The sequence below is a fragment of the Acidovorax sp. FG60 genome, from assembly GCF_057808995.1.
This window is the reverse complement of sequence record NZ_JBMDJC010000020.1, coordinates 1-104,282: the sequence shown is the minus strand read 5'-3', so window position 1 is coordinate 104,282 and position 104,282 is coordinate 1. Positions and strand designations below refer to the sequence as shown.

96 protein-coding genes and 1 riboswitch are annotated in these 104,282 nt (G+C 65.6%); of the genes, 30 read left to right on the top strand and 66 right to left on the bottom strand.

Annotation, left to right across the window (positions count from 1 at the left end; translation table 11 throughout):
• Nucleotides 1–292: 292 nt before the first annotated feature.
• Nucleotides 293–2,206 (bottom strand): glutamine--fructose-6-phosphate transaminase (isomerizing), encoded by a 1,914-nt coding sequence (glmS, locus tag ACODS0_RS22915; RefSeq protein ID WP_055394673.1) that lies wholly within the window; start codon nucleotides 2,204–2,206, stop codon nucleotides 293–295.
• A 140-nt stretch (nucleotides 2,207–2,346) separates the two neighbouring features.
• Here glmS and ACODS0_RS22910 point away from each other — a divergent pair, with 140 nt between their 5' ends.
• The 5 genes from ACODS0_RS22910 to ACODS0_RS22890 all read left to right on the top strand — a co-directional run bounded on the left by ACODS0_RS22910 (nucleotide 2,347) and on the right by ACODS0_RS22890 (nucleotide 6,657).
• Complete coding sequence (locus ACODS0_RS22910; protein WP_055394649.1) at nucleotides 2,347–2,856, top strand: Lrp/AsnC family transcriptional regulator; 510 nt, start codon at nucleotides 2,347–2,349, stop codon at nucleotides 2,854–2,856.
• 104 nt (nucleotides 2,857–2,960) lie between these two features.
• The gene (locus ACODS0_RS22905; RefSeq protein ID WP_218301655.1) at nucleotides 2,961–3,947 is read left to right on the top strand and encodes a DnaJ C-terminal domain-containing protein; all 987 of its coding nucleotides are present in this window, start codon (nucleotides 2,961–2,963) and stop codon (nucleotides 3,945–3,947) included.
• Complete coding sequence (locus tag ACODS0_RS22900) at nucleotides 3,944–4,270, top strand: MerR family transcriptional regulator (RefSeq protein ID WP_008907221.1); 327 nt, start codon at nucleotides 3,944–3,946, stop codon at nucleotides 4,268–4,270. Before ACODS0_RS22905 ends, ACODS0_RS22900 begins: the two co-directional genes overlap by 4 nt.
• Before the next feature lie 155 nt (nucleotides 4,271–4,425).
• Nucleotides 4,426–5,478 carry a GGDEF domain-containing protein gene (locus tag ACODS0_RS22895; protein ID WP_488837365.1) on the top strand — a complete coding sequence of 351 codons (1,053 nt, stop codon included), beginning with the start codon at nucleotides 4,426–4,428 and terminating at the stop codon, nucleotides 5,476–5,478.
• A gap of 48 nt (nucleotides 5,479–5,526) precedes the next feature.
• The gene (locus ACODS0_RS22890; protein WP_488837363.1) at nucleotides 5,527–6,657 is read left to right on the top strand and encodes a diguanylate cyclase; all 1,131 of its coding nucleotides are present in this window, start codon (nucleotides 5,527–5,529) and stop codon (nucleotides 6,655–6,657) included.
• Nucleotides 6,658–6,801: 144 nt separating this feature from the next.
• Here the strand turns inward: ACODS0_RS22890 and ACODS0_RS22885 are convergent, their stop codons facing one another.
• The 3 genes from ACODS0_RS22885 to ACODS0_RS22875 form a co-directional block, all read right to left on the bottom strand.
• The gene (locus tag ACODS0_RS22885) at nucleotides 6,802–7,596 is read right to left on the bottom strand and encodes a sensor histidine kinase (protein WP_488837361.1); all 795 of its coding nucleotides are present in this window, start codon (nucleotides 7,594–7,596) and stop codon (nucleotides 6,802–6,804) included.
• The gene (gene glmU / locus ACODS0_RS22880; RefSeq protein WP_488837359.1) at nucleotides 7,593–9,023 is read right to left on the bottom strand and encodes a bifunctional UDP-N-acetylglucosamine diphosphorylase/glucosamine-1-phosphate N-acetyltransferase GlmU; all 1,431 of its coding nucleotides are present in this window, start codon (nucleotides 9,021–9,023) and stop codon (nucleotides 7,593–7,595) included. Before glmU ends, ACODS0_RS22885 begins: the two co-directional genes overlap by 4 nt.
• A gap of 168 nt (nucleotides 9,024–9,191) precedes the next feature.
• Nucleotides 9,192–9,947 carry a Crp/Fnr family transcriptional regulator gene (locus ACODS0_RS22875; protein WP_121421217.1) on the bottom strand — a complete coding sequence of 252 codons (756 nt, stop codon included), beginning with the start codon at nucleotides 9,945–9,947 and terminating at the stop codon, nucleotides 9,192–9,194.
• A 126-nt stretch (nucleotides 9,948–10,073) separates the two neighbouring features.
• On the opposite strand from ACODS0_RS22875, the gene ACODS0_RS22870 reads away from it, so the two are divergent.
• Nucleotides 10,074–10,472, top strand: coding sequence for a BLUF domain-containing protein (locus ACODS0_RS22870; RefSeq protein WP_055394662.1), 399 nt, complete (start codon nucleotides 10,074–10,076; stop codon nucleotides 10,470–10,472).
• 39 nt (nucleotides 10,473–10,511) lie between these two features.
• On the opposite strand, the gene fabF is transcribed toward ACODS0_RS22870, so the two are convergent.
• Entirely contained in the window at nucleotides 10,512–11,786 is a 1,275-nt protein-coding gene (gene fabF, locus ACODS0_RS22865; RefSeq protein ID WP_426308503.1) for a beta-ketoacyl-ACP synthase II, read from the bottom strand.
• 230 nt (nucleotides 11,787–12,016) lie between these two features.
• On the opposite strand from fabF, the gene ACODS0_RS22860 reads away from it, so the two are divergent.
• Nucleotides 12,017–12,625, top strand: coding sequence for a TetR/AcrR family transcriptional regulator (locus tag ACODS0_RS22860; RefSeq protein WP_121421218.1), 609 nt, complete (start codon nucleotides 12,017–12,019; stop codon nucleotides 12,623–12,625).
• A 122-nt stretch (nucleotides 12,626–12,747) separates the two neighbouring features.
• Here ACODS0_RS22860 and ACODS0_RS22855 read toward each other — a convergent pair whose 3' ends face one another.
• Both ACODS0_RS22855 and ACODS0_RS22850 read right to left on the bottom strand, forming a co-directional pair.
• Complete coding sequence (locus ACODS0_RS22855; protein ID WP_121421219.1) at nucleotides 12,748–13,125, bottom strand: DUF2917 domain-containing protein; 378 nt, start codon at nucleotides 13,123–13,125, stop codon at nucleotides 12,748–12,750.
• 371 nt (nucleotides 13,126–13,496) lie between these two features.
• Nucleotides 13,497–14,036, bottom strand: coding sequence for a DUF2917 domain-containing protein (locus ACODS0_RS22850; protein WP_228896100.1), 540 nt, complete (start codon nucleotides 14,034–14,036; stop codon nucleotides 13,497–13,499).
• Between the two features lie 132 nt (nucleotides 14,037–14,168).
• On the opposite strand from ACODS0_RS22850, the gene ACODS0_RS22845 reads away from it, so the two are divergent.
• Nucleotides 14,169–15,170, top strand: coding sequence for a LysR substrate-binding domain-containing protein (locus ACODS0_RS22845; RefSeq protein WP_121421221.1), 1,002 nt, complete (start codon nucleotides 14,169–14,171; stop codon nucleotides 15,168–15,170).
• Nucleotides 15,171–15,265: 95 nt separating this feature from the next.
• On the opposite strand, the gene tyrS is transcribed toward ACODS0_RS22845, so the two are convergent.
• A complete protein-coding gene (gene tyrS / locus ACODS0_RS22840; protein WP_488837355.1) occupies nucleotides 15,266–16,498 on the bottom strand; it encodes a tyrosine--tRNA ligase in 1,233 nt (410 codons plus the stop codon).
• 205 nt (nucleotides 16,499–16,703) lie between these two features.
• Between tyrS and ACODS0_RS22835 the strand changes: the two genes are divergently transcribed.
• Nucleotides 16,704–18,065, top strand: coding sequence for a M23 family metallopeptidase (locus ACODS0_RS22835; RefSeq protein ID WP_121421223.1), 1,362 nt, complete (start codon nucleotides 16,704–16,706; stop codon nucleotides 18,063–18,065).
• A gap of 198 nt (nucleotides 18,066–18,263) precedes the next feature.
• Complete coding sequence (locus tag ACODS0_RS22830) at nucleotides 18,264–19,379, top strand: anhydro-N-acetylmuramic acid kinase (protein ID WP_488837353.1); 1,116 nt, start codon at nucleotides 18,264–18,266, stop codon at nucleotides 19,377–19,379.
• An 88-nt stretch (nucleotides 19,380–19,467) separates the two neighbouring features.
• Here the strand turns inward: ACODS0_RS22830 and erpA are convergent, their stop codons facing one another.
• The 6 genes from erpA to ACODS0_RS22800 all read right to left on the bottom strand — a co-directional run bounded on the left by erpA (nucleotide 19,468) and on the right by ACODS0_RS22800 (nucleotide 24,353).
• The gene (gene erpA, locus ACODS0_RS22825) at nucleotides 19,468–19,833 is read right to left on the bottom strand and encodes an iron-sulfur cluster insertion protein ErpA (RefSeq protein ID WP_008907234.1); all 366 of its coding nucleotides are present in this window, start codon (nucleotides 19,831–19,833) and stop codon (nucleotides 19,468–19,470) included.
• Between the two features lie 60 nt (nucleotides 19,834–19,893).
• Nucleotides 19,894–20,292, bottom strand: a complete 399-nt coding sequence (locus tag ACODS0_RS22820) for a bactofilin family protein (protein ID WP_055394679.1) — start codon at nucleotides 20,290–20,292, stop codon at nucleotides 19,894–19,896.
• Nucleotides 20,293–20,498: 206 nt separating this feature from the next.
• A complete protein-coding gene (locus ACODS0_RS22815; protein WP_055394671.1) occupies nucleotides 20,499–21,209 on the bottom strand; it encodes a DUF6776 family protein in 711 nt (236 codons plus the stop codon).
• A 164-nt stretch (nucleotides 21,210–21,373) separates the two neighbouring features.
• Nucleotides 21,374–21,766 carry a 30S ribosomal protein S9 gene (rpsI, locus tag ACODS0_RS22810; RefSeq protein WP_005798582.1) on the bottom strand — a complete coding sequence of 131 codons (393 nt, stop codon included), beginning with the start codon at nucleotides 21,764–21,766 and terminating at the stop codon, nucleotides 21,374–21,376.
• 11 nt (nucleotides 21,767–21,777) lie between these two features.
• Nucleotides 21,778–22,209 carry a 50S ribosomal protein L13 gene (gene rplM / locus ACODS0_RS22805; protein ID WP_008907237.1) on the bottom strand — a complete coding sequence of 144 codons (432 nt, stop codon included), beginning with the start codon at nucleotides 22,207–22,209 and terminating at the stop codon, nucleotides 21,778–21,780.
• 194 nt (nucleotides 22,210–22,403) lie between these two features.
• On the bottom strand, nucleotides 22,404–24,353 hold the full coding sequence (locus ACODS0_RS22800) for a serine/threonine protein kinase (RefSeq protein WP_488837349.1): 1,950 nt from the start codon (nucleotides 24,351–24,353) through the stop codon (nucleotides 22,404–22,406).
• Between the two features lie 313 nt (nucleotides 24,354–24,666).
• On the opposite strand from ACODS0_RS22800, the gene ACODS0_RS22795 reads away from it, so the two are divergent.
• The gene (locus ACODS0_RS22795; RefSeq protein ID WP_055393092.1) at nucleotides 24,667–25,554 is read left to right on the top strand and encodes a 23S rRNA (adenine(2030)-N(6))-methyltransferase RlmJ; all 888 of its coding nucleotides are present in this window, start codon (nucleotides 24,667–24,669) and stop codon (nucleotides 25,552–25,554) included.
• Between the two features lie 48 nt (nucleotides 25,555–25,602).
• Here the strand turns inward: ACODS0_RS22795 and ACODS0_RS22790 are convergent, their stop codons facing one another.
• From ACODS0_RS22790 to ahcY, 5 genes are all read right to left on the bottom strand, one after another.
• Nucleotides 25,603–26,034: a septal ring lytic transglycosylase RlpA family protein gene (locus tag ACODS0_RS22790; protein WP_436131457.1), complete on the bottom strand. Its 432-nt coding sequence runs from the start codon at nucleotides 26,032–26,034 to the stop codon at nucleotides 25,603–25,605.
• A 109-nt stretch (nucleotides 26,035–26,143) separates the two neighbouring features.
• Entirely contained in the window at nucleotides 26,144–26,770 is a 627-nt protein-coding gene (locus ACODS0_RS22785) for a hypothetical protein (protein WP_488837346.1), read from the bottom strand.
• 47 nt (nucleotides 26,771–26,817) lie between these two features.
• Nucleotides 26,818–27,669, bottom strand: coding sequence for a methylenetetrahydrofolate reductase [NAD(P)H] (gene metF, locus ACODS0_RS22780; protein WP_121421226.1), 852 nt, complete (start codon nucleotides 27,667–27,669; stop codon nucleotides 26,818–26,820).
• Nucleotides 27,666–28,664 (bottom strand): TlyA family RNA methyltransferase, encoded by a 999-nt coding sequence (locus ACODS0_RS22775; protein WP_431150792.1) that lies wholly within the window; start codon nucleotides 28,662–28,664, stop codon nucleotides 27,666–27,668. The genes metF and ACODS0_RS22775 overlap by 4 nt, the downstream gene beginning before the upstream one ends.
• Nucleotides 28,665–28,812: 148 nt before the next feature.
• Nucleotides 28,813–30,246, bottom strand: a complete 1,434-nt coding sequence (gene ahcY, locus ACODS0_RS22770; RefSeq protein ID WP_488837344.1) for an adenosylhomocysteinase — start codon at nucleotides 30,244–30,246, stop codon at nucleotides 28,813–28,815.
• Between the two features lie 70 nt (nucleotides 30,247–30,316).
• Nucleotides 30,317–30,396, bottom strand: a riboswitch (S-adenosyl-L-homocysteine riboswitch).
• A 176-nt stretch (nucleotides 30,397–30,572) separates the two neighbouring features.
• On the opposite strand from ahcY, the gene ACODS0_RS22765 reads away from it, so the two are divergent.
• The 3 genes from ACODS0_RS22765 (at nucleotide 30,573) to ACODS0_RS22755 (ending at nucleotide 34,942) form a co-directional block, all read left to right on the top strand.
• Nucleotides 30,573–32,198 (top strand): peptide chain release factor 3, encoded by a 1,626-nt coding sequence (locus ACODS0_RS22765; protein ID WP_488837342.1) that lies wholly within the window; start codon nucleotides 30,573–30,575, stop codon nucleotides 32,196–32,198.
• 384 nt (nucleotides 32,199–32,582) lie between these two features.
• Complete coding sequence (locus ACODS0_RS22760; protein WP_488837340.1) at nucleotides 32,583–34,031, top strand: hypothetical protein; 1,449 nt, start codon at nucleotides 32,583–32,585, stop codon at nucleotides 34,029–34,031.
• Nucleotides 34,032–34,138: 107 nt separating this feature from the next.
• The gene (locus ACODS0_RS22755; RefSeq protein WP_488837368.1) at nucleotides 34,139–34,942 is read left to right on the top strand and encodes an HAD-IIB family hydrolase; all 804 of its coding nucleotides are present in this window, start codon (nucleotides 34,139–34,141) and stop codon (nucleotides 34,940–34,942) included.
• A gap of 112 nt (nucleotides 34,943–35,054) precedes the next feature.
• On the opposite strand, the gene ACODS0_RS22750 is transcribed toward ACODS0_RS22755, so the two are convergent.
• The 5 genes from ACODS0_RS22750 to ACODS0_RS22730 all read right to left on the bottom strand — a co-directional run bounded on the left by ACODS0_RS22750 (nucleotide 35,055) and on the right by ACODS0_RS22730 (nucleotide 39,718).
• Nucleotides 35,055–36,296 (bottom strand): ROK family transcriptional regulator, encoded by a 1,242-nt coding sequence (locus ACODS0_RS22750; protein WP_121421229.1) that lies wholly within the window; start codon nucleotides 36,294–36,296, stop codon nucleotides 35,055–35,057.
• Nucleotides 36,297–36,309: 13 nt separating this feature from the next.
• Complete coding sequence (locus tag ACODS0_RS22745) at nucleotides 36,310–36,762, bottom strand: RbsD/FucU family protein (RefSeq protein ID WP_121421230.1); 453 nt, start codon at nucleotides 36,760–36,762, stop codon at nucleotides 36,310–36,312.
• A 9-nt stretch (nucleotides 36,763–36,771) separates the two neighbouring features.
• The gene (locus ACODS0_RS22740) at nucleotides 36,772–37,578 is read right to left on the bottom strand and encodes an ATP-binding cassette domain-containing protein (RefSeq protein WP_488837337.1); all 807 of its coding nucleotides are present in this window, start codon (nucleotides 37,576–37,578) and stop codon (nucleotides 36,772–36,774) included.
• Between the two features lie 2 nt (nucleotides 37,579–37,580).
• Nucleotides 37,581–38,540, bottom strand: coding sequence for an ABC transporter permease (locus ACODS0_RS22735; RefSeq protein ID WP_488837335.1), 960 nt, complete (start codon nucleotides 38,538–38,540; stop codon nucleotides 37,581–37,583).
• 164 nt (nucleotides 38,541–38,704) lie between these two features.
• Complete coding sequence (locus tag ACODS0_RS22730; RefSeq protein ID WP_057270396.1) at nucleotides 38,705–39,718, bottom strand: sugar ABC transporter substrate-binding protein; 1,014 nt, start codon at nucleotides 39,716–39,718, stop codon at nucleotides 38,705–38,707.
• A 136-nt stretch (nucleotides 39,719–39,854) separates the two neighbouring features.
• Here ACODS0_RS22730 and ACODS0_RS22725 point away from each other — a divergent pair, with 136 nt between their 5' ends.
• Nucleotides 39,855–40,892, top strand: coding sequence for a PfkB family carbohydrate kinase (locus ACODS0_RS22725; protein ID WP_488837333.1), 1,038 nt, complete (start codon nucleotides 39,855–39,857; stop codon nucleotides 40,890–40,892).
• A 24-nt stretch (nucleotides 40,893–40,916) separates the two neighbouring features.
• Here the strand turns inward: ACODS0_RS22725 and ACODS0_RS22720 are convergent, their stop codons facing one another.
• From ACODS0_RS22720 to uvrA, 6 genes are all read right to left on the bottom strand, one after another.
• On the bottom strand, nucleotides 40,917–42,398 hold the full coding sequence (locus tag ACODS0_RS22720; protein ID WP_488837331.1) for an NYN domain-containing protein: 1,482 nt from the start codon (nucleotides 42,396–42,398) through the stop codon (nucleotides 40,917–40,919).
• Nucleotides 42,399–42,469: 71 nt separating this feature from the next.
• The gene (locus ACODS0_RS22715; RefSeq protein ID WP_121508494.1) at nucleotides 42,470–43,432 is read right to left on the bottom strand and encodes a Bug family tripartite tricarboxylate transporter substrate binding protein; all 963 of its coding nucleotides are present in this window, start codon (nucleotides 43,430–43,432) and stop codon (nucleotides 42,470–42,472) included.
• A 165-nt stretch (nucleotides 43,433–43,597) separates the two neighbouring features.
• Complete coding sequence (locus tag ACODS0_RS22710; protein ID WP_488837329.1) at nucleotides 43,598–44,029, bottom strand: Lrp/AsnC family transcriptional regulator; 432 nt, start codon at nucleotides 44,027–44,029, stop codon at nucleotides 43,598–43,600.
• 178 nt (nucleotides 44,030–44,207) lie between these two features.
• Complete coding sequence (locus ACODS0_RS22705) at nucleotides 44,208–44,564, bottom strand: hypothetical protein (protein WP_121421235.1); 357 nt, start codon at nucleotides 44,562–44,564, stop codon at nucleotides 44,208–44,210.
• A 201-nt stretch (nucleotides 44,565–44,765) separates the two neighbouring features.
• Nucleotides 44,766–45,272 (bottom strand): hypothetical protein, encoded by a 507-nt coding sequence (locus ACODS0_RS22700; RefSeq protein ID WP_055393055.1) that lies wholly within the window; start codon nucleotides 45,270–45,272, stop codon nucleotides 44,766–44,768.
• Nucleotides 45,273–45,466: 194 nt separating this feature from the next.
• Nucleotides 45,467–51,340, bottom strand: a complete 5,874-nt coding sequence (gene uvrA, locus ACODS0_RS22695) for an excinuclease ABC subunit UvrA (protein ID WP_488837327.1) — start codon at nucleotides 51,338–51,340, stop codon at nucleotides 45,467–45,469.
• A gap of 183 nt (nucleotides 51,341–51,523) precedes the next feature.
• Between uvrA and ACODS0_RS22690 the strand changes: the two genes are divergently transcribed.
• Together ACODS0_RS22690 and ACODS0_RS22685 are read left to right on the top strand one after the other, a co-directional pair.
• Nucleotides 51,524–52,639: an ABC transporter substrate-binding protein gene (locus ACODS0_RS22690; RefSeq protein WP_436131467.1), complete on the top strand. Its 1,116-nt coding sequence runs from the start codon at nucleotides 51,524–51,526 to the stop codon at nucleotides 52,637–52,639.
• A 337-nt stretch (nucleotides 52,640–52,976) separates the two neighbouring features.
• A complete protein-coding gene (locus tag ACODS0_RS22685) occupies nucleotides 52,977–54,098 on the top strand; it encodes an ABC transporter substrate-binding protein (RefSeq protein WP_487261084.1) in 1,122 nt (373 codons plus the stop codon).
• A gap of 164 nt (nucleotides 54,099–54,262) precedes the next feature.
• Here the strand turns inward: ACODS0_RS22685 and ACODS0_RS22680 are convergent, their stop codons facing one another.
• Both ACODS0_RS22680 and ACODS0_RS22675 read right to left on the bottom strand, forming a co-directional pair.
• Nucleotides 54,263–54,454, bottom strand: a complete 192-nt coding sequence (locus ACODS0_RS22680; protein ID WP_055393051.1) for a hypothetical protein — start codon at nucleotides 54,452–54,454, stop codon at nucleotides 54,263–54,265.
• A gap of 305 nt (nucleotides 54,455–54,759) precedes the next feature.
• Nucleotides 54,760–56,421 (bottom strand): MFS transporter, encoded by a 1,662-nt coding sequence (locus tag ACODS0_RS22675; protein ID WP_431150806.1) that lies wholly within the window; start codon nucleotides 56,419–56,421, stop codon nucleotides 54,760–54,762.
• 311 nt (nucleotides 56,422–56,732) lie between these two features.
• On the opposite strand from ACODS0_RS22675, the gene ACODS0_RS22670 reads away from it, so the two are divergent.
• Entirely contained in the window at nucleotides 56,733–57,224 is a 492-nt protein-coding gene (locus tag ACODS0_RS22670) for a hypothetical protein (protein ID WP_228896064.1), read from the top strand.
• Between the two features lie 96 nt (nucleotides 57,225–57,320).
• On the opposite strand, the gene ACODS0_RS22665 is transcribed toward ACODS0_RS22670, so the two are convergent.
• From ACODS0_RS22665 to ACODS0_RS22650, 4 genes are read right to left on the bottom strand one after another with little or no spacing between them, the layout of a single operon-like run.
• Nucleotides 57,321–59,438 carry a sodium:solute symporter family protein gene (locus tag ACODS0_RS22665; RefSeq protein ID WP_431150808.1) on the bottom strand — a complete coding sequence of 706 codons (2,118 nt, stop codon included), beginning with the start codon at nucleotides 59,436–59,438 and terminating at the stop codon, nucleotides 57,321–57,323.
• Nucleotides 59,435–59,695, bottom strand: coding sequence for a DUF4212 domain-containing protein (locus tag ACODS0_RS22660; RefSeq protein WP_228896060.1), 261 nt, complete (start codon nucleotides 59,693–59,695; stop codon nucleotides 59,435–59,437). The genes ACODS0_RS22665 and ACODS0_RS22660 overlap by 4 nt, the downstream gene beginning before the upstream one ends.
• 48 nt (nucleotides 59,696–59,743) lie before the next feature.
• Nucleotides 59,744–60,355: a tetratricopeptide repeat protein gene (locus ACODS0_RS22655; RefSeq protein ID WP_488837324.1), complete on the bottom strand. Its 612-nt coding sequence runs from the start codon at nucleotides 60,353–60,355 to the stop codon at nucleotides 59,744–59,746.
• The gene (locus tag ACODS0_RS22650; protein ID WP_228896056.1) at nucleotides 60,346–60,642 is read right to left on the bottom strand and encodes a hypothetical protein; all 297 of its coding nucleotides are present in this window, start codon (nucleotides 60,640–60,642) and stop codon (nucleotides 60,346–60,348) included. The genes ACODS0_RS22655 and ACODS0_RS22650 overlap by 10 nt, the downstream gene beginning before the upstream one ends.
• A 263-nt stretch (nucleotides 60,643–60,905) precedes the next feature.
• On the opposite strand from ACODS0_RS22650, the gene ACODS0_RS22645 reads away from it, so the two are divergent.
• Complete coding sequence (locus ACODS0_RS22645; protein ID WP_488837322.1) at nucleotides 60,906–62,825, top strand: DUF294 nucleotidyltransferase-like domain-containing protein; 1,920 nt, start codon at nucleotides 60,906–60,908, stop codon at nucleotides 62,823–62,825.
• Nucleotides 62,826–62,830: 5 nt separating this feature from the next.
• Complete coding sequence (locus ACODS0_RS22640; protein WP_488837320.1) at nucleotides 62,831–63,496, top strand: 3'-5' exonuclease; 666 nt, start codon at nucleotides 62,831–62,833, stop codon at nucleotides 63,494–63,496.
• A 4-nt stretch (nucleotides 63,497–63,500) separates the two neighbouring features.
• On the opposite strand, the gene ACODS0_RS22635 is transcribed toward ACODS0_RS22640, so the two are convergent.
• The 5 genes from ACODS0_RS22635 to ACODS0_RS22615 all read right to left on the bottom strand — a co-directional run bounded on the left by ACODS0_RS22635 (nucleotide 63,501) and on the right by ACODS0_RS22615 (nucleotide 67,043).
• On the bottom strand, nucleotides 63,501–64,163 hold the full coding sequence (locus ACODS0_RS22635; RefSeq protein ID WP_228896049.1) for a 2-hydroxychromene-2-carboxylate isomerase: 663 nt from the start codon (nucleotides 64,161–64,163) through the stop codon (nucleotides 63,501–63,503).
• A gap of 3 nt (nucleotides 64,164–64,166) precedes the next feature.
• On the bottom strand, nucleotides 64,167–64,439 hold the full coding sequence (locus tag ACODS0_RS22630) for a DUF1289 domain-containing protein (protein WP_228896048.1): 273 nt from the start codon (nucleotides 64,437–64,439) through the stop codon (nucleotides 64,167–64,169).
• Nucleotides 64,436–64,954 carry a YbaK/EbsC family protein gene (locus ACODS0_RS22625; protein WP_488837318.1) on the bottom strand — a complete coding sequence of 173 codons (519 nt, stop codon included), beginning with the start codon at nucleotides 64,952–64,954 and terminating at the stop codon, nucleotides 64,436–64,438. The genes ACODS0_RS22630 and ACODS0_RS22625 overlap by 4 nt, the downstream gene beginning before the upstream one ends.
• A gap of 165 nt (nucleotides 64,955–65,119) precedes the next feature.
• Nucleotides 65,120–66,028, bottom strand: a complete 909-nt coding sequence (locus ACODS0_RS22620) for a hydroxymethylglutaryl-CoA lyase (protein ID WP_488837317.1) — start codon at nucleotides 66,026–66,028, stop codon at nucleotides 65,120–65,122.
• 97 nt (nucleotides 66,029–66,125) lie between these two features.
• Nucleotides 66,126–67,043 (bottom strand): LysR family transcriptional regulator, encoded by a 918-nt coding sequence (locus ACODS0_RS22615; RefSeq protein WP_488837315.1) that lies wholly within the window; start codon nucleotides 67,041–67,043, stop codon nucleotides 66,126–66,128.
• 98 nt (nucleotides 67,044–67,141) lie between these two features.
• Here ACODS0_RS22615 and ACODS0_RS22610 point away from each other — a divergent pair, with 98 nt between their 5' ends.
• The 3 genes from ACODS0_RS22610 to ACODS0_RS22600 all read left to right on the top strand — a co-directional run bounded on the left by ACODS0_RS22610 (nucleotide 67,142) and on the right by ACODS0_RS22600 (nucleotide 70,117).
• Nucleotides 67,142–68,140, top strand: coding sequence for a 3-hydroxyacyl-CoA dehydrogenase family protein (locus ACODS0_RS22610; protein ID WP_488837314.1), 999 nt, complete (start codon nucleotides 67,142–67,144; stop codon nucleotides 68,138–68,140).
• On the top strand, nucleotides 68,137–68,994 hold the full coding sequence (locus ACODS0_RS22605; RefSeq protein WP_488837312.1) for a beta-keto acid cleavage family enzyme: 858 nt from the start codon (nucleotides 68,137–68,139) through the stop codon (nucleotides 68,992–68,994). The genes ACODS0_RS22610 and ACODS0_RS22605 overlap by 4 nt, the downstream gene beginning before the upstream one ends.
• A gap of 82 nt (nucleotides 68,995–69,076) precedes the next feature.
• On the top strand, nucleotides 69,077–70,117 hold the full coding sequence (locus ACODS0_RS22600) for a Bug family tripartite tricarboxylate transporter substrate binding protein (protein ID WP_488837310.1): 1,041 nt from the start codon (nucleotides 69,077–69,079) through the stop codon (nucleotides 70,115–70,117).
• A 33-nt stretch (nucleotides 70,118–70,150) separates the two neighbouring features.
• On the opposite strand, the gene ACODS0_RS22595 is transcribed toward ACODS0_RS22600, so the two are convergent.
• The 8 genes from ACODS0_RS22595 to ACODS0_RS22560 all read right to left on the bottom strand — a co-directional run bounded on the left by ACODS0_RS22595 (nucleotide 70,151) and on the right by ACODS0_RS22560 (nucleotide 79,065).
• A complete protein-coding gene (locus ACODS0_RS22595) occupies nucleotides 70,151–70,609 on the bottom strand; it encodes a DUF3592 domain-containing protein (RefSeq protein WP_488837308.1) in 459 nt (152 codons plus the stop codon).
• Between the two features lie 42 nt (nucleotides 70,610–70,651).
• Complete coding sequence (locus tag ACODS0_RS22590; RefSeq protein ID WP_488837306.1) at nucleotides 70,652–71,572, bottom strand: 2-hydroxyacid dehydrogenase; 921 nt, start codon at nucleotides 71,570–71,572, stop codon at nucleotides 70,652–70,654.
• A gap of 69 nt (nucleotides 71,573–71,641) precedes the next feature.
• Complete coding sequence (locus ACODS0_RS22585; RefSeq protein ID WP_488837304.1) at nucleotides 71,642–73,669, bottom strand: acetyl/propionyl/methylcrotonyl-CoA carboxylase subunit alpha; 2,028 nt, start codon at nucleotides 73,667–73,669, stop codon at nucleotides 71,642–71,644.
• A gap of 2 nt (nucleotides 73,670–73,671) precedes the next feature.
• Nucleotides 73,672–74,391, bottom strand: a complete 720-nt coding sequence (locus ACODS0_RS22580) for a DUF4126 domain-containing protein (RefSeq protein WP_488837302.1) — start codon at nucleotides 74,389–74,391, stop codon at nucleotides 73,672–73,674.
• Between the two features lie 16 nt (nucleotides 74,392–74,407).
• Nucleotides 74,408–75,190, bottom strand: coding sequence for an enoyl-CoA hydratase/isomerase family protein (locus ACODS0_RS22575; RefSeq protein ID WP_488837300.1), 783 nt, complete (start codon nucleotides 75,188–75,190; stop codon nucleotides 74,408–74,410).
• Entirely contained in the window at nucleotides 75,187–75,696 is a 510-nt protein-coding gene (locus ACODS0_RS22570) for a DinB family protein (protein ID WP_488837299.1), read from the bottom strand. Before ACODS0_RS22570 ends, ACODS0_RS22575 begins: the two co-directional genes overlap by 4 nt.
• 17 nt (nucleotides 75,697–75,713) lie before the next feature.
• Entirely contained in the window at nucleotides 75,714–77,321 is a 1,608-nt protein-coding gene (locus tag ACODS0_RS22565) for a carboxyl transferase domain-containing protein (protein ID WP_488837297.1), read from the bottom strand.
• A gap of 13 nt (nucleotides 77,322–77,334) precedes the next feature.
• A complete protein-coding gene (locus ACODS0_RS22560; protein ID WP_488837295.1) occupies nucleotides 77,335–79,065 on the bottom strand; it encodes an AMP-binding protein in 1,731 nt (576 codons plus the stop codon).
• 100 nt (nucleotides 79,066–79,165) lie between these two features.
• On the opposite strand from ACODS0_RS22560, the gene ACODS0_RS22555 reads away from it, so the two are divergent.
• Entirely contained in the window at nucleotides 79,166–80,278 is a 1,113-nt protein-coding gene (locus tag ACODS0_RS22555; protein WP_488837293.1) for an AraC family transcriptional regulator, read from the top strand.
• Between the two features lie 124 nt (nucleotides 80,279–80,402).
• A complete protein-coding gene (locus ACODS0_RS22550) occupies nucleotides 80,403–81,077 on the top strand; it encodes a glutathione S-transferase family protein (protein WP_055393020.1) in 675 nt (224 codons plus the stop codon).
• A gap of 32 nt (nucleotides 81,078–81,109) precedes the next feature.
• On the opposite strand, the gene ACODS0_RS22545 is transcribed toward ACODS0_RS22550, so the two are convergent.
• The 4 genes from ACODS0_RS22545 to ACODS0_RS22530 form a co-directional block, all read right to left on the bottom strand.
• Nucleotides 81,110–82,549: a patatin-like phospholipase family protein gene (locus ACODS0_RS22545; RefSeq protein ID WP_488837291.1), complete on the bottom strand. Its 1,440-nt coding sequence runs from the start codon at nucleotides 82,547–82,549 to the stop codon at nucleotides 81,110–81,112.
• 48 nt (nucleotides 82,550–82,597) lie between these two features.
• Entirely contained in the window at nucleotides 82,598–83,251 is a 654-nt protein-coding gene (locus ACODS0_RS22540) for an HAD family hydrolase (RefSeq protein ID WP_055393018.1), read from the bottom strand.
• 50 nt (nucleotides 83,252–83,301) lie between these two features.
• The gene (locus ACODS0_RS22535; protein WP_158603829.1) at nucleotides 83,302–83,727 is read right to left on the bottom strand and encodes a YchJ family protein; all 426 of its coding nucleotides are present in this window, start codon (nucleotides 83,725–83,727) and stop codon (nucleotides 83,302–83,304) included.
• Nucleotides 83,728–83,892: 165 nt separating this feature from the next.
• Complete coding sequence (locus ACODS0_RS22530; protein WP_488837288.1) at nucleotides 83,893–84,591, bottom strand: DUF4197 domain-containing protein; 699 nt, start codon at nucleotides 84,589–84,591, stop codon at nucleotides 83,893–83,895.
• A 174-nt stretch (nucleotides 84,592–84,765) separates the two neighbouring features.
• Here ACODS0_RS22530 and ACODS0_RS22525 point away from each other — a divergent pair, with 174 nt between their 5' ends.
• The gene (locus ACODS0_RS22525; RefSeq protein ID WP_121421258.1) at nucleotides 84,766–85,245 is read left to right on the top strand and encodes a DUF421 domain-containing protein; all 480 of its coding nucleotides are present in this window, start codon (nucleotides 84,766–84,768) and stop codon (nucleotides 85,243–85,245) included.
• Nucleotides 85,246–85,318: 73 nt separating this feature from the next.
• Nucleotides 85,319–85,681 (top strand): DUF2237 family protein, encoded by a 363-nt coding sequence (locus ACODS0_RS22520; protein ID WP_055393012.1) that lies wholly within the window; start codon nucleotides 85,319–85,321, stop codon nucleotides 85,679–85,681.
• Nucleotides 85,682–85,683: 2 nt separating this feature from the next.
• Here the strand turns inward: ACODS0_RS22520 and ACODS0_RS22515 are convergent, their stop codons facing one another.
• On the bottom strand, nucleotides 85,684–86,760 hold the full coding sequence (locus tag ACODS0_RS22515) for a hypothetical protein (protein ID WP_488837285.1): 1,077 nt from the start codon (nucleotides 86,758–86,760) through the stop codon (nucleotides 85,684–85,686).
• Nucleotides 86,761–86,941: 181 nt separating this feature from the next.
• On the opposite strand from ACODS0_RS22515, the gene ACODS0_RS22510 reads away from it, so the two are divergent.
• A complete protein-coding gene (locus ACODS0_RS22510; protein ID WP_121508954.1) occupies nucleotides 86,942–87,592 on the top strand; it encodes a response regulator transcription factor in 651 nt (216 codons plus the stop codon).
• Entirely contained in the window at nucleotides 87,592–90,153 is a 2,562-nt protein-coding gene (locus tag ACODS0_RS22505) for a sensor histidine kinase (RefSeq protein ID WP_488837282.1), read from the top strand. The genes ACODS0_RS22510 and ACODS0_RS22505 overlap by 1 nt, the downstream gene beginning before the upstream one ends.
• 3 nt (nucleotides 90,154–90,156) lie before the next feature.
• Here the strand turns inward: ACODS0_RS22505 and ACODS0_RS22500 are convergent, their stop codons facing one another.
• The 12 genes from ACODS0_RS22500 to ACODS0_RS22445 form a co-directional block, all read right to left on the bottom strand.
• Nucleotides 90,157–91,938 carry an ATP-binding response regulator gene (locus tag ACODS0_RS22500; RefSeq protein WP_488837280.1) on the bottom strand — a complete coding sequence of 594 codons (1,782 nt, stop codon included), beginning with the start codon at nucleotides 91,936–91,938 and terminating at the stop codon, nucleotides 90,157–90,159.
• A gap of 208 nt (nucleotides 91,939–92,146) precedes the next feature.
• A complete protein-coding gene (locus ACODS0_RS22495) occupies nucleotides 92,147–93,277 on the bottom strand; it encodes an acyl-CoA dehydrogenase family protein (protein WP_055393003.1) in 1,131 nt (376 codons plus the stop codon).
• 176 nt (nucleotides 93,278–93,453) lie between these two features.
• Nucleotides 93,454–94,173 (bottom strand): carbonic anhydrase, encoded by a 720-nt coding sequence (locus ACODS0_RS22490; protein ID WP_055393000.1) that lies wholly within the window; start codon nucleotides 94,171–94,173, stop codon nucleotides 93,454–93,456.
• Between the two features lie 160 nt (nucleotides 94,174–94,333).
• Nucleotides 94,334–95,002: an SDR family oxidoreductase gene (locus ACODS0_RS22485; protein ID WP_488837277.1), complete on the bottom strand. Its 669-nt coding sequence runs from the start codon at nucleotides 95,000–95,002 to the stop codon at nucleotides 94,334–94,336.
• A gap of 87 nt (nucleotides 95,003–95,089) precedes the next feature.
• Nucleotides 95,090–95,722 carry a pyridoxamine 5'-phosphate oxidase family protein gene (locus tag ACODS0_RS22480; RefSeq protein ID WP_176887129.1) on the bottom strand — a complete coding sequence of 211 codons (633 nt, stop codon included), beginning with the start codon at nucleotides 95,720–95,722 and terminating at the stop codon, nucleotides 95,090–95,092.
• Nucleotides 95,723–95,750: 28 nt separating this feature from the next.
• Nucleotides 95,751–96,803: a DUF695 domain-containing protein gene (locus tag ACODS0_RS22475; RefSeq protein WP_488837275.1), complete on the bottom strand. Its 1,053-nt coding sequence runs from the start codon at nucleotides 96,801–96,803 to the stop codon at nucleotides 95,751–95,753.
• Between the two features lie 46 nt (nucleotides 96,804–96,849).
• Nucleotides 96,850–98,043: an acetyl-CoA C-acyltransferase gene (locus ACODS0_RS22470; RefSeq protein WP_488837273.1), complete on the bottom strand. Its 1,194-nt coding sequence runs from the start codon at nucleotides 98,041–98,043 to the stop codon at nucleotides 96,850–96,852.
• Nucleotides 98,044–98,103: 60 nt separating this feature from the next.
• Nucleotides 98,104–99,909, bottom strand: a complete 1,806-nt coding sequence (gene aceK, locus ACODS0_RS22465) for a bifunctional isocitrate dehydrogenase kinase/phosphatase (RefSeq protein ID WP_121421266.1) — start codon at nucleotides 99,907–99,909, stop codon at nucleotides 98,104–98,106.
• A 37-nt stretch (nucleotides 99,910–99,946) separates the two neighbouring features.
• Nucleotides 99,947–100,606 (bottom strand): carbonate dehydratase, encoded by a 660-nt coding sequence (gene can, locus ACODS0_RS22460; RefSeq protein ID WP_121421267.1) that lies wholly within the window; start codon nucleotides 100,604–100,606, stop codon nucleotides 99,947–99,949.
• A 33-nt stretch (nucleotides 100,607–100,639) separates the two neighbouring features.
• Nucleotides 100,640–101,830 carry an isovaleryl-CoA dehydrogenase gene (locus ACODS0_RS22455; RefSeq protein WP_121421268.1) on the bottom strand — a complete coding sequence of 397 codons (1,191 nt, stop codon included), beginning with the start codon at nucleotides 101,828–101,830 and terminating at the stop codon, nucleotides 100,640–100,642.
• 41 nt (nucleotides 101,831–101,871) lie between these two features.
• Nucleotides 101,872–102,333 (bottom strand): PaaI family thioesterase, encoded by a 462-nt coding sequence (locus ACODS0_RS22450; RefSeq protein ID WP_488837270.1) that lies wholly within the window; start codon nucleotides 102,331–102,333, stop codon nucleotides 101,872–101,874.
• 42 nt (nucleotides 102,334–102,375) lie between these two features.
• A complete protein-coding gene (locus tag ACODS0_RS22445; protein WP_121421270.1) occupies nucleotides 102,376–102,771 on the bottom strand; it encodes a MerR family transcriptional regulator in 396 nt (131 codons plus the stop codon).
• A gap of 125 nt (nucleotides 102,772–102,896) precedes the next feature.
• Here ACODS0_RS22445 and ACODS0_RS22440 point away from each other — a divergent pair, with 125 nt between their 5' ends.
• Complete coding sequence (locus tag ACODS0_RS22440; RefSeq protein WP_488837268.1) at nucleotides 102,897–103,976, top strand: MBL fold metallo-hydrolase; 1,080 nt, start codon at nucleotides 102,897–102,899, stop codon at nucleotides 103,974–103,976.
• Nucleotides 103,977–104,282 lie beyond the last annotated feature (306 nt).

Here is a 104,282-nt window from a genome sequence, read left to right as displayed (position 1 = left end):
TTCGTAGGAATACATGAACTACCTTCTAGTAGTCCAAGTTTTCGTCCGCACCCCCACTAACCCCCGGGTCAGCTTTGCGTGGAAATCAACAATCAACCCATCAGTACTGGTGCGCGGCACCCTTGGGGCTTTATCTACAGGCTGCAGAGCTATCTTTACGACCCACAGTGCATGAGTCAAATTTGTAGAAAATTCCCACAATCGAAAAATAATTGTTGAAATCTAATTTTTATACATGAAAAAGTCCATAACTTTAGTCAATTAAGGCAAAAAAATCCCCTTACCCTGCGCGTCACTCCACCGTGACACTCTTCGCCAGATTTCTGGGCTTGTCCACATCCGTCCCCCGCGCACACGCGGTGTGGTACGCCAGCAGCTGCAGCGGCACCACGTGCAGCAGCGGGCTCAAGGGGCCGTAGTGCTCGGGCATGCGGATGACATGGATGCCGTCGCTGCTTTCAATGCGGGTGTCGGCGTCGGCCAGCACGTAGAGCACGCCAGCGCGCGCGCGCACCTCCTGCATGTTGCTCTTGAGCTTTTCGAGCAAGGTGTCATTCGGCGCCACGGTGACTACGGGCATGGCACTGGTCACCAGGGCCAGGGGACCGTGCTTGAGTTCACCGGCCGGGTAGGCCTCGGCGTGGATGTAGCTGATTTCCTTGAGCTTCAAGGCGCCTTCCAGCGCAATGGGGTAGTGCAGGCCTCGGCCCAAAAAGAGAGCGTTTTCCATCCGGGCAAAGTCTTCGGCCCAACTGATGATTTGTGGCTCCAGCGCCAGCACAGCCTGCAAGGCCACGGGCAGGTGGCGCATGGTTTTGAGGTGGGCGGCTTCTTGCTCGTCGCTCAAACGGCCTTTGGATTGGGCCAGCGCCAGCGTCAGTAAAAACAAGCCTGCCAGCTGGGTGGTGAAGGCCTTGGTGCTGGCCACACCGATCTCGACACCGGCGCGCGTGATGTACGCCAGCTTGCATTCGCGCACCATGGCGCTGGTGGCCACGTTGCAGATGGTCAGCGTGTGCTGCATGCCCAGGCTCTGCGCGTGGCGCAACGCGGCCAGGGTGTCAGCGGTCTCGCCAGACTGGCTGATGGTGACAACCAGGGTACGTGGGTTGGGCACGCTGGTGCGGTAGCGGTATTCGCTGGCCACTTCGACTTGCGTGGGGATGCCCGCGATGTCTTCGAGCCAGTATTTGGCGGTGCAGCCGCTGTAGTAGCTGGTGCCGCAGGCCAGGATCAACACGCTGTCGATTTCCTTGAACACGCGCCAGGCGGCGGCGCCAGGTTCGCCATGCTGGCCCGCGCCGTCGAACAGCTCGGGCACGATGCCAGCCAGACCTTCGAGCGTGTCGGCGATGGCACGCGGTTGCTCGAAGATTTCCTTTTGCATGTAGTGGCGGTAGGGGCCCAGCTCGGCCGCGCCGCTGTGGGCCAGCACGGTGCGCACGGGGCGCTGTTCGGACGTGAGTGCGGCACCGTCCTTGCGCACGATCCAGTAGCGGCCCAGCTGCAGGTCCACCAGGTCACCCTCTTCCAGATAAACGATCTGGTCAGTGACGCCCGCCAGGGCCATGGCATCGCTGGCCAGAAAGTGCTCTGCGCCCCCGTTTCCAACCCCCAGGATCAGCGGCGAACCGGCGCGTGCACCCACCACGCGGTGCGGTTCGTCCTTGTGCATCACGGCGATGGCGTAGGCGCCATGCAGCTCGGCCACGGTGGCCTGCACGGCGTCGAACAGGTCGCCGCTGTAGTGGCTGTCCACCAGGTGGGCGATGACTTCGGTGTCGGTCTGGCTCACAAACACATAGCCGCGTGCCTGCAGCGCCTTGCGCAGTTCTTCGTGGTTTTCAATGATGCCGTTGTGCACCAAGGCTACTCGGCCTGCGCTTTGGGCCTGCGCGTCTGCGCCAGTGCCGTGGCTGAAGTGCGGGTGGGCGTTGTGCACGGCGGGCGCGCCATGGGTGGCCCAGCGGGTGTGGGCAATGCCGGTGGCACCGTCGATGTGTTCGGTGGTCACCTGCTCCAGCAACTCAGCCACGCGGGCGGTGCTGCGGGCGCGCTGCAGGCCCGCCGGGCGCGCTGCATCGAGGCTGGAGGCATGTACCGCCACGCCGCAGGAGTCATAGCCCCGGTATTCAAGCCGCTGCAGGCCCTGGACGAGGATGGGAACGATGTTGCGCGTAGAGACCGCGCCGACGATGCCGCACATGGTGTTTGCCCTTGGGTTGGATTCGATGGGGCGGATCGTAAGCAGCATTGAGAAAAATTATCGATTGATATTTCAATGAAATTGAACTTAAATTTCACAAAACACAATGCATGAAATTTTTATTCAATTTATAGAAAATCATGGAATCCATATCACTCGACAGCACAGACTTGCAGCTGCTCAACCTGCTGCAAACCGACGCGGCGCAGAGCAACCAATCCCTGGCCGAACAGGTGCATGTCTCCCCACCCACCTGTCTGCGCCGCGTCAAGCGCCTGCACGATGCCGGTCTGATCGAGCGCCAGGTGGCCATCCTGCAGCCCGATCGGCTTGCGGCCATTCAGGGCCACGGGCTGGCCTGCATCGTCGAGGTGTCGCTGGACCGCCAAGGCGCCGAACAGCTTGACGCGTTCGAAGCCCGCGCCGTGGCCGACGACGCCGTGCAGCAATGCTGGCGCGTGTCGCCCGGGCCCGACTTTGTGCTGGTGGTGCACACACGGGACATGCCGGGGTACCTGGCGCTGTCGCAGCGCCTGTTCACGGGCGATGCCAATGTGCGCAACGTGAAGGCCTTCTTTGCAACCCGCAGGGCGAAATTTGGCACAAAAGTGCCTCTAGCGCTTGATCAGAAAGCGCAAGCAGCTATTTAATTTATAGCAAATGATTGACAGCCCCTTTGCATGCGGTTGTCCCAGTCCTCTTGCCTTCCCGCCGCATCGGCATAGAGTGGTTGGACACACAGGAGCCACGCCGCATGGAGTTCAAGGACTACTACCAGACGCTGGGGGTCAGCCCCACCGCCACGGCCGACGAGATCAAGAAGGCCTATCGCCAGCTGGCGCGCAAATACCACCCCGACGTGAGCAAGGAGCCCGACGCCGTGGCGCGCATGACGGCGGTGAACGAGGCCAACGCCGTGCTCTCCGACCCGGAAAAACGCGCCGCCTACGACCGCCTTGCGCAAGAACCGCGCATGCAGCCGGGGCAGGACTTCCGCCCGCCCCCGCACTGGGATGCGGGGTTCGAGTTTTCGGACGGCGCGGGTGGTCCGGGTGGCGCTCCAGGCGACTACAGCGACTTCTTTGAACAGCTGTTTGGCCGTGCCGCCCGGGCGCGTGGCGCCGGGCGCAGCGAACACACCAGCGGAAGACCGCCCCCCACCCAGCGCGGCGCAGACCACCACGCCCGCATCGAGCTGGACCTGGCCGACGCCTACCAGGGCGCCGAACGCACCCTCACGCTGCAAAGCGCGCACCAGGCCGATGACGGATCGCTGGTGCGCGACGAGCGCCACCTGGCCGTCAAGATCCCGCAGGGCGTGCGCGAAGGCCAGCTCATCCGCCTGGCTGGCCAGGGCAGCCCGGGCTGGGGTGGGGCACCGGCGGGCGATTTGTTTCTGGAGGTGCTGTTCAAGCCCGACCCCCGCTGGCGCGCGGAGGGCCGCGATGTCTACCAGCCGCTGGTGGTGGCCCCCTGGGAGGCGGCCCTGGGCGCCTCGGTCGAGGTGGGCACGCCGGGCGGCTCGGTCATCGAGGTGGCGGTGCCCGCAGGCTGGAAGGCGGGGCGCAAGCTGCGCCTCAAAGGCCGGGGCATCCCGGGCACACCACCGGGCGACCTCTATCTGGAACTGCACATGGCCCTGCCGCCGGCCACCACCGATGCCGAACGCGCTGCGTACGCCGCGCTGGCCCAGGCCTTTCCCCACTACAACCCGCGCGCTGCGCAAGGAGCCCAGCCATGAGCGCCCACTCCCCCACGCCCCCCGCAGAACTGCTCGACGATGGCAGCGCCGCCCTCACGCTGGACGCCTTGGCCCGCGCCTGCCGCATGGATGCCGACTGGGTGGCAGCGCGGCTGCAGGAGGGGTTGCTGCAGGCTGGCACCGAAGGCGAAGGCGACCGCTCGGCCTGGCGCTTCAGCGGGGCCACCGTGGTGCGCGCCCGGCGCATTGCCCACCTGGAACTCACCTTCGACGCCGATCCGCACCTGGCCGCGCTCACGGCCGACCTGATTGAGGAAGTCACCGCCCTGCGCCAGCAACTGCGGCACCTGAAAGGCCGTTGAACGCAGCAGAGCACGACGGAACACTGGGGGGCCACGCCGCAGCACCTGGTCATTTCATGCTGGCATCGCCCCACAGGGGCATGTAAGCTCCCCCCAGCCCCTTCGCGAGCCCGCCCCCCCAGAGCGCAGCACGAGCGGCATCACCCTATCCATCCATGCCCACACCCCGCCGCCAGATGCCCCGCCGCATCTACCCCCTGCGCATTCTGGGCATGGGGCTCGGTGGCATCGTGGTGGGCGTGGTGCTGTGGGAGCGCCACGCCAGCGTCTCCGCCTGGCTGGCCATGGTGCTGCCTGCTTTTGTGTGGCCCCATGTGGCCTACCTGATCACACGGCACAGCGCCGACCCCTACCGCGCTGAAACCCGCAACCTGCTCATTGACTCCGCCCTGGCCGCCAGCTTTGTGCCGTTGATGCACTTCAACCTGCTGCCCAGCGTGTTGCTGCTGACACTGACCATGGTGGACAAGATCACCACCGGCATCCGTGGGCTGTGGGCGCGTGCGCTGCCCGCCATGCTGGTCGGGGGGCTGGCGGGCGCGGCGCTGGCCGGCCTGCACTGGGCGCCGGAAACCTCCATGCGGGTCATGGTTGCCTGCCTGCCGGTGATGGCGCTGCACACGCTGTCGGTCAGCATGGTCAGCTACCAGCTCATCCGCCAGTCGGCACGGCACAACCAGATGCTGGACGAACTGCGGCGCGTGGATGCGCTCACGGGCCTGTTCGGGCGCGGCCACTGGCAAGAGCAGGCCGAGGCGGCGCTGCGCCGCCACCACGCCAGCAACGAACCCGCCTGCATGCTGATGCTGGACATTGACCATTTCAAGGAAATCAACGACGCCCATGGCCACACCGTGGGTGACGAGGTGATCCGCGCGCTGGCCCATGTGGTGCGCGGCAACGTGCGCGCGGGCGACTGCGCCGGGCGCTACGGCGGCGATGAATTTGCCATCGTGCTGCCGGGCATGCTCGCCAAGGACGCGCTGGCCATTGCCCACCGCATCCGCGAGCAAACCGAAGGCGTGCGCCTGCGCAGCCTGCCCGGCGTGCGCATCACCAGCAGCATTGGCGTAGCCCCCGCCGACCACCGCCACAGCAACCTGCGCGCCTGGATCGACGCCGCCGACGCCGCGTTGTATGCCGCCAAAAACGGTGGACGCAACCGCGTGGCGGGGTGCATGGAGCCAGCGCTGGCGCCTGCGGTGTAGCAACCGAGAACCGGTTCCAGCACACCACATTCGCCGCCCCGTGCCACCATGCCCTCCGCGAACGATCCACAGCCTGCTTCTTACCGCCGCCACGGCGGCATAGGCCCCGCGTCGGAGCGGCTGACCTACCGCCGCATCTACCCGTTGCGCATGCTGGGCATGGGCCTGGGTGCCGTGTTGCTGGGCAGTGTTCTGCACGACAACCAGTCTCCGGCGTGGATGTGGTGGTTGCTGGGGGTCACCGCGCTGGTTTGGCCCCAGCTGGCCTACCTGCTGGCCCGGCACAGCGCCGATCCTTACCGGGCCGAAGTGCGCAATCTGCTGATCGACTCGGCCATCGCTGGCATGTGGGTGCCGCTGCTGCACTTCAACCTGCTGCCCTGCGTGGTGATGGCCCTCATCACCACCTACGACAAGTTCAGCACTGGCATCAAACGCCTGTGGCTGCACTCCCTGCCCGGCATGGCGGGCATGTGCCTGCTGATGACCTTGCTGCTGCGGCCCGAGCCGCGCCTGGAAAGCTCGCTGCTGGTGGTGGTGTGCACCCTGCCCCTGCTCATCGTGCATGGGTTGGCGGTCAGCACGTCCAGCTACCGCCTGATCCGCACGGTGGCGCGGCAAAACCGCGAGCTGGAGAGCCTGCGCCGAACCGACGCCCAGACCGGCCTGGTGGCCCGCAGCCACTGGCAGGACCAGGCCAAGCTCAGCCTGGAGCGGTTTCACGCCAGCGGCAGCCCCGCCTGCCTGCTGATGATCGACATCGACCACTTCAAGTCCATCAACGACCTGCACGGCCACACCGTGGGGGACGAAGTGATCCACGCCGTGGGCCAGGTGATCCTGGACTGCGTGCGCGCACACGACCACGCAGGCCGCTACGGCGGGGACGAATTTGCAGTGGTGCTCAGCGGCACCCGCGCAGCCGATGCGCTGGCCATCGCCGAGCGCATTCGCAGCCGCATCGCGGCCCTGCACCTGCGCGACCAGCCTGATTTGCACCTCACCAGCAGCATCGGCCTGGCACAAGCCGCGCCCCACCAGGCGGGCCTGCGCGAGTGGATCAACGACGCCGACGCCGCCCTGTACCGCGCCAAAAACGCCGGGCGCAACCAGGTGGCAGACCATGAAGCGCAGACATCCCACGCGGCACCACCTGCGCCGGTGGTGCAGACCCATTGAACCCGAAGGGGGTTTGCTGCACCTGCTGAGCCCGGGGCGCTGACAACGCCGCGGGACCCAGGAATTAGCATAAAAATTGCCGCCAGCGCTTATCCATCAAGCGCAAACAGCTATATTTTTAATAGCAAATTATCAAATCTTTGCTCACGCCGGCCAGCACACGCGCACCGTGCAGCCACCGCCCGGCACCGCCGTGGCACTGATCTGCGCGCCATGGCGCTGCGCCACCGCGCGGCACAGCGCCAGCCCCGCGCCCACGCCGTCAAACTCTGTCTCGCGGTGCAGGCGCTGGAACACGCCGAACAAGCTGCCCGCGCGCGCGGGGTCGAAGCCCACGCCGTTGTCTTGCACCGTAAAAGCCACCTGGCCTGCGGGTGCAGCATCCGCCGACACCGTGATGCACGCGTGCGCCACAGGGCGGGTGAACTTCAGGGCATTGCCCAACACTTGCACCAGCAGCTCCTGCAGCAGCGTGGGGTCGGCCTGCAGAGTGGGCAAATCCGACGCAATGCGCCACTCCACCGCACGCCCAGCCTCGGCAGCGGCCAGCGCGGCGCGCGCCTGGGGGATGGCACCACCCAGCGGCACCGGCTGCAGGCGCAGCGGCGCGCGGCTGGCGCGCACCAGGGTTTGCAGGCCGTCGATCATGAGCCCCATGCGCCGGGCAGACTGGTCCATTGTGGCCAGAAAACCCAGCGCCTCCTGCACCTCGGCACCCTGCACCACCTCGGGCGGCAGGTCGCCCAGCACCTCGCGCACCAGCGTGCCGTACGACGTCACGTGCCGCAGCGGCGCGCGCAGGTCGTGCGACACGGCACGCAAGAACTCCTCTTGCGCAGCGGCCATGTCGGCCACCTGCTGCTGGCTGCGGGCCAGTTCGGCGCGCAATCCCTGCAATTGCTGCAGCTCGTCCCCGGCGCTGGCGTCTGGTGCGTTCATGGCTTGGGCTGTTTGGCGGGCCTCGCCCAGTTGGCAATGCTCACCTGCTTGCCCCGTGCCACACTCAGCGCCCCCGGCGCCGTGCTCTTGGTGATGGTGCTGCCACCACCCACCGTGCCGCCTGCGCCAATCGTCACCGGCGCCACCAGCACGCAGTTGCTGCCCACATGCACATCGGCCTCGATCACCGTGCGGTGCTTGTTGGCGCCGTCGTAGTTGGCGGTGATGCTGCCTGCGCCGTAGTTCACGCGCTCGCCCACCGTGGCGTCCCCTAGGTAGGCCAGGTGGTTGGCCTTGGCACCATCGGCCAGGGTGGAATTCTTCACTTCCACAAAGTTGCCGATGTGCACCTCGCGGCCCAGTTGTGCGCCGGGGCGCAGGCGTGCAAAGGGGCCGATCAAGGCGCCCTCGCCCACGGTGGCTCCGGCCTTTTCGCCGTCGATGTGGGTGAAAGGGTGGATCACCGCGCCCGCCGCGATGCGTGCGTTGGCAATGCAGCAGTGGGCGCCAATGCTCACGCCTTCGCCCAACTCCACACGGCCAGTGAAGACGCAGTTCACATCGATCTCGACATCCTGCCCGCAGACCAACTCGCCACGCACGCCGGTGCGGGTGTCGTCGCGCACATCGAACCGGGCCGGGTCGGCCAGGCGCACGCCCTGCTCCATCAGCGCCCGCGCCTGGCGCAGTTGGTGCGCACGCTCCAGCTCGGCCAGTTGCAGCGGGCTGTTCACGCCTGCTACCTGCAGCGCATCGGTGATGCGGTGGGCCACCACGGGCACACCGTCGGCCACGGCCATGGCAACGATGTCGGTGAGGTAGTACTCGCCCTGGGCATTGTCATTGGTGAGCCGCGCCAGCCAGGGCGTGAGCAACCGCGCGGGCACGGCCATGATGCCGCTGTAGACCTCGGTGATGGCGCGCTGGGCGTCGCTCGCATCCTTGTGCTCGACGATGCATTGCACGGCATCCGATGTATTGCGCACGATGCGGCCATAACCGATGGGGTCGGGCAGGGTCACCGTCAGCAGCGCCAGCCGCTCGCCACCGCTGGCAGCCACCAGGGCGCGCAGGGTGTCGGCCTGGGTCAGGGGCACATCGCCCGAGAGCACCACCACCGTGCCGTCTTCGCGCAGGTGCGGCACGGCCTGCAACACGGCATGGCCCGTGCCCAGCTGGGGTTCCTGGCGCACGAATTTGAGGTCAAAAGAGGCGCTAGCGCTTGCTGCACCTGCGGTAGCCGCTTCTACTTCTGTAGCGCCATGGCCGGTGATGACGATGGCGCTGCGGGCCTGCAGGTGCGCGGCCTGGTCCAGCACGTGGTGCAACAAGGGGCGGCCAGCAAGGCGCTGCAGGACCTTGGGCAGGCGGCTTTTCATGCGCGTGCCTTTGCCGGCCGCCATGATGAGGATGTCGAGTGAGGTCATGAAAGGGGAGATGGGTGGGCGCTGCAAAAGCCCGGCGCGCGGGCATGGCGTGGATTATCGGCTGCAGCCCGCTGGGCGCAAAAAGCTATTAAAACAATAGCTATTCGCGCTTATCTATCAAGCGCTAGAGGCCATTTCACTCAGATTTCTGCCGCAGCAGACAGCGTTTTACAGCAACGGCATTAGTCGGGGCGGCGTGTCGTAGTACTCGGCGATGCGCGCGAGAGCCCGGGTGTTGAGCAGGCGCAAGCGGCCGTTCTTCAGCTCATGCAGGCCCAACAGCGACAGGCGCCGCAGCGTCTTGTTGGTGTGCACCAGCGACAGCCCCAGGGCGTCGGCAATGTGCTGCTGGTTGAGCGGGAACGCCACTGTGCCGTCCTCCACCAGCCCGATGCGGTCGAGCCGTCGGTACAGGTGCATGAGCAGCATGGCCACGCGCTCGGTGGCGTTGCGGCGGCCGGCGGTAAGCAGGTTGTCGTCCACATGGCCTTCTTCGTGGGCCGACAGCCAGGTGATGTCGTAGCCCAGGCGCGGGTGCTCGCGAAACAGCGCCCACAGGCTGTCGTTCTGGAACACACACAGCGAACAATCGGTCAGCGCCTCGATGCCATGGGTGGAGACATCGCCAAACTCCTGCTGCAGGCCTACCAGGTCGCCGGGCAGCAAAAAATTGAGGATCTGGCGGCGCCCGTCGCTCATGGTCTTGTAGCGAAAGGCCCAGCCCGAATACAGCGTGAACAGCTTGGCGTTGGTCTGGTTTTCGCGCACCAGCGCGCCGCCTGCTTCCACGGCCAGGCTGTCGGTGCGAAAGCCTTCAATGAAGTCCAGCACCTCGGGCTTCACGGCGGTGAAGGCGCCGGTCTTGCGCAATCTGCAATCGTGGCACGTTGGGGGGCAGACATGGGCGGGCAGGGTGGCGTTCATGGTGGCGCAATTCTCATCGATTCACATTTGGCGACAGCACCACAACGCGCCGGGTGGCGCAGCAGTTACATCTATGTCTTTTGACATTGTGCAACCGCCGTGAGCCCCCTACATTGGGCCTCACTTATGAATGTATCCCCCGCCCTTTACGAGGTCCTCTACGTGAGCACCCTCGCCCCCGAGCAACCGCTGAGCGTGGTGGCCGAGATTGCCGGGCGAGCGCGCCAGGTCAACGCGGAGCTGGACGTGACGGGATTGCTGATTTTTGATGGCCAGCGTTTTTGCCAGCAGCTCGAGGGTCCGCAGAAGGCGGTGCTTAAACTCATCGAACGCATCCGCAACGACCCCCGCCATGTCAACGTCGAGGTGCTGCACCACGGCCCGCTGGCGGGCCGGCGTTTTCAGCACTTCAGTCTGGCATTCAGCACCGTGGAAGACGAGGATGCACTCGCCCGCATGGAGAAATTGGATGGGGATGCAGCCCTGGCCGCCTTCGAAGCCGTGCGGGGCGAACTCGTCCACTGAGACCGCCCCCCCCCCACAGCACGGGGCAGACACCAGACGTCAAGCGGCTACCGGCCAGCGCCGCAGGACCAGCGTGGCGTTCACGCCGCCAAAACCAAACCCGTTGAGCATGGCGTGGGAGAGCGCCATGGGCCGGGGCCGCAGCGCCACCAAGTCCAGCCCCTCGGCCAACGCATCGGGCGTGTGCAGGTTCAGCGTGCCCGGCACCACCTGGTCGCGCAGCGCCAGCGTCGTGAAGATGGCGGCCACCGCGCCCGCCGCCCCCAGCAGATGGCCTGTGGCCGACTTGGTGGAACTGATGGCCACCTGTGACCCCGCGCCAAACACACGGCGAATGGCCGCCAGCTCGCCCCGGTCACCCACGCCGGTGGACGTGGCGTGGGCGTTCAGATGCTGCACGTCCTGCGCCGTGAGGCCTGCCTGCGCCAGCGCTGCCAGCATGCTGCGCGCTGCGCCGTCACCGTCTTCGGGGCCGGAGGTGATGTGGTACGCATCGGCCGACGTGCCGTAGCCCACCAGCTCGGCCAGCGGCGTGGCGCCGCGCGCGAGGGCATGGTCCAGCGCCTCGATCACCAGCATGCCCGCGCCCTCGCCCATCACAAAGCCGTCGCGCTGCGCATCGAAGGGGCGCGATGCCTGCTCGGGGGTGTCATTGAACGCCGTGCCGAGCGCCTTGGCCGCTGCAAAGCCGCCCAGGCTCACGCGGTCAATGGCCGCCTCGCTACCGCCGCACAGGGCCACATCGGCCTCGCCGCTGCGGATCAGGCGCGCGGCATCGCCAATCGCCTGCACGCTGGCGGCGCAGGCGGTGACCGGCGCCCCCAGCGGCCCCTTGAGGCCATGGCGAATCGACACCTGCCCTGCCGCCAGATTGACGAGGAAGGAGGGCACCGTGAACGGCGACAGGCGCTGCGGGCCGCGCGTGTCGGTGGTGCGCACCGCCTCGGCAATCGCGCCAAAGCCGCCAATGCCCGAAGCGATCACCGTGGCCGTGCGCTCGCGCGCGCGCTCATCGGCAGGCGGCCAGCCGGCCTGCGCCAGCGCCTGCTGCGCCGCGCCCAGCGCAAAGGGAATGAAGCGGTCCATCTTGCGCTGGTCCTTGGACGAGACGATGGCGTCCACATCCCAGCCGCCTTCGGGGTCTTGCGCCACATCCGGCACCTGCCCCGCCACCTTGGCGGCAATGCCGTCCGTGACCGCGTCCGGCAGGCGTGACAGGCCCGATCGCCCGGCCAGCAGGCGCTGCCAGACCAGTTCCACGCCGCAGCCCAGCGGCGACACCAGGCCCATGCCCGTGACCACAACGCGCCGCATCAGGCCACCGCCTTGTCGCAGCACAAACCACTCCACAACTCGGCACCACGGCCGCCAGGGATCATTTTTTTCATGCATTCACCTCGTCAGACAAATTGGGCGCAGCACCAAGAACCGGTTCTGGGGTGCTGCAGCGACGCGCGGAAAGGGCCCGCGCCTTTATGATTGCAGCCATCATCATAAAGGCACAACCGCTTTTTGCGTACGCTCGCAATCAATAAGAGGCTCCCATGAAGGTTTCCAAAGCACAGGCCGCAGAGAACCGGCAGGGCATCCTGGACGCAGCCTCCCGCCTGTACCGCGAGCGGGGGCTGACCGGCGTGGGCGTGGCCGACATCACGCGCGACGCCGGGCTCACCCATGGCGGGCTGTACCGGCATTTCGCCTCCAAGGACGCGCTGGTGCAGGAGGCGTGTGCGCGGGCGTTTGACTGGTCGATGACCCCGCTGGAAGGCGCCACACCCCACACCACCGTGGGCGAGCGCATCCAGCGCTACCTCTCGCCCCAGCACCGCGACGCGCCGGGCACCGGCTGCCCCGTCGCCGCGCTGGCGGTGGACGCCGCACGGGCGGGCGGTGGGCTGTCGGAAGTGTTTGCCGAGGGCATCGAGCGCAACATCCAGCGGTTTGCCCAGTTGTTGGTCGACAGCAGGGCCGAGGCAGGCAGCGCAACCGTGCGGTCACAAGACCGGGATTGCGCGATACAAGTGCTGGCCACCATGGTCGGCGGGCTGGTGCTGGCCCGAGCCACCGCTGCGGCGCAGCCCGCGTTGTCGGATGAACTGCTGACGACGCTGCAGACCCAGCTGATTGGGCTGTTGGGCGAAGAGCCGCGCTGACGGTCTGGTGATTCCCCGTTCGCTATTAAAAAAGAGCTGCTACCGCTTGATGGACAAGCGGTAGCAGCTCTTTTGACTCTAACCCCACACCCAACCGAGGCGACCGAGCGCCTCAGATCAGGTCAGGCGCAGCAGGCATCGCCCCAGGCGGGAGCCCCGTTGCCAACGGACGCACGGCGCCACCAGGATGCGGGGCGGGCGCTGGCGGCATCGCCATCCACCCAGCGGTACTGCAGACGGCGGCCGTTCAGCGGCTCGACCACCACAGACTGGCCTGCGGCCACGGGCAGCGACTGCCCAGCGCACAGGAACACGTCGCTGCTGTCGCCCAGGCCCTTGCCCAGCGTGACCCAGGCCTGGCCTTCGGCAATGCGCAAAGTCATTGCAACCTTGGGTGCCAGCGTGACAGCAGCGCCCGCTGCCACGTTGCCAGTGCTACCAGCGACCGCGCCCAGCGCGCGGGAAGATGCAAACAGATGAAGAGCGTGAGAGGTTGTCATGGTGTTCTCCGGGTAAACCCTAATAAGACCGTATGGTGCGCGGCTTGCAGAACAACGTCCAATGAAAAGCACGGCACCTATTGATGCTTTTCCTGCATATAGAGAGCCTGTTCAATGTCTTTTTGGAGATCGCATTGGAGTGCAATCGGGATGAGTGGATGCTTCGGATGCGCCGCATGGGCTCATGCCCATGCAAGCAGCCGGGGCGTCCAATCGCCCGATTTCACTCCAACCCTTCGGGCAAGTGCCTTGCCGGGCGGTCTGCGGCGTTGCGGCGCTTGTGGATAGCCGGGCTATCCACTGCGCACCGCGCCTTGCATCCCCTCCCGGCAAGGTACTTGTGCGACTCCAAAAAGACATTGAACAGGCTCTTAAGCGGGCTTGCGCTGTAGCGGTGCTGCTATCCGATGCAGAGCAAACCGGGCCAGACCGGCGGCGAACCGGCCGCCTGCACCCGTCACATCGGCCAGCGCCGCACCCAGGGCGCGCCCGCTTTGGCCCAGTGCCTGCACCAGGTCGCGCAGCGGCTGCACTACGCCACATTCCCAGTCGCGGGCGGCCAGGCTGGCGGGCTGCGCCGTGGCGGGTGCCACCACGCTGTCCCAACGGAAAGCCACGGCCTCAGCGTTGCCCCGGGGGTTCCAGGCTTCCATCACCACATGCTGGCCCGGCGCAATGGTCAATTGCTCCCCAGCCCGCAGCACATGATCGGCCGCCGCACCCGGCAAATCCGCCAAAGACCCGCTCAGGGTGAGCCAGACCTGCCCCTGCGCAATCTGCAATACACCATGGGTGTGCGGCCGCAGCGACAAGGCCCGGCCTGTGGCCAGTTTCCAGCAACCGGCCGCACGACGGCCAGCCAGGGCGGCGTGGACGGATTGTTGCGATTCCAGAACGTTGCGGGGGGACATGACAGGCTCCTTGGCTTCAGTAAAACGTGTTGAGGAGCCTGAATGGTGCGCCTTCCACCGTACACAGTCCAATGAAAACGCGGTACGCTATTCATTCCGTCAACGCATGAATCGCCCTCCAGGACACCTGCCATGGCCTCTGCCGAATATTCCCCCGCCGTCCTTCGCACCCGCCCCGTGGCCACCGGGCACTGGCGCGCCTTTCTCGCTGTGGCCAAACACCTGAACTTCCGCGCCGCCGCCGACGAACTGGCGCTCACTCAGTCGGCCGTAAGCCGCCAGATCCAGGCGCTGGAGGAAGAAGTGGGCGTGCCCCTGTTTCTGCGCCACACCCGCGCGGTGGAGCTGACCAGCGCGGGCGCGCAGCTGCAGCGTGCCGTGGGCCCGGCGCTGGAGCGCATGGACGCGGCCGTGCGACTGGTGCGCCAGACGGCCGGGCGCCGCAGCGTGGCCATCACCACCTGGGCCAGCTTTGCATCGATGTGGCTGATCCCGCGCATGGAGGAGTTTCAGCGCGACAACCCCGGCATCGACATCCGCATTGATGCGAGCGACGTGCAGGTGGACCTGGAAACCTCGGACGTGGACCTGGCCCTGCGCTATGCCATGCCCGCCGGCGCCACGCAAGGCGGCATCCGTCTGTTTGGCGAGCAACTGGCCGTGGTGGCCAGCCCCTGGCTGCTCAAGAGCGGCAAACCGCTGCGCACGCCGGCCGACGTGGCGCAGTTCACCCTGATCGAGGCAGGCGACGCCCACCGCACGCACTACCTGGAGTACCTGAGCTGGCGCCGCTGGTTCGACACGCGCGACCTGACCAAGCTGCAACCCCAGCGTTGGCTGTACTTCAACTACGCCCACCAGATCGTGCAGGCCGCGCTGGCCGGCCAGGGCCTGGCACTGGCGCGCATGCCGCTGATTGCCGATGCGCTGGCCGCTGGCGACCTGGTGGAGGTGCTGCCCGGCCACCGCATCGACTCGCCGCTGGCCTATTGGCTCATGGTGGGGCCACGCAGCGCGCAGCGGCCGGAGATCAAGGCCTTCTGCGCCTGGCTGCAGGTGCAGGCCGAGGCCACCCGCCAGGCAATTGGCGATGTGCCCGACCCGGATTTGAACGACAACCTGGACGGGGCCTGATGAAGAAAGCGCTGGGCCTTGCGGCTTCAGCGCTTTTATTTTGATAGCTGCCAGCGCTTATTCGACAAGCGCTGGCAGCCAATTTGACTTAAAAATCAGGACAAAGTCACTCTTGCGAACTTGCGCTTGCCCACCTGCACCACGTAGGTGCCCGCAGCCAGCTTCAAGCCCTTGTCGCTGACCACGCTGCCATCCACACGCACGCCGCCGCCGTCGATCAGGCGGTTGGCCTCGCTGCCCGAGGGCGCCAGGTTGGCCTGCTTGAGCAGCGCTCCAATGCCCAGCGGTGCGCCGGACAGGCTAAGTTCGGGGATGTCATCCGGCACGCCGCCCTTGCTGCGGTTGATGAAATCCTGCTCGGCCGCATCGGCCGCAGCCGCGCTGTGGAAGCGCGTGGTGATCTCCTTGGCCAGCATCACCTTGGCATCCTTGGGGTTGCGCCCGCCCTCCACCTCGGCCTTGAGTGCGGCGATCTCGGCCAGGCTCTTGAACGACAGCAGCGTGTACCAGTCCCACATCAGGGTGTCGCTGATCGACAGCACCTTGGCGAACATGGTGTTGGCGTCTTCGGTGATGCCAATGTAGTTGTTCTTGGACTTGGACATCTTGTCCACGCCATCGAGCCCCACCAGCAGCGGCATGGTGAGCACACACTGCGGCTCCTGGCCATATTCCTGCTGCAGATGACGGCCCATGAGCAGGTTGAACTTCTGGTCCGTGCCGCCCAGCTCCAGGTCGCTCTTGAGCGCCACCGAGTCGTAGCCTTGCATCAGCGGGTACAGGAACTCGTGCACCGCAATGGACTGACCGGTGGTGAAGCGCTTGTGGAAGTCGTCGCGCTCCATCATGCGCGCCACGGTGTAGCGCGAGGCGAGCTGGATCATGCCGCTGGCGCCCAGGGGTTCGCTCCACTCGCTGTTGTAGCGAATCTCGGTCTTGGCCGGGTCCAGCACCATGCTGGCCTGCTTGTAGTAGGTCTCGGCGTTCACCTTGATCTGCTCGGGCGTGAGCGGCGGGCGCGTGCTGTTGCGGCCCGAGGGGTCGCCGATCAGGCTGGTGAAGTCCCCGATCAGGAAAATCACCTGGTGGCCCAGATCTTGCAATTGCCGCATCTTGTTCAGCACCACCGTGTGGCCGATGTGGATGTCGGGAGCCGTGGGATCGAGCCCGAGTTTGATGCGCAGCGGCTGGCCTGTGGCCTCCGAGCGCGCGAGCTTCTTGACCCATTCGTCCTGCGGCAGCAGCTCTTGCACGCCACGCAGGGAGATTTCGAGGGCCTGTCTTACACCATCAGAGACCGGGGTTGTTGTAACAGCAGATTGATTCATAAGGGTTTTTTGGGATGTCTAGACAGCATGCACCGCTATACTTCAGCCCACATTGCTTGAGGCGGATTCTAGTGGGACCGCTGTTTCGACCTGTTTTTGACCATTCTGTCGAACGGCTGCAGCCTGACAGTCTGTGCTCCATGCCTTGCCCCGCGCCAGCGCCGGGGAAGTGTCACGGATTCACTCTCACCCTGGGGATAGACCATTGATTCACGGCTTGACCACCGCCAGCTCGGCTTTGCTTGACCGGCTGTCCCGCACGATCCAACAACATCCCAAACGCATCACCGCCGCCGTCGCAGCCATCCTGCTGACGGGTGGTGGCGGCGCATTCGCTGTGGCGTCCTTTGCGCCGGACCCGGCCGAGCTGCCGGTGCGCATGGTGAGCTACCCCGTTGAATCGCTGGCAGAAAACCTCGTGCTGGGCGAGCTGGAAGCTCCGGGCTTTTCGCTGTTCCGCTCCGAACAGGTGCGCAGCAGCGACACCCCCGAGTCGCTGCTGCAGCGCATGGGCGTGGCCGACCCGGCCGCCGCTGCATTCATGCGTGGTGACACTCCTGTGCGACAAAATGTGCTGGGCCGCACCGGCCGGATCGTGTCGGCAGAGACCACCGACGACCACCGCCTGATTCGCCTTACGGTGCGCTGGGTGCCGGACGACAGTGGCAACTTCCGCCGCCTGATCGTCGAGCGCACGGGCGACAACAAGTTTGCGACGCGCATCGAAACCGCCAAGATGACGACCAACAGTCGGCTGGCGGGCGGCATCATCCACAGCTCGCTGTTTGCCGCCACCGATGCGTCCAACATCCCTGACGCCGTGGCCGTGCAGATGGCCGAGCTGTTCTCGGGCAACATCGACTTTCGCCGCTCCCTGCGCAAGGGCGACCGCTTCTCGGTGGTGTACGAAACGCTGGAAGCCGATGGCGAGCCCCTGTCCAGTGGCCGCGTTCTGAGCGCCGAGTTCGTGAATAACGGCAAGACCCATGAGGCCGTCTGGTTCCAGGAACCCGGTGCCGCCAAGGGCGCCTACTACACGCTGGACGGCGAAAGCATGCGCCGCGCGTACCTCACATCCCCGGTGGAGTTCTCGCGCGTGACCAGCGGCTTCAAGATGCGCCTGCACCCCATCCTGAAGACTTGGCGCGCCCACCTGGGCACCGACTTCGCCGCGCCCACCGGCACTGCAGTGCGCACCGTGGGCGATGGCGTGGTGGAGTTTGCAGGCGTGCAGAACGGTTTTGGCAATGTGGTTTTCGTCAAGCACCGCAACCAGCACGTCACCGTGTATGCCCACCTGAGCCGCATCGACGTGCGCCAGGGACAGTCGGTCGAACAAGGCCAGACCCTGGGCGCCGTGGGCGCCACAGGCTGGGCCACCGGCCCGCACCTGCACTTTGAGTTCCGCGTCAACGGCGTACACCAGGATCCGCAGACCATCGTGGCCCAGAGCGAGGCCGCAGCGCCAGTCTCAGCTGCTTCGCGCCCTGCGTTTGACCGCCTGGCTGCCAACATGCGCATCCAGCTGTCGGCCGCTGCACGGATCGAACAAGCCAGCGCAGAGTGAAGTGAAGCCCCCCCTGAGTCGCTTCGCGCCTTCCCCCCACGGGGGGACGCCGCCAGCGCACGCAAGCGAAGCGCCGCATACGCGGCGCGGCGGCCCTTGCGCGGCAGCCACAGGCCTCGGCCGCGCCGCTTGCCTGGGCTTTGAGGCCCCTGGACCTGAGGCTCTTTCGTCCACGCCTTCACAGTCCACACGGCTCCTGTGAGTGCATCCGAGCTGTACATCGGCCTGATGTCGGGCACCTCGCTCGATGGCATCGACGGGGTGCTGGCCGATTTTTCCGGCTCGCACTGCGTGGTCACCCACCATGCCAGCGCGCCCTTCGCGCCCGAACTGCGGGCAGAACTGATGGCCCTCAACACTTCGGGCACTGACGAACTGCACCGCGCCGCGCTGGCAGGCAACGCCCTGTCGCGGGCCTACGCGCAGATTGTGCAAACGCTGCTCAAGCGCAGCGGGCAGCCAGCATCCTCCATCCGCGCCATCGGCGCCCACGGACAGACGGTGCGCCACCGCCCCCAGGAATTTGATGGCACGGGCTACACCCTGCAGCTGGGCAATCCAGCCCTGCTGGCGGAGCGCACCGGCATCACCGTGGTGACCGATTTCCGCAGCCGTGACGTGGCAGCAGGTGGACAGGGTGCACCCCTGGTGCCAGCGTTTCACCAGGGGGTTTTTGGCCGCGCGGGTGAAACCGTGCTGGTGCTCAACATCGGCGGCATCTCCAACCTCAGCGTGCTGGGCGCCGACGGCAGTGTGCTGGGCTTTGACTGCGGCCCCGGCAACGCGCTGATGGACTACTGGTGCCAACGGCACACCGGCCAGGCTTTCGACGCAGGAGGCGCGTGGGCCGCCAGCGGAAAGGTGCTGCCGGAGTTGCTGGCATCGTTGCTGGACGAACCCTTTTTGCACAAGCCCCCCCCCAAGAGCACGGGGCGCGATCTATTCAACCCCGCATGGCTCGCACACCACCTGGCGCCGTTCGCACAGGCAAACCCTGCCGACGTACAAGCGACCCTGACCGAATACACCGCCCGCGCATGTGCAATAAGCGCAAACAGCTACAAAAGAAATAGCAAAACGATGGCAGTGTGCGGCGGTGGCGCACTCAATGCCTACTTGATGGCACGGCTGCAGGCAGCCCGCCCTGGCGTGCAGGTCACCGCCACCGATACCCTGGGCCTGCCCGCATTGCAGGTGGAGGCGGCGGCCTTTGCCTGGCTGGCACGGCAGGCGCTGCACGGACGGCCCGGCAACCTGGCCAGTGTGACCGGCGCTGCGGGAGCCCGTGTGCTGGGCGCTGTTTACCCAGCCTGAAAAAACAAAAGCCGCCCATGCGGGCGGCTACGTGGTCAGAGGTCAGTTACAGAGCGGTGTGCACCACCTGACCCCTACCCTCTCCGTGTCAGGCAGAGAAGCTGGAGCCACAGCCGCAGGTGGTCGTGGCATTGGGGTTCTTGATAACGAACTGAGCCCCTTGCAGGTCTTCCTTGTAGTCGATCTCGGCGCCGACGAGGTATTGGTAGCTCATGGCATCGATCAACAGCGACACACCGTTCTTCGTCATGGTGGTGTCGTCTTCATTGGTGATTTCATCAAAGGTGAAGCCGTACTGAAAACCCGAGCAACCGCCACCTTGCACAAAAACGCGCAGTTTCAGGTCAGGGTTGCCCTCTTCGGCAATCAGGTCCGCCACCTTGGCCGCCGCGCTGTCCGTAAACAGGATGGGGGCAGGCATTTCGGTCTGGATGTTTTCGGCAACAGCGCTCATGGGGTACTCCGGGTTCAAAGTTTGCGGTGAATAGTACTGCAGTCTTCTCGGGAATTCAGTTCACTGCCCGTTTGACGCTAACTTCAGTGGGGGCTTTTCCTCCACCAGAACAGCCACCGGGCACATCTGCCCGGCAATCACGGCGCCCTGGTGCATCTCCAGCGCCTTGTAGTGCACATTGCCGGTGATCTTGGCCTTGGGCTGCAGCTCCAGCAGTTCGGCAGCGTGCACAGGCCCCACCACCTGGCCATTGACGATCACATGGTCGGCATGCACCGCCCCCTCCACGCGCGCCGTCTCGGAAATCACCAGGATGCTGGGCTGCTCCGAACCCGCACGGATGTCCCCCACCACCTCGCCATCAATGCGCATGCCTTCGGCAAAGTGCACATCTCCCTCGATCCGGGTGCCCTGGGCGATCAGGCTTTTGATCGGCGGCTGCTTCTTGCGGGAAAACATGGGTGAAAACTCCTCAATGCGCATGCTCCAACCCGGAGCATACAAACGGAAAACGACGGGGCAGAAAGCCCACGGAAAACGGCTACGGCGCGAAGCCCCGCACACATCACCCCTGCCTGCCACAACGACCGGCGCAGGGCTGCATGGGGCCTTGCAGCAGGCTGGATGAGGCTCCCCGGAGGGGCCTTCCCAACCCTGCCGCCGGACTAGTCGATGGTCATCGCCTGCACGGCGCGAACCGCAGAGCCCTCCAGCACGCGCGCGGTCACGGTTTTTACCACGGCGCTGGGGGGCAGATCGAGCACACCCTCAATGCGCCGGTACTGCTTGACCTGCAGCGGCTGTCCCTGGGCTGGCTGGGTCTGGGTCCAGGGCTTGCCATCCTGGGTGCCCGTCAGCACCAGTTCCAGCCGGCCATTGAATTCGGGGGCATTGCGCGTCGCCTGGATCACCAGGACCTGCCAGCGCAGCTGCATTCCCCCCAGCACCTCGGCCTGCAGACTACGGATCGCCAGCCCTTCGGCCTTTGCGGCGGGAATCAGCTTTTCAAAGAACCCCAGGTCTTCGCGCAGCGTGCGGTTGTCGGTCTCCAGCTGCCGAACCTGCGCCATCAGGCTTTCCTTGGCAGCCCGCTCGGCCACCAGAAGACTCTCGGCCGTATGGGCTACCGTCTGTTGCTCTTGCCCCTCAGCCCGCAGGCGATCCACTTCCGCCCGCAATTGCAGGAGTTCGTCACGGGAGACGGTATCTAGCCCTGCGATGGACTTTCCAAACTCAAAGGCCCAGAGGGCTACTGCCGCACAGAAACCAAAAACCACGGCCAGGGCCAGCCAGCGAAGGGGCCAGGGCAAGGCACTGCGGATGGCCACCCTTGGGGCGCTGATCGTCAGTCGGCGGCGCAGAAGGCGAAGGCGCATGGTGAGAAGGGGTGAAACATCGGGATGGCTCGGAGAAAAGAGCGCACCTTAAACGAAAAAACCGCCCGAAGGCGGTTTTTTGTTCTGTAAAGCAGTCCGAGGAAAGCTTCGCAGGGAGAAGGATGCCAGCCCGAAAGCCGCCATCCCTCCAGAGCCCAACCAGCTTAACGCTTGGAGAACTGCTTGGCGCGGCGTGCGGAATGCAGACCGACCTTCTTACGCTCGACTTCACGGGCATCACGCGTCACGAAGCCAGCTTGGCTCAGGACGGGCTTGAGGGATGCGTCGTAGTCGATCAAAGCACGGGTGATACCGTGGCGGGCAGCGCCAGCCTGGCCGGATTCACCACCACCGTGCACGTTGATCTGGATGTCGAAGGTTTCGACATGGTTGGTCAACGCCAGGGGTTGCTTGGCAATCATGATCGAGGTTTCGCGGCCGAAGTAGGACTGGATGTCCTTGCCGTTCACCGTGATCTTGCCGGAGCCTTTTTTCAGAAACACGCGGGCGACGCTGGACTTGCGACGGCCGGTGCCATTGTTCCATTCACCAATCATCTCAAGGCTCCTTAGATTTCCAGCACTTTGGGCTGCTGGGCGGTGTGGGGATGCTCAGCACCACCGTACACCTTGAGTTTCTTGATCATCGCGTAGCCAAGGGGGCCCTTGGGCAGCATGCCCTTGACAGCCTTTTCCAGCGCGCGGCCGGGGTGCTTGGCTTGCATGTCGCGGAAGTTCGTGGCCGTGATGCCGCCGGGGTAACCCGAGTGGCGGTAGTACACCTTGTCCAGGGACTTGGTGCCGGTGACCTTGAGCTGGGCGGCGTTGATGATGACGATGAAGTCACCGGTATCGACGTGAGGCGTGTAAATGGCCTTGTGTTTGCCGCGCAAACGGAGAGCAACTTCGCTGGCTACTCGTCCGAGGACCTTGTCGGTCGCGTCAATCACAAACCACTCGTGCACAACCTCAGCGGGCTTTGCGCTGAAAGTAGTAGTCATGAGTTTTCTCTTCAAAAGAGGGTTTGGTGGGTCCTTTTCCACGGTCGGTGCTTCTCTGAAGGAAGCCTCTTAGGTGGCGTAAAGTCTTCGCCGCGGGACCACAAAAGCGCTGCGAAGCCCGCGATTATACGAATTTGCAGGCCTGTGGCGCAAGCCCGTGGCCGGAAAGCAGCCCACGGCCCCCTCGCCCACGGCTAATTGGGGGTCTGCCGGCGGCGCTGCTCGTCAGCTTCGTAGCGGCGGCGGTTCTCCACGCAGATGGGCTGGTTGGCCTGGGATGGCTTCTGGCATTCCTGGTGGATGCACATGGGGCGTGCGAGGAAATTGGCATCTGCACAGGCCTCTTGTGGGCTGGGCACACGCGGTGGTGGCGGGCGGGGCTTGGGCTCGGCCACCACGGGGGGCGGTGGCGGGGGCGGCTCCTCATGCACCACGATCGGGGTCGGAGCCGGCTCAGGGGCGGCCCGTCGCGCACGAGTGGGGGCGCGCGGAGCAGAAGCAGGAACCAGTGCTGGCGCAGGCATGGATGCAGCAGCCACCGTATCGCTCGCAGCGCCGTCCACAGCAGCAGAGGCCGCTGCGGCCGGGTCCTGCAGCGCCGTCTCCATCACTGCAGGCGGCGGCGCTGCGGGCGGCTCTGCCATCTCGGTGATGATGTCGTCCTGCGGCGCCTTGCTGCTCTGGGCCCAGCGCAGGCCGGCGGCAGAAACCACCACGGCCACCACAGCCACCCCGAGCCACACCAGAACCGGCGAGCGCCGCGTGGTTTTCACCGCCTTGCCGTGGGGGCGGGCGATCTCCCGCTCCAATGGCTGTGGCCGATGGTCGGACGCATGGCGGGTGGTGTTCCCCGGCTGGTGGCCGCCCGCAGGATCGTCGTAGCGGGAGTCATCGACCACCACCGTGTCTCCTGCGTCGATGAAGACCGTATCACCCGCATCGGCAGCCACAGTGTCCGGGCCGCCCAGCATGACGGTGTCTCCGCCAACATTCGCTTCGCCCGCGGGAGTGGCACGCCCTCCGGCATCGTGGACCACTCCGTTCCCGGTGGCGCGTTGCGCCTGGGCGTGCATCTCTGCCACGATGCTGGGTGCTGAGGTCACATCCACCGTAGGCGTTACCAAGCCCGGGCCCGGCTGATCGGCAGGCTCCACCCAGATATCCCCCAGGTCGTTCCGGAAGTCGAAGTGCTCGCTCCCCTCCGGCGCGGACGTCATCTCCATGAGCTGCAGGAACGCGTCGATGCTCTGCGGCCGGTCCTCCGGCTTGAGCGCCAGCGACTGCGCGATCGCCGCCACGAAAGGCGCGGAATACTCCACGCCAAACTGGCGCTTGACGGTTCTGGCCACGCGGGAGAACGACACCATGCGATCGCGGATGGAGCGCAACGTGGCAGGCAGCGGCGTGTCGTTGCACAAGCAGCCATGCACCACCGCAGCCAGGGAATACAGGTCGCTCCACGGGCCCTGGCGCAAATCCTCGTCGCCATCGGAATATTGCTCTATGGGCGCGTAGTTGACCTTGAGGACGGCGGTGTGTTTGCGGTCCTGGTCGTTGATCGCGTGCCGGGCAGCGCCCAGGTCGAGCAGCACCGGGGGGCCGATGTCCTGCAGAAAAATGTTGTCGGGCGAAATATCCCGATGCAGGGTCTTACCGTCATGGAGCACCCGCAGGGCACCCAGCACCGACCACAGCACCTTGCGCAGCCAGATCTCGGGCGGCGGGGTGCGCATCTGGGCACGGGCCTGCTTGAAGGTCATACCGCTGTAGAGGGGCATGACCATGTAGGCGGTGTTGTTCGCCTCCCAGAAGCGGAACACCTTGACCAGCGAAGGGTGGTCAAACTGCGCCAGCAGGCGCGCCTCACCCACAAAAGAGGCCAGCCCGGCCTGGAACGTTTGCTGGTCCGACGACGATCTCACCCAGAGCGACTGGCCCTGCGCCCGCCCCGCAAGCGCCGAAGGCATGTATTCCTTGATCGCCACGGCCCGGTGCAGGGAGTGGTCAAAGGCTTTGTAGACCATGCCAAACCCGCCAACACCCAGGAGCGCAAGGATCTCGAACTCAGCGAGGCGGGTGCCTGGCGGCAGCGCATCCACATGGCTGACACCGCTGGCTGGGGCTTGGCTGGAACTTGCGATCATGGTGAAAAGGGTGTGGCGTGCGGGCTTGTTTCGACAGAGATTGTGGGTGAACGGGTGCCAACACCGCTCCAAACGCAATCATGAAGCATGCCAGCACGCGCTACAGAAACAAAAGGCTTCCCGTCTGCCAAAAAAGTTACACACCCTGGTCAGAGATACGCCGATTGTGCCGCGCCATGGTTCCTGGCCGCCCTCAGCCCATGAAAAATTCGCATGGAACCATGACCCGGCCTCTGTGGTGCCCGCCACCCAGCGCAGCCCCCCCTCGACCCGGCCCAGGGAGGCGACAGGGCGCACTCGTTACCATAGAGCCATGTTCAGTTATCGCCACGCCTTCCACGCAGGCAACCATGCCGATGTGCTCAAGCACACGGTCTTGATCGCCGCCTTGCAACACCTTACCGAGAAGGACGCGGCCCTCACCGTGCTGGACACGCATGCGGGCGCGGGCCTGTACCGGCTCGACGGCGACTACGCCAGCACCAGCGGCGAAGCTGCAGACGGCATCGTCCGCCTGTTTGCCCCCACGGCCCCAGCCCTCACGCCGGCCCTGCAGGCCTATGTGGACATGGTCCGTGCCTTCAACCAGGGCAACACGCTCCGGGTTTACCCAGGCTCCCCGTTCATCACCCAGCGCCTGTTGCGCGACCACGACAAGCTCAAGCTCTTTGAGCTGCATCCCACCGACCTGCGCGCCCTAGCGGGCAACGTGGCCCAGCTCGAAGCAGGCCGCCAAGTGGCCGTGCTGCACGAAGACGGGTTCGAAGGGATCAAGAAATTCCTGCCTCCACCGGCCCGCCGCGCTTTGGTACTGTGCGATCCCAGCTATGAAATCAAGAGCGACTATGCCAAGGTGCTCGATATGGCGGCGGATTCGCTCAAGCGCTTTGCCACCGGCACGTACGCATTTTGGTACCCCATCATCCCGCGCCCCGAGGCGCACGACCTGCCCCGCCGTCTCAAGACCCTGGCCACCAAGGCAGGCAAAAGCTGGCTGCATGCCACGCTGACCGTCAAGAACAGCAAGCTCACCGAAAACGCTGCTGGCGACGTCAAGCGCCCAGGCTTGCCAGCCAGTGGCATGTTTCTGATCAACCCGCCCTTCACCCTGAAGGCCGCGCTCAAAACCGCACTGCCACAAATGGTGGAATTGCTGGCCCAGGACAAACACGCCACGCACACCCTGGAATCAGGCGGCTGATGCGTCCAAGTGGCGGGTCGTTCTTACGGCCCATCCGCCCCCACGTCCTCACTCTTCAGGGCAGGTCGATTCTCCATTGGCCACAGGAAACACCTCCACCGGCTTGAGCCCCAGACCGTGCAGCCCCAGGGCAATGGCTGCAGCGCGGCTCAAGTCCACGATCCGGCCCCGCGCATGGGGTCCCCGGTCATTCACGCGCACCACAACCCCTCGGCCCGTGATCTGGCTGCGCACACAGATGAAGGTGCCAAAGGCCAGGGTGGGGTGCGCAGCGGTCATTGCGTGCATGTCAAACCGCTCGCCACTGGCTGTCTTGCGCCGGTGAAACCCAGGCCCGTACCAGGACGCGAGTCCGGTCTCTGGCGCCACCTCGTACCGGCCAGACTCCCCCGAAGGCGCAGCCCATGAAGCGTCAATGGGCTCACCAAGAGGTTGCACCTCCTCATCCAGCAGCCCCGCCTCGGCCAACGCGGCATCCACGGCATTCGGGGTGGAGGGCTCTGCAGTGTTACCGGCCCCCTCTGCCTGCGCAGCAGGCAACCACGCACAGCAGACCGCAACCAGCAGGGGCAGCAGCCGCAGGTGGGCGCTAGCGCTTGCAGCGCTCCAGAAATGCTTCCTCAAACCGTCGCAGATCGTTTTTCTCTCCATCCGTCAAATCCGTTCTGGCGCGTTTGTTGGTAAGAATGCGGCGAGACTCGGCGCATTGCTGGGCGTGCCGCTCCTGCTGCTCCCTGGAAGCCTGTGCTGCGACCTGGGCAGACTTTTCGTCTTCCCGGCGCTGCTTGTCGCGGTGGCGGCGCTCCGCCGAAAGCCGTGAGTACGCATCCTGCTCCTCCTCCCGGCAATCGCGCCGGTATTCGCGCCGCATTCCTTCCACCACATCGGCCTTGATGCCCCGGCCATACGCTCCCCGGATGTTTTCATCCAGGGCCCGGCAGCGCGCGCTCAGATACTGATGGTGGTCTGGGGTTTCGGGCGATGACCGCACCGGCGAATAGCTGTCATAACGTGGCGATGAATATTGCGCCGGGGCAGGCCCCGCCACAGCGGCTGTGGTGCGGGCACCGTCAGGACATGGCCGCGACAGGACAAAGGTGTTCCCGCTATCGTCCCGGCAGTGGTAGCGGGTCTGCGCCTGAACGCCCGATATGCCCAACACCCACACACACAGCGCACACCATACCGCCACCCCAGCTCGTTCCATGACCACCATCCCCCTGCAAATGTTGCAAAGTGCTAATGGTAGCCAAGCCGTGGTCGTCAGATCCCCAGGCGGCGGCAGATTTCCAGAGTGGCCGCACTCTGGTTCATGGTGTAGAAATGCAGTGCGGGCACGCCCGCGCTGCGCAGCTGGTCACACAGGTCGGTCACCACATCCAGCCCAAAGGCCTTGATGCTGGCTGTGTCGTCGCCAAACGCCTGCAGGCGCAGCCGGATCCAGCGGGGAATCTCGGCACCGCAGGCGTCCGAGAAACGCATCAGCTGCGTGGAGCTTCCGATGGGCATGATGCCCGGCACCACAGGCACGTTGGCGCCCAGGCGCTGTGTGTCTTCCACAAAGCGGAAATACGCATCGCTGTTGTAGAAATACTGGGTGATGGCCGAGTCCGCACCCGCCTGCACCTTGGCGATGTAGGCGTTCAGGTCTGCCTCGGGCGACTTGGCCTGGGGATGCACCTCGGGGTAGGCGGCCACTTCGATGTGGAAATCCCGGCCCGTCTCCGCGCGGATGAAGGCCACCAGGTCACTGGCGTACTGAAACTCCCCGCCCGCGCCGTAGCCGCTGGGCAAATCGCCACGCAGCGCCACCAGGCGCTTGACGCCCATGGCCTTGAGCGTGGCGAGCTGCTCGCGCACGGACTGGCGTGTGGCACCAATGCACGAGAAGTGCGAGGCGGCGCTCACACCTTCGGCCAGGATTTCACGCACCGTGCCAAAAGTGCCCTCCTGCGTGGAGCCACCGGCGCCGTAGGTCACCGAGCAGAAATCCGGGTGCAGCGCATACAGCTGCTGGCGCGCGGCCCGCAGCTTGTCCGCACCTTCGGGCGTCTTGGGCGGAAAAAATTCAAAACTCACCGGAAAACCGGTGCCCTGGGCATTGGCAGCAATCATGGTGCCCTCCTCGCATAAACAAAAAATTCATGGTTGCCGTCGCCGCCCTGGATGGGGCTGTCGAGCCAGGCCTGTACGGCCAGACCCAGTTCGGCGCAGCAGTCGCGGATGCGTTTTTCCACCACGGCATACAGGGCGGCATCCCGCACCACACCGCCCTTGCCCACCTGGCCGGGCTGCAGTTCAAACTGCGGCTTGACCAGCATGAGCAGGTGGCCGTCAGGGCGCAGGAATGCGGCGATGGCGGGCAGCACCAGGGTCAGCGAGATGAAGGACAGATCCCCCGTCACCAGGTCGAACGCCGGTGTCGTGTCCACGCCCGCGCATTCGGCGCGGCGTCTGCGCTGGACGGGCAGTGTGCCCTGCGCGCGGGCTTCGGCGCGCAGGGCGCGCTCGGACTTGAAGGCTTCGATGTCCTGGTCCTTGGCGTCGCCGCTATCGTCGTAGGCTTCGTCCACCAGGCCGCCGTTGCGCATCCAGCTGTAGGGCGCCTCGGGCTGGGTTTCGTTGTCTTCGTCGGCTTCGACAACTTCAGAGAGCGCCAGCTCGCAGGCTTCCTGCAGCGCCTGTGCGGTCAGCGAGCGCGCGTTCACGCCCTCCACGCAGACCACACGTAGATCGCTGCGCAGCCGCTCGTGGAGCTGGCCATGGCCCACGTCCACACCGATGACCTGCGCTGCGCCCTGCTGCAGCAGGCAATCGGTAAAGCCGCCGGTGCTCTGCCCCACATCCAGGCAGCGCAGCCCGGCCACGGACAGCCCCGTGGCCAACAAGGCGCCTTCCAGCTTGAGGCCACCGCGCGAGATGTACTTGGCCTCGGCATCGTCCAGCAGCTTCACCTCGGCCACGGACGGGATGTCATCGCCGTTTTTGGCCACCTTCTGCCAGGGCGCCAGGGGTGACAGACGCCACTCCACGCCCGCAGCAATCAGCCGCTGCGCTTGCGAGCGCGTGGCCGCATGGCCCGCTTCCACCAAAAATACATCTGCACGCATGGCGCTCATCCTTTAAGAGTCAAATCAGCCTCCAGCGCTTATCCATCAAGCGCAAGCAGCTATCACAATAGTAGCAACCACGATGCAGTGATCCACCAGCGCACCGGCGGCATGCCGCCAAGGCGCGCAATGCGCCTGGGGCGCGGGATCAATAGCGGTAGGTGTCCGGCTTGTACGGGCCTTGCTTGGGCACGCCAATGTAGGCAGCCTGCTCGTCGGTCAGCTCCGTCAGCATGGCGCCCACCTTCTTGAGGTGCAGGCGGGCCACCTTTTCGTCCAGGTGCTTGGGCAACACGTAGACCTTGCCATTTTCGTAGTAGTCGCTGTGGGTGAACAGCTCGATCTGGGCAATGGTCTGGTTGGCAAAGCTCGACGACATCACAAAGCTCGGGTGGCCCGTGCCGCAGCCCAGGTTCACCAGGCGGCCCTTGGCCAGCAGGATGATGCGCTTGCCGTCCGGGAAGATCACGTGGTCCACCTGGGGCTTGATCTCTTCCCACTCGTACTGCTCCAGCGACGCCACCTGGATCTCGTTGTCGAAGTGGCCGATGTTGCAGACGATGGCCTGGTCCTTCATGGCCAGCATGTGCTCGTGGCGGATCACGTCCTTGTTGCCGGTGGTGGTCACGAAGATATCGGCCTTGTCGGCAGCGTATTCCATGGTCACGACTTTGTAGCCTTCCATCGCGGCCTGCAGGGCGTTGATGGGGTCGATCTCGGTCACCCACACCTGGGCGCTCAGTGCACGCAGGGCCTGGGCGCTGCCCTTGCCCACGTCGCCGTAGCCGGCCACCACGGCCACCTTGCCAGCGATCATCACGTCGGTGGCGCGCTTGATGCCGTCCACCAGCGATTCACGGCAACCGTACAGGTTGTCGAACTTGCTCTTGGTTACCGAGTCGTTCACGTTGATGGCGCGGAACATCAGCGAGCCCTTGGCCGACATTTCCTTCAAGCGGTGCACGCCGGTGGTGGTTTCTTCGGTCACGCCGATGATCTGGGCGCTCTTGCGGCTGTACCAGGTCGGGTCCTCAGCCAGCTTGGCCTTGATGGAGGCGAACAGGCAGGTTTCTTCTTCGCTGGTGGGGTTGGCGATCAGCGATGCGTCCTTTTCGGCGCGCTTGCCCAGGTGCATCAGCAGCGTGGCATCGCCGCCGTCGTCCAGGATCAGGTTGGGGCCTTCGCCTTCGGTGCCGGCGGGGCCAAAGTCAAAAATGCGGTGGGTGTAGTCCCAGTATTCGGCCAGGGTCTCGCCCTTGATGGCAAACACGGGCGTACCGGCGGCGGCAATGGCAGCGGCGGCGTGGTCTTGCGTGGAGAAGATGTTGCAAGAAGCCCAGCGCACCTCAGCGCCCAGGGCCTGCAGCGTCTCGATCAGCACGGCGGTCTGGATCGTCATGTGCAGCGAGCCCGTGATGCGGGCGCCCTTGAGCGACTGCTGGGGCGCGAACTCCTCGCGGATGGCCATGAGGCCGGGCATCTCGGTTTCGGCGATGCGGATTTCTTTGCGGCCCCATGCGGCCAGGCCGATGTCGGCAATGATGCAGTCGGTGTTGACCGGGGCGTTGACGCGTGCGTTCATGATGGTTTCTTGCTCCAAAGCATGTTGAAAAACCACTGGTCGCGGGAGTGAAAAAGCTCACCACACGAGAAGTGGATGAGCGTCGTTGCTAGATGACTCCGAGCCTCACGCCCCGCCTGTGCTGGGGACGCTGCAACGCTCCTCGGATCGGCGGATTATAAAAGCAAGTGCATTCCCCGCACCATGCCCCGGGATGAATCCGTCCTCGGCCTTGCACGGAACAGTAAAATCCCGCCACTGCCGCCCCTGCGTCCCACGCCGGTCCCGGCCCGAAGATTCTTGCGCAGGGCGCTCTGCCCCGCACCCATCCCATTCAGGAACCCCCTGTGTCCTACGCCCCCGAAACCCGGCGCCGCCGCACCTTTGCCATCATTTCCCACCCCGACGCGGGCAAGACCACGCTGACCGAAAAGCTGCTGCTGTTCTCGGGCGCGATCCAGATCGCCGGTGCCGTCAAGGGCCGCAAGGCCAGCCGGCACGCCACGTCGGACTGGATGGAGATCGAAAAGCAGCGCGGCATCTCGGTGGCCAGCTCGGTCATGCAGATGCTGTACCGCGAGCACGTGATCAACCTGCTCGACACGCCCGGCCACAAGGACTTTTCGGAAGACACCTACCGCGTGCTCACTGCCGTGGACTCGGCCCTGATGGTGATCGACGCCGCCAACGGTGTGGAAGCGCAGACCCGCCGCCTGATCGAGGTCTGCCGCCAGCGCGACACGCCCATCATCACCTTCGTGAACAAGATGGACCGCGAAGTGCGCGACCCACTGGACATCATGGACGAGGTGGAGCGCGAGCTGGGCATGCCCTGCTGCCCCATGACCTGGCCCGTAGGCCAGGGCAAGAGCTTTGGCGGCATCATCAACCTGCGCACCAAGACCATGACGGTGTTCGAGTCCGGCAGCGAACGCCGCCCACAGGACTTCGAGGCCATCCCCTTGTCGGACGAGGCGACTCTGCGCACACGCTTTGGCGCTGAGTTCGACGCCGCGCTGGAGAGCATGGAACTGGCCGTGGGCGCATCGCCCGCGTGGGACCATGAAGCCTTCCTGGCTGGCAAGCTCACCCCCGTGTTCTTCGGCTCCGGCGTGAACAACTTCGGGGTGATGGAGGTGCTCGATGCCCTGGTGGACATGGCTCCGCCCCCCGGCCCGCGCGTGAGCACGCTTGAAGTGAACAAGCAGCCCGTCATCAAGACCATTCAGCCCGAGGACGAAGGTTTTGCCGGCGTGGTGTTCAAGGTGCAGGCCAACATGGATGCCAACCACCGCGACCGCATCGCCTTTGTGCGCGTGGCCTCGGGCAAATACACGCCGGGCATGAAGCTCAAGGTGCAGCGCACCTCCAAGGAGCTGCGCCCCACCAGCGTGGTGACCTTCATGTCGCAACGCCGCGAGGCCGTCGAAGAAGCCTACGCAGGCGACATCATTGGCTTTACCACCCACGGCGGCGTGCAGTTGGGCGACACCATCACCGATGGTGCCAACCTGCAGTTCACCGGCCTGCCGTTCTTCGCACCCGAGATGTTCATGACCGTGGTGCTCAAGAACCCCTTGCGCACCAAGCAGCTGCAGCAGGGCCTGGCCCAGCTGGGCGAGGAAGGCGCGATCCAGGTCTTCAAGCCCGACGCAGGCGGCAACATGCTGCTGGGCGCCGTAGGCCAGCTCCAGTTTGAAGTGGTGCAGCACCGCCTCAAGGCCGAGTACGACGCCGATGTGCGCCTGGAAGGCTGCCAGTACACCGGCGCGCGCTGGATCACCGCCGACAACGCAGCCGACCTGCGCGCGTTCACCGACGCCTACCCGCTGCGGCTGGCGCACGACGCGGCCGACACACTGGCGTACCTGTGCACCAGCCCGTATGACGTGCGCCTGGCGCAAGAGCGGTTTCCGAAGATCCATTTCCACCCGCTGCGCGAGCATGCGGGGTTGGCGCTGCAGGGCGCATAGCCCGCACAAGAGGGGGAAATTCTTGCGCAGTCAGCCGGTCAATTTCTCCACGGCGCCGCTTTGCACCAGGACTTGCATCGGCTCCACCATTTCCGCACTGCCCCTGGTCGGTGCGGACTTGCTGCTGCTGAAGACTTGGACCAGAGGGCGTGATGTGCCTGGGAGTGTGGGCAGCAGAAGGCATCGAAGCGAAACGTGCAAAAACCGAGGATCGCGTGGTGCTACCGACAAGCCCAGGGTGGGCCCCTGGGCGCGGGAGGTGGTACCACGCGGGACCCGTTTTTCGCGCGTTGCAGCCGATGCTCCTTCTGCCGCCCGCACTCCTAGCCACAACACGCCTGCAGCGCTCAACTTCCTGCGTCATTGGCAATGGACGCTCCAGCATTGAAAGCCGCGCGCCACGCGCTGCGCGAACACATCGACCGCCATCCCTGGATCGAGTGTCTCAGCGCCACACTGCTTCTGTCTCTGCTCACCCTGCTGGTGCATGGCGCATCACTCCAGGGATCCTGGCGCTGGGATGACGGCGCTCACCTGAGCTACGCCGCCCAATACACACCCTGGCAATATTTCTTGGAGCCCCACATTGCCCAAGGGCACTCCAGTGCCAATGTCGCTCCATGGAACCTGCTGTTCTACGACATCAACCTGAGCTTGTTCGGCATGGCCGCCGCGGGCCACTACGCGCAATTGCTGCTGCTCGTGGGGCTGGGAGCCGCGTTGTTCTATGCCGTGTTGCGAGAGTGGGTGGAGCCCCTGCCCGCACTGATCGGCGCCGTTGCGCTGTTGCTTGGCAAGCCCACTGCCCACATCGCGGCGGGACTGATGCATGGGCACTATGCGACCGGCTTCGTGTTCGCCATGCTGTCGATACTGGGGTGGGCCCGGTATCTCAAAGGCGGGCGCGGATACTGGCTGGGGCTGTCGACCCTGGCCTACCTGATGGCGACTACCTGCAAGGAAGTCTATGTACCCCTGGTCGTCCTCTTGCCCTTCCTGCCCGTGGGCACGCGGCAGCAACGGGTGCGTGCTCTGATACCGTTTATGCTGATTGCACTGGTCTACATAGGGTGGCGCTACCTGCTACTTGGGCGCCTCGTGGGCGGCTACAGCCAAGGGGTTTTCGATGCCAGCGAGGCCCTGCGCCAGTTGCTCCGGGTTCCCAAATTGCTCCTCGGCTCCAAACCGCCCGGCAACATCCTTGCCGTTGTATTTCTCGGCCTTCTGTGTCTTGCGGCCGTGAAGCGCCGCCTCCATGCGCCTGTGTTCTTCGTGTCCTTGGGCATCGTCCTGCTGCCGCTGATACCGCTGACGGCCTTTCCGGGAATTCACAGTCCGGACCGCTACCTGTTCGTGCCGTGGGTGGCGTTTTCAGCCTGCCTGGCGGTCGTCTGGCCGCGAGAGACGCGCCCGGTTTTTGCACTTGTCGGAGGCGCAGCGCTTGTTGCGGCCCTGGCAGGTGTGCACGCGCAGGAGAAACAGGCGCTCAGGCCCAACCTGGCGTATTGGGACACGCTGTACCGCTTTGCCCTGTCGCTCGACAAAGAGCGGCAGGCCATATTCGTAGTCCCTGAGTTCGGAGGCACCGATGATGGATACAAACGCTCTGTACTGATCCGCGCCAGAAACACCGCCGACCTGTTTGCGCCAAAGCCGCAGCCAGGCGATTTGCACGTCGTGGACGAAAAGGGCCGTGGCCTGGAACAGGTCCCATTGGCCACCCTGCAGCTATTCGAGTTCCGTGGCGGGGACATGGTGCCCATGCCCCCCGAAAGGGTCGCAGAGAAACTCCCGAGCCTGGCGCGTGGGCAACCTGCCCAAAGTGTCCGTTAGAAGCAGCCATCTCTTCGTCCACAGAAAAAGGTGCGAGCCCGAGCGACAGCCCTCCGCGACTTTCACCAACGCCCCCTCTCGCCATCCCTATGCCTTCTCGTTCCCCCATGCTTCCGTTGAGTACCTGGAATCCTCCCGTCCGCCTCGTCGGCCTGCTCACCGACATCGACGACACGCTGACCACGGAGGGGGTTGTGCCTGCGCACGTGGTGCAGGCGATGGAGTCGCTCAAGGCCCGGGGACTGGCCGTGATTCCCATCACAGGTCGCCCCGTAGGCTGGAGCGAGCCCTTTGCGGCAGCCTGGCCTGTGGATGCCATCGTGGCCGAGAATGGTGCTGTGGCCCTGCAGCGCTCTCTGGACAAGCGCGATGCGCTGTTAAAACGATATCAACAGGATGCAGCCACGCGCGCAGCCCATTTCGCCCGCATGCAGCAAGTGCTGGCTGACATCGAAGCCAGGGTGCCCGGCGCCCGCCGCGCGACCGACTCGCCCGGACGCGAAACGGACATCGCCATCGACCACAGCGAGTTCACACACCTGCCTCAAGAGCGGATCGACCAATGCGTGGCGATCCTGCGCGCCGCAGGCATGAACGCCACCGTGAGCAGCATCCACATCAACGGCTGGTTCGGGGCGCACAACAAGCTGGAGGGCGCGCGCTGGATCGTGCGCGAGTTGCTGGGACGCGACCTCGACGCGGAGATCGACCGCTGGGTGTATGTGGGCGACTCGACCAACGACCAGCTCATGTTCGAGCACTTCCCCCACAGCGTGGGGGTGGCCAACATCGCGCGCTTTGCGCCACAACTGCAGCACCTGCCGCGTTATGTGACCCAGGGCGAACGTGGCGCGGGGTTTGCCGAAGTGGCACGGGCGATCCTGGCGGGTCTGGATCGCGGCGGGAGCTGAGCCTGAAGCAGCCTTGACCGAGAAATTTGAATAGAAATACGGCCTAGCGCTTGATGGATGTGCGCATATAGCTATATTTTTAATAGCAAAACTTCACAAGCCCACGCCCTTCTCAGGCCTTGAGGAAGATGTCCGTATCCGGCGCAAAGCAGGCGTGCAAGGGCAGCAGCGCCCCGCCCAGCGCGCGGGCGTCCGAGCCCATGGTGCCCAGCTCCAGCCGGGGGGGCTGGTGCAGGCCTTCCCAGTTGTAGTCGGCCAGCGCGTGGCGGGCACTCTCGCACAGTGCCTGCAGCAGCTCGGGGGCTGCGGCGCCATCGACCACCACGGCATCCAGGTCCAAAAACGCGGTGGCCGAGACGATGCAATGCGCCAGGCCCGCCGCAGCGCGCGCAATCCAGCCCCGGCTGTGTTCCAGCCACGGGGCCTGCAGAACGCGTTTGTCGTAGGCGGCCATGGGGTCGAGGCCGTGTTCCCGAAAGCGCTGCTCCAGCTCCCACAGCGATGCCTGGCTGATGAGCTGTGCGGGGGCCTGGCCCGGCTGGGCGGGTGACAGCGGCAGCGAGGCCACCGCACCCGCGTTGCCATGCAGACCGCGATGCAGGTGCGAATTGATGACCAGCCCGCCGCCCACAAAGGTGTCCATGAACAGGTACAGAAAACTCGGGATGTCGCGCCCGCGCCCCTGCAGCAGCTCGGCCACGCAGGCGGCGGAGGTGTCCTTGGCAAAGCTCACGGGCAGCTCGGTCATCTGCTGCACCTGCTCGGCCAAGTCGATGTTATTCCAGGCTTCCGACTGCGCCTCGGTGAGCCCCAGCATGCGGTGCCAGCCGCCGAGCTGGAACGGCGCTGCCACGCCCACGCCCACCACGCGCGAGCGCAGCGGACCCAGGCCGTCGAGCAGCTGGTTCAGGTGCGTGCGGATGGCGGGCAACAGCACGTCGATGTCAGGGAAGGCGTAGTCGAGCACGATGCGCTCGCGCACATGGCCGGTGAAGTCCACCAGCAGCCAGTCGGCACTGCGGCGGCCGATCTTGATGCCGATGGCAAAGGCGCCGTCGGGGTTGAGACCAATGGGCACCGAAGGCTGGCCCACGCGGCCGCGCACGGGGGCTTCGCGGCGCAGCAACTGGTCTTCGTCGAGCCGGGCGGTGATCAAACCGATGGTCTGCGCCGTGAGGCCCGTGACCCGCGCCATCTCAGCCTTGGCCAGGCTGCCGTGGGTGCGCAGCGCCTGCAGTACCACGCGCTCGTTGAACTGGCGCAGCCCCACGTGGTTGGAGCCGCGCTGGCGCAGCAGCGCGGGGCTGGCGGCAGCGTTGTCAACGGCGGGTAGGGATGCGTCGGTGTCCAGCATGGTGATGAAACGATCAGGCGTTCAGAGTGTCGCCGATGACGCCCTTGCGCAGCAGGAAGTTGCCCCAGGGCTGCAGCTCGCCCGTCACCACGATGGCATAGGCCTTTTTGACGCGCTCGTAGAACGCAAAACGCTCCACGCCTTCGGCCTGCGCGCTGGCCACGCCCTCGCGTGCCAGTACGGCCATGGTTTCGCGCTGCAGGGCCGATCGGTAAGGCACCTCGGTGCCGCCCACCTGCATGTAGGCCACGGGGTGCGGCACGTCTTGCGCCAATGGCAGCACGCTGGCCACGGCCTGCACGGCGCGTGCCATGCCAATGCCGGGCAGGCGCAGCACAGGCTTGCCCGCGCCCAGGCTCATGGCGGTGAAGTTGGCGTCGGCCAGCACGATGGCGTCGTCGTGGCCCATCTCGGCCAGCACCTTGAGCAGGTCGGGGGTCAGCAGGGGATCAATGTTCTTCAGCATGGGGGCGTTTCAGGCAAGGCATTCAGCGGGCAGGTCAGACGCGGCCATGGCCCCTGTCATCACAGCCACGGTGTCGCTCATGCTGATCTTCTTGGGGTTGACGACGGCGGCGCGCTTGCCCAAACGGGCGATGTGGATGCGGTCGGCAATCTCGAACACATGGGGCATGTTGTGGCTGATGAGAATGACGGGCAGACCTTTGTCGCGCACGCGGCGGATCAGCTCCAGCACCATGTTGCCCTCCTTCACGCCCAGGGCGGCCGTGGGCTCGTCCATGATGACGACATGGCGCGCAAACGCTGCGGCGCGCGCCACGGCCACGCACTGGCGCTGGCCGCCCGAGAGCGTCTCCACCGCCTGCGTCATGGAGCGGATGCCGACCTTGAGCTCGGCCATGCGGGCCACGCTTTCTTCGAGCATCTTTTTCTTGTCGAGCATGCGCAGCGCGCTGCCCAGCAGTCCGGGGCGGCGCAGTTCGCGACCCAGAAACAGGTTCTCGGCAATCGTCATGGCCGGGGCCACGGCCAGGTCTTGGTACACGGTTTCGATGCCCGCGCGGCGTGCGTCGATGGGGCTCTTGAACTGGATGCGCTGGCCGTCGAGCAGGATTTCGCCTTCGTCCGGCACGGTGGCGCCGGACAGCGCCTTGATCAGGCTCGACTTGCCCGCACCGTTGTCGCCGATCACGGCAAGGATCTCGCCTGCGCGCAGTTCAAAGTCAGCGCCATCCAGCGCAGTGACCTGCCCGTAGCGCTTGACCAGGCCCTTGGCCTGCATGACCAGCGGGGCGTTCGTTGTGTTTGTGGAGTTGGCCATGATCAACGCACTCCTTTGCGCGAGAGTTGGTCAGTGGCCACGGCCAGGATCACGAGGATGCCGGTGACCAGAATTTGGTAGACCGACGACACGCCCATCAGCGTGAGCCCGTTGCGGAACACGCCCACAATCAGCGCCCCCACCAGCGTGCCCAAAATCATGCCGCGCCCGCCAAACAGGCTGGTGCCGCCCAGCACCACGGCGCTGATGGCGTCGAGGTTCTCGGTCTGACCCGCATTCGGGTCACCCGCGCCGGTGCGGGCCACCGACAGTACCGATGCGATGCCGTAGAACAGGCCGGCCAGCACATACACGCCCAGCAGCACCTTGTCGGTGGCAATGCCGGTGAGGCGTGTGGCTTCGGGGCTGTTGCCCACGGCGTACACATGGCGGCCCGGCGCGGTTTCGCGCAGCGCAAACCAGGTGACGAGGTACAGCACCAGCATGAGCACCGCGCCCCAGACGATAGCGGTCTGCCCCAGCTGGAAGGTGTTGCCCAGTGCGGTCATGCCAGCGGGGATGTCGGTGATGGTCTGCGCGCCCGAGTACAGCTGCGTGGCGGCAAACGCGATGTTGAGCGTGCCCAGCGTGACGATGAAGGGCGGCAGCTTGATCTTGGTGACCAGCAGGCCGTTGATCAGGCCGAACAGCATGGTCACCGCCATGCCGCAGGCAATCGCCACGGGGGCCGAAAGGCCGTAGTCCGTCGCCATCTTGGTCATCACAATGCCGCCCAGCGCCATGACCATGCCACACGACAAATCGATGCCTGCGGTGAGGATCACCAGCGTCTGGCCAATGGCGATGACCGCCACCACCATGACCTGCTGCAGGATGAGCGCGAAGTTCTGCGCCGACAGGAAGCGCTCGCTCTGCGTGGCAAAAAAGGCGCACGCCAGGATCAGCGCGATGAACGGCCCCAGCGTGGCCAGCGGCGGTAGTTTGGAAGCGGTCGAGGACATGGCGGCTCCGTGCGGGTGGATGAGGTGACTCTCAGAGAGAAGGCGTTTTTTCAGAGCTGCTCGCAAAACTCAGCGAAGCGGTTCTGGCTAGGCGCTGCGTCGCAGGCAGTACGGTAGTACGACAAGACGCAGCAACGACGCCAGAAGAGTTTTGAGAACGGCTCTTACTTGGCGCCCCAGCACAGGTCGGTGCCAGTCTTCACATCCTTGCTGTCCACGCCCGCCATGGGCTTGGCAGCGATCAGCGTCACGCCGGTGTCGGTGTAGCCGCTGACCTTCTTGCCGGTCTTGGCGTATTCCACGCCTGCCGCCACGCCCATGGCGGCCATGCGCAGTGGGTACTGCTGGCTGGTGGCGGCGATCACACCCTTGCCCACGTCGGCAATGCCCGCACAGCCACCGTCCACTGAGACGACGAGCACGTTCTTCTCCTTGCCTGCGGCCTTGAGCGCGTTGTAGGCACCGGCGGCAGCGGGCTCGTTGATGGTGTAGACGATGTTGATGTCAGGGTTCTTCTGCAGGCAGTTTTCCATGCCGGTCTGGCCCTTGGCGCGGTCGCCAAAGCTGTCGGCCATGCAGACCACTTCGGCGGGGCGCGACAGCTCATTGCTCTTGGCATCGTTGGCCTGCAGGCCAAAGCCCTTCAGGAAACCGTTGTGCCGCTGCGCGCCCACCGGGTGGCCGGGGAACAGGTCCAGCGTAGCAATCACGGGCTTCTTGCCTGCAGCGGCGGCCTTGGCGTACTGGCCGATCAGCTCGCCGGCCTTGTAGTTGTCGGTGGCAAACAGCGCGTCGGTCGCATCCATGGGCTCGGTGGGACTGTCGAGCGCAATCACCATCACGCCGCGCGCCTGCGCCTTCTTGATCGCGGGCACGATGGCCTTGGCGTCGCTGGGGGTGATGAGGATGGTCTTGGCACCGGCGGCGATCAGGTTCTCCATGGCCGTGACCTGGCCCGCGTTGTCGCCATCGGTCTTGCCTGCGGCCGACACCAGCTTGGCACCCAGCTTCTTGGCCTCGGCCGTGGCGCCCTCTTTCATCTTCACGAAGAAGGGGTTGGTCTCGGTCTTGGTGATGAGGCCGATGACGGGCTCGGATGTCTGCGCCTGGGCCAGGCCACAGGCCAGGGCGCCGGTGAGGGCAAGGGCAGAAAGCGCAAAGGCGGGGGTGCGTTGCATGGTGTTGTCTCCGGGTGTTGGGATGGCAGATTCCTGTCGGCCCCGTGCTGCGCGGCTGGCAGGTGAACCACTCTTGTCGGGTGGATGGGATCGAACTATAGTGGCCGACGAGTTAATAAATCAAGTGGATTTACTTATGGTTTTCCCTATCCAGTCCCCCGACTCCAGCCCCGCCCACACCGCACCGCCGCTGCGCGTGGCCACGGCGGGCGAGGCCTTGTTTGACCTGATCGAAGAGCCCGATGGCCGCCTCAAGCCCTGCGCGGGCGGCGCGGTCTACAACCTCACCCGCGCGCTGGGCCTGCAGGGCGTGGGCACGCTGTACCTCAACCCGCTGTCGGGCGACATGCTGGGGCGACAACTGGCGCGCGGCCTGCACGATGCGGGCGTGGCCCTGGCAGCGCCCACGCCGGTGCGTGCGCCCAGCGCGCTGGCGCTGGCCGCACTGGATGCCGAGGGCAAGGCCAGCTACAGCTTCTACCGCGACGGCGTGGCCGACCGCCAGGTGACGGCCGCCGCGCTGACGGCTGCTTGCGCCGTATTGCCAGAGCTGCAAGTAGTGGCCACGGGCTGCCTGGCGCTGGTGGCACAGGACGCTGCCGTTTACCAGCCCTGGCTGGCGGCGCAACGCGCTGCGGGCCGCATGGTGGTGGTGGACGCCAACCTGCGCCTGTCGGCCGTGGACGATGCGGAGGCCTACCGCGCCAATGTGATGGCCGCCCTGCAGCACGCCCACCTTATCAAGGTGAGCGACGATGACCTGGAGGCGCTGGCCGTTCCGGGCGCCAACGCATTGGAGCGCGCCCGCTATCTGCAGCAGCAAACACAGGCCCAATGGCTCGCGCTCACGCTGGGGCCGGAAGGTGCCTGGCTGCTGCAGCGCGACGGCCTGGCCGTGCATGCGCGCGAAGAAGCGCCGATCACGGTGGTGGACACCGTGGGCGCAGGCGACTGTTTTCTGGCGGGTTTGATCACCGCCTGGCTGGCAGGGCCTGAGCGTGGGGAGGAAGCGCGGGCCCGTGGTGCGGAGGGCTTGACGGCTCCGGTCACCGAAGCCCGGTTGCGCGCCATGCTGCTCCACGCGCTGGCCAGTGCCGGCCACTGCGTGGAGCGCGCGGGCTGCACGCCGCCGCGTTACGAGGAAGTGCGCGAAAGGCTGGCGTTGCGGCGCTGAGCGACCGCAGCGGGCCGATATCCCTTACTCAGCCGGCTTGGCTGCCGGTTTACGGGCTCGGCTGCGAGGACGGGCAGCGGGTGCCTTGGCGGGTGTGGCGCCTTCTGCCTCGGCGGCGGAGGCCTCGGGAGCGGCAGTAGAGGACTCGGCACTTACCTCCCTCCCTCCAGCACGCGCGCTGCGCGCAAGGGGCGTGGCGGCCTTGCGGGGGCTGGCCCCGGGCTTTGCGCCGTCTCCACTGCGCGCGCGGCTGCGGCGAGGGGTGACGGCTTCGGGGCCATCGTCCTCGGTGGATGCACCGCCTTCCGGCGTGTCCGCACCCTCTTCCACTTCGGAGCGCATTTCTTGCAGCGGGGTGGAGTCGATCACCGGCTCTGGCGGCGCAGCCTCGGGGGCAACGGACTGGCTGAAGTAGCGGCTGGCCGGACGCTCTGCAGGGGTATCAGCCTGTTCGGCCTCAAGGTGTTCGTGGCGCTGCGGGGAGCGCGTGTCTGCCCGGTCCGGGCCCTCACCGCGACGCCCTCGGCTGCGGCCCGATGGGCCCTGCTCTTCGCCGCCGTCCGAACGCAGGTCAGGCGCCGTCGCCACCGCATGGAAGTCGTGCCGCGTGGCGCCGCCCTGGCTGGCTCGCTCACCGGCTCCTTCAGGCCGCGCGGGCGCGGCGGCGGCGCTCGGCCCACCATGGCTGCGGTACACATACGCGCCCGACTTTTCATCGCGCCCAAACTCCAGCAGCCCGCGCGCCTGCGCTTCCTCCAGCAGGTTGCCAAAGGTGCGGAAGCCATACCGGCCTTCGCTGAAATCGGGCTTGCGGCGCTTGATGGCCTCCTTGAGCACCGAGGCCCAGATCTTGCCGGTGTCGCCGCGCTCGGACAGCAGGGCTTCAAACGTCTCGGCCGCCAGCTCCACGCCCTGGGTCCGGCGCGCGTCCTGGCTTTCCTTGCGGCTGCGCTCCTCCTCGGGGCTGCGGCGGGGCGCGGGCGGTGGGTTGCTGCCTGGGGCCTGGCGGCGGGCCTGCGCACGCTGGTTCTCGCGGACCAGGTCGTCGTAAAAGATGAACTCGTCGCAGTTGGCGATGAGCAGGTCCGACGTGGACTGCTTCACGCCCACACCGATCACCTGCTTGTTGTTCTCGCGCAGCTTGGACACCAGCGGCGAGAAGTCCGAGTCGCCGCTGATGATGACGAAGGTGTTGACGTGCGACTTGGTGTAGCAGAGGTCCAGCGCGTCCACCACCAGGCGGATGTCGGCCGAATTTTTGCCGGACTGGCGCACATGGGGGATTTCGATCAGCTCGAAATTCGCCTCGTGCATGGTGGCCTTGAAGCCCTTGTAGCGCTCCCAGTCGCAATAGGCCTTCTTGACCACGATGGAGCCCTTGAGCAGCAGGCGCTCCAGGATGGGCTTGATGTCGAACTTTTCGTACTGCGCATCGCGCACGCCCAGGGCGACGTTTTCAAAGTCGCAGAACAGGGCCATGCTGATGCTGTCGGAGGGGGATGCCATATCGTGTGTGAGTTCCGTTCAATGCTGCGGATCATCACACGGAACGCATTGCGCCCTCCGAAGGGATGGCCTCAGGTGGGTTTGGCCAAGCCCAGTTTCTCTACCAGCGCCTTCTCGCGCGTGAACGTGTCCTGCGCAAACTTCTTGTACGCCGCCGTGCTCATGTACATCGGCACCATGTCATAGCGCGCCAGGGCCGTGCGATAGCTCTCCTGCTCCATGGCCTGCTTGAAGGCATCGTGCAGGCGCTTGACCACCGCATCGGGCGTGCCCTTGGGCGCACCGATGCCAAAGGGCGAGTTCTGCACCAGGTTCAGCCCCAGCTCCTTGAGCGTGGGCGCATCGGGGAACTTGGCCAGGCGCTCGGCACCCCAGGTGTTGAGCACGCGCAGCTTGCCGGCCTCGACCTGCGGTGCAAAACCGGTGGAGTCGGCCGCCGCCATGATCTGCCCGCCCAGGATGGACTGCATGAGGTCGGCGCTGCCCTTGTAGGGCACATGGAGCAACTCCAAGCCCAGCTGCTGGGCGATGAGCTCCATGGTCAGGTGCGGGCTGGTCATGGTGCCGGTGGAGCCGTAGCTGAGCTTGCCGGGGTTGGCCTTGGCCCAGGCCACGAAGTGCGTCCAGGTCTTGAGGGGCGAGTCAGCGGGCACAACCAGGCCAAACGCGTAGCCGGTGACGTTGAGCACGTAGCTGATGTCTTTGACCGGGTCCCAGTTGATCTTGGTGGTGTAGGGCAGGCGGAACACGCCCAGCGGAATCTGCGCCACCGTGTAGCCGTCGGCAGGCACGGTTTGCAGCGCCTGCGCAGGCAAGGTGCCGCCCGCGCCGGGCTTGTTTTCGACAATGACGGTCTGCCCGAGGATCTTGCTGGCGTTGTCGGCCAACGCGCGCATGGTGATGTCGGTGGGGCCGCCCGCCGGGAAGGCGATGATCAGCTTGATGGGTTTGTTGGGAAAGCTCTGGGCCTGCGCCAGGAACGCGGGGGCGGCGAGGCTGGCGGCTCCCCATTGGATGATCTGGCGACGTTGCATGGCGAGGCTCCTCAAAACGAAAGACAAAAGATTCGCTCATTGGACTGCAGCCCCTCGCGCGGGGCATGCAGGAAACCCCCTAGCCTCTGTCACCAAGGCGGCAGCGCGGCTGGGGCAGGATGGTTCCCGCAACGCGCCGGTAGCGCGCAACACCGCAGGCGTTTGTCACACTTTGTACGTGGACAGCAGCAGGCTGGTTTCCGTGTTGGCAATGCCCGGCGTGAGGCGGATGCGGCCCAGCGCCGCATCGAATGCCTCCAGGCTTTCGGCGCGCACCTCGGCCACGATGTCCCAGCGGCCGTTGGTGGTGTGCAGGGTGCCCACCGTGGGCTCACCGCGCAGCGCATGGATGACAGCGGGCGCCGCATTGCCCTCGACCGCGATGCTCATCCACGCACGGATGCGCTGGGGCTCCGAATCGGGCCGCAGCCGCACGGTATAGCCGACGATGACACCGCGCTCCTCCATCTTGTGCAAGCGGTTCTGAACGGTGCCGCGCGATACACGCAGCTTCTGCGCCAGCGTGGCCACGGGGGTGCGCGCGTCGGCGCGCAGGATGCTGAGGATTTCGCGGTCGGTGTCGTCCAGTTTGGTCATGGCAGGCTCTATAGCTGGCAGTTCGGCAATTTTCTGTGCATTGTGGCCCTGCAAGCTGGCACGGGCATTTCTTCCGCCCGGCGCAACGCGGACGACTTCTCACGCTGAATCTGGATCAGGAAGGCCGGCAGCGCCCGTCTAGAAAGCATCAAACGCTATCAAAATCATAGCACCTGCATCACAACGAATCCGTGGGATGCGGGGCCTGCGCATCCAGCCGCGCATCGCAACCCACGCCCGATGCAATCCAGCGCCGGGCCAGCGCAGACAGTGCGCGCACAGCCCAGGGATGGGACAGGCCGGTGACACCACCGGGGTCGGCCACCATGCCACACCAATAGCGCTGGTCGGCATCGCTCCAGCGCAGGGCCGTGCAGGCCCCCTTGCGGCGCCGTGACACCAGCATCCCCAGCGGGCAGGGCTCCGCCAGGCAGCACAGCCCACAGCCGTTGCAGGGTGCGCCTTCTGCGGGCTTGGCGGGTGCTGCGGGATGCAACCACACCACGGTGGGGTGAGCAGGCAGTTGTTCGGGCATGGGGGTGCAAAGGGAACATGCGCGAGCGGCAAATGCCCCCGCGCTCCACGGTGCATTGTGCGGCCCTATTACCGCCGCGCGACTGGCTGCACGACCGCAGGCCCCAACAAAAAAGCCCCCGCTGCGATCACAGCGGGGGCCAAACCGGTCGAAGGGACCGGGGAGGGAGACAAGTAAAGAGGGAATGAAACTGCCGCCGGATCAGCAGCCCAACGGCCGGTTCGGGCGCATGGGCACGATGCCGGTGACGCGCAAGGTGGCGTTCGAGCCATCCGTGGCTGTCAGCGTTTTTCCGCTGAAGCGCACCTGGTCGCTCTCGCGTACCACCGCCGTGTCAGTCGGCTCGCCGCTGGCGTATTCCTTGCCATCAAAGGTCAGGAAGACCTGGTGCAGGCCCGTCGCATCGGGGCGATAACGGATGTCGCCAAAGGCGGTGGCCGAAGAACCCACCTTGTTGGCCCCGTCAAAGCGGAAAGCACACAATTCGGGCACCGAGCCGATGGGGTTTTCCTTGTCCACGCCGGTGAGGTTCAACGTGCCGTTGCCGTACACACCGTTAAGACCGTCCACCGTAGCGCTGGTCACGGTCAGCACACCGGGTTCGTTGCTGGGTGTTGGGTCATCGTCATTGCCGCCGCCGCAGGCGACCAGCAGCACAGAAGCAGCCGCAAGGGCAGTACAGGTCTTGAGGAAATGAAAAGCGTTCATGGTGATGGGCGTCCGTAGATGTGGATGGAAGGTGGGGAGCCGATCCCCTGCAACCCATCGTAGGAAGCCCACCCCGCGCAGCGCGTGCGCCATGTTCCGCGTTGTGCGTAGGACATGTGCCGACAGGGGTGTGCGCCAAACCAATGGCTGGCATGGCGCCACCCTGCCCCTGCCGCCCGCACCGCTCACGTATCTCAGCGCGCCAGCACCGCCGCCAGCGCCTTTCCAGTATGTGTGCCCGCCGCCACCACATCCTCGGGCGTAGCGGCTGCCACGATGCGCCCGCCTGCGTTGCCACCTTCAGGGCCCAGGTCCAGGATCCAGTCAGCCTCGGCGATCACATCCAGGTCGTGCTCGATCACGATCACGCTGTGGCCACCATCGACCAGGCGGTGCAGCACGCGGATGAGCTTGTCCACATCAGCCATGTGCAGGCCCACGGTGGGCTCGTCCAGCACATACAGCGTGTGCGGCGCCTTCTGGCCTCGGCGGCCCACCTCGTCGCGCACCTTGGTGAGTTCGGTGACGAGCTTGATGCGCTGCGCCTCGCCACCGCTCAAGGTCGGCGACGGTTGGCCCAGCGTGAGGTAGCCCAGGCCCACGTCCTGCAAGAGCTGCAGCGGGTGCGCAATGCTGGGCATGGTGGCGAAGAAGCCCACGGCCTCGTCCACTTCCATCTGCAGCACATCGCCAATGCTCTTGCCGCGCCAGGTCACGGCCAGCGTTTCGGGGTTGAAGCGCGCGCCGTGGCAGGTTTCGCAGGGCACCTTCACATCGGGCAAGAAGCTCATCTCGATGGTGCGCACACCTGCACCTTCACAGCTGGGGCAGCGGCCTTCGCCGGTGTTGAAGCTGAAGCGCCCGGCGGCATAGCCGCGTGCCTTGGCCTCCAGCGTTTCGGCAAACAGCTTGCGGATGGTGTCCCAGAAGCCGATGTAGGTAGCTGGACATGAACGCGGCGTCTTGCCGATGGGTGTCTGGTCTACTTCGAGCACGCGGTCGATGCTCTCAAAGCCCGACAGGCCGGTGCAACCGACCAGTGGCGGCGCCTTGCCCGCGTCCATGGCATCGCGCCCGGCCTTGGTACTGCGCTGCTGCACCCAGGCCTGCACATTGGCCAGCAGCACATCGCGCGCCAGGGTGGACTTGCCCGATCCGCTCACGCCCGTCACTGCCACCAGGCGGTGCAGTGGCACGGTGGCCGTCACGTTCTGCAAGTTGTGCAACTGCGCGCCATGCACGGTGAGCCAGCGCATGGCAGCGCGCTCCTTGGCTTCATTGAGGGCGTCAGCGGCCAGCGATGCAGCCTGCGCCGCACGCTTCTTGACGGCCGCACTCTGCCGACCGGTAGGCGCCGCAGCTTCGGCACGGGCAAAGGCGGCCGTGGCCTCGGCACTGACCTTGCTGGCCGACATGCTGCGGCGCAGCTGCAGCGGATGCTTCATGGCGTGCAGCAGGTAACGGCCGGTTTGCGAATCTTCGGCGCCCGTGATGTCGGCCACGCTGCCCTGCGCCACCAGGCGCCCGCCGCGTTTGCCCGCGCTGGGGCCAATGTCGATGATGTGGTCGGCGCGGCGGATGGTGTCTTCGTCGTGCTCCACCACCACCAGCGTGTTGCCCTTGTCACCCAGCTTGTGCAGGGCGTTGAGCAGGATCTGGTTGTCGCGCGCATGCAGGCCGATGGTGGGCTCGTCGAGCACGTAGCACACGCCCTGCAGGTTGCTGCCCAGCTGCGCGGCCAGGCGGATGCGCTGGGCCTCGCCACCGCTGAGCGTGGGCGCGCCCCGGTCGAGCGTAAGGTAGCCCAGGCCCACTTCTTCGAGGAACTCAAGGCGGCTCTGGATCTCGGGCACCAAGTCACGGGCGATGTCGCCTTCGCGTTGGGTCATGCCGCCTTCGATGCGCAGGGTCTCGATCCAGCGGCGCACATCCGTCACCGACAGCGCGGCGATGTCGGTGATGCCCACGCCTGCGAACTTGACAGCGCGGGCCGTGGCGTTCAGACGCGTGCCGTGGCATGTGGGGCAAGCGGTGTCCTGCAAATCTTCCACCTCGGGCTCGGCAAAGGTCTGCTCGCGGCCCTTTTCCTTGTCGTCTTGTACCGAGTCGTCGAACACCTTGCGCTGGTCTTTGGTGAGCTTGACGCCGGTGCCCACGCAGTCGGGGCACCAGCCATGCTTGCTGTTGTACGAGAACAGGCGCGGGTCCAGCTCGGCATAGCTGGTGGCGCACACCGGGCAGGCACGCTTGGTCGAAAAGGCTTGCAGATGGCCAATACCGGCCGTGGGCAAGCCGCCCTCCATGGCCGCAGCCAGCGTGTCGATGCTGCTCAGCACATGCACCACGCCCTTGCCGTGCGTGAGCGCGTCGGCCAGCGCCTTGCGGAGCTGGGCTTCGTTCTCGGGCGACACATCCAGGCTGGCAACAGGCAGCTCAATGGTGTGCTCCTTGAAGCGGTCAATGCGCGGGAAGTTGGTGGTGGGCAGGAAGTTGCCATCCACGCGCAGATGCGTAAAGCCGCGCGGGCGCGCCCAGTCGGCCAGCTCGGTATAGACGCCCTTGCGGTTCATCACCAGCGGCGCGAGCAGTCCGATGTGCTGGCCACGGAACTGCGTGAGCAACTGCGCGGCGATGCTCTCGGGCGTTTGCGGCTGCACGGCTGCGCCGTCTTTGGTGCAGTGCTGGGTGCCCAGCTTGACGTACAGCAGGCGCAGAAAGTGCCACACCTCGGTGGTGGTGCCCACGGTGGACTTGCGACCGCCGCGCGAGAGGCGCTGCTCGATGGCGACAGTGGGCGGGATGCCGTACACGGCATCCACCTCGGGCCGACCGGCTGGCTGCACGATGCTGCGGGCATAGGCGTTGAGCGATTCGAGGTAACGCCGCTGGCCTTCGTTGAACAGGATGTCAAACGCGAGCGTGGACTTGCCCGAGCCGCTCACGCCCGTCACCACGTTGAACTTGCCACGCGGAATGTCCACGCTCAGGTTCTTGAGGTTGTGCTCCTTGGCGTTGACGATTTGTATAGCGTTTTTGGCCGCTGGCGTTTGATCCATATGCGCGAGGCGCTCTGATTTTCGTAGCGCCGCAGCCTTTTCGTGCACCGAGTGGCCGCCCACGCCCAGCGCCAGTTCGTAGTCGCGCAGCGCCTGGCCTGTGTGCGAGGTGGCGTGGGCACGCACGTCCTCGGGCGTGCCCTCGGCCACGATGAGGCCGCCCGCGTAGCCGCCTTCGGGGCCCAGGTCGATGAGCCAGTCGCTGGCGCGGATCACGTCCAGGTTGTGCTCGATGACAATGAGCGAGTGCCCCGCATCGATGAGCTTGCGCAGCGCGCGCATCAACTTGGCAATGTCGTCAAAGTGCAGGCCCGTGGTGGGCTCGTCAAACAAGAACAGCGTGCCTTTGCGGGCGACGGACTGGCGCGATTTGGATGCGCTGCGCGCAGCCTCCGCCAGAAAGCCTGCAAGCTTGAGGCGCTGCGCCTCGCCGCCTGACAAGGTCGGCACGGGCTGGCCCAACGCCACGTATTCGAGCCCTACATCCACGATGGGCTGCAGCGCGCGGATCACATCACGGTCATTGGCAAACAGGTCGGCCGCCTCGGCCACCGTGAGAGCCAACACGTCGGCCACATTCATCGTGCGACCACCACGCTCGATGGTGATCTCCAGGATCTCGGGCCGGTAGCGCTTGCCATCGCAGTCGGGGCAGCGCAGGTATACGTCGCTCAGGAACTGCATCTCCACATGCTCAAAGCCCGAGCCGCCGCAGGTCGGGCAGCGCCCATCGCCGCTGTTGAAGCTGAACTTGCTGGCCGTGTAGCTGCGCTGCTTCGACAGCGGCGCCACGGCAAACAGTTCGCGGATGCTGTCCCACGCGCCCACGTAGCTCACGGGGTTGGATCGAGCGGTTTTTCCGATGGGGGATTGATCGACAAACACAACATCCGACAGATGGTCGGCGCCCAGCATGCGGTCGTGCGCGCCCGGCGTGTCGGTGGCCTTGCCAAAGTGGCGCAGCAGCGCGGGGGCCAGCACGTCCTGGATCAGGCTCGACTTGCCCGAGCCACTGACGCCGGTCACGGTGACCAGGCGCTGCAGCGGGAACTCCACCGTCACATCCTGCAGGTTGTGCTCGCGCGCGCCTTCGAGGATGAGGCGCGGCGTGGATTCGGTGACCATGCGCTTGAAGCCAAAACCCACGTGCTTGCGCCCACCCAGGTAGGCGCCGGTCAGCGTGTCGGCGTTGCGCAAATCGGCCGTGGTGCCGTCAAACACGATCTGCCCGCCCAAGCGGCCGGGGCCAGGGCCCATGTCGATCATGCGGTCAGCCGCCAGCATCACGGCGGGGTCGTGCTCCACCACCACCAGCGTGTTGCCCGCATCGCGCAGGCGTAGCATGGCCTCGGTGATGCGGTGCATGTCGCGCGGGTGCAGGCCGATGCTGGGCTCGTCCAGCACAAACAGAGTGTTGACCAGGCTGGTACCCAGCGCCGTGGTGAGGTTGATGCGCTGCACCTCGCCGCCACTCAGTGTGCGGCTTTGCCGGTCGAGCGTGAGGTAGCCAATGCCCACGTCGCACAGGTACCGGAGGCGGGTGGTGATTTCTTCGTGCAGCAGCTTGAGCGCTTGCGCGTCGCCGCCCTTGGCGTCGTCCCCCACCGGTAGCTGCATGCGATCAAAGAACTGGCGCAGTCGATCAACGGGCAGCAGCATCAGATCGTGCAGGCACAGGCCGGGCAAGGCCTCCAGTTGCTCGCGCGACCATTGCACGCCTTCGGGCATGAAGCGTTTGCCAGGCTCCAGCACCGCATCGGCATCCTCCTTGCGGCCGATGCGCCAGAGCAGGCTTTCGGTCTTGAGCCGCGCACCCGCGCAGGTGGGGCATGGCGTGTAGCTGCGGTACTTGGACAAGAGCACGCGGATGTGCATCTTGTAGGCCTTGCTCTCCAGGTACTCAAAAAAGCGCTTGATGCCGTACCACTGCTTGCTCCACTGCCCGTCCCTATAGCCGGGGGCGCCGCCGATCACCCACTTTTTCTGGTCGTCGGTCAGCTTGTACCAGGGCGTGTCGCGCGGGATACCAGCCGTTTCGGCATGGCGCATGAGGTCGTCCTGCGCTTCTTTCCACGCGGGGGTCTGGATGGTCTTGATGGCGCCCGCGCGCAGCGTGAGCTTGTCGTTGGGAATGACGAGGCCGTAGTCCACGCCGATCACGCGGCCAAAGCCCCGGCAGCTGTCGCACGCACCCACGGCCGAGTTGAACGAGAAGGCCGACGGGATGGGGTCGCTGTAGCGCAGGTCGCTGTCGGGGCAGTGCAGGCCCGTCGAAAACCTCCACAGCTCTGGTTCGCTCTCGTCCACGAGCCGATAGACATTCAAGCGCCCCGTGCCGCGCTTGAGCGCGACCTCGATGGCCTCGATCACCCGCACCTTCTCGGCATTGCCCAGACGGAACCGGTCGGCCACCACATCCAGCACCTTGCGCGGGCCGGTGGGCGTGGCCACCTCGCGCTCGGCCTGCACCTTGGTGAAGCCGCTGGCGGACAGCCATTGCTCGACCTGCTCGGCCGATGTATTGGCGGGGAGTTCGACCGGGAAGGTCAGCACGATGCGGGGATCACTGGCGGCAGCGCAGCGCGCGGCCAGCTCGGCGTAGATGGTCTCGGGCGAGTCATGGCGCACGGGCTGCGCCGTCTGCTTGTCGAACAACTGGCCCGCACGGGCGAACAGCAGCTTCAGGTGGTCGTTCAGCTCCGTCATCGTGCCCACGGTGGAGCGGCTGGAGCGCACGGGGTTGGTCTGGTCGATGGCAATGGCCGGCGGCACGCCCTCGACCTTGTCCACGGCAGGTTTGTCCATGCGGTCGAGGAACTGGCGGGCGTAGGCGCTGAAGGTCTCCACGTAGCGGCGCTGGCCCTCGGCATAGAGCGTGTCAAACACCAGGCTGGATTTGCCCGAGCCGCTGGGCCCCGTGACCACCGTGAGTTCGCCGGTGCGGATGTCCAGATCCAGGTTCTTGAGGTTGTGCTGGCGTGCGCCGCGGATACGGATCAGTCCCTGGGTCATGGAGGCAGTCTTTTTCGAGGGTGAGGCGGAACATTCTAGGCACCGCAGTGGCGCCCGTCCGGCCTTGCCGCAATACCCTTTGATTGCGGGTCTGCTGACAGGTGCTGTCACAACATCGGGTTATGCCGGTTCGCAAACAGGGCACATTTGTCTAGAGTAGCCCGACAATCCAAGGAGACGACCATGTACAAATGGACACAATGGGGAGCCGCAGTCGCTCTGGCCGCCGCGCTGTGCGGCGCTGGCCATGCCCAGATCCTGATCGGGCAAACCGCCGGCTTCTCCGGGCAGGTGGCGGCAGGCGTGAAGGAAACCACCGACGGCGCCCTGCTCTATATCGATGCGGTCAACGCCAAGGGCGGCGTCAACGGCCAGAAAATCGAACTGACCTCGCTGGACGACAAGTTCGACCCCAAGCTGGCCGCAGAAAACGCGCGCAAGCTGATCGAGGAAAACAATGTGTCAGCGCTGTTCCTCACACGCGGCACGCCCCACACAGAGGCCATCGTTCCCCTGCTGGAAAAGCACGGCGTGGCACTGGTAGGCCCTTCCACGGGCGCCATGGTGCTGCACCAGCCCGTGCGCAAATACGTCTTCAACGTGCGCGCCACCTACCAGCGCGAGGCAGAAAAGGCCATGACCCACCTGGCCTCCATGGGCATTACCCGCATTGCCGTGGTGTATGCCGACGACAGCTTTGGTGCCGATGGCGTGGCGGGGGCGCAAAAGGGCCTGGCGGCGGCCAAGCTCACACCCGTGGTGCTGGAGAAGTTTGACCGTGCCAAGCCTGATTTCGCCCCAGTTGCGGCCAAGGTGGCCAAGGCAGACACCCAGGCCGTGCTGATGATCGCCTCCGGCTCTGCCGTGGTCGATGGCAGCAATGCGCTGCGCGCCGCAGGCTCTGCCGCACAGATCGTGACGCTGTCCAACAATGCCTCGGGCGGCTTCATCAAGAGCCTGGGCAACAATGCGCGCGGCGTGATCGTGACCCAGGTGTACCCCAATGAGCGCGCGGTGACCTACGCCATGGTCAAGGAAGCCCAGGAGCTGGCCCGGGCCAAGGGCTTGCAGGAGATCAGCCCCGCCATGCTCGAAGGTTTTGCAGCCGCCAAGGTGCTGGTGGAAGGGCTCAAGCGCGCCGGCCCCAAACCCAGCCGCGACAAGATCCACGCGGCCCTGGAAGGCATCAAGAAATTCGACCTGGGCGGACTGGAGGTGAGCTACGGGCCAGACGACCACACGGGCCTGGACTTTGCCGACCTCTCCATCATCGGTACGGACGGCAGGTTCCGTCGCTAAGAGCCTGTTTACGATCTCGCAGGGGATCGCAAACAGGCTCTAGGGATCCTCTGCACGAATCGAGCGGCAAGTGTGCGCTGCGGATCGGGATGGACTGCAAGGCGCAAAACGCAGCAATAGCCGTAGCTATTGCGAGGTTTTGCAACGCCGCAGACCGCCCGAGACCGCAGATGCACACGGCGCGGTGATTTGTGCAGAGGGTCCCTAGGAGCCATCTCCCGGATGGCCATAGGTTGCGCAGGCCCGGCTCCGTCCGGGCCTACGTATTTCTACAGTTTATTTGTCACCGTTTGTATCTATATTGACGCCTCCAACAAACAGGCATCTTGGGACAAACATGAGATTGACACACTGGCTTCGCGGGGGCGCTACCCTGGCCGCCATCTTCGCAATGGTGGGCGCAGCCCACGGACAGATTCTCATTGGACAGACGGTGGGCATCACGGGCTCGGCAGCGGCCACGGTGGCCGAATCCATGCAGGGCGCGGCGCTCTACATTGATCACATCAACGCCCGGGGCGGTATCGCGGGGCAGAAAGTGGAGGTCATATCTCTGGACGACAAATTCGACCCCAAGCTGACCCTCGAAAACACCCGCGTTCTGATTGAGGAAAAAGGCGTGATCGGGCTGTTCATGACACGGGGCACGCCCCACACCCAGGGCATCATGCCGCTGCTGGAGCAGCACGGCGTGCCGCTGGTCGGCCCCTCCACCGGCGCCATGGTGCTCCACCAGCCGGTACACAGGTTCATCTTCAACGTGCGCGCGCCCTACCAGCGCGAGGTGGAAAAGGCCATCACCCACCTCAACACCCTGGGCATCAAGCGCATTGGCGTGGTGCATGTGGACGACACCTTTGGCGCAGATGGCCTGGCAGGGGCACAGCTGGGCTTCAAGGCCAACCAGCTGGAAGCCCTCTTTGTCGAGAAATTTGACCGTGCCAAGCCCGACTACAGCGCGATTGCACCGCGTGTGGCGCAAAAGCAGCCCCAGGCCGTGGTCTTCATCGGCACGGGCGCGGCGGTGGTGGACGGCATCAAGGCGTTGCGCGCTGCAGGGGTCACGGGGCAGATCGTGACACTGTCCAACAATGCCTCGGGCGGCTTTGTCAAACTGCTGGGCGACCAGGCCCGGGGGGTTGTGGTCACGCAGGTCTTTCCCTCCGAGCGGTCGGTGAACTACCCGGTGGTCAAGGAAGCCATGGAGCTGGCCCGCGCCAAGAACATTTCCGATCTCACGCCCGCGATGGTGGAGGGCTTCGTCAGCGCCAAGGTGCTGCTGGAAGGCATCAAACGCGCGGGCCCCAAGCCGGACCGCGCCAAACTGCACGCAGGCCTGGAGAGCATCAAGAAGTGGGACCTGGGTGGCGTGGAGCTGAGCTACAGCCCCACGGACCACAGCGGTCTGGTGTTCGCCGACCTTTCCATCATCGGGAGTGACGGGCGCTTCAAGCGATGACACCCTAAGAAACTGAGGCGCTGTGCGGGCTCTTGCCCTGCGCCGCGCCAGGAGCGGTAGGGGCGTGGAGTGTGCGGCCCACCGTGACGCCCCCGCACAAAACAAAAGCCTGCGGCCTTTCGGCTGCAGGCTTTTTTTGATGACTTGGGATGGGACCCGGCGGCTTACTGCGCGCTGGCCGCAGATGCAGGTGCCGACGCAGGCGCCGCTGCGGGTGCACTGGCAGCGGGTTCGGGCGCATGCACGGCATCTGCGCCGTGTTTTTCACCACCCATGTCGGCCTTGTCGCCCGCCGTGATGATCACGTACATCGACAACGCAGCAAACAAGACGAAGCCAACAACAATCTTCCACATATCAATATCTCCTGGGATGGGTTTGTTCAATCAAGGGGCCTGGCTAGGGGTGCTGTGCACGATTCGTCGGGCCGTATGCATCTGCGGGCTCGGGCGGTCTGCCGCGTTGCAAAACCTCGCAATAGCTACGGCTATTGCTGCGTTTTGCGCCTTGCAGCCCATCCCGATCCGCAGCGCACACTTACCGCTCGAATCATGCACAGCATCCCCAGGGTTATGGGTTGTACTGGTGCGCGGACAAGCCCCTTGATGGAACACAGGGCCCGACCCTTGCGGGGCGGGCCCTGTTCACCGGTCAGAACCGATCAGTCGTTGGCGTAGATGTCCACGTCCTTGGTTTCCTTGATGAACAAGCCACCGATCACCACCGTGGCACCGGCAATGATGATGGGGTACCACAGGCCGTTGTACATGTTGCCGGTCTGGGCCACGATGGCGAACGCCGTGGTGGGCAGCAGACCGCCGAACCAGCCGTTACCGATGTGGTACGGCAGGGACATCGAGGTGTAGCGGATGCGGGTGGGGAACATTTCGACCAGCATGGCGGCAATAGGGCCGTACACCATGGTCACCAGCAGCACCAGGTAAGTCAGGATCACGGTGACCATGACCTTGTCGATGCGGGCAGGATCTGCCTTGGTGGGGTAGCCCGCAGCCTTCAGTGCATCGGCCACAGCCTTCTTGAACTCGCCATCTTTCTTCTTTGCTTCGTCAGCGGGCAGGCCCTTGCTGGTGTACGAGGCGATGACTGTCTCACCGATCTTGATAGTGGCGGGCGTACCAGCGGCAGCGACGGCGTTGTCATAGCTCACCGAAGCGCCAGCCAGCACCTGCTTGGCGATGTCGCACGAGCTGGTGAACTTGGAAGTGCCGGTGGGGTTGAACTGGAACGAGCATTCCTTGGGGTCTGCCGTCACGATCACTTGGTTCTTGGCCTGGGCTTCAGCCAGGGCGGGGTTGGCCGCCTTGGTCAGTGCGCCGAACACAGGGAAGTACGTCAGCGCGGCCAGCAGACAGCCTGCCAGGATGATGGGCTTGCGGCCAATCTTGTCCGACAGCGAACCGAACACGATGAAGAACGGCGTGCCGATCAGCAGCGACACAGCCACAAAGATGTTGGCGGTGGCGCCATCGACCTTCAGGGCTTGTGTCAGGAAGAACAGCGCATAGAACTGGCCCGAGTACCACACCACGGCCTGGCCGGCGGTCAAGCCTACCAGTGCCAGGATCACGATCTTCAGGTTCTTCCACTGGCCGAAAGACTCGGTCAATGGAGCCTTGGAGGTCTTGCCCTCGGCCTTCATCTTCTGGAAGGCAGGCGATTCATTCATCGACAGACGGATCCAGACCGAGATGGCCAGCAGCAGGATCGACACGATGAACGGAACACGCCAGCCCCAGTCCGCAAAGGCTTCTTCGCCCAGCATGGTACGGGTGCCCAGAATCACCATCAGCGACAGAAACAGACCCAGCGTGGCCGTGGTCTGGATCCAGGCGGTGTAGGCGCCGCGTTTGCCGTGCGGAGCATGCTCGGCCACATAGGTGGCTGCGCCGCCGTACTCACCACCCAGCGCCAGGCCTTGCAGCAGGCGCAGGATGATCAGTATGACGGGGGCCGCCACACCGATGGAGGCATAGGTCGGCAAGATACCCACGATGAAGGTGGACAGACCCATGATCAGGATGGTGACCAGGAACGTGTACTTGCGGCCGATCATGTCGCCCAGGCGGCCGAAGAAAATCGCGCCGAACGGACGGACGATGAAGCCCGCTGCGAAGGCCAGCAGCGCGAAGATGAACGCCGATCCGGCATCCAGCCCGCTGAAAAACTGCTTGGCGATGATGGCTGCGAGCGAGCCGTACAGGTAAAAGTCGTACCACTCGAAAACGGTGCCGAGCGACGATGCGAAGATGACCTTGCGCTCTTCGGGCGACATCGGCCGCGGTGCGGGATGGATGGTTGCCATGGTGTCTATGTCTCCTGGTGATTTTTAAGACCGCACAGTGGCGGGCAAGGTCATTCTTCGGGAAGGCACTGACTCTGCTCTGACGCCAAACCAACAGAGGCTTGCGTTAAACTGAACCGATACTTACAAAGTGCCTGCCGTCCTTATGAGCGGGCTTTCAAGCGCACTGGAGCGACTGGACCTTGGGCAGGGAAAACCCCGATCAAGGCATGTGCGCCCATGCAGTCCACCGGGCTCCGTGCACACCAAGCGCCTGAGCGTGCGCTGCCAGCCCGCTTGTGGAGACAACCGTCAACTTTTGCAGGGGCCCCATGCACGCGCACACCGTCCTAAAAAAGACAGATCAAGGGATCGAGGCGATCAAGCACCGCGACCGGGCACTCCCTCCCCGTGAACGTACCACCCTGATCCTGGTGGACGGCAGCAAACGGCTGCAGGACCTGGCCCAGGCCTGTGGCAGCCTCGATGAGGCCTTGCGCATTGGCCAGGCGCTGGTCGACCTGGGGCTGGCATCGGTGGTTTCCGGGGCTGTGGCGCCGCCCTCGCCCACGCACGCCACAACGGGCAACACCCCAGCCACCGCGGCCGCACCGGTTCAGGATCTGCGCACCAGCGCCCGGCGCGCCACCAAGGTCCTTGAAGACCTGCTGGGCCCGGCATGCGAGCCTCTGGCGCTGCAGCTCGAAAAATGCAAATCGGTGGCCGAATTGGAGGCCAAGATCCAGGAGTTGCGCCCCGTGGTGGCCTCCATGCGCTCAGAGAAAAAGGCCGAGGAATTCGTGGCCGCAGCGCTGGGCCGCTGAACCCCAACAACACGCAAAGACCGGCCCATAAAAAAACCCCGCCACGGCCTGGCGGGGTTTTATGAACGCTCAGGGCGCCCCCAGGCGCCCGTCCCGTCAGTGTGCAGCACTCGCTGCCGAGGTCTTTCCATCCAGGCTGGGGTAGCGCACATGCTCCACCAGTTCCTGGATTTCCTTGCCCGGGGCCTTGGTGAGCAGCGAGACGATGATGATCACAGCAAAGCCCAGCGGCACACCGAACAGACCTGCCGAGATGGGCGCGATATCCCACCAAGTGTTGGCTTTGACGATTTCCGGCGTGATCGCCGTTCCGTGCGTGAGCTTGTACAGCCAGGGCTGGGTGGTCACCATGTAATAGAAGGTGATGCCCAGGCCGGCCAACATCCCCAGCGACGCCCCCCACTTGTTGGCACGTTTCCAGAAGATGCCCAGCGTCAGCGCCGGGAAGAACGCCGCCGCCGCAAACGAGAAGGCCGCCGACACCAGGAACAGGATGTCCGCTGGTTTCTGCGCCGCCACGTAGGCTGCTGCCAGGGCCACCAGCAGGAGCAGCAGCTTCGACACCATCACGCGGCGTGCCGTGGAGGCATTGGGGTCCAGCACCTTGTAGTACAGGTCATGCGACAGCGCGTTGGCGATGGTCAGCAGCAGGCCGTCTGCGGTAGACAGCGCCGCAGCCAGCCCCCCCGCCGCCACCATGCCCGAAACCACGTACGGCAGGCCAGCAATTTCTGGCGTGGCCAGCACGATGATGTCGCCACCGATGGAGATCTCCGCCAGCTGCAGGATGCCGTCGTTGTTGATGTCCACCACCGACAGCAGCGATTTGTCGACCGCCGACCAGCGCGCGATCCACTCCGGAAGGCTGGCGAACGGTGTGTTCACCAGCACGGTGTAGACCTCGTACTTGGCCAGCACTGCCAGCGCAGGCGCCGTGAAGTACAGCAGGAAGATAAAGAACAGCGACCAGCTCACCGATTCCCGCGCCTCGCGCACCGAGGGCACGGTGTAGTAGCGCATGAGGATGTGCGGCAGCGCGGCCGTGCCGATCATCAGGCAGAACACCAGCGCGAGGAAGTTCTTGCGTGCAACGTTCTGCGCGGCCTCATCCTTGCCGGGGAACGGCTCGGCATGGCGGATGGGCGGCGCCGACTTGGCTGCATTCGAGGTGCGCGCCGCCGTGTACGCAGTGCGGGCGTCTGCTTCGTTCTTGGGCACTGCGGCCAGCGCGGCGGCAGCGGCGGCGATGTCGGGAGCGGGCGCATTGGCAGCCTTCAGGTCATCCAGCTTCTTCTGCGCTGCCGCCCGGTCGGCCGCCAGCGAAGCATTCACGTCCTTGAGCTTTTCCACAGCCGCATCCGAGCGGGCCTTGTAGATGCCACGCACCTCTATTTCTTTGGGGTCCTTGATCAGCTCAGCCTCTTTGGCAGTCACCTTTTCCAGGGTGTAGCCATACACCGCCTGCGGCACAGGCACGCCCGTGTGTTTGACCGAAAGCCACACCACGGGCAGCATGTACGCAACGATCAGGATGATGTACTGCGCCACCTGCGTCCAGGTCACGGCACGCATGCCACCGAGGAACGAGCAGACCAGGATACCGGCCAGGCCGGCAAAGATACCGATCTCGAAAGCCAGGCCCGTAAGGCGCGAAGTGATCAGGCCCACACCATAGATCTGTGCCACCACATAGGTGAACGAGCACAGGATGGCGGCCCCCACCCCGATCAGCCGGGGAAGGTTGCCCTCAAACCGCGCCCCCAGAAAGTCGGGAATGGTGAACTGGCCGAACTTGCGCAGGTAAGGGGCGAGGAACAGCGCCACCAGGCAGTAACCGCCCGTCCACCCCAGAATGAACGCCAGCCCACCATAGCCCGTCAGGTACAGGGTGCCCGCCATACCAATGAAGGAGGCCGCCGACATCCAGTCCGCCCCTGTGGCCATGCCGTTGTAGATGGCCGGCACGCGGCGCCCGGCCACGTAATACTCCGCCGCGTCGTTGGTGCGGCTCATGATGCCGATACCGGCATACAGCAACACGGTGGCCGCGAGAAAAAGGTAGCCGATCCAGTTTTTGGGCAGGCCCATCTGTTCGAGTACCGCCAGCACCAACACAAAGCCGATGAAGCCACCGGTGTACCAGGTGTAGACCTTGTTCAGGCCCTTTTTGAAGTCGCCTTGCGACTGTCCGTCTCCGCCGAAGAGTCCCATCATTCTTCTCCTTCGGCAACGCCGTATTCGATGTCGAGCTTGTTCATGTGGCGGGCGTAGTACCAGATGATCAGGCAGTACACCACCAGGGCGCCTTGGGCAGCCACCCAGAACGAGAACGGCCAGCCGAAGAAGCTGAACGTGAGGTCGCGGGCGAAAAACACCACGACAAAAGTGACAAAGAACCATATGCCCAATAAAAGGGCCGTTATCTGCAGATTTTTGCGCCAGTATTCCTGGTGCTTGGCCGTCAGTTTCATTGCTTGCTCCTCCATGTCGTTAAAAGAACACTCACTCGGACTTCAGCGCTAAAAATCTGCACGCAAACCGGTCTCCCGCTCCAGTTGCGCGGCCACCTTGGGCTCGAATCCTTTCAAATGCCGTATTACGGCGCGTGCCTCCTCGGGCTGGTGCAGATCGACGTGCACACGCGCCATCTGATACCAGCCAAAGGGGCTCATGGGCTGCAGGCGGGTGTTGCGATCCAGGGCCTGCAAGGCCTCCTGAAGCCGCCCCTGCCGCACCAGCACCAAGCCCAGGCCGTACCAGGCCCGGTCCATTTTTTCGTCGATCTGCAGGGCCGCCCGGAACCCCTCTTCGGCCAGTGCCAGCTGGTCCAGCTGCTCGGCAACATAGGCATGGTTGAAGTGGGCATTGCACACCTGGGGCTGCAAGGTCAATGCCTGGGCGTAGTACTGCAGAGCCTGTGTCTTGTGGTCGCTGAGCAGCGCGTCGTAGGCGAGGCTGTTGATCGCCAGAACGTCCTGGGGCCAGCGCTCCAGAATCCGCTCAAACACGGCCTTGGCCGCAGCCTTGCGGCCCACAAACAGCAAGGCTTTGGCACGCCAGACCAGCGCCTGACGCTCCAGCCGCTGCGACCAGCGGACGGGGGGAAGGGGAAGGCTCTGGGTCACTGGCATGCCTGTGCTCCCAGCTCCAGACAGAGGTCGATCTTGAGCTTGACGACCAGCACCCAGGCCATGAGCAACCAGCTGGCGGTGGCCAGCGGGATGTGCTGGTCCAGCACCTGGCGCGGGCTGACCTTGCGCGTCAGCCACAGGCAGGGCTTGGCGGCCACGTCCAGCATCTGCCAGAACACATTGGTGTGCCGCTTCGCCCCGGCCAACAGTCCCAGCAGAAACCGTCCCACGATGAACATCAGGGACAACTCGATCAGGCTTTTCAGAATGACAACGGTCAGGAGCATGGTGAACTCGATGCCTCGCTGTAAGGAAAAGGAAAGGTGGACTCACTCTGCGCAGGGTGTCTGACCGCTGGCTGACACAGGGCTTATCGCTAACTTACAAATCCCGCAAAAACCCTGCATCTTTTTTTTGCGATGCGATAAATCGGTGGAATCTGAGACGCTCTTGCGGGAAAACACCAAGGGCTCCAAAACCCTTGATCGAGGTCAAGGCGATGCACATGGAAGGACTTCCCGCGTCGCCGGGCCGGGCATAGACTGCCGCCATGGAAAAGCCGCCCAGTCCGCCACCAGTTGCCAGCGCACAGGCGCCGCTACAACCATCGCACCACCTGCTGGCCAACTTCCGCCAGGACCTCCGGCAGCACGCCCCTTTTGCCCAAATGCTGGATGCCGAGGTGGATGATTTCCTGTCGCATTGCGAGCAGCAGTATTTCGCCCCCGGCGAGCTGGTGATTGGCCCGGAGAGCGGAACGGTGCAGTCGCTGTATTACGTGCGCCAGGGCGCCGTCACGGGCACCCGGGGGCTGGCCGAGGCGGTGGGCGCTTTCGAGTACGAGGCGGGCGACCTGTTCCCCGTCAGCGCCGCCTGGGCAGGCCGTGCTGTTACGGCCACGTACCGCGCCAACACCGACACCTTTGTGCTGGTGCTGGCCGTAGCCCACATGCACCGGCTGGCCAGCCGCAGCACGGCATTTGCGCAGTACCTGGGCCAGCGCACGGTGCAGTTCCTCGCGCTTTCGCGCCAGGCACTGCAAGCCGCCTATGCCACCCACGCCGCGGCCGAGCAGTCGCTCGAAACCCCCTTGGGCACACTCATCGGCAAGAAGCTGGTGACCTGCGATGCCAGCACACCGCTGCACACCGCGCTGCAGACCATGCACCAGCAACGCCTGGGCTCGATGCTGGTGGTGGATGGGGCCCGGCACCCTGTGGGCATCCTCACGCGGTATGACGTGCTGGGCCGCGTGGCGCTGGCCCAGCTGCCGCTGCACACGCCCATTGCTGAGGTCATGGTGCGGCCGGTGCGCACGCTCACCAGTGAACACTCGGCGCAAGACGCAGCCCTGCTGATGTCGCGCCACGGCATCCGCCACGTGCCGATCACCCGCGATGAAGTGGCGATTGGCATGGTGTCAGAACGCGACCTGTTCGCCATGCAGCGGCAAAGCCTCAAAAGCGTGAGCACCGCGCTGCGCTCGGCCACCGACGTGGAGGCATTGCAGACCTCGGCCCAGGACATCCGCCGCCTGGCACGCAGCCTGCTCGCGCAGGGCGTGCATGCGCGGCAGCTCACCTCGATGATCAGCCACCTCAACGATGTGCTGACCGAACGACTGGTGCAGCTCAAGGCCGAAGAATTTGGCATCGATCTGAAATGGTTGTGCTGGCTGTGCCTGGGCTCCGAGGGGCGGGCGGAGCAGACCATTGCCACCGACCAGGACAACGCGATCATTCTGAACAACGACGTGTCCGACGAGTCGCGCGAAGCGATTCGGCACTTTGCGCATGCCGTCAACCTGGCGCTGGACGCCTGCGGCTACCCGCTGTGCCGGGGCGGCATCATGGCGGGCGAAAGCGCGTGCTGCCTCAAGCTCGACGAGTGGCGCGAGCGCTTCGGGCACTGGGTGGCGCAGGGCTCGCCGCAGGACCTGCTCAACGCCTCCATCTACTTTGACTTCCGGCCCCTGTGTGGCGATGTGGCGCTGGCCCAGGCGCTGCGCGCCGATGTGACGCTGGCCGCGCGCAACAGCCCGCGCTTTCTCAAGATGCTGGCCCACAACGCCCTGGGCCGCAGCGTGCCGCTGAACTGGCGCGGCGCCATAGACACCGACGAGCATGGCGCGCTGGACCTCAAGCTGCAGGGCACGGCGCTGTTTGTGGACGCTGCGCGCATCTACAGCCTGGCATTGGGAGTGCACGAGACCAACACGCGGCTGCGCCTGGAGGCCGCTGGCGCGCAGTGGCGCCTGCCCGAGACGGAAACCGGCGCCTGGGTGGGCGGCTTCGAGTTCTTGCAGATCTTGCGCCTGCGGGTGCAGCTGGAGGCCGGAGAGGCTGAAGCCGCTCCACCCAACCGCATTGTGGTGGCCGGGCTCAACGACATCGACCGGCGCATCCTGCGCGAATCCTTTCGCGTGGCGCGGCAGCTGCAGCAGCGGCTGCAGTTGGACTACGACCGGTAGCCGCCATGCGCTGGCTGGAGCCGATCAGGCGCGCCCTTGGGCATGCCCCCGCCTACACCGGCAGCCGCTGGGTGATGCTGGACGTGGAGACCAGTGGCCTGGACATGCGCCATGACCGCCTGCTGGCCATTGCCGCGATTGCGCTGCGGGTGGACTGGCAGCGCCGCACGCTGAGCGTGGCGCTGGGCGACAGCTTTGAGGTGGTGGTGCAGCAGGACGAGGCGTCGAGCAAGGACAACATCCTGCTACACGGCATTGGCGCGCAGATGCAGCGCAACGGCATGCCCGCCGCCCAGGCGCTGCAGGCCTTTGAAAACTATGTGCAAGACAGCCCGCTGCTGGCCTTCCACGCGGCCTTTGACCGCAGCATGATCAACCGCCATGCACGCCAGCATCTGGGGCATGGCCTGCCCAACCCCTGGGTGGATGTGGACCACCTGTGCGCCGTCACCCACGAGCAGGTGCGCGCCCGCGCGCTGGACGACTGGATGGCGCACTTCGGCATCCGCTGCGCCGTGCGGCACCAGGCCGCCGCCGACACCCTGGTGGAATGCGACCTGCTGCAGCGCATCTGGCCCCGCGTGGCGGCGCAGTGCAGCAGCTGGGCCGACGTGCAGCGCCTGGCCGCCCAGCACCGGTGGCTGGCCCGCCACCGGGATGGCGGTGGATAAGGGCTCAACCCTGCTTGAGGCCCGAAGGCAACGCCTCGAACGCAGCCCAGCGCGCTTCGCCTTCGGCCCCGGCAAACCAGTCGTCGCCCTCCAGGTAGGCGCGCAGCATGGGCAGGCTGTCGAGCCCCCAGAAAACCTTGCCGTCCACCGCAAACGCAGGCACGCCAAACACGCCCGCTGCCTGCGCGGCCTCGGTGTTGGCGCGCAGCAGCGCCTTGGGGCCCTCGCTGTGCATGTCCTGCCCCGGGCGGATTTGTTCGGCCAGATCGGCCGCCAGCGCGGCCAGGCGCTCGGCGTCCAGCGCGTCGTGCCCGCCCTGCCACACATGGCGCAGCACGGTACCCGCCACATAGCGGTTGATGCAACCGTCGTCGCTGCAGGCCAGCGCCTGGCGCAGCAAGGGCAGCGGGTTGAACGGGTGGCGTGCTGGCATCTGCAGCGGCGTGCCCTGCGCGTGGCCCAGCCAGGTCACGTGGCGGTAGGTCCAGGCGCGCTTGGGCGCTATGCCCGCGGGCCCCGGGTTGGCGTGCTGCTGCAGCAACGCGCCCAGCAGCACCGGGCGGTATTCGACGCTGTAGCTCAGGTCCACCAGCGCCTCGGGCAGGCGCTCAAAGGCCAGCCAGGCGTAAGGCGAAATGAAGTCGAGGTAGAACGTGATGTGTTTCATGGCTCAGCCTTCTGCGCTTTCTGGCTGCACCGGCACGGCAATGCCCGCCCGGTCCAGCAACTGGCGCCAGATGCCCCGCCGCAGGTGCGAGTCGGCACGCGACCAGATGCGGATCTCGTCGAGGGAGCGAAAGCAGCCCTCGCAGTGGCTGCGGTCGGGCGACATACGGCAGACCGAGATGCAGGGCGAGGGCACGGCCTCGGTGCTTTCAGCATCAAAATGGCCACCAGCGCTTATCTGCAAAGCGCGAACAGCTAGCAATTCAATAGCATTCATGCCGCAGACTCAGGTGCAACCACCTGCACCACATCCACCACGGGTGCACCCGTCAGCCGCTGAAGATCGCTGGGGTGCAGCGCAAACACACCATGCGGATGCCCCGCCGCCGCCCACACCACCTCAAAGCGCAGCAGGTCCTGATCGATCAGCGTGACGGGCGGCGTGGCGTGCGCCACGGGCGACACACCGCCGATGGAAAAGCCCGTGCGGCTTTTCACGAAGTCGGCATCGGCGCGGCCGATCTTGCCGCCCACGTGGGCCTCCACCTTTTTCTCGTCCACCCGCCGGTCGCCCGAGGTGACCACCAGCACGGCCACATCATCGCTCTTGCGGCGAAAGATGATGCTCTTGGCAATCTGCCCCACGGCAATGCCCAGCGCATCGGCCGCCTGCTGCGCGGTGCGCGCTGCGTCGTCCAGCATCTGCGGCCGGTGGGGGTGGCCCAGGGATTCCAGCGCTGCAGCCACGCGCTGCACACTTTCAGGCAGATTTTTCAGTTCAGCTCCACACATCGTTTCTTACTCCGAAATCACAATCGTCCCAGGTATTTTGACCGCATGGCGCCAGCCCCGGCCGACGCGCCGGCAGCACAGGCCCTGCCGGACCAGCGGGTGCATCCCTTTCGCACTGGGAGCGAGGCGGCTGAGATGCGTCAGCGTCTGAGCGGCAGTGGCCTATTACCCCGCACGTTTGGTCAATAGCGCGTTGGCAGCGCGGGAGTTGGGCTTGCGGCCCAGAAAGTCGCTAATGTAGGCACCCGCGTCGATGAGCTTGTCGAGGTCGATGCCCGTCTCGATGCCCATGCCCTGCAGCATGTACACCACGTCTTCGGTGGCCACGTTGCCGGTGGCGCCCTTGGCATAGGGACAGCCGCCCAGCCCGGCCACGGACGACTGGAAGTTCCACACGCCCAGCTCCAGCGCAGCCAGCGTGTTGGACAGCGCCTGCCCGTAGGTGTCATGAAAGTGGCCCGACACCGCGTCGATGCCAAAGTGCTGCAACGTGGCCTCCAGCGCCTTCTGCACCTTGCGCGGCGTGCCCACGCCGATGGTGTCGGCCACGTCCACACGCTGCACGCCAATGCCCTGGAGCAGGCCTGCGAGATACGCCACGCGCTCGGGCGCAATGTCGCCTTCGTACGGGCAGCCCACGGTGCAGCTCATGGCGCCGCGCACACGGATGCCAGCGGCCCGTGCGGCCTCCACCACGGGGGCAAAACGCTCGATGCTCTCGGCAATGCTGCAGTTGATGTTGCGCTGGCTGAAGGCCTCGCTGGCCGAGCCGAAGACAACGATCTCGTCGGGTTTGTCCAGCACGGCAGCCTCAAAGCCCTTGAGGTTGGGCGTGAGCACCGAATACGCGACGCCGCTCTGGCGGGTGATACCGGCCATCACCTCATGGTTGTCGGCCATCTGCGGCACCCACTTGGGACTGACGTAGCTGGTGACTTCGATCTCTTTCAGGCCCGCCTGCTGCAGGCGGTGCACCAGCTCGATCTTGACGGCGGCTGGGACTGGGGTCTTTTCGTTCTGCAGGCCGTCGCGGGGGCCAACGTCGATGAGGCGGACGCGGGAGGGAATGCTCATGGGGCTACCAAGGGTGGATCAAGGAATCCGCCATTGTCTCGCCTGCGCCTCCACAGGGCCACCCCATATCGTGCCAGACCATTCGCCGGACGCGCCATCAGCCCGTACGGGTGCCATCACCCGCCACCTCTTGCCGCAGCAGGGCCACCATGGCCTGCGCCGCCAGCGACAGCGGCCGCCCCCGGAGCGTGATCAGCCCGATGGGCCGGTGCAGCACGGGCGCCTTGAGCGCTCGCGTGACCACCTCGGGCCTGCGCACCACCTGGGCGGCCAGTTCGGGCAGCGCGCTCACGCCCAGCCCCGCAGCCACCATGGCCGCGATGGTGGCCAGGTGTTCCACCTCATAGCGCGGCGCAAAACGGATGCGGTGGGTCAGCAAGGCCTCTTCCGCATACTGCCGCACGCTGGTACCTGCGGGCATGGAGATGTGCGGCAGCTCGGCCACATCCGCCCAGGCAATGGCGCTGCGCCCTCGGGCCAGCGGGTGCGTGCGCCCCATCAGCAGCACAAAGCGGTCGGACACCAGCGGGGTGTAGTCCAGGTCGGCATAGGCGGGGTTGGCAGCGGTGAGTGCAAAGTCCACGCGCCCGGCGCGCACCATGTCAAAGGCCGGGCCGGCCAGGCTGTCAAACAGCTCCAGCTGCACGCCCGGATGCTGCACAGCAAACCGGGCAAACGCGCGCGGCACGGCCCCGGCGGCCAACGACGGCAGCGCCGCCAGCGCAATGCGGCCCACCTGCAGCTGCGCCACCTCCTGCACGCGGCGCACGGTCTCCTCCATCTGGTGGCGCAGAAACCGCGCCTGCTCCGCAAACACCTCGCCCGCCAGCGTGAGCTGCACCGTGCGCGTGGTGCGCTCGAACAGGCGCACATCCAGCATCTCCTCCAGCCGCGCCACCGTGCCCGACACCGCCGATTGAGAAAGGTGCATCTGCAAGGCCGTGCGCCGAAAGCTCAGCGTCTCGGCCAGGGAGAGGAACACATCCACCTCGCGGGCGGACCAATTGATCTTCATACCCGATCAGTCTATCGAAAAAGACGTCTGGACCGCGCAATGGGAGCCCCCTAGACTGCATTGCACGCAAGCACGCTCAGCAAAAAACAGGAGACAAGATGGACAACAGTTCGCCTCGCAACGCACGCACCGTGGTGGTGGGCGGAGGCACCATGGGGGCCGATGTAGCCGTGGTCCTGGCACGGGGCGGCGCGCAGGTCACGGTGGTGGACCCCCACGCTGCACGTCGCGACCAGCTGCTGCCTCATATCGCCCAGGAGCTTGCCGCCGCTGGCCAAACCACCCACGCTGGCCCGGTACAGGTGTGCGCCAGCCTGCAGGATGTGGACTGGCGCGGCGTGGTGCTGGTGGTGGAATGCATCACCGAGCAACTAGCTGCCAAGCAAAAGCTGTTTGCCGAGCTGGAAACCGTAGCGCCGCCCAACGCCGTGCTGGCCAGCAACAGCTCGGGTTTTCCCATCAGTGCCATCGCCCAGGGACTGGCCACGGCGCAGCGCATGCTGGGCCTGCACTTCTTCATGCCCGCCCACCTGGTGCCGCTGGTGGAGGTGGTGCTGGGCGGGCGCAGCGACCCCGCACTGGGCACCTGGCTGCACGCCTTCATGCGCGGCTGCGGCAGCGTGCCGGTGCTGGTCAAGAAAGACAAGCCGGGCTTTCTGGCCAACCGCATGCAGCATGCGCTCTCGCGCGAGGCGTTTGCGCTCATCGACGAAGGCATTGCCTCGCCCGAAGACGTGGACGCCGCCGTGCGCTTTGGTTTTGGCTTCCGCTTTCTGGCGGCCGGGCCGGTGCTGCAGCGCGACCATGCGGGCATTGAGGTGCACACCGCCGCCGCAGCCACCATGTACCCCACGCTCTCGAACACCGACATCCCCGCCCAGGCCCTGCGCGACAAGGTGGCCCAGGGCACCTTGGGCATGAAGACGGGCAAGGGCTTTTTTGACTGGCCCGAAGACCGCAAGCGGGCCGAACGCACGCGCTACGACACGCTGCTGCGCCAGGGCCTGGCTTTGCTTGCCAGCGAGTTGCCCACCATCGAGCCCCCCACCGACACGTCACAGACGGACACCCCAACGACCACCGGAGCCCGCGCATGAGTGCATCGCCCGCATCACCCACCATTGCCAGCCAGTGGGCCGACCCGCTGATCGTGACCGTGGCCCCCAACGGCGCGTACAAGCAGCCCGCCGACCATCTGGCCGTGCCCATCACACCGGCCACGCTGGCCACCACGGCCAAGGCCTGCCTGGACGCGGGAGCGGCCATGCTGCACATGCACATCCGCGACGCGCAAGGCCGCCACAGCCTCGATGTGGAGGGCTACCGCGAGGCGCAGCGCGTGGTGCGCCAGGCCGTGGGCGACGCGATGGTCATCCAGATCACCAGCGAAGCCGCGGGCGTGTACCAGGCCCCCGCGCAGATCGCCATGGTGGAGGAACTGCAACCCGAGGCCGTCTCCATCGGTCTGCGCGAAGTGGACAAGCCCGAGATCGGCGAAGCCGGACTGCAGCGCTTCTTCACCGACCTCGCCCAGCGCCGCACCCTGGTGCAGGTCATCCTGTACGACGTGGCCGATCTGCGCCGCTGGCAGGCACTGCGCGCCAGTGGCGTGGTGCCGGATGTACCGTGGTTCCTGCTGTTTGTGCTGGGCCGCTACAGCGCGGGCCAGACCTCCAGCCCGCGCGACCTGCTGCCTTTTCTGAACGCCCATGACGGCAATGAGCCGTGGGCCGTCTGCGCCTTCGGTGCCGCAGAAAACGCCTGCGTGGCCGCCGCCGCCGTGTTTGGCGGCCACGCCCGCGTGGGGTTTGAAAACAACCTGCTGTGCAAGGACGGCAGCGTGGCCCCCGACAACACCGCGCTGGTGCGCCAGGCCGTCGAAGCCGCAGCCGCGCTGGGCCGCCCGCTGGCCACCGCCGCCGACATCCGGCAGCGCTTTGGCGCAGGCTGATCGGCACCGCTCCATCGCGCTCCCCATCCATTGACATCAACCCGCAGCAGACGGGCTTTATCCATCCCCACAGGAGACAGACATGCAACACCAACACCGCCACGGCCAACCTCCCTCATCCACGCCTCGCACCGCCCGGCGCACCGTGCTGCACGCAGCCCTTGCCGTGCCCCTGGCCCTGGGCATCGCAGGTCACGCAGCGGCGCAGACGGCCGCCACCGCCTTCCCCAGCAAGACCATCCGCTTTGTGGTGCCCTACCCGCCCGGTGGCCCCACCGACCTGATGGCCCGCATGCTGCAGCCCGAGCTGCAAAGCCGCCTGGGTGTACCTGTGGTGGTGGACAACAAGGGCGGCGCTGGTGGCAACACCGGCAGCGCGGAGGTGGCCAAGCAGGCGCCAGCGGACGGGCACACGCTGCTGCTGGCCGCCAGCGGCCCCATGGCGGTCAACCCCTCGCTGTACGCCAGCATGCCGTTCAACCCGCTGACCGATCTGGCTCCGGTGATCCAGCTGTCGGCATTCCCGCTGGTGCTGGAAGTGCATCCCTCGCTGGGCGTCAAGACGTTTTCCGAGTTCCTGGCCATGGCCAAGGCCGGCAAGCCGGTGCTGAGCTACGCGTCGGCCGGCAACGGCACACCGCAGCACCTGGCGGGTGAGCTGTTCAACACCACAGCGGGCGTGAAGATGGGGCACATCCCCTACCGGGGTGCTGGCCCCGCGCTCAATGACCTGATCGGCGGACAGGTGAACGTGATGTTCGACATCGTCGGTAGCTCCCTGCCCCACATTCAGGCGGGCAAGCTCATCCCGCTGGCCGTCACCTCCAGCGAACGGGCCAAGGTGCTGCCCAATGTGCCCACCATGGCGGAGGCCGGCATTCCGGGCTACCAGATCACCGGCTGGCATGGCATTGCGGTGCGCGCCGGCACCCCGCAAGCCACCGTCGACAAGCTCAACGCCACGGTGAATGCGATCTTCAAGGAACCCGCCTTCCGCGCCAAATGGGAAGCCATTGGCACGCCTGCGGTGGGGGGCACGGCGGCAGATTTCGGGGCGCTCATCAAGGCCGACGCGCAGCGCCTGGGCAAGCTGGTGCGCGATGCCGGCGTGACGGTGGATTGAAAAGGCACACCCTCTGTGCCCGCGCACAGAGGGCTATGCGACAGACCTGGGTCGCAAGCGCAGCAACAGCCAGCCCAGCGCCATGCCAATGGCACTGGACAGCAGCATCACCGTACCGGCCACGATCTTCACGGCGGTGGAGCTGCTGATCTCGGCCTGCGACGGGTCTTGGGCGGAGTAGCGCACCGAGACGGTCTCACCCACCTCGTGGATGGCCTGCTGCTGGCGTGCGACCGAGTCTGTGAACCGGAATCTCCGCCCATCGCCCGCCGCAAACTCCACAATGCTTTTCTTGGCAAGCCCCCGGCGGTGGGCCGCGCCCGTCATGATTTCTTCATGCGCAACCACCCGGCCCCTGGCGGTGTGTGTGTCGCCCAGCATGTTCATGCCAGAGGCCAACAACCACGCCGCGCCCAGCGCGGTCAAGGCGCTGGGCACCAGCAGGATCCAGCCCAAAAGACCAAAGAAGCGGCGGAAGGTGGAGGAGCTCATGCCCGCCATTCTCTACGCTGGCGAGCGCGTGGACCGTCGGCCTCAGTAGCCTCGCGCGGGGTTCACGATGCCCGCCACGGCCTCGCCGCGCTCCAGCGCCACCATCTTGCGCGCGATCTGCGCAATGCTTTCGTCGCGCAGCGTGCGCGCTGACGTATGGGGCGTGATGGTGATGCGCGGGTGCGTCCAGAACGCATGCCCTGCGGGCAGCGGCTCGGTGCGGAACACATCGAGCGTGGCGCCTGCCACGTGGCCGCTGTCGATGGCGGCCACCAGGTCTTCGTCCACCAGGTGCGCGCCGCGCGCCACATTGATCACGTAGGCACCCGGCTGCAGGCGAGCGAGCGTGCCCTTGTTGATGACGTTGGTCGTATCGGGCGTGAGCGGCAGCAGGTTGACCAGGACGCGGCTCGCGGCCAGAAAGTCATTGAATTGATCTGCGCCCGCAAAGCCGCGCACGCCGTCGATGGCCTTGGGGCTGCGGCTCCAGCCATTGATCGGAAATTCAAACTGCGCCAGCGCCTTGGCAACCCGCTCGCCCAGCACGCCCAGGCCCATCACGCCGATGGGGTAGTCGCTGCGCAGGCGCGGCTTGCGGTAGCCCCAGCGGCCCGCCTGGGTGTCGGCCTCATAGCCGTCAAACTCGCGGAAGTGGCGGATGACCGCGTGGCACACGTACTCGGCCATCTGCACCGCCATGCCTGCGTCGTCCAGGCGCACCACCAGGGCCTTGGGAGGCAAGCGCAGCTTGAGGAGGGCATCCACCCCCGCGCCAATGTTGAACAGGGCCTTGAGGCCCGGCTGCTCGTCCATGAACTGCTGGGGCGGCGCCCACACCACGGCGTAGTCGGCCTGCGGGGCGCCGGGTTGCCAAACAGAAATCTCAGCGCCGGGAAGCGCGGCGGCCAGGCCCTGCAGCCAGGGTTCGGCCTTGGTGTCGGTACAGCAAAAGGTGATTTTCATGGGGCCCAAGCGTAGCCGCATTGAGCCCCCTGCGCTGTCACCTGCAGACGACTCGGGACACTACTTGGCTCAGGCCTTGTCGGCGGCTGCCAGTTTGAGCAGCTCTGCCCCCTCGGTCACCTGGTCGCCCGGCGCATATAGCAGCTCCTGCACCACACCATCCGCAGGGGCAGCAATGGTGTGTTCCATCTTCATGGCTTCCATCACTGCCAGCGGTTGGCCCTTGGTTACCGCATCGCCCGCCTTCACGGCAAACGACACCACCTTGCCAGGCATCGGGGCTGTGAGGCGCCCGCCTTCGGCCGCAGCCTCGCCCGCGTGGGCCAGCAGGTCGATGGCAGTGATCTGCGTGGCGCCCAGCGGGGTGAATACGTGGTCCACCTCGCCCTGGGCATACACAGCCGCACGCGTGCGCTGACCTGCAAACTGCAATTCGATGCCCTGCCCCACAGCGCTGAACACCAACGGCCCGGCCACTGCGGCATCGCCTTCGCCGACGGCCAGATGCAGGCTGCCACCACGCTCGTAGGTCAGCAGCGCCTTGGCGTGCTCACCACCAAACTCGAACTCAAACCGGCGCTGCACCACGCCATGGGTGTGAAAACCATCGCGGCGGCTGAAGGGGTCCACGCCCTCGCTGGCGCGCTCGCGCAGCAGGGTCTGAGCCACGGCGGCAGCAGCCGCCAGGGGCAAGCCCACGGGCTCCTGGTGGAACAGCACCGCCTGCTCGCGCGGGATCAGCGCGGTGTCCAGCTTGGCGCTGGCAAATGCCTCGGTGCGGGCCACGCGGCGCAAAAACTGCACGTTGGTTGCCAGGCCCACGATGTGGGTCTGGGCCAGCGCCTCATCCAGCCGGGCCAGGGCTTGCGCACGCGTGTCGCCGTGCACGATGAGCTTGGCCACCATGGAGTCGTAGAACGGGCTGATCGCATCGCCCTGGCGCACGCCGGAATCCACGCGCACCGCGCCCCGTTCGAAGGTCACGCACTCGGGCAGCGCATACACATTGAGCGCGCCGGTGGCGGGCAGGAAGTTGTTGTCGGGGTTCTCAGCGCAAATGCGCGCCTCGATGGCGTGACCTTGGATACGCAGGTCTTCCTGTTTGAGCGGCAAGGGCTCGCCTGAGGCCACGCGCAGTTGCCACTCCACGAGGTCGAGGCCCGTGATGGCCTCGGTCACGGGGTGCTCCACCTGCAGGCGGGTATTCATCTCCATGAAGTAGAACTTCATCTGCTCGGGCGCGTCGTAGCCGCCGGGCTGCTCGACGATGAATTCCACCGTGCCCGCGCCCACGTAGTTCACCGCCCGTGCTGCGGCCACGGCAGCCTCGCCCATGCGGGCGCGCAGCTCCGGCGTCATGCCGGGGGCGGGCGCTTCTTCCAGCACCTTCTGGTGGCGGCGCTGCACCGAGCAGTCGCGCTCAAACAGGTACACGCAGTTGCCGTGCGTGTCGCCGAACACCTGGATTTCGATGTGGCGGGGGCGCTGCACGTACTTCTCTACCAGCACCGCGTCGTCGCCAAAGCTGTTGATGGCCTCGCGCTTGCAGGAGTCGAGCGCCGCCGCAAAATCCTCGGCCTTGTCCACGGCGCGCATGCCCTTGCCACCACCACCCGCGCTGGCCTTGATGAGCACCGGGTAGCCAATGCGGTCCGCCTCGCGTTGCAGCAGTGCCGGGTCCTGGTCCGCACCGTGGTAGCCGGGCACCAGGGGCACCTGGGCCTGCTCCATCAGGCGCTTGGACTCGGCCTTCAGCCCCATGGCATTGATGGCGCTGGCAGGGGGACCGATGAAGACCAGGCCCGCGTCGGCACAGGCCTTGGCAAAGTCTTCGTTCTCGCTCAGGAAACCGTAACCAGGGTGAATGGCCTGCGCACCCGTGGCCTTGGCGGCCTCGATGATGCGCTCCCAGCGCAGGTAGCTGTCCTTGGGCGCGCTGCCGCCAATGTGCACGGCCTCGTCGCACACGGCCACATGTTTGGCGTTGGCGTCGGCATCGGAATACACGGCGACGGTCTTCACGCCCAGGCGCTTGGCGGTCGCGGCCACACGGCAAGCGATCTCGCCTCGATTTGCGATGAGTATCTTGTTGAACATTTTTAAGCCACCTTGGCAGAACCAGAAAAGAATGAAGACAAGCGCCGCACCACGGCGCGCAGAAACTTGAACAGCACCACCAGCAGCAGTACCGACACGACCACCATCACGACCAACGCAACACCGAACGCCACCGGGTGCTGCGTGGCCAGCCAGACCACGGCCACGACCAGGCCGTCTTCCAAGAACGACAGGCCCCAGTTGGAAAACGGCTCGGGCGAGGTGTTCACCGCCGCCCGCGTGGTCATCTTGGTGGCCAGCGCCGTGGCAGAGAGCGAGCCCCCCAGCAGCCCAGCCACCACGGCCATGGTGGCGTTGTCGGCGCCAAAAACGCCATAGGCCAAGGCGGCGCCCGCAGGCACGCGAATGAAGGCGTGCACGGCATCCCAGGCGCTGTCCACCCAGGGCACCTTGTCGGCAAAGAACTCCACCGTCAGCATGAAGCCGCTGACCATCAGCACCAGCGGGTGCTGCAGCATCGCCAGGCCGGGCGGCAGGGGCATCCAGCCCAGCACGCCCATCATGCCGACCAGGAACACTACGGCATACAACCGAAAGCCGCTGGCCCAGCCCAGTGCGGCGGCCAGCGCCAGCAGGCTGGGCATGTCGAGCTTCGCAGTTGCTGTGGCTGCCGCGTAGCCCACGGCGCGCGCGGTGCCGCCATCCACATGCAGCCCCAGCGTGTGGAGCCACTGCACGATGTTGAACCAGAGGGTGTCCATGGCCTGCTTGTACCGATCAGCCCAACCAGGCGGGTTTGCGTTTGTTCAAGAACGACTGCACGCCTTCCTTGCCCTCGTCGCTGGCACGGATGTCGGCAATGCCCTGCACCGTGGCGGCGACGAGGCCCGCGTTGATCTCCCGCTCTGCCACATCCATCACCAGCTTCTTGCACACGCGCACAGCGTTGGGGCTGGCGCTGGTCAGGGCCTTGAGCAGTTCGTCCACTTTGGTGTCGAGCTGGTCAGCGACCACGACCTCGTGCACAAAGCCAATGCGCAAGGCTTCGGCCGCGCCAAAACGCTCGGCCGTGAGGAAGTACCGGTGCGCAGCGCGTGCGCCCATGGCACGGATCACATACGGGCTGATGGTGGCGGGGATGAGCCCCAGCTTCACTTCGCTGAGGCAAAAGCCCGCCGTGTCCACGGCCACGGCCATGTCGCACGCGGCCACCAGGCCCATGCCGCCTGCATATACATCGCCCTGCACGCGTGCCACCGTGGGCTTGGGGCACTCATAGATCACCCGCAGCATCTCGGCCAACTTTCCCGCGTCGGCGATGTTCTCGTCGCGCGTGTAGTCGGCCATGCGGCGCATCCAGTTGAGGTTGGCACCGGCGCAGAAGGCCGGGCCTTCCGCAGCCAGCACCACGGCGCGCACATCGGCACGCCCACCCACATCGGTGAAGGCGGCGGTGATCTCGGCAATGACCTCATCGCTGAAGGCGTTGCGGATTTCGGGCTGCGTGAGCGTGATGCGCGCCACGGCGCCGGTTTGGGTGATGGACAGGTTCTGGCTCATGGCGTGGACGGGTTTTGCAGGAAGTAGACAAGGTCCAGCTCGGGGCAAGGCTGGCCCAGCGCAGTCAATGCGGCAGTGATCTGACCCCGGTGGTGCGTGCCGTGGTTGAACACATGCGCCAGCGTGGCCGCAAACGGTAGCGATGCCGCTGTGCCGCGCATGGTGGTGTAGTCGAGCGTGCCGCTCCAGCGGTCCGGCTTGAACGAGGCTATCAGCGGTGCCCAGCGGGCCGCGCCCTCGCGCAGCCGGGCATCCAGCCGCGCACGGTCGCTCTCCAGCTCGGCGTCCAGCGCCACCTTGGGCGAAATGCCGTCGGCAAAGCGCACGAACCACAGATGGTGTTCGCCCACCAGCAGGTGGTTGAGCGTGCCGTGGATGCTTTTGAAGAACAGGCCGACATCGCGCCGGTAGTCCTCTTCCGCCAGCGCCCGCACTGCATCAAGCAGGCGCGCCGTGGCCCACACGTTGTAGCGCGCAAGCTGGGTGAAGTGGGCAACAGCGTCCATGGTGGCTCCTGCTCCTGCTACATGCGGAACAGGCCGAACTTGGTGTCTTCGATGGGCGCATTGCGCGTGGCCGCCAGGCCCAGCGCCAGCACGCGGCGCGTATCGGCGGGGTCGATCACGCCGTCGTCCCACAGGCGGGCGGTGGCGTAGTAGGGGTGGCCCTGGTCTTCGTACTGGCGGCGGATGGGGGCCTTGAAGGCTTCTTCTTCCTCCATGCTCCACTGCCCACCCTTGGCCTCGATGCCGTCGCGCTTGACCGTGGCCAGCACGCCCGCAGCCTGGTCGCCGCCCATGACGCTGATGCGCGCGTTGGGCCACATCCACAGGAAGCGGGGGCTGTAGGCCCGGCCGCACATGCCGTAGTTGCCCGCGCCAAAACTGCCGCCGATGATGATGGTGAACTTGGGCACGCTGGCCGTGGCCACGGCCGTGACCATCTTGGCGCCGTTGCGCGCGATGCCTTCGTTCTCGTACTTGCGGCCCACCATGAAGCCGGTGATGTTTTGCAGGAACACCAGCGGGATCTTGCGCTGGCAGCACAGCTCGATGAAGTGCGCGCCCTTGAGCGCCGACTCGCTGAACAAGATGCCGTTGTTGGCGATGATGCCGACCATCATCCCTTCAATGCGCGCAAAGCCCGTGACCAGCGTGGTGCCGTAGCGTGCCTTGAACTCGTCGAACTCGCTGCCGTCGACGATGCGGGCAATGATCTCGCGCACGTCGAACGGCTTGCGCGTGTCCACGGGGATCACGCCATACAGCTCCTCTGCTGCAAATTTAGGAGCTATTGGCGCTTGATCAACAAGCGCTGGAGCCTTGTTTTTATTCAAATTACGCACCGCATTGCGTGCCAGCTGCAACGCATGCATGTCATTCTGCGCCAGGTGGTCGGCCACACCCGACAGGCGGGTGTGCACGTCGCCGCCGCCCAGGTCTTCGGCCGTCACGACCTCGCCCGTCGCGGCCTTGACCAGCGGCGGGCCACCCAAAAAGATGGTGCCCTGGTTCTTGACGATGATGGACTCGTCACTCATGGCCGGCACGTAGGCACCACCCGCCGTGCACGATCCCATGACCACCGCGATCTGCGAGATGCCCATGGCGCTCATGTTGGCCTGGTTGAAGAAGATGCGGCCGAAGTGATCGCGGTCGGGGAAGACCTCGTCCTGGTTGGGCAGGTTGGCGCCGCCCGAGTCCACCAGGTAGATGCAGGGCAGATGGTTTTGCTGCGCCACTTCCTGCGCACGCAGGTGCTTCTTGACGGTGAGCGGGTAGTAGGTGCCGCCCTTCACCGTGGCGTCGTTGCACACGATCATGCAGTCCACGCCGCTCACGCGGCCAACGCCCGCGATGAGCCCCGCGCTGGGCGCGTCGTTGTTGTACATGTTGAGCGCGGCCAGCGGCGCCAGTTCGAGGAACGGCGTTCCCGGGTCCAGCAGCATCTGCACGCGTTCGCGCGGCAGCAGCTTGCCACGGGCGGTGTGCTTGGCGCGTGCGGCCTCGCCGCCGCCCTGGGCGACCTTGTCGAGCTGGGCGCGCAGGTCATCCACCAGCGTGCGCATGGCGGCGGCGTTGGCCAGAAAGTCCGCCGAGCGGGCGTTGAGTTGGGTGTCGAGAATGGTCATACGGTGTGGCTCTTCAAGCAGTCTTTTGTTCTTCCAGGCCCAGCAGATCCTTCATCTCGTCGCGGATCTTGAACTTCTGGATCTTGCCCGTCACAGTCATCGGAAAGCTGGTGACAAAGCGGATGTAGCGCGGCACCTTGTAGTGCGCGATCTGGCCCTTGCAGAAGGCGCGGATGTCGTCCTCGGTGGGCTGGGTGCCGGGCTTGGCAATGATCCAGGCGCAGAGTTCCTCGCCGTATTTCTGGTCGGGCACGCCCACCACCTGCACGTCCTGCACCTGCGGGTGGCGGTACAAAAATTCTTCGATCTCGCGCGGGTAAATGTTCTCGCCGCCACGGATCACCATGTCCTTGATGCGGCCGACGATGTTCACGTAGCCCTCGGCGTCCATGGTGGCCAGGTCGCCGGTGTGCATCCAGCCGCCTTCGTCAATCGCCTCGCGGGTCTTGGCCGGGTCGCCCCAGTAGCCGTGCATGACGGAGTAGCCTTTGGTGCAGAACTCGCCCCGCTGGCCGATGGGCACCACCGCCCCGCTGTCGGGATCCACGATCTTGATCTCCAGGTGCGGCTGCACCTGGCCCACGGTGGAGACGCGCTTGTCCAGCGGCGTGTCGGTGCTGCTCTGGCAGCTCACGGGGCTGGTCTCGGTCATGCCGTAGGCAATGGTGATTTCGCGAAGGTTCATCTGCTCCACCACACGCTTCATCACCTCGGTGGGGCAGGGCGAACCCGCCATGATGCCGGTGCGCAGGGTGCTGAGGTTGAACTCGGCAAAACGCGGGTGGTCCAGCTCGGCAATGAACATGGTGGGCACGCCGTGCAGGCCGGTGCAGCGCTCGTCCTGCACCGTCTGCAGCACGGTCAGCGGGTCAAACCCGTCGTTGGGGTACACGATGGTGGCACCGTGCGTAAGGCAGGCCAGGTTGCCCAGCACCATGCCGAAGCAGTGGTACAGCGGCACGGGGATGCACAGGCGGTCTTCGGGCGTGAGCTTCATGCACTCGCCAATGAAGAAACCGTTGTTCAGGATGTTGCGGTGCGTGAGCGTGGCGCCCTTGGGGAAGCCGGTGGTGCCGCTGGTGAACTGGATGTTGATGGGGTCGGTGGCCTTCAACGTGGCTGCGGTGTGCGCCAGGCGCGGGTCGGCCGCGTTGCCGCGTGCCAGCAGGTCGGTAAAACGCATCAGGCCCGGTTCGTCGGCGCCCTGCCCCGCCTCATCGATCCACACTACGGTGTTCAGGTGGGGCAGCTTCACGGAGCCCAGCTGGCCTGGCTGCTGGTGCTGCCACTCGGGCGCCAGCTCGCGCAGCATGCCCAGGTAGTCGCTGGTCTTGAAGCGGGCCATGGTCACCAGCAGCTTGCAGCCCACCTTGTTGAGCGCGTATTCCACCTCGGACGTGCGGTAGGCAGGGTTGATGTTGACCAGCACCAGGCCCACCTGCGCGGTGGCCAGCTGCATCAGCACCCATTCGGCGTTGTTGTGCGACCAGATACCCACGCGGTCGCCGGGCGTGAGCCCCATGCCAAGCAGCGCGCTGGCCAGGCGGTGGGCTTCGGTTTGCAACTGGGCGTAGGTGGTGCGGCGGCCCTGGTGCACGCTGACCAGCGCCTCGCGGTCGGGATGGCGGGCCACCATATCGGCAAAAAAGGCGCCGATGGTCTGCTCGATCAAGGGAACGTCGGTGGCGCCACGGGCGTGGCTGTCCACCAGCGGTGCGAAGTTCGTTGCGGCTGCACTCGTCACAGGTTTGTCTCCTCGGCTCTGTCATGCGGCCTGCGCCGCAAGAACATGCGGGCGGGCGATCCGTAAGCATAGAAGCCTGAACCCCTGGCGGGTGGACACAATGGTTGCAAATCGTGCCACGGCTGGCACACTCTGTGGCGTGAAGACCACCGCCCCCGCCGACCATCGTCTCCCAACCACTCCATCTGCCCCTGCCGCAACGCCCATCGCCTTTGTGCGTGCCATTGTTCTGGCGTACGAGCAGCGCGGCCTGAGCCCGGAACGCGCCCTGGCCCAGGCACAGATTGCGCCGCAGCTGCTGCCCGACGACAGCGCCCGCATCACCGCCTGGCAGATGGAGCAGATCTCCGACGCCGCCATGCAGGAACTGGACGACGAAGCCCTGGGCTGGTTCAGCCGCCGCCTGCCCTGGGGCAGCTACGGCATGCTGGCGCGTGCCAGCATTAGCTCGCCCACGCTGCAGGTGGCCCTGGCCCGCTGGTGCCGCCACCACGGCCTGCTGGCGGACGACATTGCCCTGCATCTCACCACCCAGGGCGACACTGCCACCCTGGCCATCACCGAGGCCCGCGACCTGGGCGCGCTGCGCGAGTTTTGCCTGGTATCCGTGCTGCGCAATGCCCACGGCCTGGCGTGCTGGATGGTGGACTCGCGCATTCCGCTCATCGCCGCAGAATTTGCCTTTGATGCGCCCCTGCACGCCGATGCGTATGCCGTGTTGTTCCGAGGCCCCGTCACCTTCCACGCGCCACGCACCGCCATTCACTTCGACGCCCGCTACCTGCACCTGCCCCTGCGCCGCGACGAGCAGGCCCTGCGCCAGATGCTGCAACACGCCCTACCCCTGACGGTGCTGCACTACCGCCGGGACCGCCTGCTGGTGCAGCGCGTGCGCCAGCTACTTGCTGCGCCGCTGCCGGGCCAACCCGCCCATGCATTGCCCCAGCACAGCGCGGAATCGCTGGCCGCGCTGCTGCATGTGTCGCCACGCACGCTGCACCGGCAATTGAAGGAAGAAGGCGCCACGCTGCAGGGCTTGAAAGACGAGGTTCGCCGCACCCGCGCAGTGGAGCTGCTGCACCGCACACAGCGGCCCATCAAGCAGGTGGCGGAGGCAGCGGGGTTTGAGAACGAGAAGAGTTTTATTCGGGCGTTTCGGGGGTGGACGGGGCAGTCGCCGGCGGAGTTTCGGCGCCAAGCGAGCCCAGCGTGATAGGAAGTGGCCCAATGGCGCGATCTGCACCCTGCATGGCTGCCACGGGGCTGCGTCCGCAGCCAGCCACCACTACACTGACCAGCGCTCCCGCCCGCCCTCTTGCCGCTTGCCGCTTGCCTTCATGCTCCACCTCCACCACTGCATCAGCGCCCGCTCCTTCCGTCCCCTGTGGATGCTCGAAGAGCTGCAACTGCCCTACCAGCTCCACATGCTGCCCTTCCCGCCCCGCGCCAAGGCCCGGTGGTTTCTGGACGAGAACCCGCTGGGCACGGTGCCCCTGCTGGTGCAGGGCGATGTCCGCATGACCGAATCCGCCGCCATGTGCCAGTACCTCGCGGCCACGCACCCCGACGCAGGGCTGGACGTGGCGCCCACGCACCCGGCGTATGGCGCGTACCTGAACTGGCTGCACATGAGCGATGCGACGCTGACTTTTCCGCAGACGCTGGTGCTGCGCTATGGCCGGTTTGAGACCGCAGAGCGCAAGCTGCCGCAGGTGGTGGAGGACTACAGCCGCTGGTTCCTGGCCCGGCTGCGCGCGGTAGAAACCGCGATGACCCACGGCCGCAGCGACTATCTGTGCGCGGGCCGCTTTACGGCGGCGGATGTGGCGGTGGGGTATGCGCTGCTGCTGGCGCAGCACCTGGGGCTGAACGAACAATTTGGCCCGGCCACGCAGGCCTACTGGCAGCGGTTGCAACAGCGTCCCGGCTACCAGCGGGCGATGGCCGCACAGACGGAGGCCGCCCAAGACCAGGACGTGCCCACCACCCCGGCCCCCGACACCAAACCGTGATGCGGAGGTGGGGGCTAGCCGGGCTCACGCGGCTACTCGGACTTCGCTGGTGTAGATGCAGGTCCGGGCGTGGGTGAAGGTGTCGTCGGAGCCTGCTGCGCCAGCGACTGCACCAGTGCGCGGAACTCCGGCGAGTGGCGCAGCACGCTGCCACCCGCCTCGATGAGGTCTGTGACTTCTTCCGACGTGATGGAGAACGCCGTGGGCACTTGCAGCAGGCGGCGGCGCGCAACGTCGTCGTGGGCATCGCGCAGGTTGACGGAAATGACATGGACCTCGGCACCGAGCGCAAAGGCATCGCTGCTGCCGGTGGGGCCCGCCGCCAGCGACTGGCGCCACTGCTGGGTGATGTCGCGCAAGAACTCCTGCGTCTCGCGCGTGGCGCGGGCGCCGGTGCCAAACAGCAGCGAGTCCACCACCTGGGCCATGTTGGGCACCTTGTCGCTCATGTCGATGTTCTCGGATGGGGCGCGCTCGGCGTTGACGGTGACGAGCACCAGCTTGCGGATGGTGCCGGGCGGGATGCCCACTTCGCTGAAGGTTTCGCGCAGTCCGCCACCGGCCAGGGCCCGGTCGAGCAGACGCTGCACGCCCAGGTTGTCGGCAAGGCCGCCATCCACCAGGTGGATGTAGGGGCGGCGCTGCGCGTCCAGATAGCTCAACTCATGCGCGCGGTACAGGCGCGCGCGGTAGTCGCCGCCCGCAGCCAGGGTGGCAGCGCGGGACACGGTCTGGTACTGGGGGCACTGGTCGGCGTAGTTCTTGAGGGTGACGGGACTCAGCAGCAGCGGTACGGCGGACGATGCCGCCACCGCGAACGACAGCGGCACCTTGCGCAGGTCGGAGCAGATCAGCGCGAACTGGTCCCACGTGAATTCAAAGCCAGTGCCCAACGACATGTCGGTGGCGGTGATGAACAGCTGCGGGTGGCGCGGGCGCCGCGCCACATCGCCAAAGGTGCGCCCGCCATACAGCTCATCCAGCCGCCGCGCGAGCAGGTGCGTGCGGCCGAACCAGGGCGAGGTCAGGTCCACCAGGTTGCCGGGGCGCAGGGCCTGCGTGATCAGACTGTTCTGGAAGTTCTGGCGCAGAAAGTCCTGCTCGAAGCGGGGCAGCCCCTCGATGCCGTGTGCCGCCAGGTAAGCGGCCACGATGCTGCCGCCCGAGACGCCGCTGATCACATCGGTGGCGTCGAGCAGCGTGGTGGGGCGCCCGTTCCAGTCGAACCGCGTGGCCTGCATTTCGGTCAGCACGCCAAAGCCGAAGGCGGCCGCCCTTGCGCCGCCGCCCGACAGCGTCACGCCGACCAGAATGGAGGGATCGCGCTCGGACTTGCGCTCGGGGATGGCCTGGTCTTCGGGCTTCAGGGGTTCGTTGATCCAGGGCCGCACCGACGAGCAGCCCGCCAGCAGGGCCAGGGCCGCCACCACGGCGCATCGCCGCATCCACGGCTTCATGCGTTGTCCCGGCATTGCGCTTCTCCCATGGTTACAGGGCTGTTGGGAATCTTCTTGCCTGTGTCAGCAGCCCAGCAGCGCAGGCAACTCGGCCATGCTGCGAAACACCTGCGCTGCGCCTGCGGCACGCAGGGGCTCGCCATCGTCCAGCGGCGCATAGGCAAATACCGTGGCGCCTGCGGCCACGCCAGCGGTCACGCCCGTCACGGTGTCTTCCACCACGGCACAGCGCCCGGGCGCCACCTGCAGGGCCGCAGCCGCCGCCAGATAGACGTCGGGCGCGGGCTTGGTGGCGGGCATCTCGTGGCCGCTGAACACCCGCCCGGCAAAGTACGGCGTGAGCCCCACCTTGGCCAGCTGCATCTCGACCTTGTGCCGGTCGGCACCCGAGGCGCAGGCAATGCGCCCGCCATGGTGCGCGTGCACCCTTTCGATGGTGCCGTGGATGTGTTCGATGGCCGTGAGGCGCTGGTCCAGCTCGGCATTGCGCCGCGCATAGAAGTCGGCCATCCACGCATCGGTCAGCGGGCGGCCGGTGTGGGCCTCGATGCGGGCGGCCTCGCTGCGCACCGTTTTGCCGATAAAGATGCGCATGCATTCGTCGGCGCTCAGGGCCCAGCCCGCTTCGTTGAGCATGTCGCGCAGCACGCCGTTGGTGATGGGTTCGCTGTCGACCAGCACACCATCGCAGTCAAACAAGATTGCTTCAAATTTCATAGCTGCTCGCGCTTATTGGTAAAGCGCTGGAGGTCATTTTTATTCAATTTTTAGGAGTGGATATCGCCATCCACATAGAACCAGCACCCGTCTTCGCGCACGAAGCGGCTGGTCTCGTGCAGGCGCACGGCGCGGCCGCCCACGCGGTAGCGCGCGACAAACTCCACCTCGGCGCGGTCTTCGCCTGTGCTGCGGTGGCTGCGCACTTCCAGCCCCAGCCACTTCGTGCCGGGGTCGAAATCGAGGTCCGCTGGCCGGGTGCTGGGGTGCCAAGTGGCCTGCAGGTAGTCGCCACGTTCGAGGACAAAGGCGGTGTAGCGTGACCGCATGAGGCTCTCGGCGTCGGGCGCGGCAGCGCCGTCCCAGTGGTCGAGGTAGCTGCCGCAGCATTCCCCATAGGACAAGGCCGCAGCCTTGGCGCTTTTGCCGGGTGCGGCTTGGGTACGGCCGCAGGGACAGGGGTCGTTATGGTTCATGGACGGATGCAGGAAGGCACGCAGGCGACGCGCGCGCCTCACCGATGGAAACGGGCGCTGCGCGAGGCGAGTGCACCCGTGGAACTGGCTTTGCCAGGCCACTGGGTGCGTCCCCCTCCCGCGCAGCGAGAGAGGGGGATGGCGCGAAGCGACTCAGGGGGAGCTTCATCTCAGCGCCCCAAAGACCTTGCGGGCGATGGCGCTGCCTGCACCGGCCGGATTCTGACGGATGCGGCGCTCTTCCTCGCCGATCATGAAGTACAGGCCGTCGAGCGTCTTGCCGGTGACGTACTGCGCAAGGTTGGCCTCCTCGGGTTTGAGCAGGCCAAAGCTCGCTGCCTTGCCCGCAAAGGCGTTGTACTTCTGGGTCAGGCCGACTTTTTCGGTGGCCTGGTTCACCACGGGCAGGAAGCGTTCGGAGAGCGGCGTGCGCGTCTTGTCGGCAAAAAAGGCGGTGACCGAGGTGCTGCCGCCGGTCAGGATGTTCTTGGCATCGGTCACCGTCATCTTCTGCACGGCGCCCACCAGCAGGTCTTTGCCCATGGGCACGGCGGCTTCGGCGGCGCGGTTGATGGAGGTGACCAGCTCGTCGATGCGCCGCCCCTGGCCCAGCGACTTCATGACCTTGGCGGCGTCTTCCAGGGAGCCCGGCAGGCCGATGCGCACCTGGGGGTTGCCCAGAAACCCGTCAGGCCGCCCCAGCAGGGCGACCGCCGCCTGGGCGCCCTGGCCCAGCGCGGCTTTGAGGCCGCTGGCGGCATCGGCATTGGTAAGGTCACCCAGCGACAGGGCCCAGGCCCGCTGGCCGGTGGCGCACAGCAGGGCAGCCACGAGGCTGGTTTGGTGAAATTGGCGGCGTTGCATGGTGCGGTACTTTCGGTGGGGGACGGCAGATGATGCCCACTCGGCCACCACTGCAGTGAGTGGCGCACTGTGCCGGAGCCGTGCGGGGAATTGCCGGGATTTTCGCTCAGCGAATGAGGAGCAAGCCGCAGGCCGTAGACTGCCCCACCCAAGCATCCAACAAGGAACCTTGCAATGTGGCAAATGAGCGTGCCGTGGTGGGAGTTTGTGCTGCGCGGCGTGGTGGTGTACCTGTTCTTGCTGGTGTTCATGCGCCTGTCGGGCAAGCGGCAGACGGGGCAGTACGAGCCGTTTGACCTGATCCTGTTGCTGATCCTGTCGAACGCGGTGCAGAACTCGATGAACGCGGGCGACAACTCGCTGGTGGGCGGGCTGATCTCGGCCAGCACGCTCATGCTGCTGCATGTGGCGCTGGCGCGGTTGGCCTTCCACTTCCCGCGCATCGGGCGCTGGGTGGACGGCAAGGCCCAGGTGCTGATCCACCAGGGCGAACTGAACCAGGCGCTGATGCGCAAGGAGCTGCTGACCCGCGACGACGTGGAGGCCGCACTGCGCGCAGGCGGCTGCCTGCACGCGCACGAAGTGGAACGCGCCACCATCGAGACCAACGGGCAGATCACCGTAGTGCTGCGCCGTCGTGGCGAGGTTGGCTGACCCGCCCCGCGCCCACCCCAACGGTCTGCACCCTCACCGCCCCTCACAACCCACGCGACTTACGCGACCCGATATGACTGCACTGAACGTTCTGGGCACCTTGCTGATGCCCTGCTCCTACGACCCACTGACCGGCTACTACCGCGACGGCTGCTGCAACACCGACGAGCAAGACCACGGCACCCACGTGATCTGCGCACGCATGACACAGGCGTTTCTGGACTTTTCGCTGTCGCGGGGCAACGACCTCATCACACCCCGGCCCGAGTCCCGCTTTGCAGGGCTGCAGCCCAACAACCGTTGGTGTCTGTGCGTCTTGCGCTGGAAGGAGGCCTACGAGGCGGGTGTGGCGCCTCCCGTGATCCTGGAATGCACACATGCGCGCGCGCTGGAGTTCGTGACGCTGGCGCAATTGCAAAGCACGGCGTTGTCCTAGGCTCAGTTTTGCGTGTAGCAGGTCTTGTTGGGCAGAACGGTGTCCACGTAGCTCTCCACACTGACCGCCGTTGGGAAGGCCGTGGGTATCTGGTCGCCAAAAATGCACAGGCGGCTCCCCTTGCGGGCCCAGACGGCACGCGATGTCAGGCCTGACGGCTGGGTCCACAAGCCCCAGAACGCGGTCAGAGTAGCCGTGCTGCCGTTACGGTCGAACGCCACATTGCCCACACCGGTCAGAGGGCCTGCCACCGTGCCAGCGCCCGTGCAGTTGGCGTCAGCATAGGTGGCCACACCGATCTGTCCCGCCACGCGATTGTCCCCCTGGCGGGTGATGCGCCACAGCGAGCGGCCCCAGGTGCCGGGCCGCACCACTACGCACAGCTCCTGCTTCCAGTCGCCTTCGGGCAAGGCCACCACCGTGCCGCAGCTCACCTCCACCGAGCCCACGTTGGCAGAGACCACGCTGCCGGTGCCATTGCGCACCGTGCAGCTCTGGCCGGAAGGCTGCGTGCGCACGGTGACCGCATAGCCCGTGCCGCCGGCCAGCGCAGTGCCGAACGTGAAGCCGCCGTTGCTGGAGACCGAGAGGTCATCGCCTCCGTTGTTCTGCAGCACCAACGTGCCACCCGCCAGACCAGTCACTGAGCCGCCAACCGTATAGGTGGCGGCCGCCAGGTTTTCGCAGCGCACCTGCACGTTGCTGACGTTGGCGGTGGCGGTGCCCGTGCCCTGGGTCACCGTGCATCGCTGGCCGCTGGGCTGGGTTTTGACGGTGACGGCATAGGCAATGCCACTGTCCAGGCGCGTCACGAAGACGAAGTTGCCGTTGGCATTGATCGTCAGGTCGTCCTTGCCGGTGTTTTGCAGCGTCACCGTCTTGCCAGCGCCCAGGCCCGTGACCGCACCGCCAATGCTGAACGCGCCTGCGGTAGGCGGCGGCGTGCCATTGTTGTCATCGTCACTACCGCCACAACCCACCAGCAAGGCGGCCGCCAAGCCCAGGGGTGCCCAGCGGAAGAGGGGCCGTACGGAATGCCCAGTGCGCCCAGCACCCATTGCGCTTGCTTGTCGTGTCATGAACAGAAACCTCTTGATCGTGAATGAAGGGCGGATTCTGTGCAGCACCTCCTGCGGTACGGAACCCTACCCTGGTAGGGTTTGCGCGCCGTCCATCCTGCTCAACACTTGGCAGAATTTGCCCTACCTCCGCGCTGTCAGCGCGCCTGCGCCGCAAGGCGCAGCCACCCTCTCCCACTACATGGCCCCCACTTCCCCTTACGCGCTCATCCTGGACGACCATCCGCTCGTGGCGCACGGCATGGCCGAGTTCCTGCGCGCACGCCTGCCGCAGATGGAGGTGGTAGAGGCCGCAGGGGCGGACGACCTTCTGCGCAGGGTGGAAATGCGGGGCACACCGGCCATCGCGCTCATCGACTTCTGGCTGGCGGAAGGCGCTGCGGTGGGCCTGATCGCCCAGGTGCGCAGCCACTGCCCCGGGATGCCCATCGCCGTGATCAGCGGCGACGATGACCCCGCCGTGATGGAGCAGGCCCGGCAGGCAGGCGCACAGGGCTTCATCCACAAACAAGCAGCGCCTGAGACCTTTGGTCTGGCGGTGGAAGCCTTGCTGAGCGGGCTGGTCTGGTTTGAGCCGGGCCTGCTGGGCAGCCAGCCGCCGCGCAGCCGCGATCTGCCGGTGACTCCGGCCGAGCTGGGGTTGTCCACCCGCCAGGGCCAGATCCTCGCGCTGGTGCTGCAGGGGCTGCCCAACAAGCGCATCGCCTTGCAGCTGGACATTGCCGAGAGCACCGTGAAGGAGCACGTGACGGGCATCCTGGAGCGGCTGCGGGTGCGCACGCGAATCGAGGCCATCACCCTGTTGCGCGGCCGGCGGTTGGAGCTGTCCTGATGCGCCTTGTCCGGGCCGTGGTGCTGGTCGCGGCCTTGTGCCTGCAGACGGCACTGCCCGCAGGGGCACAGGTACCGAACCCGGACCTGGCAGAGCTGGACCGGCTGCAGACCCTGTCGCAACGCAACAGCGCCGAAGCCGTGCAGGCGCTGCAGGCCGCCGCCACCCGCTTTGCCAACGCGGCCGATGTCGCGACCCGGCGCACCTACCTGGCGGCGCTGACGGACGCAGCCTTCGAGACCGGGCAGGCTGCGGTGGTAACCGAGGGCATAGCGCAACTGAGAGCGCTTGCGGCTGCGCACAACGATGCCTCGACGCAGGTGCTGGCCATCTGCTTCGAGGCCCGGCAATGGGCCGTGGCGGGCAAGACACGCGCCGGGCTGGACGCCCTGGCGCGCGAAGCGGGCGCGGCGGAGCAGGTGCCCGACCCTTGGGTGCGCTGGCTCTACCACCTGACGCTGGGTGCCCTGCACAGCAGCAACGGTCAGTTCGAAGCGGCGATGACCCACCTGCTGCGCAGCCTGGAACTCTCGCGCACGCTGCCGCGCCAGGCAGCCACATCCGAGCTGCGGTCGCGCGCACATCTGGAGCTGCTGCACTTCGACATGAAGAACCCCGACCGCGCGCTGCAGACCATTCGCGAGACGCTGCCGCTGGCCGAAAAGCTGGACGCCCAGCAGGCGCTGGGCTGGCTGCACCTGCACCGTGGCAATGTGGAAAACGTGCAGGGCAACCTCGACACCGCCGTGGCCGCCTACCGGCAGTCCCTGCAGATCGCCCGCGCCGGCGGGCTCACCGGGCTCCAGGCCACGGCGCTGAACAATCTGGGCGACGTCCTGCTGCAGCGCAAGGCCTATGCCGCGGCCGAGCCCGTGATGCGCGAAGCCCTGGCAGCGTACCGCGACGCGCACGAGCTGAACGGGGCCGCAATGGCGCAGGCCAACCTGGGCTTTGCGCTGATGGGCCAGGGCCGCATTGCGGCTGGCGTGCATGAGGTGGAGACGGGCATTCGGTTTGTGCACGAAGCGGGGTCCCTGCCCATGGAAGAGCAGCTGCTGGGCGAGCTCTCGCGCATGTACGAGCAAGCCGGCCTGTACCGCGAAGCCATGGCCACCACGCGCAAGCAGCAGGCGCTGGCCAAGGAGCTGTTCCACACCGAGCGCGACCAGGCCGTGGCCGCGCTGCAGGAGCGCTTTGACAGCGCTGAACGGCAGCGCCAGATCGAGCAGCTGGCGCAGGCCAATCGGGTGCAGGATGCCGAGCTGCGTGTGCGGCGCATGCAACAGATCGGTCTGGCCGCCACGGTGGCGCTGGCCCTGCTGGCGGCGGGCGCCAGCTTTTGGCAGTACCGTCGCACCCGCACGGCCAACGCGGCCCTGGCGGCAGCCCGGCGGCAGGCCGAAAGCGCACTGGCCGAGAAAAACCTGTTCCTCGCCACCGCCAGCCACGACCTGCGCCAGCCCGTGCACGCCATGTCGCTGATGGTCGAGGCGATCAGCCTGCGCAACAGCGACCCGGTTCTTCGCCCCCTGGTTGCCGACCTGCGCAACAGCATGCAGGCCATGAACCAGCTGTTCAACGCGCTGCTGGACCTGGCCCGCCTGGAATCCGGCCAGCCGCTGGGCGCCAAGGGCGTGGTGGACCTGAGCGGGCTGCTCGCGGACGTGGTGCGCCTGTTCCGTGAGCAGGCCAGCCTCGGCGGGCTGGCCCTGCGGCTATGGGTGCCGCGTGGCGGAGCTACCGTGTGGGCAGAACCGGTGCTGCTGCGCCAGGCGCTGGCCAACCTGGTGCAGAACGCGATCCGCTACACGCCCCAAGGCAAGGTGCTGGTGAGCGTGCGGGCGCGCGGCAGCGACTGGCTGGTGGAAGTGCGGGACACCGGCGTCGGCATCGCCGTGGCGGACCAGTACCGGGTGTTCAGCCCCTACTACCGAGGGGAGCGGGCGGACCAGATGAACGACGCCGGACACGGCCTGGGGCTGGCCGTGGTGGCGCGCTGCGCCGAACAGATGGGCGCCACCCACGGCCTGGTGTCGCAGGCGGGGCGGGGCTCATGCTTCTGGCTGCGGCTGCCGGCCCACACCGCTGCGGCTACTACGACGGCCGTGCCACCCGACCCGGTGGCCTTGCACCGCGACGAGACGGCAATGCGCCCGCTGCAAGGCCGCTGCCTGGTACTGGACGACGACCGCCAGGTGATCAAGGCCTGGCGCGCCATGCTGGAGGCCTGGGGCGTGACGGCGGCATACGCCACCACCACGGCCGAGGCGCATGCCCAGCTCGACGAAGGGTTCGAGCCGGATGCCATCTTCTGCGACCAGCGGCTGCACACGGGCGAGAGCGGCTTTGACGTGCTGCGCGCCCTGCTGGCCCGCTGCCCCGCTGCACGCGGCGCCATGGTCAGCGGCGAGCACAACGCGCCCGCCTTGCAGGATGCCGAGGACGAGGGCTACCTGGTGCTGCGCAAGCCGGTGAGCCCCGTGGAGTTGCACGCGGTGCTGGCCCAGTGGCTGGGCCAGCAGAAAAATCAATCAAAACAACCTTCAGCGCTTTACCAATAAGCGCTAGCAGCTATCTTTTTTATAGTTTTCAGACGAATCAGGTAGCCACTGCCGCAGCAAGGCGTGCACCTGTTCCGGCGCCACCGGCTTGCGCAGCACCAGGTAGCCCTCTTCTTCCGCCTGGCGCAGCGCGGGCGAATCCCATTCACCGCTGACCATGGCCAGCGCGGCGTCAGGGCACAGTGCCTGCAGGCGCTGGAGCAAGGCGAACCCACTCTCGCCGGAGCGCAAACGCTGGTCGCAGAAGATGGCCTGCGGCGTGAAGCCCTGTTCCAGCCAACCCAGTGCCTCGGCACCATCGGCCGCGCAGCGCACCTGCACGCCCCAGTCCTGCAGCAATTGCTGCCAGCCTGCGGCCACCTGCGGGTCGTCCTCCACCACCAGGCAGCGGCCCTGCAGGCCGCCCTGGCGCGCCACGGTGGCGGGCGTTGGCGCAACGACCACTGCGCTGGACGTGGCAGGCGGCAGCTGCAGCCAGAACCGCGAGCCGCGCCCCAGGCGCGACACCAGGCCCAGGGGCGCATCCATCAGCTCGGCGCAGCGCGCCACCACAGCCAGGCCCAGGCCGTAGCCTGCATCGTCTGCCACGCGCGCCGAGGCACTGCGGGTGAAGGGCGAGAAGATCCGCTCGCGCTCCTCGGCGGCAACGCCGGGGCCGGTGTCCCACACCTCCACCTGCCAGTGCCCGGCTCGGCGGCGCACAGCCAGCAGCACGCCGCCACGCTGCGTGTACCGCAGCGCGTTGTGCACCAGGTTCACCACGCACTGGCGCAGCAGCATCGGGTCGGCCTGCACCCGGGCGCTGGCCGGTGGCGGGCGCAGGCGCAGCACCAGGCCCCGGGTGCGCGCAGATTCCCCCAGCAGCGTGGCGACTTCGCGCAGCAGCGGCGCCAGGGCCACCGCCTGGGGCCTTGCCTGCACGGCCCCCGCTTCGATGCGCGACAGGTCCAGCAGCGCATTGCACATCCATTGCAGCGACTGCACGCCCTGGCGCAGGTTCTGCAGCGTGGCATCCAGCGCCGGGTCCCGGTTGCGCAGCGCGATGGATTCAGCCAGCAGCCCCACGGCATGCACGGGCTGGCGCAGGTCGTGGCTGGCGGTGGCGAGGAACTGGTTCTTCACGGCCAGCGCCTGCTCGGCCTCGCCCTTGGCGGCACGGAACCGCTCCGTCAGGTCCACATTGCTCAGAAAGAACTGATGGCTGATGCTCGCATTGCGAAAGAACACGCCAAACGCCAGATGCATGGGCAACAGGTACGGCCAGTGATCGGGAAACACATAGGGCACCGACAACAGGCTGACCGCGTAGCTGGTGAAAAAGAACCGCTTGAAAACCACCAGCGCCGCCGACTGGTGCGCGGCATGCGCCGACACCACCAGCGTGGAGCCACAGATGAACACCACGCGCAGTTCAAAGGGCGTGTCGGGCCCAGCGGAGGCCGCAGAACTCATCACCAACGCGCCGTACAACGCCGCCAGCGCTTGCACACGAGGCACCCAAACGGCCAGCAGCGTTGCCGCATCGTGGCTGTCGCGCTGCTTCAGGGCCCGCTGCCACAGGCCCCAGACGCCCCACACAGCCCCCACCAGCAACAACGACGCCCCCCACCACAGCGTGATGCCAGGGGGCCACAAGCCCAGCGAATACAGCCAGGCCAAGCCCGGCAGCCCCAGCAGCGGCATGACAGTGCAGCCGTCGCGCACCCGCATGAAGCTGTTGCCCAACAACTGCAGCTGGGCGGCGGGTGCCAGGGTGTCCCAGGAGAGCACGCGTTCGGAGTTCATCGGGCCGATGTTGGCATCTTCCCGTACCAAACACCCCCTACTTTGGGAGGGTTGCGTGTTGACGCCGGCGCGTGGCAGCGCTTGGGAGTACGTCGGGCAGCGACCAGGGCATGGCTGAGAGCGCATCTGCTGCGGCCCCACTCACAGCGCAACCGTCACCACCGCACAGAGGCAGCAGTCGCGGCGCCGACAATGGCGCCCAGCAGGCTCAGGCCAGCGCGCGCTGGATGATGATCTTCTGCACGTCGCTCGTGCCTTCGTAGATCTGGCACACACGCACGTCGCGGTAGATGCGCTCCACCGGGAAGTCGTTCACCACGCCGTAGCCGCCCAGCGTCTGGATGGCGGCGCTGCACACGCGCTCGGCCATTTCGCTGGCAAACAGCTTGGCCATGGCGGCTTCCTTCAGGCACGGGCGGCCTGCGTCGCGCAGCGCGGCGGCGTGCCAGATGAGCTGGCGCGCGGCTTCGATCTGCGTGGCGCAGTCGGCCAGGCGAAAGCCCACGGCCTGGTGGTTGAAGATGGCGGTGCCAAAGCTCTCGCGCTCCTTCGAATACGCCAGCGCCGCATCAAACGCGCTGCGCGCCATGCCCACGCTCTGCGCGGCAATGCCGATGCGCCCGCCTTCGAGCGCGCCCAGGGCGATCTTGTAGCCCTCGCCCTCGGTGCCGATGAGGTTCTCGGCCGGGATGCGGCAGTTGTCGAAGTTGATCTGCGCCGTGTCGCTGCTGTGCTGGCCCAGCTTGTCTTCCAGCCGCGCCACCACATAGCCGGGGTTGTTGGTGGGCACGAGGAAGGCGCTCATGCCCTTCTTGCCCGCGCCCTTGTCGGTCACGGCGATGACGATGGCCACATGGCCGTTCTTGCCACTGGTGATGAACTGCTTGACGCCGTTGATCACATATTCGTCGCCCTGCTTGACGGCGGTGGTGCGCAGTGCGGAGGCGTCGGAACCCACATGCGGCTCGGTCAGGCAAAACGCACCCAGCATTTCGCCGCGCGCCAGCGGCGTGAGCCAGTCGCGCTTTTGCTGTGCATTGCCATAGCGCATGAGGATGGCGTTGACGGGGCAGTTGGTCACGCTGATGGCCGTGCTGGTGCCACCATCACCGGCGGCGATTTCTTCCAGCACCAGCGCCAGCGTCACGTAGTCCAGGTTGGCACCGCCGAACTCTTCGGGCACGCAGATGCCGTAGGCACCCAGTGCAGCCAGGCCCTGGTGCGCCTCTTTGGGGAAGTGGTGTTCCTTGTCCCAGCGCGCGGCGTGGGGCCACAGCTGTTCTTGCGCAAAGTCGCGCACCGCGTCGCGGATCATTTCCTGGTCTTGGGTCAGCAGCATGTTGTCTCCTTGGGATCGTTCGGCGCCAGCAGGCTCTGGATGTCCAGGCACCTACCGGCGAGTCAACATGCAATTTTGCCCGCGTCTGCGGGCGCGCCCGCTAAGGGCGGGCGGACTACGTGCTCCTGCGTACCCCGGCCGCAGCAACCGTCCGCCACGCCCTCGTCCATAGGCTCCTAGACCAGCGAGACCTTGCCGCTGGACAGCTCGTACACGCCCCCCACGGCGCGGATGGCGCCGCTGGCCATGCGCCCGGCCAGGAGGGGTTCAGAGGTGGTCAACCGGGCCACATTGAGCCGCACGTTCTGCTCGGTGGCGGCCACCAGCAAGTTGGCGGGCTGGCGGCGCTGCGCCGCCTCGACGGCCGGGCGGATGGCGTTGACCAGCCCCGGCAGATGGCCGGGCAGTTGGGTGCCTTCCTGCACCACCTTGATGGTGGCGGAAACAGCGCCACAGTTGCTGTGCCCCAGCACGAGAATGAGCGGCACCTGCAGAACCTCGATCGCGTATTCCATGCTGGCCAGCGCATCGTCGTTCAGGAAGTTGCCCGCCAGCCGCACCACGAACAGATCGCCGGGCCCTTGGTCAAACGCCAGCTCGGGCGCAATGCGCGAATCCGCGCAGCTCAGGATGGCCGCAAAGGGCCGCTGCCCGGTGGTGCGCGCCACCCGGCCCACCGAAAAGTCGCGCTGCGTGGAACGGCCCGCCACGTAGCGGGCATTGCCCTGCACCAGCCGCGCAAGCGCTGCGTCGGGGCCGATGCGGTTGTCGGGCAAAGGGGTGTCTGCAGCCAGCACGCGGGCGCTGGAGGCCAGGGCAGCCAAGGCTGCGGCACCGCCCAGAAGGCGGCGGCGGGACGGCGCAAGCGCCGCCGGGGTAGCAAGACAATCACACATTTTTAGACTCCCGGTTGGGTTGCATGGAGCTGGCCCTCTCTTTAGCCAGCCCGCGCAGGAAGCCGTTTTCAGGCAGCCAGCGCCACGCAATTTTGCGGATCCACTCCACCGGGCGCCAGTCCAAATCTTGCATCGATCCGGCAGCCTGATAGCCGCCAGGCTACCAGTGCGTGGCGCGGCGCCCGTCGTGGTGCAGCAGGCGGCCTTTGTCGGCGGCCGTGACGCCCGCCACGGTGGCGCGCAGGCCGCGCACGCTGTCCTGCACGGTCAGCGCAGCGCCTTCGCCGCCCATGTCGGTCTGCACCCAGCCGGGGTCGATGGTGATGAGGGTGGCGTTCGGGTAGTCGTGCTGGGCGGATGCGATGGCCATGTTCAGCGCCGCCTTGCTGGTGCGATACAGCCAGGAGCCGCTGTTGGGAACGCTGCCAATCTGCGACATGGACGAAGACAAGAAAGCGAACACGCCCTGCGCGTCGGCCACCAGGGGCGCGACCTGCGGCAGTGTCTGCATGGCGCCCAGCACGTTGGTGTGCATCACGGCATCGAAGTCCTGCTGGGTGGGCGGCGTGAGCGCATTGGGGCGGCGGATGACACCGGCCACATACCAGGCGGTCTCGATCTTTTCGCCGTCCAGTTGCCAGGCCAGCCCGCTGACGCTGGCAGGGTTGGCCACGTCCACGGTCAACACCTGGGCGCCCAGGGCCTGTACCCGCTCGCGGCCCGCATCGTCGCGCACGGTAGCGATGACGCGGCGGCCCGCCTCGGTGTATTGGCGCACGAGCTCCAGCCCAATGCCACGCGATGCGCCGATGACCAATATGGATTTCATAGAGGGAATTTGAATGAAATTGGGCTCTAGCGCTTATCCATCAAGCGCTGAAAGCTATCAAAACAGAAGTATTCAACATCAATCCCCTCAAGCGTCGCCGAGTTGCTGCTCTTGCGCCAGTTGGGCGCGGTAGCGCTGCAGCATCGCCACTTGCGACTCGGGCTCGGTCGCAAGGCCCATCTGGTCGTGAATCATCTGGCCCATGGTGGGCAGTTGCGCGCGATCCACCTGCGCATCTGCGGACCACAGCCGCGAGCGCATGAAGGCCTTGGAGCAGTGCAGGTAGGCCTCGGCGACGCGCACTTCGATCACTATCTTTGGGCGCTGGCGCTCGGCCGTGAAGAAGTCGGTATACAGCGCTTCGTCGCGCAGGCGTGCGGTGCCATTCACCCGCAGGGTTTCATCCACACCCGGGATCATGAACAGCAGGCCGATGCGCGGGTCACTCAGCAGGTTGGTCAGGGTGTCGAGCCGGTTGTTGCCGCCCGCATCGGGCAGCAGCAGGGTGTGGGGATCGGGTGACTTCACAAAGCCCGGCGCACCGCCGCGCGGCGAGGCATCGAGCAGCGCACCATGGGCGCCACCACTGGCCACCACGCAGAAAGGCGACAGGGCAATGAAGCGCTGGCAGTGCCCATCCAGCTGCGGTTGTTGCTTGCGCAGGGCCCGCTCGCCGGGGGCTGCGTACAGGGTGCGCAATTGTTCGAGCGTTTCGATCATGGTGTGGCCTGCAAGGGGTTGAAAGAGCTCACGGGCAATGCACGGCAAACTCGAAATAGCCTGACCATGCGGGATCAAACGCGAAGGTCAGCTCCAGTGATTCGGCCTCATCGCGCAGCAGCAAAGGTGCGAGCGTCTGCATGGCCAGCTGCTTGTCGCCCACGTAATACACGGCCTTGCGGCGCCCCGCGCGGGTCAGTGTGTAGGCCATGATGCCCAGCTGCGGCAGCGCGAGCAGCGTGGCTGCCTGGTCCTGCAGGTCTTGCACGGCGGCCAGCTGATCGCGGTTGCCCACGGCCAGGTCCAGGGTCAGCGCGTAGGCCAGATCGGCGCGCATGGCCACGGGGTTGGCACTGCGGTTGACCATGACAATGGCCTTATCTTCAGCCTCGTCACCGCTGCCATCCTCATCGTCCTGCCCGCCAAACGACAAGGTCATGCCCGACCAGTCGTGCTCGCCCGCAGGGAAGTCGCTGGTGCGGCCCAGGGTGTCCACCCAATAGCGGTCGAACACCGGCACAAACTGGCTCAGGGGCACCCAGGGTGCCAGCGGGTCGGAGGCTTCCTCCACAAAATCCACCGCGCCCACCTTGACGGCGAAGTCGTATTCGCCCAGAACATGGTCGAGCATGATGAACGCCATGTTGCGCGCGTGGTCCTGGTAGTCGCTGGGGATCTCGCGGCCAAAGCGGATCTCCAGCGCGGCCTGGCCATCGTCCTGTTCGCAGGCGACCAGCACCTCCGATGTGGACAGCTCAAAGCCCTCCATGCCGATGGGAAAGTCGGGCTGCGAGGTGCGCTCGCGAAACGCGCGCAACCGGTAGTTCTGCAGCACGGGTGCGGCAGCCACCACCTCCATCAGCAACGGAAAGTTGTCTATGCTGCCGTGGGCGGTGACGATGAGATCCACCACCGCATCGCTGTCGCCGCCAGACATCTCCAGCGCCAGGCCCCTCAGGTGACGCTCGATGATCACGTTGGCCGACTCGACCCGCTCGCGCAGAGGCTGGGCCTGGAGCGATGCCTGGGCATCGACAAATTCACGCCAGAAGGTGGTGATCTCGGGAGATGGTGCGGTCATCGCGGTCCTTGTGAAGAGATGGGAATCATCCCATCCCTCTCCATCGTCAGACCAGTTCGAGCGCCACGGCCGTGGCCTCGCCGCCGCCGATGCACAGCGTGGCCAGGCCCTTGGTCAGGCCGCGCGCCTTGAGCGCGTACATCAGCGTCACCATGATGCGTGCACCGCTGGCGCCGATGGGGTGGCCCAAAGCGCAGGCGCCGCCGTTCACATTGACCTTGTCGTGGGGCAGGTCCAGCTCCTTCATCAGCGCCATGGGCACCACCGCGAAGGCTTCATTGATCTCCCACAGCTGCACATCGCCAACCTGCCAGCCGGCCTTGGCCAGCGCCTTCTGCGTGGCCCCCAACGGGGCAGTGGCGAACCACTCGGGCTCTTGCGCATGCGTGGCGTGGCTCACGATGCGGGCCAGGGGCTTGCAACCCAGCTTCTTCGCGGTGGATTCGCGCATCATCACCAGCGCGGCGGCGCCATCGTTGATGCTGGAGCTGGACGCGGCGGTGATGGTGCCGTCCTTCTTGAAGGCGGGCTTGAGTGTGGCGATTTTTTCGAGCTTGATCTTGCCGGGGCCTTCGTCCACCGACACCACGGTCTCGCCCGCGCGGGTCTTGACGGTCACTGGGACGATCTCGGCCGCAAAAGCGCCGGACTCGGTGGCCGCCTTGGCGCGCTGCACGCTGGCGGTGGCAAACGCGTCCTGCTGCTCGCGGGTGAACTGGTACTTGGCGGCGCAGTCTTCGCCAAAGGTGCCCATGCTGCGGCCCGCTTCGTAAGCGTCTTCCAGGCCGTCGAGCATCATGTGATCAAAGATGCGGTCATGGCCCAGTCGGTAGCCGCCGCGACCCTTTTGCAGCAGGTAGGGGGCGTTGGTCATGCTCTCCATGCCGCCTGCCACCATGACGTCGTGCGTACCGGCCAGCAGCATGTCATGCGCCATCATCGCGGCCTTCATGCCCGATCCGCACATCTTGCTGAGCGTGACGGCGCCAGCGCCCTTGGGCAGGCCGCCCTTGAACGCCGCCTGGCGCGCGGGTGCCTGGCCCTGCCCAGCCATCAGGCAGTTGCCGAACAGCACTTCGCCCACGGCGTCAGGCGACACACCGGCACGCTCGATGGCGGCCTTGATGGCGGCGCCGCCCAGGTCGTGCGCGGCCAGGCTGGAAAAGTCGCCCTGCAGCGAGCCCATGGGGGTGCGTGCGGCGCCGACGATGACGATGGGGTCTTGGGTGGATGCAGACATGGTGATGGTCTCCTGTGAAATGGTTCGGATGAAATGTTGGGGAGGGGTGAATGCTGGGGGCTACCGGACTGCTGAGCCATGCGCAAAGCGCCGGTCTGTGTCGTAGGGAAAGACGTCAAACATGTGGCCCGCCCGGATGCGTTCCTGGTGCGACTGCCAGAAGGCAGCGTCGAGCAGATCGGCGTGGTGCTGCATGAACACCTCGCGCACGGCATCGTTGCCGAGCAGGAAGGGGCCGAAGGTTTCAGGGAACACATCGCGCGGGCCGACGCTGTACCAGACCTCGCCGCTCATTTCCTCTTCTTCATTGCGCGGCGTGGGCACGCGGCGGAAGTTGCAGTCGGTGAGGTATTCGATCTCGTCGTAGTCGTAGAACACAACCTTGCCGTTGCGCGTGACGCCAAAGTTCTTCCAGAGCATGTCGCCCGGGAAGATGTTGGCGGCCACGAGGTCCTTGATGGCGTTGCCGTATTCGATGACGCTGTGCTCCATCTGCTGGCGCGCGCGCGGGTCTGACAGGCCGGTGTCGAAGGCTTCCTGCAGGTAGATGTTGAGCGGGATCATGCGCCGCTCGATATACAGGTGCTTGATGATCACCTCCGTCTGGCCGTCGCCGTCGCGGTCGCTGATTTCGAGCTGGCTGGGGGCGAACTTCTCGATCTCGGCAATGAGGGCATCGTCGAACCGGCTGCGCGGAAAGGCCACCTCGCTGTATTCGAGCGTGTCGGCCATGCGGCCCACACGGTCGTGCTGCTTGACCAGCAGGTACTTGGCCTTGACCTGCTCGCGCGTGGTTTCCTTCTGATGCGGGAAGTAGTCCTTGATGAGCTTGAACACGAAGGGAAAGCTCGGCAGGTCGAACACCAGCATCACCATGCCCTTGATGCCGGGCGCGATGCGGAACTGGTCGCTGGAGTGCTTCAGGTGGTACAGAAAGTCGCGGTAGAACAGCGTCTTGCCCTGCTTGGCCAGGCCCAGGGCGTTGTAGATCTCGGCCCGCGGCTTGCGCGGCATGAGGCTGCGCAGGAACTGCACGTAGGCGCTGGGCACCTCCATGTCGACCATGAAGTAGGCGCGTGCGAAGCTGAACAGCATCTGCATGTCATCTTCGCCAAACAGGGCCGCGTCGATAAACAGCCTGCCGTTGTCGTCGTGCAGGATGGGCAGCGCAAACGGCACTTCGTTGAAGCCGTTGATGATCTTGCCCACGACATAGGCGCCTTTGTTGCGAAAGAACAGGCTGGTGAGCACCTGGATCTGGAAGTTGGCGCGCAGCCTCACTTTGTCGAGCCGGCCTCGCATAGCGCCCACCACGCAGGCGGTGTCTCGGCCCAAGTCCGCAAATTCACGCTGCAGCTGGAAGTTCTCGATGATGACCTGGAAGGTCTCGCCCAGCGTGTCTCGCGACGGGTAATAGGCGCGGTAGGTGGGGCGCGCTGCGGGCTCTTCGTTTTCGATGTATTCGGTACTGACCGCAGGCCGCACAAAGATGAAGTCGTTGTGGAAATGCGTGCGGTGCAGGATCTTGGTGGTGACCGAGTTGAAGAAGGTCTCGGCCAGTTCGGGCTGGTGGTGGTTGACCAAGAGGCCGATGTAGTGCAGCTTGACCTGGTGCCACACGTCCATGGGCTGTGCACCCGCCTCGAACTCTTTCTCTAACCTGCGCACACACTCTTTCACGCGCAGGTCGTAGAACTCGATGCGCTCGCGCTGCGCCCGCTGCTGGCCGTGCCAGTCGCCGGTTTCAAAGCGGTGCTTGGCCCGCGCGGACTCGGTGCGGAACAACCGGTAGTGCCGGTTGAAGCCATCCATCATGGCCTTGGCAATGCCGTAGGCCTGGGGAGCGTCAAGCCGTTGCGGGAACATGGCGGGTGCTCTGCCGTTGAGGGGATGCGGTGGTTGGCTATTGCCTTTTGACGGCAGCCACACCGGCGATTGCGGCCTTGTACAGCGAGTCCAGGCCTTCGGTGCTGCCCACGGACATGTGCAGGTTGTTGATGAGACCATCCTTGAGCCCATAACACCAGCCGTGCAGCGTAACCTTCTGGCCCCGGCCCCAGGCGTCGAGCATCACCGTGGTCTGGGCAATGTTGACGACCTGCTCGATGGCATTGAGTTCGCACAACACGTCATGGCGCCACTCCGGGGCGGTGGCGGCAATCAGGTCACGGTGGCGGTCACGCACATCCTGCACATGGCGGATCCAGTTGTCGGCCAGACCGACGCGCGTGCCCTCCAACGCCGCCAGCACGCCACCACAGCCGTAGTGCCCCACCACCATCAGGTGCTCGATGTGCAACTGATCCACCGCGTACTGGATGGTGGACAGGCAGTTCAGGTCGGTAGGCACAACAACGTTGGCCACATTGCGGTGCACAAACACTTCACCGGGCTCCAGGCCGGTGATCTGGTTGGCAGGCACCCGGCTGTCGGAGCAACCGATCCACATGTACTTGGGCTTTTGCTGCGCCAGCAGGCTGGTGAAGAAGCCGGGCCGCTCGCGCTCCATCTGGGCCGCCCAGGCGCGGTTGTGAACAAACAGGTCTTCGATGGAGGAGGGCATGTTGTCCTTGGGTCTCAATGATTAGATAGAAGCTCAGCAGGTTTCAGCAAACAGCTCACGGCCGATCAGCATGCGACGAATTTCGCTCGTGCCCGCACCAATCTCATACAGCTTGGCATCGCGCCAGAGGCGGCCCAGCGGGTATTCGTTGATGTAGCCGTTGCCACCATAAATCTGCACGCCTTCGCCCGCCATCCAGGTGGCTTTCTCGGCACACCAGAGGATCACGCTGGCGCAATCCTTGCGCACTTGGCGCACATGGTCGGTGCCGAGCATATCGAGGTTCTTGGCCACCGTGTAGGCAAACGAGCGCCCCGCCTGCAGCACGGTGTACATGTCGGCCACCTTGCCCTGGATGAGCTGGAACTCGCCAATGCTCTGGCCGAACTGCTTGCGGTCGTGAATGTAAGGGATGACGTTGTCCATCACGGACTGCATGATGCCCAGCGGGCCGCCGGTCAGCACCGCACGTTCGTAGTCCAGGCCACTCATGAGCACCTTCGCGCCCTGGTTCAGGCCACCGAGCACGTTCTCTGCGGGCACCTCGACGTCCTGGAACACCAGCTCGCCCGTATGGCTGCCGCGCATGCCCAGCTTGTCGAGCTTCTGCGCGATCGAAAAGCCCTTCATGCCCTTTTCGATCAGGAAGGCGGTCACGCCGCGCGCGCCCAGTTCAGGCTCGGTCTTGGCATACACCACCAGGGTGTCTGCATCAGGGCCGTTAGTGATCCACATCTTGCTGCCATTGAGCACGTAGTAGCCGCCCTTGTCCTCGGCCTTGAGCTTCATGCTGATCACGTCCGAACCCGCGCCGGGTTCGCTCATGGCCAGCGCGCCCACATGTTCGCCGCTGATGAGCTTGGGCAGGTACTTGGCTTTTTGTGCCTCGCTGCCGTTGCGGTTGATCTGGTTCACGCACAGGTTGCTGTGGGCGCCATAAGACAAGCCCACCGAGGCACTGGCGCGCGAGATTTCTTCCATGGCCACCATGTGGGCCAGGTAGCCCATGGCTGCGCCGCCGTATTGTTCGGGCACCGTGATGCCGAGTACGCCCAAGTCGCCCATCTTGCGCCACAGGTCCATGGGGAACTGGTCATTGCGGTCAATCTCCGCCGCGCGGGGGGCGATCTCAGCCTGTGCGAAGTCGCGCACGGCGTCGCGCAGGGCGTCGATGTCCTCGCCCAGTTGGAAGTTCAGGCCGGGAAGGTTGGCGGGAATGCTCATGGGGAATGTCTCCTCGTAAAAGGTAGGGAAATGGGCCGGATTCAGCCCTGGATGTTGTCGCGTCCTGTGACCGCCATGAGGGTGCACCCCATGGTGGCGATGAGTTTTTCTTGGCTGCCGTCGATGGCGAAAGCGCGGCCTTCGCACACGGTGATGGTGCGGCCGGGCTTCAGCACCCGCCCTTCCATGCGAAATCGCTCGCCCTTGGCGGGGGCCAGCAAATTGATCTTGAATTCGATGGTGAGCACGGCAGCGTCAGCCGCCATCAGGGTGAAACCGGCATATCCACACGCCGAATCCAGCGCTGTGGCCACCATGCCCGCATGGAGAAATCCGTGCTGCTGGGTCAGCCCGACCGACCAAGGGAGTTCGATGTCCACGGCACCTGGCGCCACAAGGCCCAGCGAGGCGCCAAGGGTCTGCATGGCTCCCTGGCGCGCAAAACTGTCGCGCACGCGGTCGGCAAAGTCAGCGCAACGCGGCTCAAAAGGGGGCGTGCTCACAACAGTCTCCTGATTTACGTTTACGTAAACGTCAATTATGAATCAATTTTGCTTTTCTACCTTGGCCAGCAGCGAGCGCGCCTCTTCTTCGTGCTCGCGCACCTCTTCCAGGTTGGCCTGCAAATCGGCCATCTGCTCTTCGAGCTGCTTGCGATGGACCACCAACACGTCGAGGAATTTGCGCAGCTGAACGCCCGTATCACGGGGGCTGTCATAAAGGTCAATGATCTCCTTGGCTTCCGTCAGTGACAGGCCCAGGCGCTTGGCCCGCAGCGTCAGGCGGAGCCGGGTGCGGTCGCGTGCGCTGTACACGCGGTTGCGTCCGGCAGATCCAGTGCGCTCAGGCTGCAGCAAGCCCATGTCTTCATAAAAACGGATCGCCCGGGTGGTGAGATCGAACTCTTTGGCAAGGTCGCTGATGGTGTAAGTATTGGCCATGGTGGGTGCTGCACACAGCAGTATCGGTTTCGCGCAGGAGACAGCCCGGTGGCGGCAGCTCCCTACAATGCATCGAATGCATGACGTTTACGTTAACGTCAATGCTAACCCATCACACCTTCGCCATGAACCCACTCGAACACCAGATCCACTACCCGCTGGGCGACGCGCTCCCTTCCGAGGGCAGCTCCATCGAGATCGCGCCGGGAGTCCACTGGATTCGCATGGGTCTTCCCTTCGCACTGGATCACATCAATCTGTGGCTGCTGCGCGACCGACAACTGGGCGCTGGCGGTGTCATGCTGGACGGGTGGACCGTGGTGGACTGCTGCATCGACAGTGCTGCGACCCGTGCGCAGTGGGAGCAGATTTTTGTGAACTGCCTGGGTGGCTTGCCTATCTTGCGCGTCATCGTGACCCACATGCATCCAGACCATATCGGCTTGGCCCATTGGCTGTGCGAGCGATGGGATGTACGCTTGTGGATCAGTGCCACCGACTACAACGTGGCTCGGGTCGCTGTCTATGACCCGCAAGGGTTTGGCGGAGAAGCGGGGGCGGACTTTTATGCGCTGCACGGTGCGCAAGACCCGTCCTTTTTAGCCCATGTACGTGGGCGCGCATCGTATTTCCCGACCCTCGTGCCCGCACTGCCACCCCGCTTTCGCCGAATCATGGATGGAGACACGCTGGACATCGGGGGCCGAGCCTGGCGTTGCATCAGCGGCTATGGACATGCGCCAGAACACATGGCGCTGTTCTGTGCTGAGTTGACCACCTTGATCAGCGGGGACATGGTGCTACCGCGCATCTCGACCAATGTCAGCGTCCATGCCAGCGAGCCCGAAGCCAATCCACTGCAGTTGTTCTTGACTTCGCTGTTGCGATATCTGGACCTGCCGGAAAGCACATTGGTGCTCCCTTCGCATGGCAAGCCTTTTATAGGCTTGGCCACGCGCATTGCGCAGCTGCAAAACCACCACCGCGAGCGACTGGCGGAGATATCGCTGGCAGCCCATGACCATGCCCTGAGCGCCGCAGATACCTTGCCGATTCTCTTTCAACGCAAGCTGGACACCCATCAGATGACTTTTGCTATGGGTGAGGCACTAGCGCATCTGCACCATCTGTGGATGGATGGGAAGTTGGAGCGCTTTCTCGACCAAGCCGGGGGGCAAAGATTTCGCGCACCGAACGGTGGATAGACGTATCCAATACCTCAACGACATGCGCTCATTGAGTGGCCAACGAATGCCAAGCCCAACCCCGCACGTGTATTAATGCTGATCAAGGCCTGCAAGGCTTGTGAGATGCTGCGCAGGCCTGGTCGGCGCAAGTAATCTGAGATGGGCTAGGTGGGCTGTTGAACCGGAACGCATTGAGCAGTCCGCTGCACTTGATGCATTTTGGGATCCCCCAAAGCAAAAAACCCCAGTCAGATATGACTGGGGTTTTCTGGGCTGTAAGAGCCTGACGATGACCTACTTTCACACGGGAACCCGCACTATCAT

What these genes read in the sequence shown, in the direction of transcription:
- glmS (WP_055394673.1), bottom strand. Translation starts at nt 2,206, where the DNA reads ATGTGCGGCATCGTCGGCGCGGTCTCTACGCGCAACATCGTTCCCATC.
- ACODS0_RS22910 (WP_055394649.1), top strand. Translation starts at nt 2,347, where the DNA reads ATGGAATCCATATCACTCGACAGCACAGACTTGCAGCTGCTCAACCTG.
- ACODS0_RS22905 (WP_218301655.1), top strand. Translation starts at nt 2,961, where the DNA reads ATGGAGTTCAAGGACTACTACCAGACGCTGGGGGTCAGCCCCACCGCC.
- ACODS0_RS22900 (WP_008907221.1), top strand. Translation starts at nt 3,944, where the DNA reads ATGAGCGCCCACTCCCCCACGCCCCCCGCAGAACTGCTCGACGATGGC.
- ACODS0_RS22895 (WP_488837365.1), top strand. Translation starts at nt 4,426, where the DNA reads ATGCCCACACCCCGCCGCCAGATGCCCCGCCGCATCTACCCCCTGCGC.
- ACODS0_RS22890 (WP_488837363.1), top strand. Translation starts at nt 5,527, where the DNA reads ATGCCCTCCGCGAACGATCCACAGCCTGCTTCTTACCGCCGCCACGGC.
- ACODS0_RS22885 (WP_488837361.1), bottom strand. Translation starts at nt 7,596, where the DNA reads ATGAACGCACCAGACGCCAGCGCCGGGGACGAGCTGCAGCAATTGCAG.
- glmU (WP_488837359.1), bottom strand. Translation starts at nt 9,023, where the DNA reads ATGACCTCACTCGACATCCTCATCATGGCGGCCGGCAAAGGCACGCGC.
- ACODS0_RS22875 (WP_121421217.1), bottom strand. Translation starts at nt 9,947, where the DNA reads ATGAACGCCACCCTGCCCGCCCATGTCTGCCCCCCAACGTGCCACGAT.
- ACODS0_RS22870 (WP_055394662.1), top strand. Translation starts at nt 10,074, where the DNA reads ATGAATGTATCCCCCGCCCTTTACGAGGTCCTCTACGTGAGCACCCTC.
- fabF (WP_426308503.1), bottom strand. Translation starts at nt 11,786, where the DNA reads ATGCGGCGCGTTGTGGTCACGGGCATGGGCCTGGTGTCGCCGCTGGGC.
- ACODS0_RS22860 (WP_121421218.1), top strand. Translation starts at nt 12,017, where the DNA reads ATGAAGGTTTCCAAAGCACAGGCCGCAGAGAACCGGCAGGGCATCCTG.
- ACODS0_RS22855 (WP_121421219.1), bottom strand. Translation starts at nt 13,125, where the DNA reads ATGACAACCTCTCACGCTCTTCATCTGTTTGCATCTTCCCGCGCGCTG.
- ACODS0_RS22850 (WP_228896100.1), bottom strand. Translation starts at nt 14,036, where the DNA reads ATGTCCCCCCGCAACGTTCTGGAATCGCAACAATCCGTCCACGCCGCC.
- ACODS0_RS22845 (WP_121421221.1), top strand. Translation starts at nt 14,169, where the DNA reads ATGGCCTCTGCCGAATATTCCCCCGCCGTCCTTCGCACCCGCCCCGTG.
- tyrS (WP_488837355.1), bottom strand. Translation starts at nt 16,498, where the DNA reads ATGAATCAATCTGCTGTTACAACAACCCCGGTCTCTGATGGTGTAAGA.
- erpA (WP_008907234.1), bottom strand. Translation starts at nt 19,833, where the DNA reads ATGAGCGCTGTTGCCGAAAACATCCAGACCGAAATGCCTGCCCCCATC.
- ACODS0_RS22820 (WP_055394679.1), bottom strand. Translation starts at nt 20,292, where the DNA reads ATGTTTTCCCGCAAGAAGCAGCCGCCGATCAAAAGCCTGATCGCCCAG.
- ACODS0_RS22815 (WP_055394671.1), bottom strand. Translation starts at nt 21,209, where the DNA reads ATGCGCCTTCGCCTTCTGCGCCGCCGACTGACGATCAGCGCCCCAAGG.
- rpsI (WP_005798582.1), bottom strand. Translation starts at nt 21,766, where the DNA reads ATGATTGGTGAATGGAACAATGGCACCGGCCGTCGCAAGTCCAGCGTC.
- rplM (WP_008907237.1), bottom strand. Translation starts at nt 22,209, where the DNA reads ATGACTACTACTTTCAGCGCAAAGCCCGCTGAGGTTGTGCACGAGTGG.
- ACODS0_RS22800 (WP_488837349.1), bottom strand. Translation starts at nt 24,353, where the DNA reads ATGATCGCAAGTTCCAGCCAAGCCCCAGCCAGCGGTGTCAGCCATGTG.
- ACODS0_RS22795 (WP_055393092.1), top strand. Translation starts at nt 24,667, where the DNA reads ATGTTCAGTTATCGCCACGCCTTCCACGCAGGCAACCATGCCGATGTG.
- ACODS0_RS22785 (WP_488837346.1), bottom strand. Translation starts at nt 26,770, where the DNA reads ATGGTGGTCATGGAACGAGCTGGGGTGGCGGTATGGTGTGCGCTGTGT.
- metF (WP_121421226.1), bottom strand. Translation starts at nt 27,669, where the DNA reads ATGATTGCTGCCAATGCCCAGGGCACCGGTTTTCCGGTGAGTTTTGAA.
- ACODS0_RS22775 (WP_431150792.1), bottom strand. Translation starts at nt 28,664, where the DNA reads ATGCGTGCAGATGTATTTTTGGTGGAAGCGGGCCATGCGGCCACGCGC.
- ahcY (WP_488837344.1), bottom strand. Translation starts at nt 30,246, where the DNA reads ATGAACGCACGCGTCAACGCCCCGGTCAACACCGACTGCATCATTGCC.
- ACODS0_RS22755 (WP_488837368.1), top strand. Translation starts at nt 34,139, where the DNA reads ATGCTTCCGTTGAGTACCTGGAATCCTCCCGTCCGCCTCGTCGGCCTG.
- ACODS0_RS22750 (WP_121421229.1), bottom strand. Translation starts at nt 36,296, where the DNA reads ATGCTGGACACCGACGCATCCCTACCCGCCGTTGACAACGCTGCCGCC.
- ACODS0_RS22745 (WP_121421230.1), bottom strand. Translation starts at nt 36,762, where the DNA reads ATGCTGAAGAACATTGATCCCCTGCTGACCCCCGACCTGCTCAAGGTG.
- ACODS0_RS22740 (WP_488837337.1), bottom strand. Translation starts at nt 37,578, where the DNA reads ATGGCCAACTCCACAAACACAACGAACGCCCCGCTGGTCATGCAGGCC.
- ACODS0_RS22735 (WP_488837335.1), bottom strand. Translation starts at nt 38,540, where the DNA reads ATGTCCTCGACCGCTTCCAAACTACCGCCGCTGGCCACGCTGGGGCCG.
- ACODS0_RS22730 (WP_057270396.1), bottom strand. Translation starts at nt 39,718, where the DNA reads ATGCAACGCACCCCCGCCTTTGCGCTTTCTGCCCTTGCCCTCACCGGC.
- ACODS0_RS22725 (WP_488837333.1), top strand. Translation starts at nt 39,855, where the DNA reads ATGGTTTTCCCTATCCAGTCCCCCGACTCCAGCCCCGCCCACACCGCA.
- ACODS0_RS22720 (WP_488837331.1), bottom strand. Translation starts at nt 42,398, where the DNA reads ATGGCATCCCCCTCCGACAGCATCAGCATGGCCCTGTTCTGCGACTTT.
- ACODS0_RS22715 (WP_121508494.1), bottom strand. Translation starts at nt 43,432, where the DNA reads ATGCAACGTCGCCAGATCATCCAATGGGGAGCCGCCAGCCTCGCCGCC.
- ACODS0_RS22710 (WP_488837329.1), bottom strand. Translation starts at nt 44,029, where the DNA reads ATGACCAAACTGGACGACACCGACCGCGAAATCCTCAGCATCCTGCGC.
- ACODS0_RS22705 (WP_121421235.1), bottom strand. Translation starts at nt 44,564, where the DNA reads ATGCCCGAACAACTGCCTGCTCACCCCACCGTGGTGTGGTTGCATCCC.
- ACODS0_RS22700 (WP_055393055.1), bottom strand. Translation starts at nt 45,272, where the DNA reads ATGAACGCTTTTCATTTCCTCAAGACCTGTACTGCCCTTGCGGCTGCT.
- uvrA (WP_488837327.1), bottom strand. Translation starts at nt 51,340, where the DNA reads ATGACCCAGGGACTGATCCGTATCCGCGGCGCACGCCAGCACAACCTC.
- ACODS0_RS22690 (WP_436131467.1), top strand. Translation starts at nt 51,524, where the DNA reads ATGTACAAATGGACACAATGGGGAGCCGCAGTCGCTCTGGCCGCCGCG.
- ACODS0_RS22685 (WP_487261084.1), top strand. Translation starts at nt 52,977, where the DNA reads ATGAGATTGACACACTGGCTTCGCGGGGGCGCTACCCTGGCCGCCATC.
- ACODS0_RS22680 (WP_055393051.1), bottom strand. Translation starts at nt 54,454, where the DNA reads ATGTGGAAGATTGTTGTTGGCTTCGTCTTGTTTGCTGCGTTGTCGATG.
- ACODS0_RS22675 (WP_431150806.1), bottom strand. Translation starts at nt 56,421, where the DNA reads ATGGCAACCATCCATCCCGCACCGCGGCCGATGTCGCCCGAAGAGCGC.
- ACODS0_RS22670 (WP_228896064.1), top strand. Translation starts at nt 56,733, where the DNA reads ATGCACGCGCACACCGTCCTAAAAAAGACAGATCAAGGGATCGAGGCG.
- ACODS0_RS22665 (WP_431150808.1), bottom strand. Translation starts at nt 59,438, where the DNA reads ATGATGGGACTCTTCGGCGGAGACGGACAGTCGCAAGGCGACTTCAAA.
- ACODS0_RS22660 (WP_228896060.1), bottom strand. Translation starts at nt 59,695, where the DNA reads ATGAAACTGACGGCCAAGCACCAGGAATACTGGCGCAAAAATCTGCAG.
- ACODS0_RS22655 (WP_488837324.1), bottom strand. Translation starts at nt 60,355, where the DNA reads ATGCCAGTGACCCAGAGCCTTCCCCTTCCCCCCGTCCGCTGGTCGCAG.
- ACODS0_RS22650 (WP_228896056.1), bottom strand. Translation starts at nt 60,642, where the DNA reads ATGCTCCTGACCGTTGTCATTCTGAAAAGCCTGATCGAGTTGTCCCTG.
- ACODS0_RS22645 (WP_488837322.1), top strand. Translation starts at nt 60,906, where the DNA reads ATGGAAAAGCCGCCCAGTCCGCCACCAGTTGCCAGCGCACAGGCGCCG.
- ACODS0_RS22640 (WP_488837320.1), top strand. Translation starts at nt 62,831, where the DNA reads ATGCGCTGGCTGGAGCCGATCAGGCGCGCCCTTGGGCATGCCCCCGCC.
- ACODS0_RS22635 (WP_228896049.1), bottom strand. Translation starts at nt 64,163, where the DNA reads ATGAAACACATCACGTTCTACCTCGACTTCATTTCGCCTTACGCCTGG.
- ACODS0_RS22630 (WP_228896048.1), bottom strand. Translation starts at nt 64,439, where the DNA reads ATGAATGCTATTGAATTGCTAGCTGTTCGCGCTTTGCAGATAAGCGCT.
- ACODS0_RS22625 (WP_488837318.1), bottom strand. Translation starts at nt 64,954, where the DNA reads ATGTGTGGAGCTGAACTGAAAAATCTGCCTGAAAGTGTGCAGCGCGTG.
- ACODS0_RS22620 (WP_488837317.1), bottom strand. Translation starts at nt 66,028, where the DNA reads ATGAGCATTCCCTCCCGCGTCCGCCTCATCGACGTTGGCCCCCGCGAC.
- ACODS0_RS22615 (WP_488837315.1), bottom strand. Translation starts at nt 67,043, where the DNA reads ATGAAGATCAATTGGTCCGCCCGCGAGGTGGATGTGTTCCTCTCCCTG.
- ACODS0_RS22610 (WP_488837314.1), top strand. Translation starts at nt 67,142, where the DNA reads ATGGACAACAGTTCGCCTCGCAACGCACGCACCGTGGTGGTGGGCGGA.
- ACODS0_RS22605 (WP_488837312.1), top strand. Translation starts at nt 68,137, where the DNA reads ATGAGTGCATCGCCCGCATCACCCACCATTGCCAGCCAGTGGGCCGAC.
- ACODS0_RS22600 (WP_488837310.1), top strand. Translation starts at nt 69,077, where the DNA reads ATGCAACACCAACACCGCCACGGCCAACCTCCCTCATCCACGCCTCGC.
- ACODS0_RS22595 (WP_488837308.1), bottom strand. Translation starts at nt 70,609, where the DNA reads ATGAGCTCCTCCACCTTCCGCCGCTTCTTTGGTCTTTTGGGCTGGATC.
- ACODS0_RS22590 (WP_488837306.1), bottom strand. Translation starts at nt 71,572, where the DNA reads ATGAAAATCACCTTTTGCTGTACCGACACCAAGGCCGAACCCTGGCTG.
- ACODS0_RS22585 (WP_488837304.1), bottom strand. Translation starts at nt 73,669, where the DNA reads ATGTTCAACAAGATACTCATCGCAAATCGAGGCGAGATCGCTTGCCGT.
- ACODS0_RS22580 (WP_488837302.1), bottom strand. Translation starts at nt 74,391, where the DNA reads ATGGACACCCTCTGGTTCAACATCGTGCAGTGGCTCCACACGCTGGGG.
- ACODS0_RS22575 (WP_488837300.1), bottom strand. Translation starts at nt 75,190, where the DNA reads ATGAGCCAGAACCTGTCCATCACCCAAACCGGCGCCGTGGCGCGCATC.
- ACODS0_RS22570 (WP_488837299.1), bottom strand. Translation starts at nt 75,696, where the DNA reads ATGGACGCTGTTGCCCACTTCACCCAGCTTGCGCGCTACAACGTGTGG.
- ACODS0_RS22565 (WP_488837297.1), bottom strand. Translation starts at nt 77,321, where the DNA reads ATGACCATTCTCGACACCCAACTCAACGCCCGCTCGGCGGACTTTCTG.
- ACODS0_RS22555 (WP_488837293.1), top strand. Translation starts at nt 79,166, where the DNA reads ATGGTTGCAAATCGTGCCACGGCTGGCACACTCTGTGGCGTGAAGACC.
- ACODS0_RS22550 (WP_055393020.1), top strand. Translation starts at nt 80,403, where the DNA reads ATGCTCCACCTCCACCACTGCATCAGCGCCCGCTCCTTCCGTCCCCTG.
- ACODS0_RS22545 (WP_488837291.1), bottom strand. Translation starts at nt 82,549, where the DNA reads ATGCCGGGACAACGCATGAAGCCGTGGATGCGGCGATGCGCCGTGGTG.
- ACODS0_RS22540 (WP_055393018.1), bottom strand. Translation starts at nt 83,251, where the DNA reads ATGAAATTTGAAGCAATCTTGTTTGACTGCGATGGTGTGCTGGTCGAC.
- ACODS0_RS22535 (WP_158603829.1), bottom strand. Translation starts at nt 83,727, where the DNA reads ATGAACCATAACGACCCCTGTCCCTGCGGCCGTACCCAAGCCGCACCC.
- ACODS0_RS22530 (WP_488837288.1), bottom strand. Translation starts at nt 84,591, where the DNA reads ATGCAACGCCGCCAATTTCACCAAACCAGCCTCGTGGCTGCCCTGCTG.
- ACODS0_RS22525 (WP_121421258.1), top strand. Translation starts at nt 84,766, where the DNA reads ATGTGGCAAATGAGCGTGCCGTGGTGGGAGTTTGTGCTGCGCGGCGTG.
- ACODS0_RS22520 (WP_055393012.1), top strand. Translation starts at nt 85,319, where the DNA reads ATGACTGCACTGAACGTTCTGGGCACCTTGCTGATGCCCTGCTCCTAC.
- ACODS0_RS22515 (WP_488837285.1), bottom strand. Translation starts at nt 86,760, where the DNA reads ATGACACGACAAGCAAGCGCAATGGGTGCTGGGCGCACTGGGCATTCC.
- ACODS0_RS22510 (WP_121508954.1), top strand. Translation starts at nt 86,942, where the DNA reads ATGGCCCCCACTTCCCCTTACGCGCTCATCCTGGACGACCATCCGCTC.
- ACODS0_RS22505 (WP_488837282.1), top strand. Translation starts at nt 87,592, where the DNA reads ATGCGCCTTGTCCGGGCCGTGGTGCTGGTCGCGGCCTTGTGCCTGCAG.
- ACODS0_RS22500 (WP_488837280.1), bottom strand. Translation starts at nt 91,938, where the DNA reads ATGAACTCCGAACGCGTGCTCTCCTGGGACACCCTGGCACCCGCCGCC.
- ACODS0_RS22495 (WP_055393003.1), bottom strand. Translation starts at nt 93,277, where the DNA reads ATGCTGCTGACCCAAGACCAGGAAATGATCCGCGACGCGGTGCGCGAC.
- ACODS0_RS22490 (WP_055393000.1), bottom strand. Translation starts at nt 94,173, where the DNA reads ATGTGTGATTGTCTTGCTACCCCGGCGGCGCTTGCGCCGTCCCGCCGC.
- ACODS0_RS22485 (WP_488837277.1), bottom strand. Translation starts at nt 95,002, where the DNA reads ATGAAATCCATATTGGTCATCGGCGCATCGCGTGGCATTGGGCTGGAG.
- ACODS0_RS22480 (WP_176887129.1), bottom strand. Translation starts at nt 95,722, where the DNA reads ATGATCGAAACGCTCGAACAATTGCGCACCCTGTACGCAGCCCCCGGC.
- ACODS0_RS22475 (WP_488837275.1), bottom strand. Translation starts at nt 96,803, where the DNA reads ATGACCGCACCATCTCCCGAGATCACCACCTTCTGGCGTGAATTTGTC.
- ACODS0_RS22470 (WP_488837273.1), bottom strand. Translation starts at nt 98,043, where the DNA reads ATGTCTGCATCCACCCAAGACCCCATCGTCATCGTCGGCGCCGCACGC.
- aceK (WP_121421266.1), bottom strand. Translation starts at nt 99,909, where the DNA reads ATGTTCCCGCAACGGCTTGACGCTCCCCAGGCCTACGGCATTGCCAAG.
- can (WP_121421267.1), bottom strand. Translation starts at nt 100,606, where the DNA reads ATGCCCTCCTCCATCGAAGACCTGTTTGTTCACAACCGCGCCTGGGCG.
- ACODS0_RS22455 (WP_121421268.1), bottom strand. Translation starts at nt 101,830, where the DNA reads ATGAGCATTCCCGCCAACCTTCCCGGCCTGAACTTCCAACTGGGCGAG.
- ACODS0_RS22445 (WP_121421270.1), bottom strand. Translation starts at nt 102,771, where the DNA reads ATGGCCAATACTTACACCATCAGCGACCTTGCCAAAGAGTTCGATCTC.
- ACODS0_RS22440 (WP_488837268.1), top strand. Translation starts at nt 102,897, where the DNA reads ATGAACCCACTCGAACACCAGATCCACTACCCGCTGGGCGACGCGCTC.